The sequence below is a fragment of the Bacillus nakamurai genome, assembly GCF_001584325.1.
GTDB classification, from domain to species: Bacteria; Bacillota; Bacilli; order Bacillales; family Bacillaceae; genus Bacillus; species Bacillus nakamurai.
The window spans coordinates 172,059-287,401 of the sequence record NZ_LSAZ01000041.1; the positions used below are offsets into that span (position 1 = coordinate 172,059).

At 45.9% G+C, this 115,343-nt stretch carries 118 protein-coding genes (2 of these 118 cut by a window edge); 116 read left to right on the forward strand and 2 right to left on the reverse strand.

All coding sequences use genetic code 11. The features are described from left to right. The 6 genes from sat to amyS all read left to right on the forward strand — a co-directional run. A protein-coding gene (sat, locus tag AXI59_RS16020; protein WP_061528715.1) for a sulfate adenylyltransferase crosses the window boundary here: on the forward strand, nucleotides 1-1,080 show its 3' portion. 69 nt of this gene lie to the left of the window's left edge; only the last 1,080 of its 1,149 coding nucleotides appear in the window; the start codon falls outside the window, past its left edge; it ends in the stop codon at nucleotides 1,078-1,080. A gap of 13 nt (nucleotides 1,081-1,093) precedes the next feature. Continuing rightward, the gene (gene cysC / locus AXI59_RS16025) at nucleotides 1,094-1,687 is read left to right on the forward strand and encodes an adenylyl-sulfate kinase (RefSeq protein WP_061520464.1); all 594 of its coding nucleotides are present in this window, start codon (nucleotides 1,094-1,096) and stop codon (nucleotides 1,685-1,687) included. Between the two features lie 123 nt (nucleotides 1,688-1,810). After that, nucleotides 1,811-2,584, forward strand: coding sequence for a uroporphyrinogen-III C-methyltransferase (gene cobA / locus AXI59_RS16030; protein WP_061528716.1), 774 nt, complete (start codon nucleotides 1,811-1,813; stop codon nucleotides 2,582-2,584). Next, complete coding sequence (locus tag AXI59_RS16035; RefSeq protein ID WP_061528717.1) at nucleotides 2,585-3,370, forward strand: sirohydrochlorin chelatase; 786 nt, start codon at nucleotides 2,585-2,587, stop codon at nucleotides 3,368-3,370. Then, nucleotides 3,351-3,839 (forward strand): precorrin-2 dehydrogenase/sirohydrochlorin ferrochelatase family protein, encoded by a 489-nt coding sequence (locus AXI59_RS16040; protein WP_061528718.1) that lies wholly within the window; start codon nucleotides 3,351-3,353, stop codon nucleotides 3,837-3,839. Before AXI59_RS16035 ends, AXI59_RS16040 begins: the two co-directional genes overlap by 20 nt. A gap of 273 nt (nucleotides 3,840-4,112) precedes the next feature. Beyond that, nucleotides 4,113-5,663 (forward strand): alpha-amylase, encoded by a 1,551-nt coding sequence (gene amyS / locus AXI59_RS16045; protein ID WP_082791798.1) that lies wholly within the window; start codon nucleotides 4,113-4,115, stop codon nucleotides 5,661-5,663. An 87-nt stretch (nucleotides 5,664-5,750) separates the two neighbouring features. Here the strand turns inward: amyS and AXI59_RS16050 are convergent, their stop codons facing one another. Further along, the gene (locus tag AXI59_RS16050; protein WP_061528863.1) at nucleotides 5,751-7,457 is read right to left on the reverse strand and encodes an Rqc2 family fibronectin-binding protein; all 1,707 of its coding nucleotides are present in this window, start codon (nucleotides 7,455-7,457) and stop codon (nucleotides 5,751-5,753) included. 118 nt (nucleotides 7,458-7,575) lie between these two features. Between AXI59_RS16050 and AXI59_RS16055 the strand changes: the two genes are divergently transcribed. The 17 genes from AXI59_RS16055 (at nucleotide 7,576) to spoVM (ending at nucleotide 25,126) form a co-directional block, all read left to right on the forward strand. After that, the gene (locus tag AXI59_RS16055) at nucleotides 7,576-10,248 is read left to right on the forward strand and encodes a calcium-translocating P-type ATPase, SERCA-type (RefSeq protein WP_061528719.1); all 2,673 of its coding nucleotides are present in this window, start codon (nucleotides 7,576-7,578) and stop codon (nucleotides 10,246-10,248) included. An 81-nt stretch (nucleotides 10,249-10,329) separates the two neighbouring features. Then, nucleotides 10,330-11,205 carry a YicC/YloC family endoribonuclease gene (locus AXI59_RS16060; RefSeq protein ID WP_061520813.1) on the forward strand — a complete coding sequence of 292 codons (876 nt, stop codon included), beginning with the start codon at nucleotides 10,330-10,332 and terminating at the stop codon, nucleotides 11,203-11,205. Between the two features lie 76 nt (nucleotides 11,206-11,281). Continuing rightward, a complete protein-coding gene (remA, locus tag AXI59_RS16065) occupies nucleotides 11,282-11,551 on the forward strand; it encodes an extracellular matrix/biofilm regulator RemA (protein ID WP_003154355.1) in 270 nt (89 codons plus the stop codon). Nucleotides 11,552-11,558: 7 nt separating this feature from the next. Then, nucleotides 11,559-12,173, forward strand: coding sequence for a guanylate kinase (gene gmk / locus AXI59_RS16070; RefSeq protein WP_061520814.1), 615 nt, complete (start codon nucleotides 11,559-11,561; stop codon nucleotides 12,171-12,173). Between the two features lie 3 nt (nucleotides 12,174-12,176). Next, complete coding sequence (gene rpoZ, locus AXI59_RS16075; protein WP_061520469.1) at nucleotides 12,177-12,380, forward strand: DNA-directed RNA polymerase subunit omega; 204 nt, start codon at nucleotides 12,177-12,179, stop codon at nucleotides 12,378-12,380. 89 nt (nucleotides 12,381-12,469) lie between these two features. Beyond that, nucleotides 12,470-13,690, forward strand: coding sequence for a bifunctional phosphopantothenoylcysteine decarboxylase/phosphopantothenate--cysteine ligase CoaBC (gene coaBC / locus AXI59_RS16080; protein ID WP_061528720.1), 1,221 nt, complete (start codon nucleotides 12,470-12,472; stop codon nucleotides 13,688-13,690). Continuing rightward, nucleotides 13,687-16,098, forward strand: a complete 2,412-nt coding sequence (gene priA, locus AXI59_RS16085) for a primosomal protein N' (RefSeq protein ID WP_061528721.1) — start codon at nucleotides 13,687-13,689, stop codon at nucleotides 16,096-16,098. Before coaBC ends, priA begins: the two co-directional genes overlap by 4 nt. A gap of 23 nt (nucleotides 16,099-16,121) precedes the next feature. Next, on the forward strand, nucleotides 16,122-16,604 hold the full coding sequence (gene def / locus AXI59_RS16090; RefSeq protein WP_061528722.1) for a peptide deformylase: 483 nt from the start codon (nucleotides 16,122-16,124) through the stop codon (nucleotides 16,602-16,604). 4 nt (nucleotides 16,605-16,608) lie between these two features. Next, nucleotides 16,609-17,562, forward strand: a complete 954-nt coding sequence (fmt, locus tag AXI59_RS16095; RefSeq protein ID WP_061528723.1) for a methionyl-tRNA formyltransferase — start codon at nucleotides 16,609-16,611, stop codon at nucleotides 17,560-17,562. After that, nucleotides 17,549-18,892: a 16S rRNA (cytosine(967)-C(5))-methyltransferase RsmB gene (gene rsmB, locus AXI59_RS16100; protein ID WP_061520474.1), complete on the forward strand. Its 1,344-nt coding sequence runs from the start codon at nucleotides 17,549-17,551 to the stop codon at nucleotides 18,890-18,892. Before fmt ends, rsmB begins: the two co-directional genes overlap by 14 nt. Before the next feature lie 2 nt (nucleotides 18,893-18,894). Further along, on the forward strand, nucleotides 18,895-19,986 hold the full coding sequence (gene rlmN / locus AXI59_RS16105; RefSeq protein WP_061520475.1) for a dual-specificity RNA methyltransferase RlmN: 1,092 nt from the start codon (nucleotides 18,895-18,897) through the stop codon (nucleotides 19,984-19,986). 5 nt (nucleotides 19,987-19,991) lie between these two features. Then, nucleotides 19,992-20,753: a Stp1/IreP family PP2C-type Ser/Thr phosphatase gene (locus AXI59_RS16110; RefSeq protein ID WP_061520476.1), complete on the forward strand. Its 762-nt coding sequence runs from the start codon at nucleotides 19,992-19,994 to the stop codon at nucleotides 20,751-20,753. Continuing rightward, nucleotides 20,747-22,687, forward strand: a complete 1,941-nt coding sequence (gene pknB, locus AXI59_RS16115) for a Stk1 family PASTA domain-containing Ser/Thr kinase (RefSeq protein ID WP_061520477.1) — start codon at nucleotides 20,747-20,749, stop codon at nucleotides 22,685-22,687. Before AXI59_RS16110 ends, pknB begins: the two co-directional genes overlap by 7 nt. Nucleotides 22,688-22,701: 14 nt before the next feature. Continuing rightward, nucleotides 22,702-23,592 (forward strand): ribosome small subunit-dependent GTPase A, encoded by an 891-nt coding sequence (gene rsgA / locus AXI59_RS16120; protein WP_061520478.1) that lies wholly within the window; start codon nucleotides 22,702-22,704, stop codon nucleotides 23,590-23,592. 1 nt (nucleotide 23,593) lies between these two features. After that, a complete protein-coding gene (rpe, locus tag AXI59_RS16125) occupies nucleotides 23,594-24,247 on the forward strand; it encodes a ribulose-phosphate 3-epimerase (protein ID WP_061520479.1) in 654 nt (217 codons plus the stop codon). 68 nt (nucleotides 24,248-24,315) lie between these two features. Then, entirely contained in the window at nucleotides 24,316-24,960 is a 645-nt protein-coding gene (locus AXI59_RS16130; RefSeq protein WP_061520480.1) for a thiamine diphosphokinase, read from the forward strand. Between the two features lie 85 nt (nucleotides 24,961-25,045). After that, nucleotides 25,046-25,126 carry a stage V sporulation protein SpoVM gene (gene spoVM, locus AXI59_RS16135; protein ID WP_061520481.1) on the forward strand — a complete coding sequence of 27 codons (81 nt, stop codon included), beginning with the start codon at nucleotides 25,046-25,048 and terminating at the stop codon, nucleotides 25,124-25,126. A gap of 77 nt (nucleotides 25,127-25,203) precedes the next feature. Here spoVM and rpmB read toward each other — a convergent pair whose 3' ends face one another. Then, a complete protein-coding gene (gene rpmB / locus AXI59_RS16140; RefSeq protein WP_003154328.1) occupies nucleotides 25,204-25,392 on the reverse strand; it encodes a 50S ribosomal protein L28 in 189 nt (62 codons plus the stop codon). 260 nt (nucleotides 25,393-25,652) lie between these two features. Between rpmB and AXI59_RS16145 the strand changes: the two genes are divergently transcribed. The 93 genes from AXI59_RS16145 to asd form a co-directional block, all read left to right on the forward strand. Beyond that, nucleotides 25,653-26,015: an Asp23/Gls24 family envelope stress response protein gene (locus AXI59_RS16145; protein WP_061520482.1), complete on the forward strand. Its 363-nt coding sequence runs from the start codon at nucleotides 25,653-25,655 to the stop codon at nucleotides 26,013-26,015. A gap of 15 nt (nucleotides 26,016-26,030) precedes the next feature. Next, nucleotides 26,031-27,680 carry a DAK2 domain-containing protein gene (locus tag AXI59_RS16150; RefSeq protein ID WP_061520483.1) on the forward strand — a complete coding sequence of 550 codons (1,650 nt, stop codon included), beginning with the start codon at nucleotides 26,031-26,033 and terminating at the stop codon, nucleotides 27,678-27,680. A gap of 132 nt (nucleotides 27,681-27,812) precedes the next feature. Continuing rightward, nucleotides 27,813-28,475, forward strand: a complete 663-nt coding sequence (gene sdaAB, locus AXI59_RS16155) for an L-serine ammonia-lyase, iron-sulfur-dependent subunit beta (RefSeq protein WP_061520484.1) — start codon at nucleotides 27,813-27,815, stop codon at nucleotides 28,473-28,475. 20 nt (nucleotides 28,476-28,495) lie between these two features. Next, on the forward strand, nucleotides 28,496-29,398 hold the full coding sequence (gene sdaAA, locus AXI59_RS16160; protein ID WP_061528724.1) for an L-serine ammonia-lyase, iron-sulfur-dependent, subunit alpha: 903 nt from the start codon (nucleotides 28,496-28,498) through the stop codon (nucleotides 29,396-29,398). Continuing rightward, nucleotides 29,376-31,424 (forward strand): ATP-dependent DNA helicase RecG, encoded by a 2,049-nt coding sequence (gene recG, locus AXI59_RS16165; protein WP_061528725.1) that lies wholly within the window; start codon nucleotides 29,376-29,378, stop codon nucleotides 31,422-31,424. Before sdaAA ends, recG begins: the two co-directional genes overlap by 23 nt. 105 nt (nucleotides 31,425-31,529) lie before the next feature. Beyond that, on the forward strand, nucleotides 31,530-32,096 hold the full coding sequence (fapR, locus tag AXI59_RS16170; RefSeq protein WP_061520487.1) for a transcription factor FapR: 567 nt from the start codon (nucleotides 31,530-31,532) through the stop codon (nucleotides 32,094-32,096). A 13-nt stretch (nucleotides 32,097-32,109) separates the two neighbouring features. Continuing rightward, the gene (gene plsX / locus AXI59_RS16175; RefSeq protein ID WP_061520488.1) at nucleotides 32,110-33,108 is read left to right on the forward strand and encodes a phosphate acyltransferase PlsX; all 999 of its coding nucleotides are present in this window, start codon (nucleotides 32,110-32,112) and stop codon (nucleotides 33,106-33,108) included. Between the two features lie 18 nt (nucleotides 33,109-33,126). Continuing rightward, nucleotides 33,127-34,080 carry an ACP S-malonyltransferase gene (fabD, locus tag AXI59_RS16180; RefSeq protein ID WP_061528726.1) on the forward strand — a complete coding sequence of 318 codons (954 nt, stop codon included), beginning with the start codon at nucleotides 33,127-33,129 and terminating at the stop codon, nucleotides 34,078-34,080. After that, on the forward strand, nucleotides 34,073-34,813 hold the full coding sequence (gene fabG / locus AXI59_RS16185; protein WP_061520490.1) for a 3-oxoacyl-[acyl-carrier-protein] reductase: 741 nt from the start codon (nucleotides 34,073-34,075) through the stop codon (nucleotides 34,811-34,813). Before fabD ends, fabG begins: the two co-directional genes overlap by 8 nt. A gap of 85 nt (nucleotides 34,814-34,898) precedes the next feature. Beyond that, nucleotides 34,899-35,132, forward strand: coding sequence for an acyl carrier protein (gene acpP, locus AXI59_RS16190; RefSeq protein ID WP_003154310.1), 234 nt, complete (start codon nucleotides 34,899-34,901; stop codon nucleotides 35,130-35,132). Between the two features lie 138 nt (nucleotides 35,133-35,270). Further along, nucleotides 35,271-36,020, forward strand: coding sequence for a ribonuclease III (rncS, locus tag AXI59_RS16195; RefSeq protein WP_061520491.1), 750 nt, complete (start codon nucleotides 35,271-35,273; stop codon nucleotides 36,018-36,020). Between the two features lie 103 nt (nucleotides 36,021-36,123). Next, the gene (smc, locus tag AXI59_RS16200) at nucleotides 36,124-39,684 is read left to right on the forward strand and encodes a chromosome segregation protein SMC (protein ID WP_061528727.1); all 3,561 of its coding nucleotides are present in this window, start codon (nucleotides 36,124-36,126) and stop codon (nucleotides 39,682-39,684) included. 19 nt (nucleotides 39,685-39,703) lie between these two features. Then, nucleotides 39,704-40,693: a signal recognition particle-docking protein FtsY gene (gene ftsY / locus AXI59_RS16205; RefSeq protein ID WP_061520493.1), complete on the forward strand. Its 990-nt coding sequence runs from the start codon at nucleotides 39,704-39,706 to the stop codon at nucleotides 40,691-40,693. A 206-nt stretch (nucleotides 40,694-40,899) separates the two neighbouring features. After that, nucleotides 40,900-41,232, forward strand: a complete 333-nt coding sequence (locus tag AXI59_RS16210; RefSeq protein WP_061520494.1) for a putative DNA-binding protein — start codon at nucleotides 40,900-40,902, stop codon at nucleotides 41,230-41,232. Nucleotides 41,233-41,245: 13 nt separating this feature from the next. After that, complete coding sequence (ffh, locus tag AXI59_RS16215; RefSeq protein ID WP_061520495.1) at nucleotides 41,246-42,586, forward strand: signal recognition particle protein; 1,341 nt, start codon at nucleotides 41,246-41,248, stop codon at nucleotides 42,584-42,586. Between the two features lie 105 nt (nucleotides 42,587-42,691). Continuing rightward, nucleotides 42,692-42,964 (forward strand): 30S ribosomal protein S16, encoded by a 273-nt coding sequence (gene rpsP / locus AXI59_RS16220; protein WP_061520496.1) that lies wholly within the window; start codon nucleotides 42,692-42,694, stop codon nucleotides 42,962-42,964. Further along, nucleotides 42,964-43,209 (forward strand): KH domain-containing protein, encoded by a 246-nt coding sequence (locus AXI59_RS16225; RefSeq protein ID WP_061520497.1) that lies wholly within the window; start codon nucleotides 42,964-42,966, stop codon nucleotides 43,207-43,209. Before rpsP ends, AXI59_RS16225 begins: the two co-directional genes overlap by 1 nt. An 88-nt stretch (nucleotides 43,210-43,297) precedes the next feature. Continuing rightward, the gene (locus tag AXI59_RS16230) at nucleotides 43,298-43,684 is read left to right on the forward strand and encodes a YlqD family protein (RefSeq protein WP_061520498.1); all 387 of its coding nucleotides are present in this window, start codon (nucleotides 43,298-43,300) and stop codon (nucleotides 43,682-43,684) included. A 4-nt stretch (nucleotides 43,685-43,688) separates the two neighbouring features. Continuing rightward, a complete protein-coding gene (gene rimM / locus AXI59_RS16235; protein ID WP_061520499.1) occupies nucleotides 43,689-44,213 on the forward strand; it encodes a ribosome maturation factor RimM in 525 nt (174 codons plus the stop codon). Further along, complete coding sequence (trmD, locus tag AXI59_RS16240; protein ID WP_061520500.1) at nucleotides 44,210-44,941, forward strand: tRNA (guanosine(37)-N1)-methyltransferase TrmD; 732 nt, start codon at nucleotides 44,210-44,212, stop codon at nucleotides 44,939-44,941. The genes rimM and trmD overlap by 4 nt, the downstream gene beginning before the upstream one ends. Before the next feature lie 140 nt (nucleotides 44,942-45,081). Next, nucleotides 45,082-45,429 (forward strand): 50S ribosomal protein L19, encoded by a 348-nt coding sequence (rplS, locus tag AXI59_RS16245; RefSeq protein WP_003154288.1) that lies wholly within the window; start codon nucleotides 45,082-45,084, stop codon nucleotides 45,427-45,429. Between the two features lie 142 nt (nucleotides 45,430-45,571). After that, nucleotides 45,572-46,420 (forward strand): ribosome biogenesis GTPase YlqF, encoded by an 849-nt coding sequence (ylqF, locus tag AXI59_RS16250; RefSeq protein ID WP_061528728.1) that lies wholly within the window; start codon nucleotides 45,572-45,574, stop codon nucleotides 46,418-46,420. Between the two features lie 72 nt (nucleotides 46,421-46,492). After that, nucleotides 46,493-47,260: a ribonuclease HII gene (locus tag AXI59_RS16255; protein WP_061528729.1), complete on the forward strand. Its 768-nt coding sequence runs from the start codon at nucleotides 46,493-46,495 to the stop codon at nucleotides 47,258-47,260. 16 nt (nucleotides 47,261-47,276) lie between these two features. Next, nucleotides 47,277-48,995: a hypothetical protein gene (locus AXI59_RS16260; protein WP_061528730.1), complete on the forward strand. Its 1,719-nt coding sequence runs from the start codon at nucleotides 47,277-47,279 to the stop codon at nucleotides 48,993-48,995. Continuing rightward, nucleotides 48,992-49,273: a FlhB-like flagellar biosynthesis protein gene (locus AXI59_RS16265; RefSeq protein ID WP_061520504.1), complete on the forward strand. Its 282-nt coding sequence runs from the start codon at nucleotides 48,992-48,994 to the stop codon at nucleotides 49,271-49,273. The genes AXI59_RS16260 and AXI59_RS16265 overlap by 4 nt, the downstream gene beginning before the upstream one ends. Before the next feature lie 174 nt (nucleotides 49,274-49,447). Further along, nucleotides 49,448-50,605, forward strand: coding sequence for an ADP-forming succinate--CoA ligase subunit beta (gene sucC, locus AXI59_RS16270; protein WP_061528731.1), 1,158 nt, complete (start codon nucleotides 49,448-49,450; stop codon nucleotides 50,603-50,605). Between the two features lie 28 nt (nucleotides 50,606-50,633). Beyond that, nucleotides 50,634-51,536, forward strand: a complete 903-nt coding sequence (gene sucD, locus AXI59_RS16275) for a succinate--CoA ligase subunit alpha (RefSeq protein ID WP_061520506.1) — start codon at nucleotides 50,634-50,636, stop codon at nucleotides 51,534-51,536. A 67-nt stretch (nucleotides 51,537-51,603) separates the two neighbouring features. After that, nucleotides 51,604-52,503: a DNA-processing protein DprA gene (gene dprA, locus AXI59_RS16280; RefSeq protein WP_061520507.1), complete on the forward strand. Its 900-nt coding sequence runs from the start codon at nucleotides 51,604-51,606 to the stop codon at nucleotides 52,501-52,503. 182 nt (nucleotides 52,504-52,685) lie between these two features. Continuing rightward, complete coding sequence (gene topA / locus AXI59_RS16285) at nucleotides 52,686-54,761, forward strand: type I DNA topoisomerase (RefSeq protein ID WP_061520508.1); 2,076 nt, start codon at nucleotides 52,686-52,688, stop codon at nucleotides 54,759-54,761. Between the two features lie 65 nt (nucleotides 54,762-54,826). Next, nucleotides 54,827-56,134 carry an FADH(2)-oxidizing methylenetetrahydrofolate--tRNA-(uracil(54)-C(5))-methyltransferase TrmFO gene (trmFO, locus tag AXI59_RS16290; protein WP_061528732.1) on the forward strand — a complete coding sequence of 436 codons (1,308 nt, stop codon included), beginning with the start codon at nucleotides 54,827-54,829 and terminating at the stop codon, nucleotides 56,132-56,134. Between the two features lie 69 nt (nucleotides 56,135-56,203). Continuing rightward, on the forward strand, nucleotides 56,204-57,121 hold the full coding sequence (xerC, locus tag AXI59_RS16295; protein WP_061528733.1) for a tyrosine recombinase XerC: 918 nt from the start codon (nucleotides 56,204-56,206) through the stop codon (nucleotides 57,119-57,121). A 15-nt stretch (nucleotides 57,122-57,136) separates the two neighbouring features. Next, nucleotides 57,137-57,682, forward strand: coding sequence for an ATP-dependent protease subunit HslV (hslV, locus tag AXI59_RS16300; RefSeq protein WP_061528734.1), 546 nt, complete (start codon nucleotides 57,137-57,139; stop codon nucleotides 57,680-57,682). A 7-nt stretch (nucleotides 57,683-57,689) separates the two neighbouring features. Then, entirely contained in the window at nucleotides 57,690-59,105 is a 1,416-nt protein-coding gene (gene hslU, locus AXI59_RS16305; RefSeq protein WP_269448653.1) for an HslU--HslV peptidase ATPase subunit, read from the forward strand. A gap of 37 nt (nucleotides 59,106-59,142) precedes the next feature. After that, nucleotides 59,143-59,922: a GTP-sensing pleiotropic transcriptional regulator CodY gene (codY, locus tag AXI59_RS16310; protein WP_061520513.1), complete on the forward strand. Its 780-nt coding sequence runs from the start codon at nucleotides 59,143-59,145 to the stop codon at nucleotides 59,920-59,922. 352 nt (nucleotides 59,923-60,274) lie between these two features. Then, nucleotides 60,275-60,664: a flagellar basal body rod protein FlgB gene (flgB, locus tag AXI59_RS16315; RefSeq protein ID WP_061520514.1), complete on the forward strand. Its 390-nt coding sequence runs from the start codon at nucleotides 60,275-60,277 to the stop codon at nucleotides 60,662-60,664. Further along, complete coding sequence (gene flgC / locus AXI59_RS16320) at nucleotides 60,664-61,116, forward strand: flagellar basal body rod protein FlgC (RefSeq protein ID WP_061520515.1); 453 nt, start codon at nucleotides 60,664-60,666, stop codon at nucleotides 61,114-61,116. The genes flgB and flgC overlap by 1 nt, the downstream gene beginning before the upstream one ends. 10 nt (nucleotides 61,117-61,126) lie before the next feature. Beyond that, nucleotides 61,127-61,447: a flagellar hook-basal body complex protein FliE gene (gene fliE, locus AXI59_RS16325; protein ID WP_061520516.1), complete on the forward strand. Its 321-nt coding sequence runs from the start codon at nucleotides 61,127-61,129 to the stop codon at nucleotides 61,445-61,447. 43 nt (nucleotides 61,448-61,490) lie between these two features. Next, on the forward strand, nucleotides 61,491-63,101 hold the full coding sequence (gene fliF, locus AXI59_RS16330; protein WP_061528735.1) for a flagellar basal-body MS-ring/collar protein FliF: 1,611 nt from the start codon (nucleotides 61,491-61,493) through the stop codon (nucleotides 63,099-63,101). A gap of 12 nt (nucleotides 63,102-63,113) precedes the next feature. Continuing rightward, nucleotides 63,114-64,130 (forward strand): flagellar motor switch protein FliG, encoded by a 1,017-nt coding sequence (fliG, locus tag AXI59_RS16335; protein WP_061520518.1) that lies wholly within the window; start codon nucleotides 63,114-63,116, stop codon nucleotides 64,128-64,130. Then, a complete protein-coding gene (fliH, locus tag AXI59_RS16340) occupies nucleotides 64,123-64,878 on the forward strand; it encodes a flagellar assembly protein FliH (protein ID WP_061528736.1) in 756 nt (251 codons plus the stop codon). The genes fliG and fliH overlap by 8 nt, the downstream gene beginning before the upstream one ends. After that, nucleotides 64,875-66,191: a flagellar protein export ATPase FliI gene (gene fliI, locus AXI59_RS16345; protein WP_061520520.1), complete on the forward strand. Its 1,317-nt coding sequence runs from the start codon at nucleotides 64,875-64,877 to the stop codon at nucleotides 66,189-66,191. Before fliH ends, fliI begins: the two co-directional genes overlap by 4 nt. Nucleotides 66,192-66,194: 3 nt before the next feature. Continuing rightward, nucleotides 66,195-66,638, forward strand: a complete 444-nt coding sequence (fliJ, locus tag AXI59_RS16350; RefSeq protein ID WP_061520521.1) for a flagellar export protein FliJ — start codon at nucleotides 66,195-66,197, stop codon at nucleotides 66,636-66,638. A gap of 11 nt (nucleotides 66,639-66,649) precedes the next feature. Then, complete coding sequence (locus AXI59_RS16355) at nucleotides 66,650-67,258, forward strand: MotE family protein (RefSeq protein WP_061520522.1); 609 nt, start codon at nucleotides 66,650-66,652, stop codon at nucleotides 67,256-67,258. Nucleotides 67,259-67,270: 12 nt separating this feature from the next. Then, on the forward strand, nucleotides 67,271-68,641 hold the full coding sequence (locus AXI59_RS16360) for a flagellar hook-length control protein FliK (RefSeq protein ID WP_061528737.1): 1,371 nt from the start codon (nucleotides 67,271-67,273) through the stop codon (nucleotides 68,639-68,641). Beyond that, entirely contained in the window at nucleotides 68,638-69,063 is a 426-nt protein-coding gene (gene flgD, locus AXI59_RS16365; RefSeq protein ID WP_061528738.1) for a flagellar hook assembly protein FlgD, read from the forward strand. The genes AXI59_RS16360 and flgD overlap by 4 nt, the downstream gene beginning before the upstream one ends. Nucleotides 69,064-69,088: 25 nt before the next feature. Then, entirely contained in the window at nucleotides 69,089-69,865 is a 777-nt protein-coding gene (gene flgG, locus AXI59_RS16370; RefSeq protein WP_061520525.1) for a flagellar basal body rod protein FlgG, read from the forward strand. 39 nt (nucleotides 69,866-69,904) lie between these two features. Next, nucleotides 69,905-70,120: a swarming motility protein SwrD gene (gene swrD / locus AXI59_RS16375; protein ID WP_061528739.1), complete on the forward strand. Its 216-nt coding sequence runs from the start codon at nucleotides 69,905-69,907 to the stop codon at nucleotides 70,118-70,120. Further along, the gene (gene fliL / locus AXI59_RS16380) at nucleotides 70,117-70,536 is read left to right on the forward strand and encodes a flagellar basal body-associated protein FliL (protein ID WP_061520527.1); all 420 of its coding nucleotides are present in this window, start codon (nucleotides 70,117-70,119) and stop codon (nucleotides 70,534-70,536) included. The genes swrD and fliL overlap by 4 nt, the downstream gene beginning before the upstream one ends. A 33-nt stretch (nucleotides 70,537-70,569) precedes the next feature. After that, nucleotides 70,570-71,568, forward strand: a complete 999-nt coding sequence (gene fliM / locus AXI59_RS16385) for a flagellar motor switch protein FliM (protein ID WP_061520528.1) — start codon at nucleotides 70,570-70,572, stop codon at nucleotides 71,566-71,568. Then, complete coding sequence (fliY, locus tag AXI59_RS16390) at nucleotides 71,558-72,685, forward strand: flagellar motor switch phosphatase FliY (RefSeq protein ID WP_061528740.1); 1,128 nt, start codon at nucleotides 71,558-71,560, stop codon at nucleotides 72,683-72,685. Before fliM ends, fliY begins: the two co-directional genes overlap by 11 nt. A gap of 27 nt (nucleotides 72,686-72,712) precedes the next feature. Then, on the forward strand, nucleotides 72,713-73,075 hold the full coding sequence (gene cheY, locus AXI59_RS16395) for a chemotaxis protein CheY (RefSeq protein ID WP_003154238.1): 363 nt from the start codon (nucleotides 72,713-72,715) through the stop codon (nucleotides 73,073-73,075). Between the two features lie 14 nt (nucleotides 73,076-73,089). After that, nucleotides 73,090-73,743: a flagella biosynthesis regulatory protein FliZ gene (gene fliZ, locus AXI59_RS16400; RefSeq protein WP_061528741.1), complete on the forward strand. Its 654-nt coding sequence runs from the start codon at nucleotides 73,090-73,092 to the stop codon at nucleotides 73,741-73,743. Beyond that, a complete protein-coding gene (gene fliP, locus AXI59_RS16405; RefSeq protein ID WP_061520531.1) occupies nucleotides 73,736-74,401 on the forward strand; it encodes a flagellar type III secretion system pore protein FliP in 666 nt (221 codons plus the stop codon). The genes fliZ and fliP overlap by 8 nt, the downstream gene beginning before the upstream one ends. A gap of 14 nt (nucleotides 74,402-74,415) precedes the next feature. Continuing rightward, on the forward strand, nucleotides 74,416-74,685 hold the full coding sequence (gene fliQ, locus AXI59_RS16410) for a flagellar biosynthesis protein FliQ (protein WP_061520532.1): 270 nt from the start codon (nucleotides 74,416-74,418) through the stop codon (nucleotides 74,683-74,685). Nucleotides 74,686-74,691: 6 nt separating this feature from the next. Beyond that, on the forward strand, nucleotides 74,692-75,471 hold the full coding sequence (gene fliR / locus AXI59_RS16415) for a flagellar biosynthetic protein FliR (protein WP_061528742.1): 780 nt from the start codon (nucleotides 74,692-74,694) through the stop codon (nucleotides 75,469-75,471). After that, the gene (gene flhB, locus AXI59_RS16420) at nucleotides 75,471-76,550 is read left to right on the forward strand and encodes a flagellar biosynthesis protein FlhB (RefSeq protein WP_061528743.1); all 1,080 of its coding nucleotides are present in this window, start codon (nucleotides 75,471-75,473) and stop codon (nucleotides 76,548-76,550) included. The genes fliR and flhB overlap by 1 nt, the downstream gene beginning before the upstream one ends. Before the next feature lie 33 nt (nucleotides 76,551-76,583). After that, nucleotides 76,584-78,617 carry a flagellar biosynthesis protein FlhA gene (gene flhA / locus AXI59_RS16425; protein ID WP_061520535.1) on the forward strand — a complete coding sequence of 678 codons (2,034 nt, stop codon included), beginning with the start codon at nucleotides 76,584-76,586 and terminating at the stop codon, nucleotides 78,615-78,617. Next, nucleotides 78,617-79,699, forward strand: a complete 1,083-nt coding sequence (flhF, locus tag AXI59_RS16430; protein WP_061528744.1) for a flagellar biosynthesis GTPase FlhF — start codon at nucleotides 78,617-78,619, stop codon at nucleotides 79,697-79,699. The genes flhA and flhF overlap by 1 nt, the downstream gene beginning before the upstream one ends. Then, nucleotides 79,696-80,589, forward strand: a complete 894-nt coding sequence (locus AXI59_RS16435; protein WP_061528745.1) for a MinD/ParA family protein — start codon at nucleotides 79,696-79,698, stop codon at nucleotides 80,587-80,589. The genes flhF and AXI59_RS16435 overlap by 4 nt, the downstream gene beginning before the upstream one ends. Further along, a complete protein-coding gene (locus tag AXI59_RS16440; RefSeq protein WP_061520538.1) occupies nucleotides 80,586-81,653 on the forward strand; it encodes a protein-glutamate methylesterase/protein-glutamine glutaminase in 1,068 nt (355 codons plus the stop codon). The genes AXI59_RS16435 and AXI59_RS16440 overlap by 4 nt, the downstream gene beginning before the upstream one ends. A 5-nt stretch (nucleotides 81,654-81,658) precedes the next feature. Next, a complete protein-coding gene (gene cheA / locus AXI59_RS16445; RefSeq protein WP_061528746.1) occupies nucleotides 81,659-83,683 on the forward strand; it encodes a chemotaxis protein CheA in 2,025 nt (674 codons plus the stop codon). A 20-nt stretch (nucleotides 83,684-83,703) separates the two neighbouring features. After that, the gene (cheW, locus tag AXI59_RS16450) at nucleotides 83,704-84,177 is read left to right on the forward strand and encodes a chemotaxis protein CheW (RefSeq protein WP_061520540.1); all 474 of its coding nucleotides are present in this window, start codon (nucleotides 83,704-83,706) and stop codon (nucleotides 84,175-84,177) included. Between the two features lie 15 nt (nucleotides 84,178-84,192). After that, the gene (gene cheC, locus AXI59_RS16455; RefSeq protein WP_061520541.1) at nucleotides 84,193-84,822 is read left to right on the forward strand and encodes a CheY-P phosphatase CheC; all 630 of its coding nucleotides are present in this window, start codon (nucleotides 84,193-84,195) and stop codon (nucleotides 84,820-84,822) included. Next, the gene (gene cheD / locus AXI59_RS16460) at nucleotides 84,819-85,319 is read left to right on the forward strand and encodes a chemoreceptor glutamine deamidase CheD (RefSeq protein WP_061528747.1); all 501 of its coding nucleotides are present in this window, start codon (nucleotides 84,819-84,821) and stop codon (nucleotides 85,317-85,319) included. The genes cheC and cheD overlap by 4 nt, the downstream gene beginning before the upstream one ends. 25 nt (nucleotides 85,320-85,344) lie before the next feature. After that, on the forward strand, nucleotides 85,345-86,109 hold the full coding sequence (gene sigD / locus AXI59_RS16465) for an RNA polymerase sigma-28 factor SigD (RefSeq protein ID WP_061520543.1): 765 nt from the start codon (nucleotides 85,345-85,347) through the stop codon (nucleotides 86,107-86,109). Nucleotides 86,110-86,136: 27 nt separating this feature from the next. Beyond that, nucleotides 86,137-86,613 carry a DUF6115 domain-containing protein gene (locus AXI59_RS16470; RefSeq protein ID WP_061520544.1) on the forward strand — a complete coding sequence of 159 codons (477 nt, stop codon included), beginning with the start codon at nucleotides 86,137-86,139 and terminating at the stop codon, nucleotides 86,611-86,613. A 143-nt stretch (nucleotides 86,614-86,756) separates the two neighbouring features. Then, complete coding sequence (gene rpsB / locus AXI59_RS16475) at nucleotides 86,757-87,494, forward strand: 30S ribosomal protein S2 (protein WP_061528748.1); 738 nt, start codon at nucleotides 86,757-86,759, stop codon at nucleotides 87,492-87,494. 99 nt (nucleotides 87,495-87,593) lie between these two features. Then, nucleotides 87,594-88,475, forward strand: coding sequence for a translation elongation factor Ts (gene tsf / locus AXI59_RS16480; protein WP_061520546.1), 882 nt, complete (start codon nucleotides 87,594-87,596; stop codon nucleotides 88,473-88,475). Between the two features lie 145 nt (nucleotides 88,476-88,620). After that, nucleotides 88,621-89,343: a UMP kinase gene (gene pyrH / locus AXI59_RS16485; RefSeq protein WP_003154213.1), complete on the forward strand. Its 723-nt coding sequence runs from the start codon at nucleotides 88,621-88,623 to the stop codon at nucleotides 89,341-89,343. A 1-nt stretch (nucleotide 89,344) separates the two neighbouring features. Then, nucleotides 89,345-89,902: a ribosome recycling factor gene (frr, locus tag AXI59_RS16490; RefSeq protein ID WP_061520548.1), complete on the forward strand. Its 558-nt coding sequence runs from the start codon at nucleotides 89,345-89,347 to the stop codon at nucleotides 89,900-89,902. Between the two features lie 126 nt (nucleotides 89,903-90,028). Next, nucleotides 90,029-90,811, forward strand: coding sequence for an isoprenyl transferase (locus AXI59_RS16495; protein ID WP_061520549.1), 783 nt, complete (start codon nucleotides 90,029-90,031; stop codon nucleotides 90,809-90,811). 3 nt (nucleotides 90,812-90,814) lie between these two features. After that, a complete protein-coding gene (locus tag AXI59_RS16500; protein ID WP_156476308.1) occupies nucleotides 90,815-91,612 on the forward strand; it encodes a phosphatidate cytidylyltransferase in 798 nt (265 codons plus the stop codon). 55 nt (nucleotides 91,613-91,667) lie between these two features. Then, nucleotides 91,668-92,819, forward strand: coding sequence for a 1-deoxy-D-xylulose-5-phosphate reductoisomerase (gene dxr / locus AXI59_RS16505; protein ID WP_061520551.1), 1,152 nt, complete (start codon nucleotides 91,668-91,670; stop codon nucleotides 92,817-92,819). 6 nt (nucleotides 92,820-92,825) lie between these two features. Continuing rightward, nucleotides 92,826-94,094, forward strand: a complete 1,269-nt coding sequence (rseP, locus tag AXI59_RS16510; RefSeq protein WP_156476309.1) for an RIP metalloprotease RseP — start codon at nucleotides 92,826-92,828, stop codon at nucleotides 94,092-94,094. 33 nt (nucleotides 94,095-94,127) lie between these two features. Further along, nucleotides 94,128-95,822 (forward strand): proline--tRNA ligase, encoded by a 1,695-nt coding sequence (gene proS / locus AXI59_RS16515; protein WP_061528750.1) that lies wholly within the window; start codon nucleotides 94,128-94,130, stop codon nucleotides 95,820-95,822. A 111-nt stretch (nucleotides 95,823-95,933) separates the two neighbouring features. After that, nucleotides 95,934-100,247 (forward strand): PolC-type DNA polymerase III, encoded by a 4,314-nt coding sequence (locus AXI59_RS16520; protein WP_061528751.1) that lies wholly within the window; start codon nucleotides 95,934-95,936, stop codon nucleotides 100,245-100,247. 243 nt (nucleotides 100,248-100,490) lie between these two features. Next, the gene (rimP, locus tag AXI59_RS16525) at nucleotides 100,491-100,964 is read left to right on the forward strand and encodes a ribosome maturation factor RimP (protein WP_061520555.1); all 474 of its coding nucleotides are present in this window, start codon (nucleotides 100,491-100,493) and stop codon (nucleotides 100,962-100,964) included. A 35-nt stretch (nucleotides 100,965-100,999) separates the two neighbouring features. Further along, the gene (nusA, locus tag AXI59_RS16530; protein WP_061528752.1) at nucleotides 101,000-102,121 is read left to right on the forward strand and encodes a transcription termination factor NusA; all 1,122 of its coding nucleotides are present in this window, start codon (nucleotides 101,000-101,002) and stop codon (nucleotides 102,119-102,121) included. A 13-nt stretch (nucleotides 102,122-102,134) separates the two neighbouring features. Then, on the forward strand, nucleotides 102,135-102,410 hold the full coding sequence (gene rnpM, locus AXI59_RS16535) for an RNase P modulator RnpM (RefSeq protein ID WP_061520557.1): 276 nt from the start codon (nucleotides 102,135-102,137) through the stop codon (nucleotides 102,408-102,410). A gap of 1 nt (nucleotide 102,411) precedes the next feature. After that, nucleotides 102,412-102,714 (forward strand): YlxQ family RNA-binding protein, encoded by a 303-nt coding sequence (locus AXI59_RS16540; RefSeq protein ID WP_003154192.1) that lies wholly within the window; start codon nucleotides 102,412-102,414, stop codon nucleotides 102,712-102,714. Between the two features lie 19 nt (nucleotides 102,715-102,733). Beyond that, a complete protein-coding gene (gene infB, locus AXI59_RS16545; protein WP_061528753.1) occupies nucleotides 102,734-104,881 on the forward strand; it encodes a translation initiation factor IF-2 in 2,148 nt (715 codons plus the stop codon). Beyond that, the gene (locus AXI59_RS16550; RefSeq protein WP_061520559.1) at nucleotides 104,878-105,156 is read left to right on the forward strand and encodes a DUF503 domain-containing protein; all 279 of its coding nucleotides are present in this window, start codon (nucleotides 104,878-104,880) and stop codon (nucleotides 105,154-105,156) included. Before infB ends, AXI59_RS16550 begins: the two co-directional genes overlap by 4 nt. A 16-nt stretch (nucleotides 105,157-105,172) precedes the next feature. Continuing rightward, nucleotides 105,173-105,526, forward strand: a complete 354-nt coding sequence (gene rbfA / locus AXI59_RS16555; protein WP_003154185.1) for a 30S ribosome-binding factor RbfA — start codon at nucleotides 105,173-105,175, stop codon at nucleotides 105,524-105,526. 91 nt (nucleotides 105,527-105,617) lie between these two features. Next, nucleotides 105,618-106,547, forward strand: coding sequence for a tRNA pseudouridine(55) synthase TruB (truB, locus tag AXI59_RS16560; RefSeq protein WP_061528754.1), 930 nt, complete (start codon nucleotides 105,618-105,620; stop codon nucleotides 106,545-106,547). A 19-nt stretch (nucleotides 106,548-106,566) separates the two neighbouring features. Then, nucleotides 106,567-107,508 (forward strand): bifunctional riboflavin kinase/FAD synthetase, encoded by a 942-nt coding sequence (ribF, locus tag AXI59_RS16565; protein ID WP_061528755.1) that lies wholly within the window; start codon nucleotides 106,567-106,569, stop codon nucleotides 107,506-107,508. A 166-nt stretch (nucleotides 107,509-107,674) separates the two neighbouring features. Continuing rightward, entirely contained in the window at nucleotides 107,675-107,944 is a 270-nt protein-coding gene (gene rpsO / locus AXI59_RS16570) for a 30S ribosomal protein S15 (protein ID WP_003154182.1), read from the forward strand. Nucleotides 107,945-108,115: 171 nt separating this feature from the next. Then, complete coding sequence (pnp, locus tag AXI59_RS16575; RefSeq protein WP_061520562.1) at nucleotides 108,116-110,233, forward strand: polyribonucleotide nucleotidyltransferase; 2,118 nt, start codon at nucleotides 108,116-108,118, stop codon at nucleotides 110,231-110,233. Between the two features lie 112 nt (nucleotides 110,234-110,345). Next, nucleotides 110,346-111,305 carry a polysaccharide deacetylase family protein gene (locus AXI59_RS16580; RefSeq protein WP_061528756.1) on the forward strand — a complete coding sequence of 320 codons (960 nt, stop codon included), beginning with the start codon at nucleotides 110,346-110,348 and terminating at the stop codon, nucleotides 111,303-111,305. A 40-nt stretch (nucleotides 111,306-111,345) separates the two neighbouring features. Beyond that, a complete protein-coding gene (locus AXI59_RS16585; RefSeq protein ID WP_061520564.1) occupies nucleotides 111,346-112,581 on the forward strand; it encodes a M16 family metallopeptidase in 1,236 nt (411 codons plus the stop codon). A 78-nt stretch (nucleotides 112,582-112,659) separates the two neighbouring features. Next, nucleotides 112,660-112,917 (forward strand): YlmC/YmxH family sporulation protein, encoded by a 258-nt coding sequence (locus AXI59_RS16590; RefSeq protein ID WP_061520565.1) that lies wholly within the window; start codon nucleotides 112,660-112,662, stop codon nucleotides 112,915-112,917. A gap of 153 nt (nucleotides 112,918-113,070) precedes the next feature. Next, the gene (gene dpaA / locus AXI59_RS16595) at nucleotides 113,071-113,973 is read left to right on the forward strand and encodes a dipicolinic acid synthetase subunit A (protein WP_061520566.1); all 903 of its coding nucleotides are present in this window, start codon (nucleotides 113,071-113,073) and stop codon (nucleotides 113,971-113,973) included. After that, nucleotides 113,964-114,554 (forward strand): dipicolinate synthase subunit B, encoded by a 591-nt coding sequence (dpaB, locus tag AXI59_RS16600; RefSeq protein ID WP_061528757.1) that lies wholly within the window; start codon nucleotides 113,964-113,966, stop codon nucleotides 114,552-114,554. Before dpaA ends, dpaB begins: the two co-directional genes overlap by 10 nt. A 135-nt stretch (nucleotides 114,555-114,689) precedes the next feature. Next, on the forward strand, nucleotides 114,690-115,343 hold the 5' portion of the coding sequence (asd, locus tag AXI59_RS16605) for an aspartate-semialdehyde dehydrogenase (RefSeq protein ID WP_061520568.1). 387 nt of this gene lie beyond the right edge of the window; only the first 654 of its 1,041 coding nucleotides appear in the window; it begins with the start codon at nucleotides 114,690-114,692; its stop codon lies off the right edge, out of view.

Here is a 115,343-nt window from a genome sequence, read left to right on the forward strand (position 1 = left end):
CAAAAGGAAATCGAGTTGGACCTCATTTCGTTTGCTGATTTAGAGCTGATCGGGATTGGGGGATACAGCCCGATTGAAGGATTTTTTACGGAAAAAGATTACGTGTCAGTCGTTGATAACATGCGTTTGGCATCCGGAACTGTCTGGTCTCTTCCGATCACGCTTCCGGTAGATTCAGAAAAAGCAGCCGAGCTTGCAATCGGCGACACCGTCAAATTAACATACGGCGGAGAAACATACGGCGTAGTAGAGATCGAAGATATGTATGCGCCAGACAAACAAAAAGAGGCCATTCATGTGTATAGAACCGACGATGCCGAGCATCCGGGCGTGAAAAAGCTGTACAGCCGCGGTGATACGTACGTCGGCGGACCGATCACATTAATCAAAAAAGCTTCAAAGCAGTTTCCGGAGTTTACCTTCGAACCTGCTGTAACAAGACGCAGCTTTGAAGAAAAAGGCTGGAAAAACATTGTCGGCTTCCAAACGAGAAATCCCGTTCACCGCGCTCACGAATATATTCAAAAAACAGCGCTTGAGACGGTTGACGGCCTGTTTTTGAACCCGCTTGTCGGTGAAACAAAATCAGACGATATTCCGGCTGACGTCAGAATGGAAAGCTATCAGGTGCTGCTCGATCATTATTATCCGAAAGACCGCGTTTTCCTTGGCGTATTTTTGGCGGCCATGCGGTACGCTGGCCCGAGAGAAGCCATTTTCCACGCGCTTGTCCGAAAAAACTACGGCTGCACCCATTTTATCGTCGGCCGCGACCATGCCGGGGTGGGTGATTATTACGGCACGTACGAAGCGCAGGAGCTGTTCGACCAGTTTACGGCAGATGAACTCGGGATTACGCCGATGAAATTCGAGCACAGCTTTTTCTGCCAAAAATGCGGCAATATGGCGACGGCCAAAACGTGTCCGCACGAAAGAGAGCACCACGTCATTCTTTCAGGTACGAAAGTCAGAGAAATGCTGCGAAGCGGCGTGATGCCGCCGGCGGAATTCAGCCGTCCTGAAGTTGTCGAGGTATTAATAAAAGGGCTGAAAACGAAAGAAGAAGCAGGCGTTTCTTAAGGAGGAAAAAAGAGTGACGAATCGTGATATTGTGTGGCATGAAGCCTCAATAACGAAAGAAGAATATCAGCAGAAAAACAATCATAAAAGCTCCATTCTATGGCTCACAGGTTTAAGCGGCTCCGGAAAATCCACCATTGCGAACGCCGCGGCGCGTGAGCTGTTTGAACAAGGCTATCAAGTGATCGTGCTGGACGGAGATAACATCCGCCATGGATTAAATAAGGATTTAGGTTTTTCTGATGATGACCGCAAGGAAAATATTCGCAGAATCGGCGAAGTGGCAAAGCTTTTCGTTCAGCAGGGCACCATCGTCATCACCGCCTTTATTTCTCCATTCCGTGAAGACAGAGAGCAGGTTCGCCAGCTGGTGAGTGAAGGTGAATTCAATGAAGTTTACATCAAATGCGATCTCGGCATTTGTGAACAGAGGGACCCGAAAGGCCTGTATAAAAAAGCCAGAAACGGCGAAATTCCGTTCTTTACGGGAATTGACTCTCCGTATGAGGAGCCGAAAGCGCCTGAGCTCGTACTTGATTCCGGCAAATATGAACGCGAAGAATGCACAAGCCAGCTGATTGAATTTGTAAAAAACAACTTAGCATAATAAGTCCAAAAAGGCCGCGCATTCAGCCGGGTGTCCGTCAGAAGAACGGGATATGATAAAATAGCTGATGTGCGGCCTTGCGGCTGTTCTGGAAGATTTCAAAACGGATCGGGGAGACATACCATGGGGAAAGTATTTATCGTTGGAGCCGGTCCGGGAGATCCGGACTTATTAACGGTAAAGGCAATGAAGGCCATTCAGCAAGCTGACGTTATTTTATATGACAGATTAGTAAACAAAGAGATTTTACAATATGCCAAAGAAGAAGCGGACTTGATTTACTGCGGTAAGCTCCCTGATTTCCACATCATGAAACAGGATACCATTAACCGTTTCCTTGTGAAATACGCGAAAAAGGGAAAAACCGTCGTAAGACTCAAAGGGGGCGACCCGTTCGTGTTCGGCCGCGGGGGAGAAGAAGCGGAAACTCTCGCGCAAAACGCCATTCCGTTTGAGATCGTCCCGGGCATTACATCGGGCATCGCGGCGGCCGCTTACGCCGGCATTCCTGTCACGCACAGGGATGCAAGCTCAAATGTCGCGTTCGTTACCGGCCATTATAAACAAGAATACGAATTTGAAGAAAAATGGAAAGCGCTGGCGACGGGCATTGATACGCTTGTCATCTACATGGGCATCAAAAATATCCGCCATATTGAAAGAATGCTGCTGGAAAACGGCAGAGACGGCGAAACGCCTGCTGCCTTTATTCACTGGGGCACGACTGAGAAGCAAAAGTCAGTTTTCTGCACAGTGGCTACACTTTCGGAAACGGTGATAAAAGAAGAGATCAAAAATCCGAGCTTAATTGTCATCGGTGATGTCGTCAATTATCACTGTAAGCTGGGCTGGTTTGAATCGGAACTGAAAAAACAAGATTTGAGCGAGGCGTTGTAAATGAAGCAGGCGATATTATACGTCGGACACGGGAGCCGGCTGAAAAAAGCCCAGACTGAATCGGCAGCGTTTTTAGAAGGATGCAAGATACATGCAAAAGCTCCTATTCAAGAAATCTGTTTTTTAGAGCTCCAGGAACCGTCTATTGAAACGGGATTTGAAGGTTGTGTCCATCAAGGCGCCACTCACATTGCTGTGGTGCCTCTCTTGCTGTTGACTGCCGCTCACGCAAAACACGACATTCCGATGGAGATCGCTCACGCAGCAGCCCGCCATCCCGACGTGCAGGTGACGTACGGCGCTCCGATCGGGGTGGATGATGAGGTCGTAAAAGCGGTATACCAACGTCTCTTAGAAACAGGTGGAGCGATTGAACAGGCGAAGATTGTGCTGATCGGAAGAGGAAGTAAAGATCCCGCTGTCAAAAAGGACATCAGTGAAATTGCCGGAAGGCTCAGCCGGATCGCGCCCGTTAAAGAAGTCATTCCTTGTTTTTTAACCGCCTGTGAGCCGTACTACAAAGAAGTGTTTGCCAAGCTTGCGGAGGATGACGGCACTCCTGTTTTTATTGTGCCTTATCTGCTGTTTACCGGGCTTTTAATGACAGAGATCGAGCGGGAGGTTCAAAAGCTTCAAACGGTGAATCAGAACGTTTATCTCGCTTCATATCTGGGCTTTCACCCGCATATTAAGCAGGCATTCTTAAACCGTGTGGCAGAAGCCGCTGAAAATCCTGGCGGTCAGTTTGATTTCAAGGGGGAATTATATGCTGCCCCTTCACATTAACCTCAGCGGAAAAAAAGTGGTCATTGCAGGCGGGGGCAATGTTGCTTTAAGACGGCTGAAAACAGTGCTTCCGGAACGAGCGGAGATTACTGTGATCAGCCCCGAAGCCCTGCCTGAAATTAAACAATTGGCGGAGAAGGGCCGCATTCGCTGGATTGCCCGCAAAATTGAAATGGAGGATCTTTTGCCTGCCTTTTTCATCATCGCGGCGACAAATGACCGGGACGTGAATTTGCAGATTGCCGCAAACGCTTCTGAAACCCAGCTGGTCAACTGTGTAAGCAAGGCTGAAAACGGCAGCGTCTATATGCCGAAGATCATCCGCAAAGGCCATATTCAAGTGTCAATATCGACAAGCGGCGCAAGCCCGAAACACACCAAACGGCTTGCAGAAAAAATAGACCCGCTGATCGACGCAGAATTGGTTGAAGAAGTGGACCGATTGTTTGAGAAAAGAAGAGGAACATAAATACTGCCTGAATGGTGCCGTTGACTGAGTCCCATAGAAAAACACCTTTAGCTGAATTTCCGTCCTGCAAACCTAAATTCAGCTAAGGTGTTTTTATTTTGTAGGGTTATTCCCGAGCAGCAGACGGAGATACATATCTAAATGCCCTTTTCAATTTACAGCTCATCATAAATGCTTTTTCTGCCTGAGAAAATATAGGAAAATGGATATTTGTAACAATTTTCCGTTGCTGTAAAATGATTTGTGATTATAAAGCTGAAAGGGGAGAGGAAATTGTTTAAGAAACAAAAACGGGCAGTATCGTGTAGTTTCGCGCTTTTGTTAGCGATGATATTTGTCATCCTGCCAGACTCTAAAATATCGGCCGCAAACATAAATGGCACGCTGATGCAGTATTTTGAATGGTATCTGCCTAATGACGGACAACACTGGAAGCGTTTGCAAGGTGATGCGGAACATTTATCTGATATTGGAATAACTGCCGTATGGATTCCGCCTGCGTATAAAGGAACGAGCCAATCTGATAATGGGTACGGTCCATATGATTTGTACGATTTAGGAGAATTCCAGCAAAAAGGAACGGTACGGACGAAATACGGCACGAAATCGGAGCTTCAGACAGCGATCGGCTCTCTGCATTTCCAAAACATCCAAGTATATGGCGATGTTGTTCTTAATCATAAGGCAGGTGCAGATGTAACAGAAAATGCAGCCGCGGTCGAAGTGAATCCGAGCGATAGAAATCAGGAAACATCGGGAGAGTATCAAATAAAAGCATGGACAGGTTTCCATTTCCCAGGACGCGGCAGCACGTACAGTGATTTTAAGTGGCATTGGTATCATTTCGACGGAGTGGACTGGGATGAATCCCGAAAGCTGAACCGCATCTTTAAGTTTCGAGGTGATGGGAAGGCATGGGATTGGGAAGTATCAAGTGAAAACGGCAACTACGATTATTTGATGTATGCGGATGTTGACTACGATCATCCCGATGTTGTGGCAGAAACGAAAAGATGGGGAACGTGGTATGCAAACGAACTTCAATTAGACGGGTTTCGCCTGGATGCCGTAAAACACATTAAATTTTCATTTTTGAGTGATTGGGTAAAGGCGGTCAGGCAGTCAACCGGAAAGGAAATGTTTACCGTTGCGGAGTATTGGCAAAATAACCTGGACGAGATCGAAAACTATTTGAATAAAACAGGCTTTACTCAATCCGTTTTCGATGTCCCGCTTCACTATCATTTACAGGCAGCATCCTCACAAGGGGGCGGCTATGATATGAGACATTTACTGGATGGGACAGTCGTTTCTAAGCATCCGATGAAGGCGGTTACCTTTGTTGACAATCACGATACACAGCCGGGTCAATCATTAGAGTCAACTGTGCAGACATGGTTTAAGCCGCTTGCTTATGCCTTCATTTTAACAAGGGAGTCCGGTTACCCGCAGGTTTTCTATGGAGATATGTATGGAACAAAAGGCTCATCGTCAAAGGAAATCCCATCGCTCAAACATAAAATAGAGCCGATTTTGAAAGCGCGTAAACAATATGCATACGGGACCCAGCACGATTATTTTGACCATCAAGACATTATCGGATGGACGAGAGAAGGCGATCAATCAGTCCCTCAATCAGGGTTGGCTGCTTTAATCACAGACGGCCCCGGCGGATCAAAGCGGATGTATGCCGGCCGGCAAAATGCCGGTGAAACATGGTATGACATCACAGGGAACCGCTCAGATTCTGTAACGATTCAATCTGATGGCTGGGGAGAGTTTCATGTGAACGGCGGCTCGGTATCCATCTATGTTCAAAAGTAAGAGAGAGAGGCTGAATAGAATCAGATTTCTGAAAAAAACACCTTCAAGTTGAAAACCAACTGAAGGTGTTTTTATTTTGAAGTTCTTTTATTTTTTCAGCCGTATGACAAGGTCGGCATCCGGTGTGACAAATACGGTATGCTGGCTGTCATAGGTCACAAAGCCGGGTTTTGCCCCATTAGGTTTTTTAACGTGTCTGATTTTTGTATAGTCAACAGGCACTGATCCGGAATCCTTTGCTTTTGAAAAATAAGCGGCAATTGCTGCTGCTTCCAGAATGGATTGTTCATCCGGTTCGCTGCTTTTAATTACGACGTGCGAGCCCGGAATGTCTTTCGTATGAAACCACATATCATCCCTTGCCGCCGCCTTTGTCGTTAAATACTCATTTTGCTTATTATTTTTTCCGACCAAAATAGTCAGGCCGCTGGAAGATTCATATTGCTCCAAAACGGGCGCAGCCTGTTTGGGCTTTTTCTGCCCTTTTTGCTGCTTCGGACGCAAGTATTTGCCTTCGATAAGCTCCTCTCTTATTTCATGAATATCCTTTGTTGAAGCGGAAGAGAGCTGCTGGATCAGCTGATCGAAATAAGCGATTTCTTCCTCGGCCAATCGGATTTGCTCTTTGACGACAGCAACGGAATTTTTCGCTTTTTGATACTTTGTAAAATATATCTGCGCGTTTTCTGAAGGTGTTTTGTTCGGATTTAAAGGAATGGTGATCACCGGGTTTTCTTCATCGTAATAATTGATGACATCCGCTTCCTTATCTCCTTTTTTCAGCATGTACAAATTCGCCGTCAGCAGCTCGCCGTATAACTGGAATTCCTTCGCGTTCTCGGAATAGTCGAGCGTTTTTTCAAGCTTCTTGATTTTATTGGCGTTCTTTTTCCGTTCGTTCACGACAAATCGTTCGAGATCCTGAGCCTGCTGCTTGACGCGGTCGCGCTCTGCTTTTCCGAAATAAAACCGGTCTAACAGCCCGCTCAGTGACTGGAAGCCGCGCTCCTCCCCGTTTACATGTGTGAGCCTGAGTAAATAGAAATATTCCTTCCCGCCCGCAGATGTAATATTAGGCGTAAACTTGTATTCCTTCACCGCTTGAAACATCTCTAACAATGTCTTCGGGAGCGTGATTTTGTTCACCAGTCCCGCTCTGTGGACCGCTTCTTTTGCAAAAAGCGGGGAAACACCGGAGAAATGCTTGACGATCTGCTGGTCAAGCCGTCCTTCCTGAAAACTGAGATAACGTAAAATATCCTCTTCGTCCGCCGTCAGCGGCGATATTTTTTCTTGAGCGGGAGGAAGTTTGTAATCATAGCCGGGCAGCACGGTCCGGTAGCTGTTCATGGAAGGTGATAAATGCTTTAAGCCGTCGATGATTGTCCCTTCTTCGTCAGTCAAAATTAAGTTGCTGTGCCGCCCCATAATTTCGATGTGAAGCGTTCTTTCGGTTTCATCGCCGATCTCATTTCTGCTTTTAATGTGAAAAATCATAATCCGGTCTAATCCGGCCTGTTCGATTTTCTCAATAAATCCGCCTTCTATATGCTTTCGGAGCAGCATACAAAACATTGGCGGCTCGCTCGGATTTTCATAGGCCTGATCAGTCAAATGCACCCGTGAGTAGCTGGGATGGGCTGATAATAATAATTTATGGTTTTTTCCATTTGCACGAATATGGAATATCACATCATGCTTAAAAGGCTGATGGACTCTTGTGATCCGGCCTCCGGCAATCTGGCTGTTCAGTTCGTGTGTCATTCCGTATGTAAACATGCCATCAAAAGACATATAAAACACCCTTTCCTTCTTCCTGCATTCGATAATTATAGCATGAAAAGGGACGAGTCAGAATAAGCTTGTTTGTAGAGTGACATCTCTAAAGTGAGCAGGGGAGTGGACGAGGGAAATGAAGTTTCATGAAATGGGACAAACCGATTTGCTGCAAGCAACAAATACGTCCATTAAACAGGGATTGACCGAAAAAGAGGTAAAAAAACGCCTTGAAAAGCACGGACCGAATGAACTTCAAGAGGGGAAGCGACCTTCAGCGATAGTATTGTTTTTCGCTCAGTTTAAAGACTTCATGGTGCTTGTGCTGCTGGCGGCAACTTTAATTTCAGGATTTTTGGGCGAGTATGTAGATGCAATTGCCATTATGGCGATCGTATTTGTCAATGGTGTCCTCGGCTTTTTCCAAGAGCGGCGTGCGGAAAAGTCTTTGAAAGCATTAAAAGAGCTGTCAACGCCGTACGTATCAGCACTTCGGGACGGGAGCTGGACGAAAATTCAGTCCAAGGAGCTCGTCCCCGGAGATATTGTGAAATTTACAAGCGGCGACCGGATTGGCGCAGATGTGCGAATTGTGGAAGCGAAGAGCCTTGAAATCGAAGAATCGGCGCTCACCGGAGAATCACTTCCGGTTGTGAAGCAGGCTGATAAGCTGAGGGAGCCGGATGTCTCCTTAGGCGATATCACCAACATGGCGTTTATGGGTACGATCGTCACGCGCGGCAGCGGCGTCGGTGTCGTCGTCGGCACAGGAATGAATACGGCGATGGGGAAAATTGCCGATATGCTGGATTCAGCGGGCAATATCTCAACGCCGCTGCAAAGAAGGCTGGAAGAGCTGGGCAAAATTTTAATTGTTGTTGCGCTGCTTTTGACGGTATTGGTCGTAGCTGTCGGCGTCATACAGGGTCATGAGCTATACAGCATGTTTTTGGCCGGAGTGTCTTTGGCGGTAGCCGCGATTCCGGAGGGCCTCCCTGCCATCGTTACGGTTGCTTTATCACTCGGCGTACAGCGCATGATCAAGCAGAAATCAATTGTAAGGAAGCTCCCGGCGGTTGAAACGCTGGGCTGCGCCTCGATTATTTGTTCTGATAAAACCGGAACACTGACGCAAAACAAAATGACGGTCACCCACATGTGGTCGGGCGGAAAAACATTTAAAGTGTCAGGCATCGGCTATGAACCGGCCGGGGTTTTTACACGCGATGATCAAGAAATCAAACCGAAAGATGATAAGCCGCTTGAGCAAATGCTGATCTTCGGCGCATTGTGCAATACGTCCGAAATCGAACTGAAAGACGGTCACTATGTATTAGACGGTGATCCGACGGAAGGGGCGCTATTGACGGCGGCGCGGAAAGGCGGATTTTCAAATGACTGGCTCCAGTCGCAATACCGCGTGATTACTGAGTTTCCGTTTGACTCCGTCCGTAAAATGATGACCGTTATTGTAGAGGGAAAGGATAAAAAGCAGTTCGTCATTACAAAGGGTGCTCCTGACGTGTTAATCGAGCGTTCGTCCCATATGATGTATGACGGCAAATCAGCGCTTTATTCCGGAGAAAAGAAAGCCGAGACAGAAGAAGTGCTCAAACAATTGGCGTCACAAGCGCTCCGAACGATCGCCATTGCATATAAACCGCTTAAGTCCGGGGAGAAGCCGACAATGGAGCAGGCGGAAAAAAACCTCACGATGCTAGGGCTTTCCGGTATGATTGATCCGCCTCGTCCCGAGGTCAGAGAGGCCATTAAAGAATGCCGGGAAGCAGGCATTAAAACCGTTATGATTACGGGCGACCACGTGGAGACGGCAAAAGCCATTGCAAAAGAATTGCGCCTTCTTCCGAAAAAAGGCCGTGTGATGGACGGGAAAATGCTGAATGAGCTTTCGCCAAAAGAGCTTGCTGAGGCTGTGGATGATGTCTATGTATTTGCCCGCGTATCGCCGGAGCATAAATTAAAAATCGTCAGAGCGTATCAAGAGAACGGACACGTCGTCGCAATGACAGGAGACGGAGTCAATGACGCGCCGGCCATTAAGCAGGCCGATATCGGCGTCGCTATGGGTGTTACCGGTACGGATGTGGCGAAAGAAGCGTCCTCGCTTATTCTCGTAGATGATAATTTTGCAACCATTAAATCAGCCATTAAAGAAGGAAGAAACATCTATGAAAATATAAGAAAATTCGTCCGTTATTTACTCGCTTCAAACGTAGGTGAAATTCTCGTTATGCTGTTTGCGATGCTTCTTGCCTTGCCGCTGCCGCTTGTTCCGATTCAAATATTGTGGGTAAACTTGGTCACAGACGGCCTTCCTGCCATGGCGCTCGGCATGGATCAGGCCGAGAATGACGTGATGAGGCGGAAGCCGCGGCATCCGAAAGAAGGCGTGTTCGCCAGGAAGCTCGGCTGGAAAGTACTATCGAGGGGATTTTTAATCGGCGCCGCGACCATTTTAGCCTTCATCGTCGTCTATCACCGGAACCCTGAAAATCTGCCATACGCCCAAACAATCGCATTTGCAACCCTTGTACTGGCTCAGCTTATTCACGTGTTTGATTGCAGGAGCGAAACGTCTGTTTTCTCCCGGAATCCATTTGAGAATCTTTATTTAATCGGCGCCATCGTGTCGTCTATTTTCTTGATGACCGTTGTCATCTATTATCCGCCGCTGCAGCCGATTTTCAAAACCGTGCCGATTACGCCCGGTGATTGGATGCTTGTTATCGGCATGTCAGCCATCCCGACTTTTTTACTGGCGGGTCAACTTTTGACAAGAAAAAAATAAATCCATATGATATAATCTTAGGGGTAATAGCATGTCTATTGCCCTTTTATTTTGATAACGGGAAAGAATTGGGTGTTTCATATGATACGGAGTATGACAGGCTTCGGCAGCGCGAGCAGCACAAAAGGCGATCTCTCAGCAACCGTTGAATTGAAATCCGTGAACTACCGGTTCAAAGAATTCAATGCTCGTCTGCCAAGGCCTTTGCTATATGTAGAGGATAAGCTGAAACAAATTATTTTACAGCATATACAGCGCGGAAGAGTTGAATTATTTCTGACTGTAAACAGTGACGCGCTTATAAAAAGAAGCCTGACGATTGATTGGGGGCTTCTTGATGAATATGTGAGCGCAGCACGCGGCATGAAAAAGCGCTACAGCCTGGCCGCGGAGCCCGATGCAATGGATTTTTTCAAATTTGAGCATGTCGCGCAGATCCAAGAGGAACAGGTGCGCGATGATAAGCTTGAAGAGGTGATCAGAGAAGCGGCTGAGCTGGCGGTGAAGGAACTTTGTGACATGCGGGCGAAGGAAGGCCGGCTTTTGGCGGAGGACTGCCTTTTGCATATTGAACGTCTTGAGGCTCTGTCCGTACAGGTGAAAGACCGCGCTTCGGCCGTTGTAGATCATTACCGCGAGCGGCTGTACGCCCGAATGAAGGAATGGACGGAGGACGCGCTTGACGAAAGCAGGCTGATCACAGAATGCGCGATTTTTGCCGACCGATCTGACATTACAGAAGAGATTACCAGGCTGAAGAGCCATTTTGTTCAATTTCGTGATATATTGGAAGAAGGCGGAGCTGTAGGACGCAAACTCGATTTTCTCGTCCAAGAGCTCAATCGCGAAGCCAACACAATCGGCTCAAAAGCAAATGATCATCAAATCACAAAGCTTGTCGTCGAAATGAAAAGTTCTATTGAAAAATTAAAGGAACAAGTGCAAAATATAGAATAGCGACTGTGCGTATTGTTTACAGACGGTCTCTCTAGGTTACACTAGAGACGTCTATTTTACAGGGGGAACGTAGAAGATGACGATTAAACTGATTAATATCGGATTTGGCAATATCATCTCCGCCAATCGGATGATTTCGATTGTCAGCCCGGAGTCTGCGCCAATAAAGCGAATGATTCAGGATGCAAGAGACCGCGGAATGCTAATAGACGCTACATACGGACGAAGAACCCGTGCAGTTGTCGTCATGGATAGTGATCACATTATCTTATCTGCCGTCCAGCCTGAGACAGTTGCACACAGACTTTCTGTGAAAGAAGAAATTATGGATGAAGGGCAGGGATAATTGCCGCATGAAAGAAAGAGGGTTATTAATCGTTCTCTCAGGTCCCTCAGGAGTTGGTAAAGGAACGGTTCGGCAAGCAATATTTTCACAAGAGGATACGAAATTCGAATACTCGATCTCAGTCACGACGAGAAGCCCGAGAGCGGGCGAGACGGACGGTGTCGATTATTTCTTCAAAACAAGAGATGAATTCGAACGCATGATTGAAAACAACAAACTGCTCGAATGGGCAGAATATGTCGGCAATTACTACGGAACGCCCGTCGATTATGTTGAAAAGACGCTCCAAGAAGGAAAAGACGTCTTCTTAGAGATTGAAGTGCAGGGTGCACTCCAAGTGCGAAATGCATTTCCGGAAGGCCTGTTTATCTTCTTAGCGCCGCCGAGCCTTTCTGAGCTGAAGAACAGAATCGTGACGAGAGGCACCGAAACCGATGATTTAATTGAAAACAGAATGAAGGCGGCCAAAGCTGAAATTAAAATGATGGATGCGTATGATTACGTCGTAGAAAACGACAATATTCAAACGGCTTGCGACAAAATCAATGCGATCGTTCTCGCCGAGCATTTAAAGCGTGAACGCGTTGCACCGAGATATAAGAAAATGCTGGAGGTAGAATAACTTATGTTAGATCCGTCAATTGACTCTTTAATGAATAAATTAGATTCTAAATATACGCTGGTGACTGTTTCTGCAAGACGTGCGCGTGAAATGCAAATCAAAAAAGACCAGCAGATTGAACATACCATTTCACACAAATATGTAGGCAAAGCTTTAGAAGAAATTGATGCGGGCCTGCTTTCGTTTGAAAAGGAAGACAGCGAATAAAAAGCACACGTAGCAACCTATCCCTAAATAGGTTGTTATTTTTTTCCGCTTGGAATTTGTACAATGCTTTCATAAGGGGAGAAGACTTCATGATAAACCGAAACATTTTACTATGTGTAAGCGGAGGCATTGCCGTTTATAAAGCCTGCGCACTGACAAGCAAGCTGGTTCAGGCCGGTGCAAATGTAAAAGTGATTATGACTGAGTCCGCGCGTGAGTTTGTTTCTCCGCTGACATTTCAGGCATTAAGCCGGAATGAAGTGTATACAGATACATTTAAAGAACAGAATCCGAAGGTCATATCCCATATCGATGCGGCTGACTGGGCGGATTTGATCATCGTGGCACCCGCTACGGCAAATGTTATCGGCAAGCTTGCCAACGGGCTCGCTGATGATATGCTCACAACAACACTGTTAGCGGCGGAGGCTCCAGTCTGGGTGGCGCCTGCGATGAATGTCCATATGTATGATCATCCGGCGGTGAAACGGAACATCTCCGTTCTTTATCAGGACGGCGTCCGTTTTATCGAGCCGAGCGAAGGCTATTTGGCGTGCGGGTATGTCGGCAAAGGAAGGTTAGAAGAGCCGGAGCATATTGTCGAACGTGTCAAAGAGCATTTTTCAAAGGTGGAAGATGATGCGCCGCTGCGGGGAAAACATGTCGTCATCACGGCCGGGCCGACACGCGAAGCTGTTGATCCTGTACGCTTTTTCACAAATAAGTCAACAGGAAAAATGGGGTACGCCGCCGCGGAGGCTGCCGTCCGACTCGGTGCGCGCGTAACATTGATTTCCGGACCGGTGGCGCTAGAGCCGCCCGAGGGGCTGTATCAGTTTGTCCCCGTTCAGTCTGCCGCTGATATGAGAGAAGCAGTGCTTTCTGTGTTTGATTCATGTGACATGGTGATAAAAACGGCGGCTGTGGCTGATTTCACGCCGGCATCAGTTTCAGATCAAAAAATGAAAAAGAAGGCCGGCTCGCTCATGATTGAATTCAATCGTACGGCTGACATTCTGAAAGAGCTCGGCGAACGAAAAAACCACCAGCTTTTAGTTGGATTCGCGGCTGAAACGCAAGACGTCGAACGCTACGCACGCAACAAACTGGAAAAGAAAAACCTTGATATGATAGTCGCTAATGATGTGAAAGCAGAAGGAGCCGGGTTCGGTACAGACACTAACCTTGTCACCTTCTATTTCCGGGACGGCAGAAAGCGGGAGCTTGCGCTTATGTCGAAGCTTGACGTTTCCTTTGAGCTGCTGAAGGAAATGACCGCCTTGAAAGATGAGGGCCAAAAGCGAGTATGAATGTAGCAGAAGTCATTGTGGATGTCAGCTCCAAAAACATTGACAGGCCCTTTGATTACAAAATCCCGGATCATTTAAAAGGCATGATCGAAGTCGGCATGCGGGTGATCGTCCCGTTCGGCCCGCGCAAGCTTCAAGGGTTTGTGACCGGTCTGAAAGATTCGTCAGAGCTTAACGGCAAATCAGTGAAGGAAGTGGAGCAGCTTCTTGATTTGACGCCAGTGTTGACAGAAGAACTGATGCAGCTGTCTTCATGGCTCTCAGACAAAACACTGTCCTTTAAAATCACAGCGCTTCAAGCGATGCTGCCCGCTGCGCTGAAGGCAAAGTATGAAAAAGAACTGAAGGTCATTGACGAAGAAGCATTGACGCCGGAAATCAAGCGGCTGTTCCGAGATCAGAAAAGCCTTCTGTACTCCGATATTGCCGATCAGAACATTCTTTCGTCACTTCAAAAATTCGTGCGCCGAGGCAGCATCGATGTTACTTATAAAGTGGCGCAAAAAACGAATAAAAAAATGATCCGCATGATAGAGGCAGACGAAGACAAAGAAGAACTCTCCCGGCAGGCAGACGCGTTATCGAAACAGGCTTCCAAACAGCTGGCAGTGCTTCACTATTTTATCGCCGGGGGAGCAAAGATTGCTGCAGCTGATCTTTGCAAAAAAACAAATGCCAGCTCAGCGACATTAAAAACGCTGCTCCAAAAAGGGCTGCTGAAGGAAAGCTTTGAAGAGGTTTACCGCGACCCTTATCAGGACAGAATGTTCAAAAAAACAGAGCCGCTGCCGCTGACAGACGAGCAGCGCGCTGCTTTTGAGCCGATTCAACAAGCGGTAGCCGATAATGCCCATCATGTATTTTTGCTTCATGGGGTGACCGGGAGCGGAAAAACGGAAATCTATCTGCAGTCTATTGAAAAGGTGCTTGCCAAAGGAAAGGAAGCAATCGTGCTCGTTCCGGAAATCTCTTTAACGCCGCAAATGGTCAACCGCTTTAAAGGGCGTTTCGGCTCACAGGTTGCGGTCATGCACAGCGGTTTATCGACTGGTGAAAAATACGATGAATGGCGAAAAATTCAGCGCAAGGAAGTCAGGCTTGTCGTCGGAGCGAGATCGGCGATATTTGCCCCGTTTGAAAACCTTGGCATGATTATCATTGATGAAGAGCACGAGTCTTCCTATAAACAGGAGGAAATGCCCCGATATCATGCAAAAGACGTGGCGATTAAACGGGCAGAGCACCATAGCTGCCCGGTCGTTCTCGGCAGCGCTACGCCGACTTTAGAGTCTTTTGCGCGGGCGAAAAAAGGCGTTTATGAATTGCTGCCATTAAAACATCGTGTGAATCGCCAGGTTATGCCGGAGGTTTCTCTCGTCGATATGAGGGAAGAGCTGAGAAACGGCAACAGGTCGATGTTCTCAACACAACTAATGGAACAGCTGGAGGAGACGCTGGCGAAAAAAGAGCAGGCTGTGCTCTTTTTAAACAAACGGGGATATTCATCCTTTGTGATGTGCCGTGATTGCGGTTACGTGCCTCAATGCCCGCATTGCGATATTTCAATGACCTATCACCGCTACGGACAAAGGCTTAAATGCCACTACTGCGGACATGAGGAGCCCGTGCCTGGCACGTGCCCTGAATGCGGCAGCGAGCATATCCGTTTTTTCGGCACGGGAACGCAGCGTGTGGAAGAGGAACTCACCAAAGTGCTGCCGCAAGCGCGGGTGATCAGGATGGACGTAGACACCACCTCAAGAAAAGGCGCCCATGAGAAGCTGTTATCGGCTTTCGGCGAAGGAAAGGCCGATATCCTTCTCGGTACGCAAATGATCGCAAAAGGCCTTGATTTTCCTAACGTGACCCTTGTCGGGGTGCTAAGCGCGGATACGACGCTGCATATCCCTGACTTCAGGGCGGCGGAGAAAACATTCCAGCTGCTGACGCAAGTAAGCGGGCGGGCGGGCAGGCATGAGAAGCCGGGATCGGTGATCATCCAAACCTATACGCCGTCGCATTACAGCATCCAGCTGACAAAAACACATGACTATGAATCTTTTTTTCAGCAGGAAATGGCGCACAGACGAGCCCAGTCTTATCCACCTTATTATTATGTGGCGCTTGTCACCGTTTCTCATGAAGAGGCTGCAAAAGCCGCGATTACTGCAGAAAAGATTACAAACTTTTTAAAATCAGGATGCGGGCCGGGTACAAAAATTCTCGGGCCGTCCGCATCCCCGATCGCCAGGATCAAAGATAGATATCGCTACCAATGCGTGATAAAATACAGACAGGAAACCGAGTTGCAGGTTCAGCTTAAGAAAATACTGGACCATTATAAACGCGACATAGCGCAAAAGCATGTGATGATTTCCATTGATATGAATCCTTACATGCTGATGTAACATTTGTTTTGGAGGAAAAAATTTTGGCTGTGAAAAAAATCGTCACACATCCGGCGGAAGTTCTGGAAACACCCGCTGAAGATGTGACAGTGTTTGATAAAAAATTAAAAAAACTGCTTGATGATATGTACGATACAATGCTTGAAATGGACGGCGTCGGCCTTGCAGCACCGCAAATCGGCGTCCTCAAAAGGGCAGCCGTTGTGGACATCGGGGAAGAAAGCGGCAGGATCGACCTTGTAAACCCCATCATTCTTGAGAGAAGCGGTGAACAAACCGGCGTGGAGGGCTGTTTAAGCTTCCCCGGTGTATACGGAGATGTCACCCGCTCTGACTACGTGAAAGTTAAAGCTTTTGACCGCAAGGGAAAGCCGTTCATTTTTGAAGCAGAGGGCTTTTTGGCAAGAGCCGTGCAGCATGAAATGGATCATTTAGACGGCGTTTTGTTTACATCAAAGATATTGACCTATTATACAGAAGAAGAACTGGCAGAAATGGAAGGATGATTGGATGACAAGGATCGTTTTTATGGGAACGCCCGATTTTTCAGTTCCCGTGCTGCGGACGCTTATAGAAGACGGGTATGAGGTTGTGGGTGTTGTCACGCAGCCTGACCGCCCGAAAGGAAGAAAAAAAGTGATGACGCCTCCTCCTGTAAAGGTTGAAGCCGAACGCCACGGCATTCCGGTGCTTCAGCCTGAAAAAGTAAGGAACGAAGAAGAGATAGAAAAAGTGCTCAGCCTGCGCCCCGACTTAATTGTCACGGCCGCATTCGGGCAAATATTGCCTAAACAGCTGTTGGACGGCCCTGAATACGGCTGTATCAATGTGCATGCGTCACTTTTGCCTGAATTAAGAGGCGGAGCGCCTATTCATTATTCCATTCTGCAAGGAAAGAAAAAAACCGGCGTGACCATTATGTATATGGTTGAAAAGCTTGATGCAGGCGATATGATTTCAAAAATCGAAGTGGAAATCGATGAGAAAGATAATGTCGGCACGCTTCATGACAAATTAAGCATAGCCGGGGCAAAGCTTTTATCAGAAACCGTTCCGAACGTCATTTCCGGAAATATTAAGCCGATTAAGCAGGACGAATCTAAAGCGACTTACGCGCCGAACATTAAGCGTGAGCAGGAGCGGATTGATTGGACCAAAACGGGCGAAGAAATTTACAACCAAATAAGAGGCTTAAACCCTTGGCCGGTCGCCTATACAACGCTGAACGGACAAAATGTCAAAGTGTGGGCGTCCGAAAAAGTCGATGCCGATTCTGACGCAGCGCCCGGCACCGTCATTCGCACGGACCAAAACGGCTTTACCGTCGCCTCGGGCAACAGCACCGCTATTTTAATCACAGAACTTCAGCCGGCCGGAAAAAAACGAATGAAGGGCGAGGACTTTGCAAGAGGCAAAAAAGTGCAGCCCGGTGACGTGTTAGGAGCAGCAAATGAAGAAAAATAATGTCCGGGAGCTTGCCCTCGAGGCGCTTGAGAAGCTGGATCAAAACCAGGCATACAGCAACCTGCTCCTTACCTCAGTCATCAAAACAAATGAGCTCAGTGACCAGGACAGAGGACTGCTGACAGAGCTTGTTTACGGAACACTCCAAAATAAATTCGCTATAGACTATATGCTGAAGCCTTTCATCAACAAGCCAAACAAGGTGAAGCCATGGGTGATTCAGCTTCTGCGCCTGTCTGTGTATCAAATGGAATACTTGGAAAAAATACCGGATCGCGCGGCTATCCATGAAGCTGTAGAAATCGCCAAAAAACGCGGGCATAAAGGCATTGCATCATTTGTCAACGGCATTCTCCGCTCCCTTCAGCGTGAAGGCGCTCCGTCATTCGACGATATAGAAGACCCGATTCTCCGCCTTGCAACAGAGACAAGCCATCCTGAATGGCTCGTGAAGGAGTGGGTGGAGGCGTACGGCTTTGAAGCAGCTGAGAACATTTGCAGCATTCATCTCGTTCCGCCGAAGCAGACTCTCCGTGTCAATCAAATAAAAGCAGACAGGGAAACAGTGCTGAAAGAGATGATGAATGAAGGAATTGAGGCTGAAGCGGGAGACCTTTCTCCTGACGCGATAAAGCTTTTAAAAGGCAGTATTGCGAAAACGAAATTTTTCCAGCGGGGGGAAGTATCGATTCAAGATGAAAGCTCTATGCTTGTCGCAAGGGCGCTTGATCCGAAGCCGGGCGAAACCGTGCTTGATGCTTGCGCCGCACCCGGAGGAAAGTCGGCTCACATCGCGGAGCTGATGAAGAATGAAGGAAGCCTTACATCCCTGGATCTTCACCGCCACAAGGTTAAGCTGATAAAAGAAGGAGCAGAAAGGCTCGGTCTTGATATTATCGACGCGAAAACGATGGATGCAAGAAAAGCGGGAGACGCTTTTGAAACCGAACAATTTGACCGGGTTCTCGTTGATGCCCCGTGCTCAGGATTTGGGGTCATCAGAAGAAAACCGGATATGAAATATACAAAAACACCGGAGGACAGCACACGTCTGTCACACATTCAGCTCGGTATTTTAAGGGAAATCGCGCCATTAGTAAAAAAAGGTGGCACACTCGTATACAGTACGTGTACAATGGACCGGACAGAAAATGAAGAAGTTATGCATGCGTTTATACAAGAACACCCTGAATTTGAACCCGATTTGTCTCTTGAAAAGCGGCTGCCTGAAAAGGCGAGACCCTTTGTTCAGGATGGAAGCCTTCAAATCCTTCCGCACTATTTCGGAACAGACGGTTTCTTTATTAGCAGCATGAGAAAGAAGGGATAAAAATGACAGAACTCAAAAAGACAAAAGTACGAAAAGAGCTGCGGACTGAACAGCCGTCCATTTACTCTTTTGAATTAGATGAAATCAAACAATGGCTGACTGAGCAGGGCGAAAAGCCGTTCCGCGCGGCCCAGATTTTTGAATGGCTGTATGAAAAACGGGTGTCTTCCTTTGACGAGATGACAAACCTTTCAAAAAGCCTTCGCGACAAGCTGAAGAGCCATTTTGTGCTGACAACGCTGAAAACGGCGGTTAAGCAGACCTCTCAAGACGGCACGATGAAATTTTTATTCGAGCTTCATGACGGATATACGATCGAAACCGTATTAATGAGACACGAGTATGGCAATTCTGTATGTGTAACGACACAGGTCGGCTGCCGCATCGGCTGTACATTTTGCGCGTCAACGCTTGGCGGGCTGAAACGAAACCTTGAAGCAGGCGAAATCGTCGCCCAAGTCTTGAAAGTGCAAAAAGCGCTTGATGAGACGGATGAACGCGTCAGCTCAGTTGTCATTATGGGAATCGGCGAGCCTTTTGACAATTTCAATGAAATGCTTGCTTTCTTAAAAATCATTAACCATGACAAAGGCTTAAATATCGGCGCGCGTCATATCACGGTTTCTACGAGCGGAATCATTCCGAAGATTTACGAATTCGCCGATCAAAAGATGCAGATCAATTTCGCAATTTCTCTGCACGCGCCGAATACGGAAATCAGAAGTCGGCTCATGCCGATTAACAAAGCCTACAAACTTCCAGATCTTATGGAAGCCGTCAAATATTATATTGAGAAAACAGGGAGACGGATCAGCTTTGAATACGGTTTGTTTGGAGGCGTCAATGACCAGGTCGAACATGCTGAAGAGCTTGCAGAGCTGTTAAAAGGCGTAAAATGCCATGTAAACTTAATTCCGGTTAACTATGTGCCTGAACGGGATTACGTCCGCACACCGAGAGACCAGATTTTTGCATTCGAAAAAACGTTAAAATCCCGCGGTGTAAATGTCACGATCAGAAGAGAGCAAGGCCATGACATTGACGCGGCCTGCGGTCAGCTTCGCGCGAAGGAGCGTCAAGACGAGACGAGGTGAAGAGGTTGATTACAGCCTTAAAAACAGATACAGGTAAAATCCGCCAGCATAACGAAGATGATGCGGGTATTTTCAGAAAAGAAGATTTAGTATTGGCGGTTGTCGCCGACGGCATGGGCGGCCATCTTGCCGGAGATGTAGCGAGCAAGATAGCGGTGGCGGCCATGGAGGAGCAATGGAACCAGGCAGAAACGGTTCCTTCTCTGCCGTCTGAATGCGAGGTGTGGCTGAAAGAACGGATTCAGCAGGCGAATACCCGGATATATGATCATGCCAAAGCGCATGAAGAATGCCGGGGAATGGGAACGACCATCGTGTGTGCGTTATTTACGGGGAAGTTTGTCACTGTCGCCCACATTGGAGACAGCAGATGCTATCTGCTTCAAGAGGATGATTTCATTCAGCTTACTGAAGACCATTCACTTGTCAATGAACTTGTCCGCACGGGGGAAATTTCTAAACAAGACGCCGAACATCATCCGCGAAAAAATGTTCTGACACGGGCGCTGGGGACAGATGAAAACATCAGCCCTGATGCCCGTTCATTTGAGCTTTCTGCCGGAGACCAGCTGCTTTTATGCTCTGACGGACTGACGAATAAAATTGAAGATGATGAATTAAAACAAATGCTTCAAGCCGAATCTCTGCCTCAAGAAAAGGTTGACCTGCTCATCGACAAAGCGAATCAAAACGGCGGCGAGGATAATATTACCGCGGTTTTGATTGAGCTTGCTTTACATGCAAAAGAGGGTGAAGACAAGTGCTAACCGGCAAGCGGATCAGCGGGCGTTATCATATCCTCCGGCCGATTGGCGGCGGCGGAATGGCGAACGTTTATTTAGCTGAGGACATCATTCTCGAACGTGAAGTCGCAATCAAAGTTCTGCGGTTTGACTTTGTGAATGACAATGATTTTATCAGGCGTTTCAGAAGAGAAGCGCAGTCGGCATCAAGCCTTGACCATCCGAATATCGTCAGTATTTACGATATCGGAGAAGAAGGCGATATTTATTATATTGTCATGGAATACGTGGAAGGCATGACGCTGAAGGAATACATAACAACACACGGGCCGCTGCATCCGAAGGAAGCGCTGTCCATTATGGAGCAGATCGTCTCAGCCATCGCCCATGCCCATCATAATCATATCGTGCACCGGGATATTAAACCGCACAACATTTTAATCGATCATATGGGGCATATAAAGGTGACCGATTTTGGCATTGCCACCGCCCTCAGCTCGACCACAATCACCCATACAAATTCTGTCTTGGGATCGGTTCATTACCTGTCTCCAGAGCAGGCAAGAGGCGGATTGGCAACTAAGAAATCCGATATTTACGCGCTTGGCATCGTGCTTTTTGAGCTGCTGACGGGCAAAATCCCTTTTGACGGGGAATCGGCCGTCAGCATTGCGTTAAAGCATCTTCAAACAGAAACACCTTCGGCCAAAAAGTGGAATCCTTCCATTCCCCAAAGCGTCGAAAATATTATTTTAAAGGCGACTGCCAAAGATCCGTTTCACCGGTATGAAAGCGCGGAAGACATGGAAGAAGACATCAGAACAGCTTTCGATGCCGACAGGCTGAATGAAGAAAGATTTTCTGTGCAAGATGATGAGGAAATGACAAAAGCGATACCCATTATTACAGACGGTTCGGAAGTCACGCCGCCAGAACCGCAAAAGCAGGCTGAAGATGATGATGAGAAATCTGTGAAAAAGAAAAAGCGGAAATGGCCGTGGGTTCTTTTGGCCGTCTGCTTCGTTCTCATAACTGCCTCTGTCCTTGCCGTCACCGTGTTTCCGTCTCTGTTTATGCCAAAAGACGTCAGCGTTCCTGACGTAAAAGGTTTGGAGTACGAAAAGGCGGAAGCGCTTCTTGAAAAGAACGGGCTGCAGGCGGACCCGGATGTAACGGACATCGAAGATGAAAAAGTACAAGAGGGCTTAATGGTCAAAACAGACCCTAAAGCGGGTTCGACCGTAAAAGAAGGCTCTGCTGTAAAAATGTACAAAAGTATAGGGAAGGCGAAAACGCAGCTGATTGACGTCAAAGGCCGGTCAATTGACAAAGCGAAAGAAGCATTAAAGGAAAAAGGCTTCAAACATGTGAATGTAAAAGAAGTGAATGATGCCAGTGACGCGGGAACCGTTATTGATCAGGACCCCTCAGCGGGCACCGAGATGGTCGCGGGTGATGACGAAGTGAACTTGACGGTCAGCATCGGCCCGGCGGACATTACGCTCAGAGATTTAAAAACATACAGTAAAGAGGCAGCTTCAGGGTATCTTGAGGATAACGGTCTGAACCTGGTTGAAAAAGAAGCCCATTCAGATGACGTGCCAAAAGGGCAAGTGATCAAACAGGAGCCGTCAGCAGGGACGGCGGTGAAGCCGGGAAGCGATGTCGAAGTCACATTTTCGCTCGGACCCGAGGAAAAACCGGCCAAGACGGTAAAAGAAAACATCAGCATCCCTTACGAACCGGATCATGAAGGGGACGAGCTTGAGGTTCAAATCGCCATCGATGATAAAGACCACAGCATTTCAGATACGTATGAGACGTTTAAAATAAAAGAGCCGACGGAAAAAACGATCGAGCTGAAGATTGAACAGGGGCAAAAAGGGTATTATCAAGTGATGGTAAACCACAAAGTCGTCAGCTACAAAACGATTGAATACCCGAAAGATAAAGGCTGACAAGGAGGGACCGTATGCCTGAGGGCAAAATTATTAAAGCATTAAGCGGATTTTATTACGTATTGGATGAATCTGAAGACAACATCATTCAATGCAGAGGAAGAGGCATCTTCAGAAAAAATAAAATAACGCCTCTTGTCGGCGATTACGTGGTGTATCAGGCTGAAAACGACAAAGAAGGCTATCTGTTAGAAATCAAAAAAAGAACGAACGAGCTGATCAGGCCCCCGATTTCTAATGTCGATCAGGCTGTTCTCGTCTTCTCAGCCGTCCAGCCGGCGTTCAGCACGTCTTTATTGGACCGTTTTCTCGTTCTCGTTGAAGCCAACGGCATTAACCCGATCATCTGCATTACCAAAATGGATTTAGCCGAAGATCAGGAAACGAAAGAAGCCATTCTTTCTTATGTGAAAGACTATCAAAAGATCGGATATGACGTATATGTTACGTCTTCAAAAGAAAACAGCGGCTTAACCGACATTGCAAAACACTTCCCGAATAAGACGACGGTATTTGCCGGGCAGTCCGGTGTCGGAAAATCATCGCTGTTAAACGCGATCAGCCCGGAGCTTGAACTGAAAACAAACGAAATTTCCGCGCATTTGGGCCGCGGGAAGCATACGACACGCCACGTGGAGCTCATTCATACCTCCGGCGGTTTAGTGGCCGATACACCGGGGTTCAGTTCACTGGAATTTACAGACGTAGAGGAAGAAGAATTAGGAAGCACGTTTCCTGATATCAGAGAAAAAAGCGCCGAATGCAAATTCAGGGGCTGTCTGCATCTGAAGGAGCCGAAATGCGCCGTGAAGCAAGCGGTAGAAGAAGGAGAAATCCAGCCGTACCGCTATGAGCATTACAAAGAATTCATGCAGGAAATAAAAGACAGAAAGCCGAGGTATTAATATGATTAAGGTTGCGCCATCAATTCTTTCCGCCGATTTTGCTTCATTAGGCGAGGAAATTAAAGACGTGGAAAAAGGAGGGGCGGACTATATCCATATTGATGTCATGGATGGCCATTTTGTCCCTAACATTACGATCGGGCCGCTTATCGTTGAAGCGGTCCGTCCTGTGACAGATCTGCCCCTTGATGTCCATCTGATGATTGAAAATCCCGACCGCTACATCCCTTCATTTGCGAAAGCGGGAGCGGATATATTGTCCGTCCACGTTGAAGCGTGCCCGCATCTTCACAGGACTGTTCAATTGATTAAAGAGCAGGGGGTAAAGGCGGGGGTTGTCCTCAATCCGCACACGCCCGTCCAAATGATCGAGCATATCATCGACGAGCTTGATCTCGTGCTTTTAATGACGGTGAATCCCGGTTTTGGAGGGCAGACTTTCCTTCATTCCGTCCTTCCGAAAATCCGTGAAGTCAAACAGCTTGCCGATAAAAGAGGTTTGACTGAGCTTTTAATTGAGGTGGACGGAGGCGTCAATAAAGAAACAGCGCCTTTATGCGCTGAAGCGGGCGCCAATCTGCTTGTTGCCGGATCTGCCGTTTATAATCAAGCGGACCGAAAAAAAGCCATTTCTGATATCCGAAGCGGCAAATAATATGCTGAAAAAGAGCCCGGCGTCAGCCGCCAGGCTCTTTTCCTGTTTGAAAGAGAAAGGAAAGCCATATGAATACAATCAATATCGTTGCAGGCGGCCCTCCTGAGCTCATTCCCGATCTGACTAAGTATACGGACAGCGATACGACGTGGGTCGGAGTGGATAAGGGGACGGTCACTCTCTTACAAGCCGGGCTGATTCCGAAAGAAGCGTTCGGCGATTTTGACAGCATAACAGATAAGGAGCGCGGACAAATTGAAAAAGCGGCGCCGGGCCTGCATGTTTATCAGGCAGAAAAGGATCAGACCGATCTTGATCTGGCTCTTGACTGGGCTTTAAAGATGAATCCGCAAAGCATCCGCATGTTCGGCGTTACGGGCGGGAGAGCCGACCACTTTTTAGGGAACATTCAGCTTCTTTACAAAGGCTTAAAAACAAACCCCGACATCAGGCTGATAGACCGGCAGAATGAAATTCAAATGTTCGGCCCGGGACGCTATACGCTTGAAGCAAGAAGCGATAAACGTTATATTTCATTTATTCCGTTTACGGAAGCTGCAGACGGCCTGACCCTGGAAGGTTTCAAATATCCGCTGAATAATTGTCATATTACCCTCGGTTCCACACTATGTATTAGTAACGAACTCATTCATTCACGAGGTACTTTTTCGTTTGCAAAAGGCATATTAATAATGGTAAGGAGCGCGGATTAGAAAAGCGGCTTCTGCCATTTACGGAAAAACCATGAATCCTAAAGTGATGAACGCAGCGGATACGGGACTTATAGGAGGGGACAAAATGAAATTTTATACCATTAAATTGCCGAAGTTTTTAGGAGGAATTGTCCGGGCGATGCTGAGCTCATTTAGAAAAGAGTAAGCCTCAGAAGCTAAAATTGCCCTCTTTGAACACATAAAAACGCCTGCCGCATAAAAGGGGCAGGCGTTCATTTTTGCTTATACACGCTCAACTTTACCGGATTTCAAAGCCCGAGCAGATACATATACTTTTTTAGGTTTGCCGTCAACAAGGATGCGGACCTTTTGAAGGTTGGCGCCCCAAGTACGCTTAGAAGCGTTCATTGCGTGAGAACGGTTGTTGCCGGCTTTTGTTTTTTTACCTGTAATAAAACATTTACGTGCCATTTGTTTCCCTCCTAACTGCGCGAAACATCTTTTCCAAACATAGTGTCTTAGATGCTTTCGTTATACAATACTTTAAATAATTTACCACAGCTAAAAACCGTTTGCAACTATTGTTTCCCCTACTTTCAAGAAAAATCACTTGACATGTAAAACAAGAAACATTTCTCCCATGAAATACCGCCGGCTGTATCTTTTCTTTTCATAATGGAATACATATAGTAGAATAGCTATAACTCTATGCACCCGAAGGAGGAACTTGTGTGTCCATTGAAATGAAGACAAAATACGGACAGATTGATATATCTAACGAAGTCATCGCAATGGTTGCCGGAGGCGCTGCCATTGACTGTTACGGAATAGTGGGGATGGCCTCAAAAAACCAGATTAAAGATGGTTTGTCTGAAATCCTCCGGAAAGAGAACTTCGCAAGAGGCGTGCATGTCCGCCAGGAAGCAGAACAAATACATATCGACATGTACATTATTGTCAGCTACGGCACAAAAATATCAGAAGTAGCCTACAATGTTCAGACGAAAGTAAAATACACAGTAAATCAAACAATCGGACTTGCAGTGGATTCTGTAAATATTTATGTCCAAGGCGTACGAGTAACGAACCCGTAGTGAGGAGGATGAGTATTGTCTAGACGAAACTTAGATGGGAGAGCCTTTGCGGCAATGATTCTGGCAGGGGCTGAGACATTGTCTCAAAACGCATCCGCAGTTGATGCGCTGAACGTGTTTCCTGTTCCAGACGGCGATACCGGAACAAACATGAATTTATCCATGTCATCAGGAGCGAGGGAAGTTGAGCACATTGACTCACCTGAAATCGGCAAAGTCGGCACCGCCTTGTCAAAAGGCCTACTTATGGGAGCAAGAGGGAACTCAGGGGTGATCTTGTCCCAATTATTCAGAGGTTTCACAAAAAGCATTGAGAACAAAAAAGAAATAAACGCCAAAGAATTTGCCGCGGCTCTTCAAGCGGGAGTGGATATGGCATACAAAGCGGTAATGAAGCCGGTTGAAGGAACAATTTTAACGGTGGCGAAAGACGCAGCTAAAAAAGCGGTCGCCTCGGCCAAAGAAGAAACCGATATCATCGCGGTGATGGAGGCAGTCATTGAAGAAGCGGAAGCGTCACTGAACCGCACGCCGGAGCTGCTTCCTGTTTTAAAGGACGTCGGTGTCGTTGACAGCGGCGGAAAAGGCCTGCTTTGTGTATATGAAGGCTTTTTAGCTTCATTAAAAGGTGAAACCGTTTCAAAAAAAGCAGTTCTGCCGGCGCTCGACGATATGGTGAATGCCGAGCATCATAAAAGCGCGCAGAGTATGCTGAGTACAGAAGATATTGAATTCGGATTTTGTACAGAAGTTATGGTAAGGCTGGACCAAGATAAGCGAACGTTCAGTGAAGATACGTTCAGAAACGAGCTGAGCCGTTTCGGCGATTCATTGCTGGTCGTTGCCGATGATACGCTGGCAAAAGTCCATATTCATGCCGAGGAACCGGGAAACGTGCTCAATTTGGCACAGCGATACGGTGATTTAATCAAAATCAAAATTGAAAACATGAGGGAACAGCATACCTCCATTCTCAGCCAAGAGGCCGGGGAGCAGAAGCCGGCACGAACACCTTTTGGAATCGTGACTGTGGCGATGGGAGATGGCATTTCTAAACTGTTTACAAGCATCGGCGCGTCACATGTCATCGAAGGCGGGCAGACGATGAACCCGAGCACTGAAGATATAGTTGAGGCCGTAAAGTCTGTAAACGCGGAAACGGTATTCATTCTTCCGAACAATTCGAATATTGTGATGGCAGCCAATCAAGCGGCGAGTGTCGCTGAGGAAAAGGTATTTGTCATTCCGGCCAAAACGGTGCCTCAAGGTATGGCTGCGCTGCTTGCGTTTAATCCCGAGCAGTCTGCTGAGGCGAATGAAGCCAGCATGCTCGAAGCGATACAGCATGTGAAAAGCGGCCAAGTGACTTATTCTGTCAGGGATACCCACATAGACGGCAAGGATATTAAAAAAGGCGATTTTATCGGGATTTTAAACAGCTCGATTATCGGCAGCGCCGGCGATCGGTTTTCTGCCGCAAAATTGCTGCTTGATGAAATGATTGGGGAAGAAGATGAAATCGTAACCATTTTGTATGGAGAGGACGCATCAGAAGAAGAAGCTGAGAAACTCGGTGAATATCTCACAAGCGTCTACGAAGATATCGAGGTTGAAATCCATAACGGCAGACAGCCTTTGTACCCATATATATTTGCGGCGGAGTAGAAGGGCTTTTCAGGCCCTTCTATTCTTATGCCTTTATTTACCTGCGGCAGTCCGCCGGCTTGCCAATTTATAAATGATCAATTAGTCTAAAGAAAAGCGCTGAAGAAGTGATGATAAGGAGGAACAAACAGCATGAAGTATAGGAGCGTTTTTGATATTATCGGTCCGGTGATGATCGGCCCGTCCAGCTCACATACCGCAGGAGCCGCACGAATCGGCAGAGTGGCCAGAAGTTTATTCAGGCGGGAGCCCCGGCGTATCGTTGTATCCTTTTACGGATCATTTGCGGAAACGTACAAAGGGCATGGCACGGATGTCGCCATTATCGGCGGCCTGCTTGATTTTGATACATTTGACGAACGAATTAAAACAGCAATTCAAATCGCTGAAGACAAGGGCATACATGTCGAGTTTCGCACTGAAGATGCCGTGCCCGTTCACCCGAACACGGCGCGAATCGTGATTTCGGATGATGAGGGAGAGCTTGCCCTTACCGGTATTTCAATCGGCGGAGGGAAAATAGAAATAACGGAATTAAACGGTTTTGAACTGCGTCTCTCAGGAAACCACCCGGCCATTTTAGTGGTTCATAATGATAAGTTCGGCACCATTGCGGGGGTTGCCAACGTACTAGCGAAATTCTCCATCAATGTCGGCCATATGGAAGTTGCCCGCAAAGACGTCGGACAGCTTGCGCTGATGACGATTGAAGTCGATCAGAATATTGATGAAGAAGTGCTTGACGAACTTTCAACACTGCCGAATATTATTCAGGTTACTAAGATAGCTGACTAAAAAGTCAGGAGGAATATGACATGTTTCGTAATGTAAAAGAATTAATCGAAATCACAAAAGAAAAACAAATTCCGATCTCAGAAGTCATGATTACGCAAGAGATGGAAGTTACCCAGAAAACGAGAGAAGAGATCTTTCAAGGGATGGAGCGCAACCTCTCCGTCATGGAGGCCGCAGTCGAAAAAGGGCTCAATGGCGTCACAAGCCAAACCGGATTAACGGGCGGAGATGCGGTAAAGCTTCAGGCGTACATTCAATCAGGAAAGAGCCTGTCAGGCAATCTTATTTTAGATGCCGTTTCAAAAGCGGTAGCGACAAATGAAGTCAATGCTGCGATGGGAACGATCTGCGCGACTCCGACTGCCGGCTCGGCGGGTGTTGTGCCGGGAACTTTATTTGCCGTAAAGCATAAGCTGAACCCGACGACGGAACAAATGATCCGATTTCTTTTTACAGCCGGCGCTTTCGGCTTTGTCGTTGCGAATAATGCGAGTATTTCAGGAGCGGCCGGCGGCTGTCAGGCAGAAGTAGGATCGGCTTCCGGGATGGCTGCGGCTGCGATTGTAGAAATGGCCGGCGGCACGCCTGAACAATCCGCTGAAGCGATGGCGATTACGCTTAAAAATATGCTCGGACTCGTTTGTGACCCCGTTGCAGGCTTGGTTGAAGTGCCTTGCGTCAAACGGAACGCGATGGGTGCATCCAACGCAATGATTGCGGCAGATATGGCGCTTGCCGGCATCACAAGCCGTATCCCTTGCGATGAGGTCATTGACGCGATGTATAAAATCGGCCAAACGATGCCGACTGCACTTCGAGAAACGGGACAAGGCGGTTTAGCCGCGACACCGACGGGAAGAGAATTAGAGAAAAAAATATTCGGAGGAGCGCTAAAGACAAGTGAAACAACATCAGCAAACTAGTTTAGCGGATATTAAGGGCATTGGGCCGGAAACAGAAAAAACATTACACGAACTAGGTATATATGATATTTCTGATCTTCTGAATTATTTCCCTTACCGTTATGATGACTATGAGCTGAGGGATTTAGAAGAAGTGAAACATGAAGAAAGAGTCACCGTAGAAGGGAAGGTTCATTCAGAACCTTCTCTTACCTATTACGGCAAAAAACGAAACAGGCTCACATTCAGAGTGCTTGTCGGAAACTATTTAATTACGGCCGTTTGTTTTAACCGCCCGTACTTAAAAAAGAAGCTGTCACTCGGTTCGGTCGTCACGATATCAGGAAAATGGGACAAACACAGGCAGACCGTTTCGGTGCAGGAATTAAAAAACGGCCCGCACCAAGAAGACAAAAGCATTGAGCCCGTATATTCCGTAAAAGAAAACATCACCGTTAAAATGATGAGGCGGTTTATCAAGGAAGCGCTGCAGCATCATCTTGATGCGGCTGCTGACCCGCTTCCTGAGAAACTGAGAGTCCGCTACAAACTGCCTGATTACCGCCATGCCTTGCAGACGATGCACCAGCCGGAAACGAGAGAATCTTTACAGCAGGCCAGACGCCGGTTTGTCTATGAAGAATTTTTAATATTCCAGCTGAAGATGCAGGCGTTCCGAAAGGCGGAAAGAGAACAATCAGAAGGTATCAGCCATTCGTTTCCAGCCGAAAAGCTCACTGCCTTTGTCGACAGCCTGCCCTTTTCGCTCACAAATGCCCAGACCAGTGTGCTGCGTGAAATTACGGCGGATATGACATCGCCTTACAGAATGAACCGTCTCCTGCAAGGCGATGTCGGGTCAGGGAAAACGGCTGTCGCCGCTATCGCTTTATATGCCGCGATTCTCTCTGGATATCAAGGGGCTTTAATGGTGCCGACGGAAATCCTTGCTGAACAGCATGCCGACTCCCTCGTCTCTTTATTTGCGAAAGAAGATGTCAACATTGCCCTTTTGACCAGCTCCGTAAAAGGAAAGCGGCGCAGGGAGCTGCTGGAGCGTCTTGCCCTCGGAGAGATTGATATTCTTGTAGGCACTCACGCCTTAATTCAGGATGAAGTAGAATTTAAAGCTTTAAGCCTTGTCATTACGGACGAACAGCACAGGTTCGGAGTCGAGCAGCGCAAAAAGCTCAGAAATAAAGGCCAAGACCCGGATGTGCTGTTTATGACCGCCACGCCGATACCGAGGACTCTTGCCATTACCGTTTTCGGAGAAATGGACGTATCCGTTATTGATGAAATGCCTGCCGGGCGGAAACAAATTGAAACCTATTGGGTAAAGCATGACATGCTGGAGCGGATTTTGGCTTTTATAGAAAAAGAGCTGAAGCAGGGAAGACAGGCATATATCATTTGCCCGCTTATTGAAGAATCGGACAAGCTTGATGTGCAGAATGCAATTGATGTGTACAACATGCTCTCTGACGTTTACCGCGGAAAATGGAATGTCGGCCTGATGCACGGCAAGCTCCATTCTGATGAAAAAGACCGGGTCATGAGAGATTTCAGCGCCAACCATTGCCAAATTCTTGTTTCAACAACAGTGGTGGAAGTCGGGGTAAACGTTCCGAATGCGACCATCATGGTCATTTATGATGCCGATCGCTTCGGTTTATCACAGCTTCACCAGCTTCGCGGCCGGGTCGGCCGGGGAGAGCACCAGTCCTTTTGTATCTTGATGGCCGATCCGAAATCTGAAACCGGCAAAGAACGGATGAGAATCATGTCGGAGACAAACGACGGCTTTGAGCTGTCGGAAAAAGACTTAGAGCTGCGCGGGCCCGGCGACTTCTTCGGGAAGAAACAAAGCGGAATGCCTGAATTCAAAGTGGCTGATATGGTTCATGATTACAGAGCGCTGGAAACGGCCCGGCAGGATGCGGCGAACCTTGTATCCTCAGGGGCTTTCTGGAAAGATGACGAATACCGCGTGCTGCGGGATTACTTAATCTCAAGCGGGGTCCTTGAAGGTGAGAAATTAAGCTGATCCGGAAATTTTGGTTTTCTTCATAAACAATCATTGCATTCCAATCTATGAAATTATATACTACTATTAGTACCTAGTCTTAATTGTCCGGATGGTGTTTAATGAATGAGAAGAAATAAGAAAGAACGCCAAAAGTTATTACAGCAGACGATCAAATCGACACCCTTCATCACAGATGAAGAATTAGCGGGGAAATTCGGAGTAAGCATTCAGACGATCCGTTTGGACCGCTTAGAGCTCTCCATACCGGAGCTTAGAGAAAGAATTAAAAACGTGGCAGAACAAACACTTGAAGATGAAGTGAAGTCACTGCCGTTAGATGAAGTGATTGGAGAAATCATTGATCTGGAGCTTGACGGCCAGGCCATTTCTATATTTGAAGTAAGACGAGAGCATGTCTTCAGCCGCAATCAAATTGCGCGGGGGCATCATTTGTTTGCACAGGCGAACTCACTCGCCGTAGCCGTTATTGATGATGAACTGGCGCTGACCGCAAGCGCGCATATCCGTTTTACAAGACAGGTAAAAGAAGGAGAACGCGTCGTTGCAAAAGCAAAGGTGACGGCTGTCGAAAAAGAAAAAGGCAGAACGGTAGTCGAAGTCAACAGCTATGTAGGAGAAGAAGTCGTTTTCTCGGGGGATTTTGACATGTACCGTTCAAAACAATCATAAAGGTGGAGCATGCATGAGAATAGCTGTAGATGCAATGGGAGGCGACAACGCACCCAAAGCTGTTATTGACGGAGTAATGAAGAGTATAGAGGCTTTTGACGATCTTCATATTACGCTTGTCGGTGACAAGACAACAATAGAATCACATTTGCCAACAACATCAGACCGCATCACCGTATTGCACGCCGATGAAGTGATTGAACCGACGGACGAACCGGTTCGCGCCGTACGCAGAAAGAAAAATTCTTCCATGGTGCTGATGGCGCAGGAAGTGGCAGAAAACAGAGCGGACGCCTGCATTTCAGCGGGGAATACGGGAGCGCTGATGACAGCGGGGCTGTTTATCGTCGGGAGAATTAAAGGAATTGACCGTCCGGCGCTCGCGCCGACGCTTCCGACCGTATCAGGGGACGGTTTCCTTCTTCTTGACGTGGGAGCCAATGTAGATGCCAAACCCGAACATCTTGTCCAGTATGCGATTATGGGTTCTGTCTATGCCCGGCAGGTTCTCGGTGTATCCTCACCGCGTATCGGCTTATTAAATGTCGGCACGGAAGAGAAGAAAGGAAACGAGCTGACGAAAAAGACTTTTGAATTATTAAAAGAAACAAACGTCAATTTCGTCGGAAATGTTGAAGCGAGAGACCTGTTAGAAGGCGCTGCCGATGTCATTGTCACAGACGGCTTTACGGGGAATGTCACGCTGAAAACATTGGAAGGTTCGGCTTTATCCATTTTCAAAATGCTGAAAGACACGCTTACATCAAGTTTCGCATCAAAGCTTGCAGCCGGGGTGCTGAAACCGAAACTGATGGAAATGAAGCTTAAAATGGATTATTCTGAATACGGCGGAGCGAGCCTTTTCGGATTAAAAGCGCCTGTCATTAAAGCGCACGGATCTTCTGACGCCCGCGCCGTTTACCATGCGGTACGCCAGGCGAGAGAAATGGTCAGCCAAAATGTAGCTGCATTTATTGAAGAAGAAGTAAAAGAAGAAAAAACAGATGAGTAGTCTGGAGGTTACCGCATCATGAGTAAGATTGCATTTTTATTTCCCGGACAGGGATCACAATTTATCGGTATGGGAAAAGACTTGTATGAACGGGAAGAAGCATCAAAGCGTATTTTTGATGAAGCGGACGAGACGCTTGAAACAAAGCTCAGCTCGCTGATTTTTGAAGGAGACGCCAGTGAATTAACTCTTACATATAACGCGCAGCCCGCGCTGTTAACAACAAGCATTGCCGTATTAGAAAAATTTAAAGAATCCGGCATCACGCCTGATTTTACAGCCGGTCACAGCCTCGGCGAATATTCAGCGCTTGTTGCTGCTGGAGCGATGTCATTTAAAGATGCCGTCTACACTGTCAGGAAACGCGGAGAATTTATGAACGAAGCGGTACCGGCAGGAGAAGGGGCGATGGCGGCGATTCTCGGAATGGACTCAGAAGTCTTGAAGAAGGTCACGGATCAAGTGACTGAAAAAGGCCATCTCGTGCAGCTTGCCAACCTGAACTGCCCTGGCCAGATCGTGATTTCCGGAACGGCAAAAGGCGTGGAGCTTGCTTCAGAAGAGGCGAAAAACAACGGGGCCAAACGCGCCATTCCGCTGGAGGTTAGCGGTCCTTTCCACTCTGAATTAATGAAACCCGCTGCACAAAAGCTTGAAGAGGTGCTTGACGCCTGCGACTTAAAAGACGCCGCTGTCCCGGTCATTTCAAATGTTTCCGCAGATGTCATGACCGAAAAAGACGATATCAAGAAAAAACTGATCGAACAGCTTTATTCACCTGTACGCTTTGAAGAAACCGTCAACAAGCTGATTGACGAAGGCGTGACGACTTTTATTGAAATCGGGCCCGGAAAAGTGCTTTCAGGGCTTGTGAAAAAAGTAAACCGCCGCTTAAAAACAATTGCGGTTTCCGATCATGAGACGATTGAATTGGCGATTCAAACGCTGAAGGAGGAGAATCAGGATGCTTAATGAAAAAACGGCAGTCGTGACAGGAGCGTCACGCGGCATCGGACGGGCCATCGCGCTTGACCTTGCGAAAAACGGCGCAAATGTTGTGGTCAATTATTCAGGCAATGAAGCGAAAGCAAATGAAGTGGTGGATGAGATTAAATCATTGGGCCGAAACGCGATCGCGGTAAAAGCAGATGTATCAAATCCCGAAGAAGTACAAAACATGATGAAAGAAGCTATCGCAGAATTTTCTTCTATTGACATTCTCGTGAACAATGCGGGCATTACGAAAGATAATTTATTGATGAGAATGAAAGAAAATGAATGGGATGACGTCATTAACATTAACCTAAAGGGTGTATTCAACTGCACAAAAGCTGTGACAAGACAGATGATGAAGCAGCGCTCCGGCCGGATTATCAATGTATCATCCATCGTCGGCGTCAGCGGAAACCCCGGTCAGGCCAACTATGTGGCGGCAAAAGCTGGTGTGATCGGCTTGACCAAATCATCAGCCAAAGAGCTTGCAAGCCGCAATATCACTGTAAATGCCATTGCGCCGGGCTTTATTTCCACAGATATGACGGACAAGCTTTCTAAAGAAGTCCAAGATGAAATGCTTAAGCAGATTCCGCTCGCGCGTTTCGGTGATCCGGGTGATGTCAGCAGCGTTGTGACGTTCCTGGCTTCTGAAGGAGCGCGTTATATGACGGGCCAGACCCTTCATATTGACGGCGGAATGGTGATGTAAAGATTTGTTTTTAAAATTTCATCCTAGTTTCTCTAGTTTTTTAAAAACGAATCCACTATAATACTTTGAGGGGAGGTGAATTGCTATGGCAGATACATTAGAGCGTGTAACGAAAATCATCGTAGACCGCCTTGGCGTTGATGAAGCTGACGTCAAACTTGAAGCTTCTTTCAAGGAAGACTTAGGTGCTGATTCCCTAGATGTAGTTGAGCTTGTTATGGAACTTGAAGACGAGTTTGATATGGAGATTTCTGACGAAGATGCTGAAAAAATTGCAACAGTCGGCGACGCTGTGAACTACATACAAAACCAGCAATAAGCTGATGCTGAAAGTCCCGCCTAACCGCGGGGCTTTAGCCCTTTAATCGTGCGGTTATCAGCGTATGACGCTGTACGCGCTGCCGATTCCGTTTATGGTGAGGAGCGCGGTGAACCTGATGTGCCTATGGAGGTTACTATGTCAAAACACTCACATTTTAAAGATAAAAAAAAGTTCTATAAAAAAATAGAGCAATTTAAAGAGTTCCAAGAACGGATTTCGGTTCATTTTCAAAACGAGAAACTTTTGTATCAAGCATTTACACATTCATCTTATGTGAATGAGCATCGGAAAAAGCCGTATGAAGATAATGAAAGGCTTGAATTTTTAGGTGACGCTGTTTTGGAACTGACGATCTCCCAATTCTTATTTGCCAAATATCCGGCCATGAGTGAAGGAGATTTGACGAAGCTGAGAGCCGCTATCGTATGCGAGCCGTCACTCGTTTCCCTTGCCCACGAATTGTCCTTCGGCGATCTCGTGCTGCTTGGAAAAGGAGAAGAAATGACGGGCGGCAGAAAGCGTCCGGCGCTTTTAGCGGATGTGTTTGAAGCGTTTATCGGTGCGTTGTATCTGGATCAGGGCCTTGAGCCGGTTCAGCAATTCCTAAAAGTTTATGTATTCCCTAAAATAAACGATGGTGCTTTTTCTCATGTGATGGATTTTAAAAGCCAGCTTCAAGAATTTGTACAGCGAGACGGCAAAGGGTCGCTTGAGTACAAAATACTCAATGAAAAAGGGCCTGCCCATAACCGGGAATTCGAAGCCATCGTCTCTCTTAAAGGCGAATCGCTCGGTGTCGGTAACGGCCGCTCCAAAAAAGAAGCCGAGCAGCACGCAGCGCAGGAAGCTCTTGCAAAACTGCAAAAACACCATACGAAACAATAAAATCCCCCTGTATCTCCTAGGGGGATTTCAGTATGTTTGCCGACTGATATAAGCGTGTGATTATGATAATATTGAGATACTTATACGATAAGGAGGATCTAGGATGTTCCTCAAACGTTTAGACGTTATAGGATTTAAATCATTTGCAGAACGGATCTCCGTTGACTTTGTGAAAGGCGTCACGGCCGTTGTCGGACCGAACGGAAGCGGAAAAAGCAACATTACGGAAGCGATCCGCTGGGTGCTTGGCGAACAATCGGCCCGCTCGCTTCGCGGAGGGAAAATGGAGGATATTATTTTTGCCGGAAGTGACTCGCGCAAACGGCTGAACCTTGCTGAAGTCACTTTGACGCTTGATAATGAAGATCATTTTCTGCCGATTGATTTTCACGAAGTCAGTGTGACAAGACGGGTGTACCGATCAGGAGAAAGTGAATTTCTCATTAACAACCAGCAGTGCCGCCTGAAGGATATCATCGATTTATTTATGGATTCCGGGCTCGGAAAAGAAGCGTTTTCCATTATCAGCCAAGGGAAAGTCGAAGAAATCCTCAGCAGCAAGGCAGAAGACCGCCGCAGTATTTTTGAAGAAGCGGCTGGAGTGCTGAAATATAAAACAAGAAAGAAAAAAGCAGAAAACAAGCTGTTTGAGACGCAGGATAACTTAAACAGGGTGGAAGATATTCTTCACGAACTTGAAGGCCAGGTCGAACCGCTCAAAATCCAGGCATCTATCGCCAAAGATTACTTAGAGAAAAAGAAAGAGCTTGAGCACGTTGAAATTGCCCTCACCGCCTTTGATATCGAAGAGCTGCATGGAAAATGGTCGGGCTTAAAAGAAAAGGTGCACGCGGCAAAAGAAGAAGAGCTTGCAGAATCATCGGCAATATCGGCCAAAGAAGCGATGATTGAAGAGACGCGAGATAAAATTCACGCTCTTGACGAATCAGTAAACGAACTGCAGCAGGTTCTGCTCGTGACAAGTGAAGAGCTGGAAAAGCTCGAAGGCCGGAAAGAAGTCCTGAAAGAACGCAAAAAAAACGCCGCACAAAACCAAGAACAGCTTGAGGAAGCGGTTACGCACTATGAAAAAAAAGAAACCGAACTGAAAGCAAACATTTCGAAGCAGTCGGCTGTTTATGACAAGCTGCGGGCAGAAGTAAAACTATTAAAAGCCCAGGTAAAAGAAAAGCAGCAGGCCCTCAGTCTGCATAACGAAAACGTAGAAGAGAAAATTGAACAATTAAAAAGCGATTACTTTGAGCTGTTAAATGGTCAGGCGGCGATTCGGAATGAGCTTCAGCTTTTGGATGACCAAATGTCCCAATCAGCCGTTCAGCAGGCAAGACTGACGGCAAATAACGAAAAATACATCCAAGAACGAAAAGACATTTCTGTCCGAAAAGCGGCGTGTGAGGATGAACTGGCCCGCATTGAAGAGGATATTCACAATCAGGTCGGCAGATACCGCGACGTGCAGACGGCATATGAACAGAAAAAACGCCAATATGAAAAGAAAGAATCCGCGCTTTATCAGGCATATCAATTTGTCCAGCAGGCCAGATCAAAAAAGGATATGCTTGAAACAATGCAAGGTGACTTTTCAGGATTTTATCAAGGCGTAAAAGAAGTGCTGAAAGCAAAGGAGCAGCTCGGCGGAATCCGGGGTGCTGTTCTTGAACTGATCACAACCGAACAAAAATATGAAACGGCAATTGAAATCGCGCTCGGCGCAGCGGCGCAGCACGTCGTCACAGAAGATGAGCAGTCCGCGAGAAAAGCGATTCAGTATTTAAAACAGAATTCCTTTGGCCGCGCGACGTTTCTGCCGCTTACGGTCATCAAAAACCGCCAGCTGCAGTCTCGGGACGAGCAGGCGGCACAGGGGCATCCTTCTTTTCTAGGCGTGGCAAGCGAACTCGTCACATATGACCAGGCCTACCGAAACGTCATACAAAACCTGCTCGGCACGGTGCTGATTACCGAGAATTTAAAAGGCGCAAATGAACTGGCCAAGCTTCTCGGCCACCGCTACCGCATCGTCACGCTTGAGGGTGATGTCGTGAATCCCGGCGGGTCTATGACGGGCGGCGCGGTGAAAAAGAAAAACAATTCTTTGCTCGGCCGGAGCCGTGAGCTTGAAACGGTGACGGCGCGGCTTGCCGAAATGGAAGAAAAAACGGCTGCGCTTGAAAAAGAAGTCAAAACGCTGAAACAAGCCATTCAGGAACTTGAGAATACGCTTACCGGCTTGCGTGAAGACGGGGAAGCCTTCAGAAGCAAACAGCAGGATGTAAAAGGCCGGCTGTATGAACTCGAAGTCGCCGAAAAAAACATCAATACCCACCTGGAGCTTTATGATCAGGAGAAAGCGTCACTCACTGAAAACAGCCTGGAAAAACAGACGCGTAAATCGGAATTGGAAAAGCAGCTCGAAGAGGCATCAACCCAGCTGAAAGAGCTTGAAGAGGAAATGGACAGGCTGACAAAGCAAAAGCAAACCCAGTCCTCTACAAAAGAAACGCTCTCTCATGAACTGACAGAATGCAAAGTAGCAGCAGCCAAAAAAGAACAGGCATGCACGAGCGAAGAGGAAAATCTCACAAGGCTGAAAAAAGAGCTCGAAGAAACACAGCTTGCTCTACAAGAAACGAAAGAAGATTTAAGTTTCTTAACCTCTGAGATGACCTCAAGCACCAGCGGAGAAGAGCAGCTTGAAGAAGCGGCAAAGCATAAGCTGCACGATAAAACGAGAACGATTGAACTGATTGCGCTGCGGCGCGACCAGCGTGTCAAACTGCAGCGGGCCCTTGATACGAACGAGCTTGAGCTGAAAGAGATGAAGCGCCTGTACAAGCAAAAAACTGCCCTCCTGAAAGATGAAGAAGTAAAGCTTGGCCGGATGGAGGTGGAGCTCGATAATTTACTGCAATATTTACGGGAAGAATACAGCTTATCCTTTGAAGGGGCAAAAGAAAAGTTTCAGCTCGAAACAGAACCTGAAGAGGCCAGAAAACGGGTCAAGCTGATCAAGCTTTCAATAGAAGAGCTTGGAACGGTCAACCTCGGAAGCATCGATGAATTCGAAAGAGTCAATGAGCGGTATGAGTTTTTAACAGAGCAAAAAAATGATCTGACAGAAGCGAAAAATACGTTGTTCCAAGTCATTGAAGAGATGGATTCCGAAATGACGAAGCGTTTTCATGAGACGTTTGTCCAAATCCGTTCCCACTTTAATGACGTGTTCCGTTCCTTATTCGGGGGAGGACGCGCCGAACTGAAGCTTACCGATCCGAATGACCTTCTCAACTCAGGTGTGGACATCATCGCGCAGCCCCCGGGGAAAAAACTGCAAAACTTAAATCTTTTGTCGGGAGGAGAACGCGCGCTTACGGCCATTGCCCTCTTGTTCTCCATTTTGAAGGTAAGGCCTGTGCCGTTTTGCGTTCTTGATGAAGTCGAAGCTGCGCTTGATGAAGCCAATGTATTCAGGTTTGCTCAATACTTAAAGAAATACAGCGGCGACAGCCAGTTTATCGTCATCACCCACAGAAAAGGCACGATGGAAGAAGCGGATGTCCTTTACGGCGTCACCATGCAGGAATCCGGCGTCTCCAAGATGGTTTCAGTAAAACTGGAAGAAACAAAAGAATTCGTTCAGTAACGAGGAAAGAGGTTGAAAGATGAGCTTTTTTAAAAAATTAAAAGAGAAAATCACGAAACAGACAGACTCTGTATCTGAAAAATTTAAAGAGGGGCTTGAAAAAACAAGAAACTCTTTCTCAAATAAAGTGAACGATCTCGTCTCCCGCTATCGGAAAGTCGACGAAGACTTTTTTGAAGAGCTTGAGGAATTGCTGATCAGCGCGGACGTAGGCTTTACAACAGTAATGGAGCTGATTGACGAGCTGAAAAAAGAAGTGAAGCTGAAGAATATCCAAGATCCTCAGGAAGTTCAATCCGTTATTTCTGAAAAGCTTGTCGAGATTTATAACAGCGGCGACGAACAAATTTCTGAATTGAACATTCAGGACGGCCGCTTAAACGTCATCCTGCTTGTCGGCGTGAACGGCGTCGGAAAAACGACAACGATCGGTAAACTTGCCCATAAGCTGAAAAACGAGGGCAAGTCAGTCGTGCTGGCTGCCGGAGACACATTCAGAGCGGGAGCGATCGAACAGCTTGAAGTTTGGGGAGAACGGTCCGGTGTGCCTGTGATTAAGCAGGCTGCGGGAAGCGATCCTGCGGCGGTTATTTACGATGCCGTACATGCCGCAAAAGCAAGAGGAGCGGATGTGTTAATTTGTGATACGGCCGGCCGCCTCCAAAATAAAGTAAACTTAATGAAAGAGCTTGAAAAAGTGAAACGCGTCATTGAAAGAGAAGTGCCTGACGCGCCCCACGAGGTTCTGCTCGCTCTCGATGCGACGACAGGCCAAAATGCGATGGCGCAGGCTAAAGAATTCTCCAAAGCGACAAATGTGACGGGAATCGCGTTAACGAAGCTCGACGGAACCGCAAAAGGCGGCATTGTTTTGGCGATCCGCAATGAGCTCCACATTCCGGTTAAACTGGTCGGGCTCGGCGAAAAAGTCGATGATCTTCAGCCGTTTGATGCAGAATCGTACGTATACGGACTCTTTTCAGACTTAGTGGAAAATGCGGAAGAATAGACAGCCGTTTTCAGCCGGAGCATAACGCTCCGGCTTTTCGCTTACAGAAAGCCGCGGAATAAAATAAAAACGGCATAATATTCTAGAGAGAATGAAGGGATTTCGGCCGAATTTCTATTGACAAGATAAAAACTTGACAGTTGCTTTGAAACCATGTAAACTAAGTTTTTGTAAAGGGATTTGACTTAACAAAGGGGAGAGCTCAAATGTCGCTCGAAAAAACGACGAGAATGAACTATTTGTTTGACTTTTATCAGTCGTTGTTGACGTCAAAACAAAAGAGCTATATGTCGCTTTATTATTTGGACGATTTCTCCCTTGGTGAAATAGCCGAAGAGTATGACGTTTCAAGACAAGCCGTTTACGATAACATTAAACGGACAGAAGCGATGCTTGAACAATATGAAGAAAAACTGCTCCTTTTAAAGAAGTTTCAGGAGCGTAAAGAGATGTTTACAAAGCTGAAAGAGCTTTCTTCCGGCTTGCAGGAAGAAAAAGAAATGACGGCTCTGATTGAAGCGCTTGAGAAATTAGATTAGGAGGCGGCAAACAATGGCATTTGAAGGATTAGCCGACCGACTGCAAAAGACGATTTCAAAAATCCGCGGAAAAGGAAAAGTCAGCGAACAAGACGTTAAAGAGATGATGCGTGAAGTTCGTCTTGCGCTTCTTGAGGCTGACGTTAACTTTAAAGTCGTAAAGGATTTTGTGAAAAAAGTAAGTGAACGGGCCGTCGGGCAAGACGTCATGAAGAGTCTGACACCCGGACAGCAGGTTATTAAAGTCGTAAAAGAAGAGCTTACCGAGCTGATGGGCGGCGAAGAGAGCAAAATCGCCGTTGCCAAACGCCCGCCGACCGTTATTATGATGGTCGGCCTCCAAGGTGCCGGTAAAACGACAACCACGGGGAAGCTCGCCAATCTGCTGCGCAAAAAGCATAATCGCAAACCGCTGCTCGTGGCTGCGGATATTTACCGACCTGCTGCGATCAAGCAGCTGGAAACACTGGGGAAACAGCTTGATATGCCCGTTTTTTCACTCGGCGATCAGGTCAGCCCTGTGGAAATCGCCAGACAGGCGATTGAAAAAGCGAAGGAAGAACACTACGATTATGTGATCTTAGACACCGCCGGACGCCTGCACATTGATCATGAACTGATGGATGAGCTCGCCGGCGTGAAGGAAGTCGCAAATCCTGAGGAAATTTTCCTTGTCGTCGACTCAATGACCGGTCAGGACGCGGTAAACGTCGCCAAAAGCTTCAATGATCAGCTCGGATTAACCGGTGTTGTATTGACGAAGCTTGACGGGGATACCCGCGGCGGCGCGGCGCTTTCAATCCGCGCAGTGACAAACACGCCGATTAAGTTTGCAGGATTGGGAGAAAAACTCGACGCGCTTGAAGCGTTCCATCCTGAACGGATGGCTTCCCGGATTCTCGGAATGGGCGACGTGTTAACCTTGATCGAAAAAGCTCAGGCGACAGTCGATGAAGACAAAGCCAAAGAGCTTGAACAAAAAATGAGAACGATGAGCTTCACATTGGACGACTTTTTGGAACAGCTCGGTCAGGTCAGAAACATGGGCCCTCTTGACGAACTGCTGCAAATGATGCCCGGCGCAGGCAAAATGAAAGGCTTAAAAAACATCCAAGTGGATGAAAAACAGCTGAATCATGTAGAAGCGATCATTAAATCAATGACTGTTCTTGAAAAAGAACAGCCGGATATCATCAATGCCAGCCGGCGCAAGCGGATTGCGAAAGGAAGCGGAACATCCGTTCAGGAAGTCAACCGTCTTTTAAAGCAGTTTGAGGAAATGAAAAAAATGATGAAGCAAATGACAAACATGTCAAAAGGGAAGAAAAAAGGCTTTAAATTACCTTTTATGTAATCGGTTATACATGATAAAACCGTTGTTAAGAAAAAACACTTTACAAACACTTTTATCATTGTTAATATACTATCTTGTTGAAATATTTTCGGAGGTGCTAGTAAAATGGCAGTAAAAATTCGTTTAAAACGTATGGGAGCAAAAAAATCTCCTTTCTATCGTATTGTTGTAGCAGATTCTCGTTCACCGCGTGACGGCCGTTTCATCGAAACAGTCGGCACATACAACCCGGTTTCAAAACCGGCTGAAGTTAAAATTAACGAAGAGCTTGCTCTTAAATGGCTTCAAACAGGAGCTAAACCTTCTGACACAGTTCGCAACTTGTTCTCAAGCCAAGGAATTATGGAAAAATTCCACAACGCTAAACAAGGCAAGTAATGACTGATCAGCACTTGGAAGATTTGATTGTCAGTGTTGTGGCTCCGCTTGTCGACCATCCGGAAGACATCCGGGTCACAAAAGAAGAGACCGATCAAAAGATTGCGCTTCGCTTATCTGTCAATGAGTCAGATACCGGTAAAATTATCGGAAAGCAAGGCCGGACTGCAAAAGCGATTCGAACGGTTGTTTTTGCAGCTGGCGCACAGTCTTCTAAGAAAGTTCAATTTGAGATATTTGACTAAAAGGGAGAGGGCCGGCACCTCCCCTTTTTTTACACGTAAAAAAAGCAAATGAACAGAAATATGTTGGAAAAGTGGGGAGTCTGGTCCTATGCAGATTATTCACAGGGTAACCGTTATGCAGGTTCTGACCGAGCAAAGTAAAGAAAAGCTTTTGGCCTCTTTTGCAGAAAAAAAGCAAATGCTTGAACGAGAATGCAGCCAGCTCTATTTTCAGCTTAGAAAACATGAAAAAGATCAGCAGAATCCGGATGTGGCGGAATCTTTTAAAAAAGCCATTGAAAAAAGACAAGACAAAATCAAAATGATCGATTTCCAGATGAGCCAGACACACACGCTGCCGCTTGGAAGTGAAGTGAAGGAAAAGGAGATCGATGCGCTGCTTTCGATTGAAGTCGGTGATAACTGGCATGAAAAAACAGCGGCAAATACCATCGTCATAAAAGACGGGGTAGTAATTGAAATTCGCCCGAGGTGATGATATGACAAACAGATGGTTTAACGTAGGCAAAATTGTAAATACCCACGGCATTAAAGGTGAAGTGCGGGTTATTTCTAAAACGGACTTTGCCGAGGAGCGGTACAAGCCCGGCAATACGCTGTATTTGTTTATGGAAGGGGTGGCGGAGCCTGTAAAAGTAACAGTAAATACACACAGGCTTCATAAGCAGTTTCACCTGCTGCAATTCAAAGAAAGACCGAGCTTAAATGAGGTAGAGAATTTAAAAAACGCGATCATCAAAGTTCCGGAAGAAGATTTGGGAGAGCTTGAGGAAGACGAATTTTATTTTCATGAAATCATCGGCTGCGAGGTTGTTTCAGAAGACGGAGAGCTGATCGGCACAGTCAGGGAAATTTTGACACCGGGGGCTAATGACGTATGGGTTGTTGCAAGAAAAGGAAAAAAAGATGCGCTTATTCCGTATATCGCTTCCGTGGTAAAGGATATTAATATAAATGAGAAAAAAATTAAGATTCATGTAATGGAAGGGTTAATAGACGAATGAAAATCGACTTTTTAACACTGTTTCCCGAGATGTTTCAAGGTGTGCTCGGCTCATCCATCCTGCTGAAAGCGCAGGAAAAAGAAGCGGTGCGCTTTGATGTCATCAATTTCCGGGCCTTTTCTGATAATAAGCACCAAACGGTTGATGATTACCCGTACGGCGGGGGCGCAGGGATGGTGTTAAAGCCCCAGCCCGTCTTTGATGCGGTTGAAAAGCTGACGGCCGATACAGACGCTAAGCCGCGCATTATCCTCGTCTGCCCGCAAGGTGAGCGCTTTACGCAGAAGAAAGCGGAGGAGCTGGCGCGTGAGGAGCACTTGATGTTTATCTGCGGCCACTATGAAGGGTATGATGAACGAATCCGGGAGCATCTCGCAACAGATGAAATCTCGATCGGAGACTTTGTGCTGACGGGAGGGGAGCTTCCTGCGATGATGATTGCCGACAGTGTTGTCAGGCTTTTGCCGGGCGTTCTCGGGAAAGAAGCGTCCCACGTGGAGGATTCCTTCAGCACGGGACTTTTAGAGCATCCGCATTATACAAGGCCTGCAGACTATAAAGGTTTAAAAGTGCCAGATACCCTTCTTTCCGGCAATCACGCAAAAATAACAGAGTGGCGGAATAAAGAATCAATCAGGAGAACCTTTTTAAGGCGCCCGGATCTTCTTGAAAACTATCCACTTAGTGACGAACAAAGAAAATGGATTTCTGAGTGGGAAAACGAATAGATCCTATTGCACAGGCAATGAAGTTATGATATGATACTACTTGTGGCTTAAGAGGGCTTATCCTTCAAAAGCTTGAAAACGATGTTCCGCTGTGCCGGGCAATTGTGGCTAAGAGCATCTGTTGGAAGGAGTTGAAAACGATGCAAAAACTAATTCAAGATATCACAAAAGAACAGCTACGCACTGATCTTCCTGCGTTCCGTCCTGGTGACACTTTACGTGTACACGTAAAAGTTGTTGAGGGTAACCGTGAGCGTATCCAGATCTTTGAAGGTGTTGTGATTAAGCGTCGTGGTGGTGGAATCAGCGAAACGTTCACAGTTCGTAAGATTTCTTACGGTGTTGGCGTTGAACGTACTTTCCCTGTACACACACCAAAAATCGCGAAAATCGAAGTTGTACGTTACGGTAAAGTACGCCGTGCTAAGCTTTACTACCTGCGTGAACTTCGCGGAAAAGCGGCTCGTATTAAAGAAATCAGACGATAATGATAACGAACGAAAAGAGCTTGTTACCCGTAACAGGCTCTTTTTTTATATTAAATTTGTAAAAGCGGCATAAGCAACGTAAAATACATAAGAGATCACCGGAACTTACGGTTTCGGGAAATAAGGCAGGTGTCAGAGTCACATGACCATTCAATGGTTCCCGGGCCATATGGCCAAAGCAAGACGGGAAGTAACAGAAAAACTAAAATTGATTGATATCGTATACGAACTGGTTGACGCGAGAATCCCCATGTCATCGAGAAATCCGATGATTGAAGAGATTTTAAAAAATAAGCCGCGCATTATGCTGTTAAATAAAGCGGATAAAGCAGACGCAGCAGTGACGGCGCAGTGGAAAAACCATTTTGAACGGCAGGGTATTCCCTCTCTTTCCATCAACTCTGTCAACGGACAAGGCTTACATCAAATTGTGCCGTCCTCGAAGGAGCTGTTAAAGGATAAGTTCGATAAAATGAAGGCAAAAGGCATTAAACCGAGAGCCATCCGCGCTTTAATTATCGGGATTCCGAACGTCGGAAAATCAACGCTCATCAATCGCCTTGCCAAGAAAAACATTGCAAAGACGGGGGACAGGCCCGGTATCACTACATCTCAGCAGTGGGTGAAAGTCGGCAAGGAATTAGAGCTTTTAGATACGCCGGGAATTTTATGGCCTAAATTTGAAGACGAGCTTGTCGGTTTACGGCTGGCAATCACCGGGGCAATTAAAGATTCCATCATCAATTTACAGGACGTAGCCGTTTTCGGGCTGCGCTTTCTGGAAGAGCATTATCCCGATCGTCTAAAAGAACGCTACAGCCTTCAAGACATTCCTGAAGACATCGCCGCCCTTTTTGACGCAATCGGTGAAAAACGCGGCTGTTTCATGAGCGGCGGGCATATTGACTACGATAAAACGACAGAGGTCATCATCCGGGACATCCGGACGGAAAAGTTCGGCAGGCTGTCATTTGAAAAACCATCAGAATAAAGACGCGCAGCGATGCGGGTCTTTATTTTTTCCGCGCCGGGCCGATATACATAAAGTAAGGGAGAAGAGAAAGTGAATACATTAACCGTAAAAAGCGTAAAAGAGCGCCTGCAAGAGGTGAAGGACGAACGTGACCCATTCCTTGCCCAATGCGGAGAAGACCCGAGAAAAAGCGTACAGGCGCTTGCAGAGCAATGGCTGAAAAAGCATGCGAAGGAAAAAGCGCTCAAAGAACAATGGCTGAACATGACGGCTTACGAAAGGCTGTCATACAAAAAGGGCTTCCGCCTCATTGCGGGCATTGACGAAGCGGGAAGAGGACCGCTGGCCGGACCGGTTGTCGCAGGCGCCGTCATATTGCCGGCGGAATGTGAAATCCTCGGTCTGACAGACTCCAAAAAGCTTTCTGAGAAGAAGTTAGAGGAGTATTACAGCCGGATTACGGAAGAAGCGGTCTCCATCGGAATCGGCATTGTTGACGCTTCTGTCATTGACCAAATAAATATATACGAGGCGGCCAGACTGGCGATGGTCAAGGCCGTCAATGAGCTGGCAAAAGCGCCGGATTATCTGCTTGCAGACGCAATGACGCTTCCGATCGATATCCCGCAAACGTCTATAGTAAAAGGTGATGCGAAAAGCGTATCGATCGCTGCCGGAGCATGTATAGCCAAAGTGACGAGGGACCGCCTGATGGCCGAGTATGCGAAAACATACCCGATGTACGGCTTTGAGAAAAACAAAGGCTACGGAACGAAAGAACACCTTGAAGCTCTTGCGGCATACGGACCGACCGCTATTCACAGAAAAACGTTCGCTCCCGTTCAATCTTATTGTTAGAAGAGGAGCTTAAGACATGAACATAAGCGGCGATATACAAACGGCGTTCAAACAGCTGCTGGCGGGAACTGCCGCCGCGCAGCAAGACGGTGATAAGCAAAGCGGGGCCCAAAGGCTGCTTTTAGGGAAGGTCCTCCGTTTATTGGGGGATCAAAGCGCGCTTATCCAGATCGGAAGCCAAACGATACAGGGAAAGCTTGAAACCGAAATCCGTCCGCAGGCGTACTACTGGTTTTCCTATGAAAAACAGCCGGCAGAAAAGATGGGCCGCCTTCAAGTCGTTGATCAATTTGAAGACAGTCCTAAAACCGTTCAAGATGCCGCCGGCAGGCTTTTAAACGCCCTTTCCATCAAACCGGCTCCAGCATCCCTTCATATCGCCGGAGCGTTTATGAAAAACAAGCTGCCGATGACTGAAAACAACCTCAAAGCAGCCATCCGCTGGGCGGAATCACTGCCGCCCGCCGAATTGAAGAAAGCGGCAGACACAGTCGTATTCGCGTTAAAACGGGAGCTTCCCGTTCATCCGGAGGTATTGTCAGGAATTCATGCTGTCAAATACCCGGTTCCGACCCGCCGCCTTCTGACTCGGCTGCTTCAGGCGATCAATCAGGCTCCCCAATCGGGAAAAGAGCTTTTAAGGCTCAAGGAGGCCGTGACTGACGTATTAAACGCAGAAACGGACCTCCATGCCGAACGCCTTTTGAAGAAGCTTGCATCGGCGGCGGATATGTCTCTTCCTGAGGCAGGCCAGCCAGAAGAAGGCGAATTGACAGCGGAGAAAAAACCATTCCCGGTCCGTGAAACGTCAGGAAATGTGAAAACCCCCGCAGACAGCCAATCAGACAAACCCGCTGCACCAAATGTCCGAACAGAAATTGAAATTCCCAAGAGAGAGGCAAAGCAGCTTCTGGAGAAATTACTGGTGTCCGCTGAAAAAAACGAAAACCAGCCGGTGAAAGAGACGGCGAATATGATCAAAACCCTATTTTTACAAGAAAAAACAGGTAAAGCACCGTCTGTTCTTCACACCGCACAGCTGACCGATGAAGAGGGAGCTGTTTTCGAAAAAGCCGTACAGCTGACAGAACTGAAATTTGCTGAAAAGCATGACGTGCTAAGCCTTTTACAGAGGCTGAAAAAAGGATTGGGCGCCCGGGATGAATTATCATTCATTAAATCGTTTGAACAGGGCGTTTCTCCGCAAACGGCTGATAAACAATCGTTAAAGACGGCCCTCCATGCTGCCCGGTCGCTTCAAAATGTGCCGCAATCGGTTAAACAAGAGGCAGAGCCGCTTATGCACAAATTAAACGGTCAGCTATTTATCGAACAAACCCATCCTTCTTTCACGCAGATCATGCTGTCATTTCCGCTCGGCCAGTCTGCATATCAACATGACATGACCGTTTTTTTTAAAGGACAGAAAAAGCCTGACGGAAAGCTTGACCCGTCACATTGCAGGCTGCTTTTTTTGCTGAAGCTGGAGACGTTAAAAGAAACCGTCGTTGATTGTATGATTCAGCAAAGTGTGATGACCATTTCTATCGAAACCGACTTTGAGCTGCAATCGGCAATTGATCCATTCGTCCCGGCCCTGAAAGAGGCTTTAAAAGAAACGGGCTGCACTCTGTCCGGCGTTACGGCTAAAAAAAGGCGGCCTAAAGAACAAAATGCTGTGATTGAGGAGTTTATGGCAAAAAGCGGCGGGCAGGAAGTGGATGTGAAAATATGAAAGAACAAACCCCGTTAAGAAAAGCTGTCGCCCTGCATTATGACCGGCAGAAAGATAACGCCCCCAGAGTCATCGCGACAGGGAGGGGGCACGTGGCGGAAAATATCATTAAAGAAGCTGAAAAGGCGAAAATCCCCATTCAGGAAGACAGGACTCTTGTCGAATTAATGCGCCATTTAACAGTTGATGATCAAATTCCGGAAGCGCTTTATGAAACTGTTGCCGAGATTTTTGCATTTGTATACAAGCTCGATGACAGTCTGAAAAACGAAAAATAAGATTCATTCATTTCCTGGACTCCGTTTAAATTTATATTTTTAATAAAATAAAAGTTAGAATGTTTGGAAGGATAGAAAGATTTTGTTTCGAACCCTAGACAATTCTTCCAGTATTATATAGAATGAAAGCGCAGTCTATTTTTAGTTTTGCTACATAAGTTAGGAGGATGGGAAATGAATATCCATGAGTACCAGGGAAAAGAAGTCCTCAGAAAATATGGGGTATCTGTTCCTGAAGGTAAAGTGGCTTTTACAGCAGAGGAAGCAGTTGAAAAAGCAGAGAGTCTGTCAAGCTCGGTTTATGTCGTAAAGGCGCAAATCCATGCTGGCGGCCGCGGCAAAGCTGGTGGGGTAAAGATTGCAAAAACAAAAGATGAAGTGAAGCAATATGCCGAGGAATTGTTAGGCAAAACGCTCGTCACACATCAAACGGGTCCTGAAGGACGAGTAATAAAACGCTTACTTATTGAAGAAGGCTGCGATATTAAAAAAGAATACTACGTCGGGCTTGTACTTGACCGCGCCACTTCAAGAATCGTGTTAATGGCCTCTGAAGAAGGCGGCACGGAGATTGAAGAAGTAGCGGAAAAAACACCGGAAAAAATCAAAAAAGCGGTCATTGATCCGGCTGTCGGCCTTCAAGGCTATCAAGCCAGGGAAATTGCATTCGCAATTAATATCCCGAAAGAGCTTGTCGGTAAAGCCGCTAAATTTATGCTTGGCCTATATAAAGCATTTGTTGAGAAGGACTGCTCTATCGCCGAAATCAACCCTCTCGTTGTAACGGGAGACGGAAACGTCATGGCGCTGGATGCTAAGCTGAACTTCGACAGCAATGCGTTATACAGACAAAAAGACATTTTGGAATATAGAGATTTAGATGAAGAAGATCCGAAAGAAATCGAAGCGTCTAAGTACGATTTAAGCTATATCTCCCTTGATGGAAATATCGGCTGTATGGTAAACGGCGCGGGTCTTGCGATGTCTACGATGGATATCATTAAACACTACGGCGGAGAACCTGCAAACTTCCTGGATGTCGGGGGCGGCGCAACCGCTGAAAAAGTAACGGAAGCATTTAAAATCATTCTTTCCGATCAAAACGTAAAAGGGATTTTCGTCAATATTTTCGGAGGCATCATGAAGTGTGATGTCATCGCAGAGGGTGTTGTTGAAGCGACAAGACAAGTCGGGTTGACATTGCCGCTGGTCGTGCGCCTTGAAGGAACAAACGTAGATTTAGGAAAGAAAATCCTGAATGAATCAGGCTTAAATATCACATCTGCGGAATCAATGGCAGACGGCGCGCAGAAAATCGTATCCTTAGTTTAGGAAAGAATGAAAGGCAGGGGACCAGATAATGAGTGTTTTTATCAATAAAGATACAAGAGTTATTGTACAGGGGATTACAGGTTCTACCGCTTTATTTCATACGAAGCAAATGCTTGAATACGGCACGAACATCGTTGGCGGGGTAACACCTGGAAAAGGCGGAACAGAAGCGGAAGGAGTGCCTGTATTTAATACGGTCGCAGAAGCTGTTCATACGACAGGCGCTCACGCGTCAGTCATTTATGTTCCGGCTCCATTTGCGGCGGATGCAATCATGGAAGCGGTAGACGCTGAACTTGATCTAGTCATTTGCATCACTGAGCACATTCCGGTTTTGGATATGGTGAAAGTGAAGCGTTTTATGGAAGGCAAGAAAACGAGATTAATAGGACCGAACTGTCCCGGCGTTATTACGCCTGAAGAATGCAAAATCGGCATTATGCCGGGATACATTCATAAAAAGGGCCATGTAGGTGTTGTGTCACGTTCCGGAACATTAACATATGAAGCCGTGCATCAGCTTTCAGAAGCGGGTGTAGGCCAGTCTACGGCTGTGGGGATCGGCGGAGACCCGGTTAACGGCACGAACTTTATTGACGTGTTAAAAGCGTTCAATGAAGATCCTGAGACACATGCCGTGATTATGATCGGCGAAATTGGCGGTACTGCTGAAGAGGAAGCGGCAGAGTGGGTAAAAGCCAACATGACAAAACCTGTCGTCGGCTTTATCGGCGGTAAAACCGCACCTCCAGGAAAACGCATGGGACATGCCGGCGCTATCATTTCCGGAGGAAAAGGCACGGCTGATGAAAAAGTCAAAACGATGAACGCCTGCGGTATTGAAGTAGCGGAAACACCTTCTGTCATGGGTGAAACGCTCATTAAGGTGTTAAAAGAAAAAGGCTTATTTGAAACGTGCAAAACTCACTAATGATAAAAGGGGGCAGCCGTAACGGCTGTTCCTATTTTTGCTGTTAAAAAAGAGGAGGTCACTAGAGTTGGATCAAGCGTCACGGAGTCTGATCATCTGCAGAATCAAACAATTCATATCCCCGTCTCTTCTATTAAAATGGTGGAAAGCTGATTCCGCCCTGTCTTTTGCACGAGATCCCCATCCTTTAACCGCGTTATCAGGAGGGAAAATAGACCCCGAAGCCATTAAACTGCAAATTGAGCGTGAGAGCCCGAAGCTTGAAGGCATCCTGTCAGAATTCAGGCGCCAAGGAATTTCAGTCATTCCGATTTCTTCAAGCCGATATCCTTCATGGCTCAAAACGATTTATGATCCGCCGGCTGTGTTATTTACAAAAGGGGATGCAGCACTTCTCGAAAAAGGAAGAAAAATCGGGATTGTGGGAACGAGGAAACCGACGGAAGACGGCATAAAAGCGGTTCAACATCTCACGGCTGAACTTTCAAAAAAAGGCTGGATGATCGTAAGCGGGCTTGCGGCCGGTATAGACGGATTGTCTCATAAGGCGAGCATCAGGGCAAAAGGTCATACGATCGGCGTGATAGCCGGCGGATTTCACCATATCTATCCCCGAGAAAATCTCCAGTTAGCAGAATACATGGCTGAACATCAGCTCCTTCTGTCAGAACATCCTCCTGAAACAAAACCTAAAAAGTGGCATTTTCCGATGAGAAACCGCATCATCAGCGGATTAAGTGAAGGAATTGTAGTTGTACAGGGAAAAGAAAAAAGCGGTTCATTAATCACGGCCTACCAAGCCCTTGACCAAGGAAGAGAAGTATTTGCCGTTCCCGGTTCCATATTTAATCCATATTCCGGAGGACCTATAAAACTGATCCAAGAAGGGGCGAAAGCTGTGTTATCCGCGGAGGACATTGACGGAGAGCTGACCGGGCAAAACGTTCAGTATACGGAACCCTTTTGAAATATCGTTTGACAAACGGCATTGTAATATTTAATAATAGTGAGGATTTAAAGTTGCACATTGATTTTCATGTATAAAATGACGTTCATCATAAAGAATGAAATGTTGAAAGCCATAAAAAGGCAGCTCTAAAATGAATTGATACTTGAGAAGAGAGAGAACACCTCTTGAGGGGGATGAAAATGTCTGATTATCTAGTCATCGTGGAATCGCCGGCAAAGGCGAAAACGATTGAACGTTATTTAGGTAAAAAATATAAAGTCAAAGCTTCAATGGGACATGTCCGGGATCTCCCAAAAAGTCAAATGGGAGTTGACATCGAACAGAACTTTGAACCGAAATATATTACGATCCGAGGAAAAGGCCCTGTTTTAAAAGAATTAAAGACAGCGGCAAAGAAAGCCAAAAAAGTCTATCTCGCGGCTGACCCCGACAGAGAAGGGGAAGCGATTGCATGGCACCTTGCGCACAGCCTTGATCTTGACCTCAGCTCTGACTGCCGGGTGGTCTTTAATGAAATAACAAAAGATGCCATTAAAGAATCATTTAAACATCCGCGCATGATCAATATGGATCTTGTCGATGCGCAGCAGGCGCGGCGCATATTAGACAGACTTGTCGGATACAAGATCAGCCCGATCCTTTGGAAAAAAGTGAAAAAAGGGCTCAGCGCGGGCCGCGTGCAGTCCGTTGCGCTCCGGCTGATTATTGACCGCGAGAAAGAGATCAACGACTTTAAGCCTGAAGAATACTGGACGATTACCGGCTCGTTTTTAAAAGGCAAAGAAACGTTTGAAGCAGGCTTTTTCGGAAAAAACGGCAAAAAGCTTCCTTTAAAAAGCGAAGAAGACGTGAAAGCCGTTCTCGCTGAACTGAAAGGGAACAAATATACCGTAGACAAGGTAACGAAAAAAGAACGGAAACGTAATCCCGCTCTGCCGTTTACGACGTCCACCCTTCAGCAGGAGGCGGCCCGGAAACTCAATTTCAGAGCGAAGAAAACGATGATGATCGCCCAGCAATTATATGAAGGAATCGATCTCGGCAAAGAAGGAACAGTCGGGTTAATCACGTATATGAGAACGGACTCAACCCGGATTTCAAATACGGCCGTTGATGAAGCCGCAGCCTTTATTGATCAGGCATACGGAAAAGAGTTTTTAGCCGGAAAACGAAAAGCGGCGAAGAAGAATGAAAATACACAAGACGCCCACGAGGCGATCCGCCCGACTTCCGTGCTTAGAAAACCTGCCGATTTAAAAGCGGTGCTTGGAAGAGACCAGCTCAGACTATACAAGCTGATTTGGGAGCGCTTTGTCGCAAGCCAAATGGCATCTGCCGTATTGGATACGATGAGTGTCGACCTCAGCAACAGCGGATTGACATTCCGGGCAAACGGAAGTAAAGTCAAGTTCTCCGGCTTTATGAAAGTTTATGTAGAGGGAAAAGACGATCAGCTGGAAGAAAAAGACCGCATGCTCCCTGATCTTAAAGAAGGGGACACGGTCTTATCGAAGGATATCGAGCCTGAGCAGCACTTTACTCAGCCGCCTCCGCGCTACACAGAGGCGCGCCTGGTCAAAACCCTTGAAGAGCTTGGGATAGGCCGTCCGTCAACATATGCTCCGACCCTTGACACCATCCAGCGCCGCGGTTACGTCGCACTGGACAATAAACGGTTTGTACCGACGGAATTAGGCCAGATCGTGCTTGATCTCATTATGGAATTTTTCCCGGAAATCATTAACGTCGAATTTACGGCCAAGATGGAAAAGGATCTTGACCATGTGGAAGACGGCCAGACGGAATGGGTGCAAATCATTGACAGCTTCTATACCGATTTCGAAAAGCGGGTGAAAAAGGCGGAAGCCGAGATGAAAGAAGTCGAGATTGAGCCTGAATACGCCGATGAAGATTGTGAGCTATGCGGCTCCCGAATGGTGTATAAAATGGGGCGCTACGGCAAATTTATGGCGTGCTCTAATTTCCCTGACTGCCGGAATACAAAACCGATTGTCAAACAAATCGGTGTAAAGTGCCCTAAGTGTCATGAAGGAAACATTGTTGAACGAAAATCGAAAAAGAAACGGGTGTTTTACGGCTGTGACCGTTACCCTGAATGCGACTTCGTATCCTGGGACAAACCGATTGAACGAAAATGCCCGAAATGTGAAAATATGCTCGTAGAGAAAAAACTCAAAAAAGGCATACAAGTCCAATGCGTGGAATGCGATTATAAGGAAGAACCACAGAAGTAGCGGTGAGCAGAGCCTTGCTCACCTTCTTTGTGTGTGGAAAGACAACCCATAGGAGATGAGAAATAATGAACCAGCCAACAGTAAATGTAATAGGAGCGGGCCTTGCCGGAAGTGAAGCGGCATGGCAGCTTGCAAAACGCGGAATTCAAGTGAAACTATATGAGATGCGTCCCGTAAAGCAAACGGCGGCTCACCATACCGATAAATTTGCGGAGCTTGTCTGCAGCAATTCATTGCGTTCAAATACGCTTGCAAATGCAGTCGGCGTTTTAAAGGAGGAAATGCGCGCGCTTGATTCAGCGATCATTAAAGCGGCCGATGAGTGTGCTGTACCGGCGGGAGGGGCGCTTGCCGTTGACCGCCATGAATTTGCACAAAGCGTGACGAATCTCGTAAAAAACCACCCGAACGTAACGGTTCTTCATGAAGAAGTAACAGAAATTCCGGAAGGCCCGACAATCATCGCAACGGGACCGCTCACTTCTGAATCGCTTTCACAGCAGCTGAAAGAGCTGACCGGCGAAGACTATCTTTATTTTTATGACGCTGCGGCGCCGATTGTCGAAAAAGACAGCCTTGATATGGATAAAGTGTACTTAAAATCCCGTTATGACAAAGGTGAAGCGGCATATTTAAACTGCCCGATGACAGAGGAAGAGTTTGACCGTTTCCACGAAGCGCTGACAACTGCAGAGACGGTTCCGTTAAAAGAGTTTGAGAAAGAGATTTTCTTTGAAGGCTGCATGCCGATTGAAGTCATGGCGAAAAGAGGCAAAAAAACAATGCTTTTCGGCCCGATGAAACCGGTCGGCCTTGAAGATCCGAGAACAGGCAAGCGTCCATATGCCGTCGTTCAGCTCAGACAGGACGACGCGGCGGGAACTCTTTATAATATTGTAGGATTTCAGACACATTTGAAATGGGGAGATCAGAAAGAAGTACTGAAATTAATCCCCGGCCTTGAAAATGTTGACATCGTCAGATACGGTGTCATGCACAGAAATACATTCATTAACTCGCCGAGTTTACTGAAGCCGACATACCAATTCAAAAACCGGAACGACCTGTTTTTCGCAGGCCAGATGACCGGAGTGGAAGGCTATGTTGAATCTGCGGCCTCAGGTCTTGTGGCAGGCATTAATGCTGCGAAACTCGTACTTGCGCAAGAGCTCGTCACCTTCCCGCAGGAGACGGCGATAGGCAGCATGGCTCACTATATTACGACAACCAATCAGAAGAACTTCCAGCCGATGAATGCAAACTTTGGGCTTTTAAAAGAATTGCCTGTTAAAATTAAAAATAAGAAAGAACGCAATGAAGAATACGCTAAACGGGCAATTGAGACTATTCAAACTATTTCGAAAACGGTATAGCTTTTCATTGCAACTTGAATGCATAATATGATACCATTTAAAAGCCCTTCGGAGAGGGAGGTCTTCATAATGGCGGAGAATGTTAACTTTTTTTTAAAGTTATTCGTTGAATATTTACAAATTGAAAAAAATTATTCACAATATACTATTGTGAATTATGTTAATTCGATTGAAGAATTTGAGATGTTTCTGCATGCTCAAAATATAAATGGAATGAAAGAAGCTGCATATCATGATGTAAGAATATTTTTGACAGAAGCTTATGAAAAAGGTCTGTCAAGAAAAACAATCAGCAAAAAAATTTCAGCTTTGAGAAGCTTCTATAAATTTTTAATGAGGGAAAAGCTTGTAGAAGAGAATCCGTTTCAGCTTGTTCATCTGCCGAAACAAGAGAAACGGATTCCGAAATTTCTTTATCAAAAAGAACTTGAGGAGCTATTCGCTGTTTCTGACAAAAGCCAGCCGTCCGGGATGCGGGATCAAGCATTGCTGGAGCTTCTTTATGCGACCGGAATGAGGGTGAGTGAATGCTGTTTGCTGACTGTAAGTGACCTTGATTTGTTCATGGACACTGTGCTCGTTCACGGAAAAGGCAAAAAGCAGCGCTATATTCCGTTCGGATCATACGCCCGGGAAGCGCTGGAGCTGTACATAAACAGCGGAAGGCAGTGCCTGCTGGAAAAAGCAAAAGAGCCTCATGATGTATTATTTGTCAATCAAAGAGGCGGTCCGCTTACAGCCAGAGGAATCCGGTATATTTTAAGCGGGCTTGTAAAAAAAGCATCCGGCACTTTACATATACACCCGCATATGCTTCGCCATACATTTGCGACCCATCTGTTAAATGAAGGGGCGGATTTAAGAAGCGTCCAGGAACTTCTGGGCCATTCCAATCTGTCTTCTACGCAGATTTATACGCACGTATCGAAGGAAATGCTGAGAAACACATATATGTCCCACCATCCAAGAGCTTTTAAAGAAAATTAAAAGGAGGCCCTTCTCATGTCATCTTTTCATGCGACAACGATTTTTGCCGTACAGCATAAAGGAAAAAGCGCCATGTCAGGAGACGGCCAGGTCACATTCGGTCAGGCCGTTGTCATGAAACATACCGCAAGAAAAGTGAGAAAGCTGTTTAACGGAAAGGTTCTAGCCGGCTTTGCGGGATCTGTTGCAGACGCTTTCACTCTTTTTGAAATGTTTGAGGCGAAACTCGAAGAATACAACGGCAACTTAAAACGCGCGTCAGTTGAGCTTGCGAAAGAATGGCGCAGCGACAAAGTGCTGCGCAAGCTGGAAGCCATGCTGATTGTCATGAACCAGGATACTTTGCTTCTCGTATCGGGAACTGGTGAAGTCATTGAGCCGGATGACGGCATATTAGCGATCGGCTCCGGCGGCAACTATGCCCTGTCCGCTGGCCGGGCGCTTAAAACATACGCCGGCGAAAACCTGTCTGCCAGAGATATTGCCAAAGCCGCTTTGGAAATCGCGGGCGAGATTTGTGTGTACACGAACGATCAAATCATTTTGGAAGAACTTGAATAGAAAGGACTTGAGGCGCATGGAAAACAAACCGTTAACACCGAGACAAATTGTAGATCGGTTAGACCAATACATTGTAGGGCAGCAAGATGCAAAAAAAGCTGTCGCCGTGGCATTAAGAAACCGCTATCGCAGAAGTCTTCTAGATGAAAAGCTGAGAGATGAGATCGTCCCTAAAAACATCCTGATGATGGGTCCTACCGGAGTGGGGAAAACAGAGATCGCCAGACGGATCGCCAAGCTTACCGGTGCGCCATTTATAAAAATTGAAGCAACAAAATTTACAGAAGTCGGATATGTAGGCAGAGATGTCGAATCAATGGTCAGAGACCTTGTAGAGACGTCCGTACGGCTCATTAAGGAAGAAAAAATCAGCGAAGTTAAAGAACAGGCTGAAGAAAATGCAAACAAACGCATTGTGCGGCTGCTTGTTCCGGGAAAGAAAAAACAAGCGGGCGTGAAAAATCCGTTTGAAATGCTGTTCGGAGGCAGTCAGCCGGCAAATGATGACGAATCTGAGCATCAGGAAGAAGCAAGCCTTGAAGAAAAAAGAAAACGCATGGCGCATCAGCTCGCATTAGGAGAGCTGGAAGACCATTACGTGACCGTAGAGGTGGAAGAGCAGCAGCCGTCGATGTTTGACATGCTGCAAGGCTCCGGCATGGAGCAAATGGGCATGAATATGCAGGATGCGCTGAGCAACCTGATGCCCAAAAAGAAAAAACGCCGTAAAATGACGGTCAGAGAGGCAAGAAAGGTTCTGACCAATGAAGAGGCAAGCAAACTGATTGATATGGATGAAGTCGGCCAGGAAGCCGTTTTGAGAGCGGAAGAGGGCGGCATTATCTTTATTGATGAAATAGATAAAATTGCAAAAAACGGAGGAGCTTCTTCATCCTCTGCTGACGTATCGAGAGAAGGCGTTCAAAGGGATATCCTTCCGATTGTCGAAGGCTCTACAGTCGTCACAAAATACGGCTCTGTCAAAACCGATCATGTGCTGTTTATAGCTGCTGGAGCGTTTCATATGGCGAAACCGTCTGATCTGATTCCGGAACTGCAGGGGCGTTTTCCGATTCGTGTAGAATTGAGCAAACTGACAGTGGATGATTTTGTGAAGATTTTGGTTGAACCCGATAATGCGCTTCTGAAACAATATCAGGCATTATTGCAGACAGAAGGTATATCTCTTGAATTTTCTGACGAAGCTATTCGTAAGATCGCAGAAGTGGCTTATCATGTGAATCAGGATACAGATAACATCGGTGCGAGAAGGCTTCATACGATACTGGAACGGCTTTTAGAGGACCTTTCTTTTGAAGCGCCGGACGTGACGATGGAAAAAGTGTCCATCACGCCGCAATACGTTGAAGAAAAGCTCGGAACGATTGCAAACAACAAAGACTTAAGTCAATTTATATTGTGAAAATTTAATAAGAGGAATTCTAGGAGGATTATTTATTATGGCTTTACTACAAAAAACACGCATTATTAACAGCATGCTGCAAGCTGCTGCAGGCAAACCCGTAAACTTTAAAGAAATGGCTGAGACGCTTCGTGACGTTATTGACGCCAATATTTTCGTTGTCAGCCGCAGAGGAAAGCTTTTGGGCTATTCTATTAATCAGCAAATTGAAAATGACCGTATGAAAAAAATGCTTGAAGACCGCCAATTCCCGGAGGAATACACAAGAAATCTGTTTAACGTTCCGGAGACATCTTCAAACCTTGATATCAACAGCGAATATACGGCATTCCCGGTTGAGAACAGAGACCTGTTCCAAGCCGGCCTAACTACCATTGTGCCGATTATCGGCGGAGGCGAGCGTCTGGGCACGCTCATCCTGTCCCGTCTGCAGGATCAATTTGAGGACGATGATCTCATTCTTGCCGAATACGGAGCAACCGTTGTAGGAATGGAGATTTTAAGAGAGAAAGCGGAAGAAATTGAAGAGGAAGCGCGAAGCAAAGCGGTCGTTCAAATGGCGATCAGCTCTCTGTCATACAGTGAGCTTGAAGCCATTGAGCACATCTTTGAAGAGCTTGACGGTAACGAAGGGCTTCTGGTCGCAAGTAAAATTGCGGACCGTGTAGGCATTACGCGTTCTGTGATCGTCAACGCGCTGAGAAAATTAGAAAGCGCCGGTGTCATTGAGTCAAGATCACTCGGAATGAAGGGGACTTATATTAAAGTTCTGAACAACAAATTCCTAGTTGAATTAGAAAACCTGAAATCTCATTAATCCAAAAGCAGGATCCCTTGTGAAAGGGGTCCTGCTTTTTTTATGAACAATGGGTGAAAAGATGCAGTTTAAAGTTGATTAATGACAGGCGTTCTGAGATAATCCATTTTGCTGTGTGGAAGAGAGAGAAGTTACAGAAATTCCGCTATTTTCAGGCTTATATCAAACAAATCCTTGTAGGACAAATACTCTAGGACTTAATACCTACTTACAAAATAGATATAATTGAGCACTTTTTTTTACCCTAACTTCATAGACTTTAAGCCTGTTATTTCTTACAATAAGCATATGGTTTTACAAATCTCGACAAGGATTTTTAGGAGAAAAACAACTGAAATGGAGGTAAGTGGATTTGGACTTATTTTCTGGGACCATACAAAATCTTGAGAATGCCTTGGGGAGAGCGAACATTAAGCAAAAAGTCATAACTAATAATATCGCCAATATAGATACACCGAACTATAAGGCAAAAAATGTCTCTTTCCAAAATTTATTAGATCAGGAAACATCAAACCTCGAGGCTGTAAAAACCGACTATCGGCACGTTGACTTTACGGATTCGGGGACTGATTATTCAATCGTGTCCAGCGGTGACACATCGTATCAGCAAAACGGAAATAATGTGGACATCGATAAAGAGATGACTAATTTAGCTGAGAACCAAATCAACTATCAGGCTTTGGTTGAAAGAATGAGCGGCAAATTCAATTCTCTGAAAACCGTTCTGACAGGAGGAAAATAATGAGTGCCTTTCAAAGCTTAAATATTTCAGGTTCTGCTTTAACCGCACAGCGTGTCCGAATGGACGTCGTATCGTCTAACCTTGCCAACATGGATACGACGAGAGCGAAGCAGGTTAACGGAGAGTGGGTGCCTTACAGAAGAAAACTGGTATCCCTGCAATCCGGCGGAGAATCGTTTTCTTCACTCTTAAACTCCGAGCTGAGCGGAAGCGGGAGTGTCGGGAGCGGTGTTAAGGTATCCGGTATCACGGAGGATCCGTCGGATTTCAATCTCGTTTATGATCCGCAAAACCCGGATGCGAATAAAGACGGATATGTACAGAAGCCTAATGTTGATCCGTTAAAAGAAATGGTTGACCTTGTCAGCAGCACGAGATCATATGAAGCAAACGTAACAGCAATGAATGCTTCCAAGGGCATGCTCTTGAAGGCATTAGAAATCGGAAAGTAAGGTGATGTAAGTGGTTAACGCTATTACTCCTTTTCAGCTTCAAAATACCCAAAACACTCAAAACGTAACGAATCAATTGAACCAAAGTCAAAAAACTGACTCTTCAAACCAAACAAGCTTTTCGGAGCTTTTAAAAAACTCTATTGATTCGTTAAATGAGTCCCAAGTGCAATCTGACCATATAACGAACGATTTGGCTGCAGGAAAGGATGTCAACCTTGACGAGGTCATGATCACTGCCCAAAAAGCGAATATTTCTCTGACGGCAGCAACTGAATTCCGCAATAAAGCGGTGGAAGCCTATCAGGAAATCATGAGAATGCAGATGTAAAGGGTCAGATTGAAGAGAATGACTGGAATGACCGGGGGTTAACATGAATCGTACTCTAATGCAAATGAAAACCAAAACGGCAGCGTTTTGGAATAACAGATCAAAAACACAGAAGATACTCATGATAGGCGGTTTAGCCGCATCGATTATTTTACTTATCGTCGTTATTATTTTTACTTCTTCTGAAAAGATGGTGCCTCTTTACAAAGATTTATCGGCGGAAGAAGCCGGGCAAATCAAAGAAGAGCTTGATACGAAAAAAGTATCTTCTGAGCTTGCTGACGGCGGCACAGTCATTATGGTTCCGGAAAGCCAAGTGGATACGCTTAAAGTGCAGCTTGCAGCAGAAGGCCTGCCGAAAACGGGATCAATTGATTATTCGTTTTTCGGACAGAATGCGGGTTTCGGCCTGACAGATAATGAATTTGACGTCTTAAAGGTTGAAGCGACCCAAACTGAATTATCGAACCTCATCAATGAAATGGACGGTATTAAAAGCTCGAAGGTTATGATTAATATGCCGAAAGAAGCTGTTTTTGTCGGCGAAGATCAGCCGGCAGCATCCGCATCCATCGTTTTGCAGATTAAGCCGGGCTACTCGCTCGATCAAAGCCAGATCAACGGGCTGTACCATCTCGTTTCTAAAAGCGTTCCGAACCTAAAAGAAGATAATATCGTCATAATGGACCAAAATTCTACATACTATGACAAAAGTGACAGCGGTGCAGGGTCCGTTTCTGACAGTTATGCTTCTCAGCAGGGTATTAAGTCGCAGGTCGAAAAAGACATACAAAAACATGTACAGTCTTTGCTCGGCACAATGATGGGACAGGATAAAGTCGTTGTTTCCGTTACTGCGGACATAGACTTCACGAAGGAAAAACGCACTGAAGACATTGTCGAGCCTGTCGATAAAGATAACATGGAAGGGATAGCGATAAGTGCTGAAAAGGTTTCAGAAACGTATAAAGGTGACGGGGCGGCCAACGGCGGAACAGCCGGAACAGGCAGCAATGACACAGCAAACTATGCCAAGACAAACGGAAGTTCAGGCAGCGGTGACTACGAAAAAAACAGCAATAAAATCAACTATGAAGTGAACCGCATTCATAAAGAAATTGCGGAAAGCCCGTATAAGGTGCGGGATTTAGGCATCCAGGTGATGGTAGAACCGCCGAACCCGAAAAATGCCGCGTCTTTAACAGCTCAAAGACAGGCTGATATTCAAAAGATTTTAGGAACCGTCGTCAGAACGTCTCTTGATAAAAATGAGGCGCAAAATCAAAACCTGACAAACAATGATATCAACAACAAAATCGTCGTTTCCGTTCAGCCGTTTGACGGAAAAGTCAGCATGAATACTGCGTCGGCAAACTCATCAGGCCTGCCGATCTGGGTATACATTACAGGCGGCGTGCTTCTTGCAGCCATTATTCTGCTGATCATTCTTCTCATCAGAAAGAAACGTTCACAGGATGATGAATACGAAGAATACGAGTATGAAACAGCGCAGGAGCCGATTCGATTGCCTGATATCAACGAAGAGGAAAATGAAACGGAAGAAACAGTCAGACGCAAACAGCTCGAAAAAATGGCAAAAGAAAAACCGGAAGACTTTGCGAAATTACTTCGAAGCTGGCTGGCCGAGGATTAGGGGGAATAGAAAATGGCGAGACGTGATCAAAACAAGCTTACAGGAAAACAAAAAGCAGCCATCCTCATGATTTCCTTAGGCCTTGATGTATCTGCCTCCGTATACAAGCATTTGTCTGAAGAAGAAATAGAAAGGCTGACACTCGAGATTTCGGGAGTCAGAAGCGTCGATCAACAGAAAAAAGATGAAATCATTGAAGAGTTCCATAATATTGCGATTGCTCAGGACTATATTTCTCAAGGCGGATTAAATTACGCCCGCCAAGTTCTTGAAAAAGCGCTCGGAGAAGACAAGGCCGTGAGCATTTTAAACAGGCTTACCTCCTCTCTGCAGGTAAAACCGTTCGACTTTGCAAGAAAAGCGGAACCTGAGCAGATCTTGAACTTTATCCAGCAGGAGCACCCGCAAACAATGGCGCTGATTTTATCTTACCTTGACCCGGTGCAGGCAGGACAGATTTTGTCCGAGCTGAACCCGGAAGTTCAGGCTGAGGTTGCGAGAAGGATTGCCGTCATGGACAGAACGTCTCCTGAAATCATAAATGAAGTGGAGCGGGTTCTTGAACAAAAGCTGTCATCTTCCTTTACGCAGGATTATACACAGACGGGCGGCATTGAAGCCGTTGTTGAAGTGTTAAACGGCGTAGACAGAGGGACGGAAAAAACGATTCTCGATTCATTGGAAATACAGGACCCTGATTTGGCAGACGAAATCAAGAAACGGATGTTTGTCTTTGAAGATATTGTCACACTTGATAACCGCGCGATTCAGCGGGTGATCAGAGACGTTGAAAACGATGATCTTCTGCTTTCGTTAAAAGTTGCGAGCGAAGAGGTCAAAGAGATCGTCTTCAGCAATATGTCACAGCGTATGGTTGAAACCTTTAAAGAAGAAATGGAAATCATGGGGCCTGTGCGTCTGCGTGATGTGGAAGAGGCTCAATCAAGAATCGTGGGCGTCGTCCGAAAACTTGAAGAAGCCGGTGAAATTGTAATCGCACGAGGCGGAGGAGACGATATTATTGTCTAATGTGATTAAACAGCAATCATCATTTTCTCCTGAACAAAAAAGGCGAAAGCTATCCTTGCAGGAAGTCCGCCAAAGTCATTCTCAGTTTGATCAGGAGAGTGCCGAAAACCCAGAGGCTCTCATGGCGTTTGCCAAAGCGGAAGCTGAACGGGTTTCTGAAGAGGCGAAAAATCAGATGGAACACACCCGCCAGCAGATCGAACAAGAGAAAAACAGCTGGGCCGAAGAAAGACAGAGGCTGATTGAAGAAGCAAAAGCAGAAGGCTATCAAGAAGGCATGGCATTGGGAAAAGCTGAAGCTATAGATCAATATGCAAACCTCATCAGCCAAGCCAACGCGATTACCGAAATGGCCAGACAATCGGTTGAGGATAAGCTGGAAAGCGCAGAGGAAGAAATCATTGAGCTTTCCGTAGCGCTCGCTAAAAAAGTATGGCAGCAAAAAAGTGATGATCAAGAGGCTTTCGTTCTGTTAGTAAAACAGGTAATAGCCGAAGTGAAAGACTATGATGACATTTCAATTTATGTGGACCCTGAGTATTATGAAGCGGTTTATCAGCATAAGGACGAAATTCAGCAGCTGCTATACAAAGAATGCAGGTTAAGCCTATATGCCGATGAGAAAGCCGGAAAAGGCACCTGTTATATAGAAACGCCGTTTGGGCGGGTTGATGCCGGCATAGATACCCAGCTGATGCAATTGAAGCAAAAACTTTTAACGGCGCTTGAGGCGGGAGCGGATCAATGAAAACGCAGCATTTAATAGACGCGATTGAAATGGCGGATTCGTACAAGCGCTACGGCAAGGTGAAACGCGTTATCGGGCTGATGATTGAATCGAAAGGGCCCGAAAGCTCGATCGGAGACGTTTGTCTGATCTATCCGAAAGGCCGGGCCGGAAAAGCGATTAAAGCTGAGGTTGTAGGCTTTCAGGATGAAAGTATTCTATTAATGCCCTATCTGGAAGCAGCCAGTATTGCACCGGGAAGCATTGTGGAGGCTACAGGCGAGTCACTTCGCATTAAAGTGGGAGCAGGACTGATCGGGCAAGTAATCGACGCATTCGGCGAACCGCTTGACGGAAAGGCGCTTCCGAAAGGCTTATCCCCGGTATCAACGGAACAGCCGCCGCCAAATCCGATGAAACGGCCGCCGATCCGGGAAAAGATGGGTGTCGGTGTGAGGTCGATTGACAGCCTGTTGACTGTAGGAAAAGGACAAAGAATCGGTATTTTTGCCGGAAGCGGAGTCGGAAAAAGCACTCTGATGGGAATGATTGCGAAGCAGACGGAAGCCGACTTAAACATTATCGCTCTTGTCGGTGAACGGGGCCGCGAGGTGCGGGAATTCATTGAGAAAGATTTAGGCGCAGAAGGCCTGAAACGATCTATCGTCGTTGTCGCTACATCTGACCAGCCCGCCTTGATGCGGCTGAAAGCGGCATATACGGCCACCGCCATTGCAGAATATTTCCGCGACAAAGGGCAGAATGTGATGTTTATGATGGATTCTGTCACGAGGGTGGCGATGGCTCAGCGGGAAATTGGACTGGCTGCCGGCGAACCTCCGACGACAAAAGGGTACACGCCTTCAGTGTTCGCTATATTACCTCGTTTATTAGAACGAACAGGCGCCAATGAACAGGGTACGATAACAGCCTTTTATACCGTTCTCGTTGACGGGGATGACATGAACGAACCCATTGCAGATACGGTCCGGGGGATTTTAGACGGGCATATCGTTCTCGATCGGGCGCTTGCCAACAAAGGTCAGTTTCCGGCTGTGAATATACTGAAAAGCATCAGCAGGGTCATGTCAAACATTTCGGAAAAACAGCATTTAGATGCGGCAAACAAATTCCGCGACCTTCTGTCAACTTATCAAAACTCTGAAGATCTCATTAATATCGGAGCATACAAAAGAGGGTCATCAAGAGAAATTGATGAAGCGATTCAGTTTTACCCGCAGCTTATTCAATTTTTAAAGCAAGGCACAGAAGAACCGGCTCAATTGGAAGAAAGTATCGCGGCATTGAGGAGTTTGACAGGAAAAGAGGAATAAAACGTGGCGTATCAATTCAGATTTCAAAAGCTGTTGGAATTAAAGGAAAATGAAAAAGACCAATCATTATCAGAATATCGGCAATCGGTATCTGAATTTGAAACGGTAGCTGAGAAACTATATAAAAATATGAGCAAAAAAGAATTGCTGGAAAAAGATAAAGAATCAAAGCTGAGAACCGGAATGAGTGTTCAAGAAATGAGACACTACCAGCAATTCGTTTCAAATCTTGAAAACACCATTTATCATTACCAAAAGCTTGTCATCATGAAAAGAAATGAAATGAATGAGAAGCAGGATCAGCTGACAGAAAAAAACATTGAAGTGAAGAAATTTGAAAAAATGCGTGAAAAACAGTTTAATATGTTCGCTCTTGAAGATAAAGCTGCAGAAATGAGAGAAATGGACGATATTTCAATTAAGCAGTTTATGATTCAGGGGCATTAGGAGCGAATGAGATGTCCGGTAAAGAAAAGGAATCTGGAAAGTTTGGTTCAATCCTGCTTTTTATCATTATTCCGCTGATTTTCCTGATCATCGTAGCAAGCATTGTGCTTTGGGCTGCCGGCGTCGATGTGATGAAGCCGATTCAGGAAACAGCCGCTAAAACGCCTGTTTTGAAACAACTGGTTCCTGAAACGAAAGAAAGCAAAAATGCGGCGGAGAAGCAGCAGGAAGACAGAACGGCTTCGCTTGAAAAAACCATCAAGGAACAGAAAAGCGAAATTAACATTTTAAATAAAGATTTAGACACGAGCAAATCAGAAATAGACAGCCTGAATCAGAAAATCCGTTCACTGAAGCAGGAAGCTGAAGAACAGAAGAAAAAAACGGACGAAACGGCAAAGACCGCTTCAGATTCAGCTGCCAAAAAAGATAAAATAATCAATATTTATAAAAGCATGGACAGCGGTAAGGCAGCGAGTATCATTACACAGCTAAAGGAGAAGGAAGCGCTCGATATTTTAAACGGGTTAAGTAAAAAGCAGCTTGCTGAAATCTTGACGAAAATGACTCCTGAACAAGCGGCTAAATATACAGAAAAAATATCCGCTGATGAAAAATAGGGGTGATGTAAATTGAAGCTGCTTGAATTAACGGGAAACCGCATGCAGACGGCGCAAAACAGCAATGTAAAGGCAAATCAAAACAGCTTAGGTTTTTTTCAGAATTGGCTCCTGTCTGAAATCACTTCTCCTCAGCAGCCGGGAGAAGAGACGAAGACAGACGATAAAGCGCTGAAGGATGCCCTTTCGAAAATCGGCGATTGGCTGAAGGCCGGTCCGGAAGAAAAAGAACAGCAATTGGAACAGCTGCTGCAGTCGGTAAAAACGCTTGAAGGAAAGCAGACAAATGAAACCGTCCTGCCTTTATTAAACAAGCTTGCTCAAACTGTTGAAGCGATGTTAGCCAAACAGCAGAATGAGGAGAAGCCTGTCATCCAAAATCCACAGCCTTCAACGGAGGAACAGGAATCCGGGCGTGATGCGATTGAGTCTGGACTTCTTTTCATCCAAGGCGCTCTGTGCCAGCTTCTGCAGCATGAACAAGAGCTGCCCGACAGCACTCAGGCACAGGCAGTTTATCAAGAAGGCAGCCGTTTATTGGATGCTTTGAAAAACCAAGGTGTTCCGGATCGCCTGATTCAAGATCTGCAGCAGACATTATTTCCGAAAAATGAATCGGTATCTAAGCTCTATACAATGTCGGCAGCTGAACTGAAAAGCTTTCAAAGCGTCATCGAGCAGCTCACCGGCCTTTCTAAAAAAGGAACGAAGGAATGGAATATGGCTGAGACGGAGCTGAAAGCGCTCGTGTTATCTCAATCATCTGATTCGTCTCAAGAGTTCGGCAGGCAAATGCCGGAATCAGCGGGAAGAACGGAAAAGGCGAACAGCGGCGCGGCCGCTCCGATAAAGGCGGCAGACAGCAAATACGCTCCGCATATGCTGTTTACCGGAAACCGAAGCCTTGCTGGTATACAGCAATCAGCCATCGGGACAAGCGAACAGCAAAGTCCCGACAATAAACCTTTGGCTGATCAAGTCATCAGCGGCTGGAAGCAGATGAAATATACGCCTTTCGGGAAATCAACCGGCAGCTTTACGATTCGTCTGAATCCGGAAAATCTCGGATTTGTCACAATTAAGGTAACGAATGAAAACGGAATGTTTCAAAGCAAAATTATTGCATCAAGCCAATCTGCAAAAGAGCTGCTGGAACAGCATCTTCCTCAGCTGAAACAATCTCTCCCGAATATGTCGGTGCAAATCGACCGTTTCACCGTCCCGCTTCAAAGTGCTGATCAGCAGCCGGTCTACGGACAGCTGGCCGATCAGCAAAAACAGCAGCACCAGGGGCAGAGAGAGCAGAGGCAAAAGCAGCAGTCAAGTGATTTCGGAGATATGCTGGAAGAGCTTTCTCTTCATGAAATGGAGGAAGAAAATTGACATCAGTGAACTCAGCTGCGGCAAGCAGCCCAACGTCTAAAAGCGCCACCGCCGCAAACAGCAGCACGAATTTAGGAAAAGACGAATTTCTGAAGATTTTAATGACGCAAGTCCGGAACCAGGACCCGCTCAATCCGGTTGATGATAAAGAATTTATCAGCCAGATGGCGACATTTTCTTCATTAGAACAAATGATGAATCTGAATAAGACGATGACAAGCTATGTGGAAAACCAAGACCCGTTTACGATGTATGTAAACTGGATCGGCAAAAATGTGACATGGAGCGACAGCGACGGGACGGAGCAAACAAGCCCGGTCAATTCAGTAAAACATTCAAACGGCAATTATGTGCTCGTTCTCGAAAACGGTAAAGAGGTCAGTCCGTGGAATGTCACAGCCGTAAGCCAAACTTCTAAATAAAAAGGAACCTAGGGGGAATTTTGACATGTTACGTTCATTATATTCTGGTATCAGCGGGATGAAAAACTTTCAAACAAAACTTGATGTAATCGGCAATAATATCGCCAACGTCAATACAGTGGGCTTTAAGAAGAGCCGTGTCACCTTTAAAGATATGATCAGCCAAACGGTAGCCGGCGGTTCGGCAGTTACCAATTCAAAGCAGATCGGTTTAGGTGCTGCCACTTCTTCTATTGATGTCGTCCATGCTACAGGGGCGCCTCAATCAACCCAGATTAAAAGTGACCTGGCCATTAACGGAGACGGCTACTTTCAAATTAATACCGGGTCAGGAATCGCTTATACACGGGCCGGGAATTTCGGGAAGGACAATGACGGAAATATTGTCACAACCGATGGTTACTACCTTGAAAAAATCGGCGGCGGCAAAATTAATATTCCTACTGATGCGAAAGATTACAGCATCGGCCCGGACGGCAACGTTACATACACTGATTCAGGGGATCAAGTCCACAATGCGGGACAAATCGGGCTTGTCACTTTTCCAAACAGTGACGGCCTTGAAAAAATCGGGGGCAACCTCTACGGACAATCTTTAAGTTCGGGAGCACCGAGCGCAGTCAGCATTCCGGGGGAGAATGGCACCGGTAAGCTTCTGCCGGGCTATCTTGAAATGTCCAATGTTGATTTAACAGATGAATTTACCGAAATGATCGTTGCTCAGCGCGGTTTCCAATCAAACTCAAAAATCATTACGACATCAGATGAAATCCTTCAGGAGCTGGTTAATCTGAAACGGTAAGGAGGGAGGAGAGGCGGTTAGACCGCTTCTCCGGATTTTATGATTAAAGTCACCCGTTTAAACGGCCAGCCTTTTACGCTTAACGCGCTGTTCATCGAGCAGATTGAGTGCTTCCCGGATACTACGATTACGCTGTCCAACGGCAAAAAGTTCGTAGTTAAGGAAACGGAAGATGCAGTGCTGGAAAAGGTCATTTCGTTTTATCACAACATACAAATATTTTCACTGGATCAGGGAATAGAGGAAGAAGAATGAAGAAAAAATTAGTCATCATTATGCTGATTATTTTAGTTGTCATTGCCGGCCTCGGAGCGGCAGCGTATTTTGTCGTAAGCGGAAATTCCGAGAAAGACAAAAAGCCGACAATTGATGAAGTCGTTGCAGCTACTGTGTCTGTAGATGATATAACGACAAACTTAAAGTCAAACACTATCATCCGCATTGGAATCAAGCTTGAAACAGACTCATCAAAAGCGAAGGAAGAACTTGAAAAACGCGATTTTCAGGTAAAGGACAACATTATTTCCATTTTAGCTGATACAAGCGCCGACGAGATTGAGGGAGATAAAGGAAGAGAAGCGTTTAAAAATACATTAAAAGAGAAAATAAACAGCTATCTCCAAGCAGGAAAAGTTCAGAAAGTGTACATAACCTCCTTTAATCTGCAATAAAAACGAATTTGACAGAATACGGAGGTGAAGAAAATGTCAGGAGAAGTTCTCTCCCAAAATGAAATCGACGCATTGCTTTCTGCTATATCAACGGGTGAGGCGGATGCGGAAGAACTGAAAAAAGAAGAAAAAGAGAAAAAAGTAAAGGTATATGATTTTAAACGGGCTCTCAGGTTCTCTAAAGATCAGATACGGAGTTTAACCCGGATACATGATAACTTTGCGAGACTTCTCACAACACACTTTTCTGCAAAGCTCAGAACTTATATTCACATATCTGTCAGCTCAGTTGACCAGGTGCCGTATGAGGAGTTCATCCGATCAATACCGAACATGACGATCTTAAATTTATTTGACGTCCATCCGATGGAAGGCAGAATAATGATGGAAGTCAATCCTACCATCGCATACGCCATGCTTGACCGCGTCATGGGCGGCATCGGAATCACCCATAATAAGGCGGAAAATCTCACGGAAATTGAAACGAATATTATTTCTAATTTATTTGAAAATGCACTGGGCAATTACAAAGAAGCTTGGCAATCTATTGCCGATATTGATCCTGAAATGACAGAATTTGAAGTGAATCCTCAATTTGTGCAAATGGTTTCACCTAATGAAACTGTCGTTGTGATTTCACTCAATACGCAAATCGGTGAAATCAGCGGTGTCATCAATCTTTGTATTCCGCACGTTGTGCTTGAGCCGATTATACCTAAGCTTTCCGTTCATTATTGGATGCAATCTGAACGGAATGAAGCAAAGCCGGAAGAAACGAAGTCTCTTGAAAAGCGCATCATGACGGCTCAAATTCCTGTTGTGGCTCTATTAGGCGCTTCTGAACTGACAATAGAAGAGTTTTTAAGTTTAGAAGTCGGGGACTGTATTACTCTAGACAAATCAGTGACTGCTCCTCTTACTGTATTGGTCGGAAACAAACCGAAATTTTTAGGGCAGGCCGGCCGGGTGAATCGTAGACAGGCAGTGCAAATTTTAGATCACGACATAAGAGGTGAACAAGATGAACAATAGATTATCTCAAGATGAAATCGATGCTCTTCTTAATGGCGGCAGTCAATCGGAGGAGTCTGAACAGCCCGGCATGAACTTGTCTGAGCTGGAGCGTGATGCGATCGGGGAAATCGGGAACATTTCATTCGGCAGCTCGGCCACGGCGCTTTCCACTCTTTTAAATCAAAAAGTGGACATTACAACGCCGAGTGTGACCGTCATTTCAAAAAGCAAAATCAGCGATGAATTTCCTCATCCGTATGTTGCGATTGAAGTGAATTATACAGAAGGTTTTGACGGCAGCAATTTGCTTGTCGTCGAGCAAAACGACGCGGCGATCATTGCTGATCTGATGATCGGAGGGGACGGCAAAGGCGCTGACCCTTCTCTCGGTGAAATCCACCTGAGCGCCGTACAGGAAGCGATGAACCAAATGATGGGATCGGCGGCAACGTCTATGTCGACCGTATTCAGTAAAAAGATAGATATTTCTCCGCCGCGGGTTGAACTGCTTGATGTAACAGAAGAAAAAGGCACAGACAGAATACCTGAGGATGATTTGCTCGTAAAAGTTTCATTCCGCTTAAAGGTCGGTGAATTAATAGATTCGAGTATTATGCAGCTTTATCCGATCACGTTTGCGAAAGATCTGATCGCAGAGCTGATGAATAGGGATGAAGCTCAAGAAAGTAATCAGGTTTCAGAACCGCAGGAAACGTACGAGGCGCAGCCGGAACCGGCTGTTCAGCATGAACCGCAGCCAAAACCGGAACAGCAGGCGCAGAAGAGACAGGGAACCGCCAAAAAAGATGCACCTGTTCAAGTAGCGCCGGTCGAATTCCAAGCGTTTGATCAAAACGACGCGGCCCACGCTACCAGAAATAACCTTGATATGCTGATGGATATTCCGCTTTCCATTACGGTGGAGCTTGGCAGAACGAAAAGAAGCGTCAAGGAGATACTTGAACTTTCTGCGGGAAGTATTATCGAGCTTGATAAGCTTGCGGGTGAACCCGTTGATATTTTAGTCAATCAGCGGATCGTAGCCAAAGGCGAGGTAGTTGTAATAGAAGAAAACTTCGGCGTAAGAGTCACTGATATTTTAAGTCAGGCAGACCGCCTTAACAATTTAAAATAACCGAACAATAGAGGAGAGAAATAGATTATGGCACACAGAATTTTAATTGTAGACGATGCAGCATTTATGAGAATGATGATTAAGGATATTCTAGTGAAAAACGGTTTTGACGTCGTGGCAGAAGCATCAGACGGAGCGCAGGCCGTTGAAAAATTCAAAGAGCATTCACCTGACCTGGTGACAATGGACATTACAATGCCGGAAATGGACGGAATTACGGCTTTAAAAGAAATCAAACAAATCGATCCGCAGGCGAAAATCATTATGTGTTCTGCCATGGGCCAGCAGTCAATGGTTATTGACGCGATTCAAGCAGGCGCAAAAGACTTTATCGTGAAACCGTTCCAGGCAGACCGCGTGCTTGAAGCAATTAATAAAACATTAAGCTAAAGGGTGTACGACTGTTGAAAAAGAGTCATGGTTTACTAGCTTTGATTTGTTGTTTCGTTTTACTCAATGTACATCCGTTCGCTGCTTTTGCAGCGGAGTCTGACAATTCCACTGTCAACGAATGGTTTGACAAACAATCAACAAACAAAACAGAGAAAAAAAGCGATAAAACGAAACAAACGGCTGATGATGAGATAGGGGATGCTTCTGCATCTTCTGTCTCAGCTTTTGATTTTGTGAAAATGATTGCAGCGCTGTTATTTGTCATTCTGCTGATCTATGGATTTGTCAAACTGATGAATAAAAGAAACCGCCTGCTAAAGCCGTTTCAATATGTGGAAAATATCGGCGGAACCTCAGTCGGCCAAAACCGTTCGGTGCAGCTGATTAAAGTCGGAAACAGCGTATTGGTAGTCGGCGTCGGCGATACAATCCAGCTCTTAAAAGAAATTGAAGATGAAAAAGAGCGAGAGGCGATATTGCGCCAATATGAAGAGGCGATGTCCTCTAAGATGGAATGGCCTAAAATTGTGAGTCCGCGTAAGGATTCAGAGAAAAAGCCTCAAACCATGCTCCCGTCGTTTTCAAAAGCGTTAAAAGAGCAGCTGAACGAACTGAAACAAAACCGTTCTGAAGGAAAGAAGAAAGGCCCGTATCATCATGAATGAGTTCATTAATCTTTTTAATTCAAGCAATCCGACCGAAGTCAGCTCAACTGTTAAATTACTGTTGCTCTTGACTGTATTTTCAGTAGCGCCGGGCATTCTGATTTTAATGACCTGCTTTACGAGAATCGTCATCGTCCTGTCTTTTGTCAGAACGTCACTGGCGACGCAGAACATGCCTCCGAATCAGGTTTTAATCGGGCTAGCGCTGTTTTTAACGTTTTTTATTATGGCTCCGACATTTTCAGAGATTAATAAGGATGCCTTAACGCCTTTGATGGATAACAAAATCAGTCTCGATGAAGCTTATACAAAAGCCGAGAAGCCGATTAAAGAGTTTATGAGCAAACATACAAGGCAGAAGGATCTGGCGCTGTTTATGAACTACGCCAAAATGAAAAAACCTGAATCGCTGCAGGATATTCCTTTGACGACGATGGTGCCTGCCTATGCGATCTCAGAACTCAAAACTGCTTTTCAAATGGGCTTTATGATCTTTATTCCGTTTTTGATTATCGATATGGTTGTGGCCAGCGTTTTAATGTCAATGGGAATGATGATGCTTCCGCCGGTTATGATCTCTCTGCCCTTTAAAATATTGCTTTTTGTTTTGGTCGACGGATGGTATTTAATCGTGAAATCTTTGCTTGACAGCTTTTAGGGTAGGTGCTAAATGTGAGTTCAGAATTTGTAATTTCCATGGCGGAAAAAGCCGTATATGTAACACTTATGATCAGCGGGCCGCTCTTGGCAATCGCTTTAATAGTCGGTTTGCTCGTCAGTATCTTTCAAGCGACAACTCAAATCCAGGAACAGACTCTCGCTTTCATTCCGAAGATTGTGGCGGTTATGCTAGGACTGATCTTTTTCGGTCCGTGGATGCTGTCAACGATTCTTTCGTTTACGACTGAGCTGTTCTCTCATCTGAACCGATTTGCAGGGTAGAATCAAATGAATTCAATCATTGATTTATTTCCCGCTTTTTTATTGGTTTTTATTAGAATTTCTGCTTTCTTTGTGACGGTTCCGCTGTTCGGCCACCGGAATGTGCCGGCCGCTCACCGAATCGGCTTTGCCTTTTTTCTTTCGGTGATTTGCTTCAGCACACTGCAGCATGCACCGTCAATTGAAATAGGGGAACAGTATATGCTGCTTGCCGTAAAAGAGGCGGTCGTGGGTTTGAGTCTCGGGCTGATCGCTTACATGATAATGGCAGCTATTCAAACAGCCGGCTCCTTTATCGATTTTCAGATGGGATTTGCCATTGCCAATGTGATTGATCCGCAGTCAGGGTCGCAAAGTCCTTTGATCGGCCAATTCGTGTATACGATGGCGCTGTTATTTATGCTCAGCGTAAATGCCCATCACCTTTTGCTGGACGGTATTTTTTACAGCTTTCAGTATATTCCGCTTGATCAGGCATTTCCGGCGTTTGGAAATGAACAGTTTGGACTTTTTATCGCAAAAAGCTTCAATGCCATGTTTATTATCGCTTTTCAAATGTCGGCGCCGGTGGTGGCCAGCCTGTTTTTAGTTGATTTAGCTCTCGGCATTGTGGCCAGAACTGTACCGCAGCTGAACGTTTTTGTTGTCGGGCTTCCTTTAAAAATAGCTGTCAGCTTTATTATGCTGATCGTTTGTATGTCCGTGATGTTTGTCGTGGTCCGTAATATATTCAGCCTCACCGTTGAAACGATGCGAAATCTATTGGCATTGGTCGGTGTGACATGATGAGACTCAGACTGGATCTGCAATTCTTTGCAGGAGAAAAGACGGAGAAAGCCACACCGAAAAAACGGAGGGATACGAGGAAGAAAGGGCAGGTTGCGAAAAGCACGGATGTCAATACAGCGGTTTCTTTATTGCTGATTTTTCTTTCACTTCTAGCAATCGGGCCTTTTATGAGGGACAGGCTGCTGTCTTTTATTAAAAGGTTTTATACCAAATCACTCTCGATGCAGCTGTCAATGTCTAACGTGCATGAGCTATTTGTTGATGTGGTAAAAGATATAGCCATTATTCTAGCGCCTATTTTACTTGTTGCGCTTCTGGCAGGCGTCATAAGCAATTACATGCAGGTGGGATTCTTATTTTCAGCAGAAGTCCTGAAGCCTGATCTCAATAAGCTCAGCCCGTTAAAAGGTTTTAAGCGAATCTACAGTGTCAGGGCAATCGTTGAACTGATTAAATCTATTTTGAAAATTTCCGTGGTCGGTTTTGCCGCTTTTCTTGTGCTTTGGCTGCATTATGGCGACATTCTGCGCCTCCCGCTTTTAACGCCTGCTGAAGTCCTTACTTTCGTCTCCAAGCTGTCCCTTTGGATGGGCCTTGCAGGATCGGGGGCTTTAATGGTATTGGCGGGCCTTGATTATTTATATCAGAGATTTGACTATGAAAAAAATATCAGGATGTCAAAGCAGGATATAAAAGATGAATATAAAAAATCGGAGGGTGATCCGATTATCAAGTCCAAAATTAAGCAGAAGCAGCGGGAAATGGCCATGAGGCGGATGATGCAGGAAGTGCCGAAGGCAGATGTCATCATTACCAACCCGACCCATTATGCGATTGCTTTAAAATATGATGAAAAGAAAATGGATGCCCCTTACATTGTTGCCAAAGGGGTCGATCACCTCGCATTAAAAATCAGACAGATTGCCAAAGAGCATGATGTCATGACGATTGAAAACAGACCGCTTGCGCGTGCGTTATATGACCAGGTTGAGATTGACCAGGCCGTGCCGGAGGATTTTTTCAAAGTCATCGCAGAAATTTTAGCTTATGTATATAAAACGAAACAAAAAGTATAGTGAATTTCAGATTCAAAAGGAGAGAAAAACAGCATGTCAACAAGAGATTTATCGGTTTTAATAAGTGTTGTCCTCATTGTGGCAATGCTGGTGATTCCATTTCCTCCATGGTTGTTAAGTATTTTGATCATCATTAATATCTCTCTTGCGTTGATCGTGCTTCTCACCACAATGAATATGCAAGAACCGCTGCAGTTCTCAATTTTCCCGTCACTGCTGTTATTGCTGACGTTGTTTCGGCTCGCGCTTAATGTTTCGACGACCCGTTCCATTCTTTCTCACGGAGAAGGGGGAAAAGTTGTTGAGACATTCGGGAATTTCGTTGTCGGCGGAAATGTGCTGGTAGGGCTTGTTGTCTTTATTATTCTGATTATTATTCAATTTATCGTTATTACCAAAGGCGCCGAGCGTGTGTCGGAAGTCGCTGCGAGATTTACGCTTGATGCGATGCCGGGAAAACAAATGAGTATTGACGCTGATTTAAATGCCGGCATGATCACGGAGCAGGACGCGAAACACAGACGTGAAAAAGTCGCAAGAGAAGCTGACTTTTACGGCGCGATGGACGGAGCGAGTAAATTCGTTAAAGGGGACGCCATCGCCGGAATTATTATCGTGATGATTAATATTATCTTCGGAATTGTTATCGGCATGCTTCAGCAGGGGATGAGTATTCAAGAGGCTGCTTCCCACTTTACAATGCTGACGGTCGGTGACGGAATCGTCTCCCAAATGCCCGCCTTGCTCATTTCCACGGCTACGGGGATTGTCGTAACGAGAGCGGCGTCAGACGGAAACCTCGGTCATGATATTACAGGCCAGCTGTTTGCATATCCTAAGCTTTTGTATGTAGCGGCAGCAACCGTACTTTTGCTCGGTCTCTTTACGCCAATCGGCATTCTGCTTACTGGCCCTATTGCAGGCTTGCTTGCGTTTGGCGCTTACATGCTGTCCAAAACCGACAAACCGAACGAAGAAGAGGAAGAAATTCTTGAAGAAGAGGCTCAAGTGGATGAACTGAAAAGTCCGGAAAGCGTTGTGCAGCTTCTTCATATTGATCCGATCGAATTCGAATTCGGCTACGGTCTCATACCGCTTGCGGATGCGGGGCAGGGCGGTGATCTTCTGGATCGGATCGTCATGATCAGACGCCAGCTTGCGCTTGAATTGGGGCTTGTGATTCCGGTTGTCCGCATTCGGGATAATATCGCGCTTCAGCCGAACGAATACCGATTGAAAATTAAAGGCAACGAAGTCGCAAAAGGGGAACTTTTGCTTGATCATTATTTAGCAATGTCACCGACGCCTGAAGATGACATCATTGAAGGAATTGAAACGGTTGAACCGTCGTTCGGGCTTCCCGCGAAATGGATCGGAGAAGCGGCTAAGGACGAAGCGGACATGCTCGGATATACGGTTGTTGATCCCGCGTCTGTCGTATCTACGCATATTACAGAAAAAATTAAACAGCATGCCCATGAACTGGTCGGCAGACAGGAAACAAAACAGCTTATCGATCATCTGAAGGAGAATTATCCTGTGCTTGTGGATGAAGTCACACCTAATCCGTTATCAGTCGGCGACATTCAAAAGGTGCTTGCGAAACTACTAAAGGAAAAAGTATCGATTCGGAACTTGGTTACCATTTTTGAAACACTCGCCGATTACGGAAGGCTAACGACGGATTCGGATCTTTTGACAGAATATGCGAGGCAGTCACTTGCCAAACAAATTACCGCCCAGTACGCGAGAGATGATGAAACGCTGAAAGTCATGACATGCTCAGGGCGGGTGGAAAAAGCGATTGCCGATGGCGTGCAGCAGACTGAGCAAGGCAATTATTTGTCGCTTGAGCCTGACGTATCAGACAGCATTATCCGTTCAGTCGCCAAAGAGGCTGAGCAGCTTTCAATCCGGCAGGAAACAGCGATTCTTCTTTGCTCTCCTCCGGTCAGAATGTATGTAAAACAGCTGTTAGAACGCTATTTCCCTGATCTTCCGGTTCTTTCCTATAATGAGCTTGAAGCAAATGTTGAAGTGCAAAGCATTGGAGTGGTGGATATTTAATGAAGATTAAAAAATTTACGGCCGCTTCAATGCAGGAAGCCGCAAAACAAATCAAAAAAGAACTCGGCAATGACGCCGTGATTTTAAATTCGAAACAAGTGAAAAAACGAAAATGGCTTGGCTTGAGGGCGGAACAGGCTGTTGAAGTAATTGCGGTTTTAGATCGGGAGTCAAGGGGAGCGAAAAAAATTCCGCCGCATGCCGGCGAAGGGAAGAAAAAGGCGGAAATGACAGACACCGTGCAAACCTTTCAGCCGCAGCAGCAAGCGCGAAAATTTGATCTTTCACATTACAAAGAAGTGCTGCCTGAACCTTTAAAGAAAGCGGAACGTCTTTTGGATAGAGCGGGGCTTACAGACCAAATGCAGAAAACAGTTTTGAGTGAGCTGCTTCACTCTTCGATTGCAGCAGGCGATTTGACCGAAGAGAATGTCACGTTCAAATTGCAGGAACTGTTAGCTGAAAAGCTTCCTTCAAAAGACAGGTGGCAGGAAGGCATTCAATCAAAATACGTGGTGCTTTTCGGTTCAACAGGAGCCGGGAAAACGACGACTCTCGCAAAACTGGCCGCTTCAACGATGCTTGAGGAGCATAAGAAAATTGCGTTTATAACGACGGATACTTACCGGATCGCCGCGGTCGAACAGCTGAAAACATATGCGGAGCTGTTACAGGCGCCCCTTGAAGTTTGTTATTCGAAAGAAGAATGTCTTGAGGCCCAAACTAAATTTGCGGAATATGATCATGTCTTTATCGATACCGCCGGAAGAAACTTTAAAGAAGAGCAATATATTACGGAATTACAAGAAATGATTCCGTTTGAATCGGGCTTACAATCGTTTCTTGTATTATCGGCATCTGCAAAATATGAAGATATGAAACAGGTGCTGTCACGGTTTTCCGATATTCCGGTGAATCAATTCATCTTTACAAAAACAGACGAGACCGCCTCACTCGGTTCGGTTTATCAAGTGCTGACAGAATCAATGATCGGCGCTGCTTTTTTGACAAACGGGCAAAATGTGCCTGAAGACATACTGTCTGTTTCTCCGAAAGACTTCGTAAGGATGCTTATGGAATGAAACCCGATCAGGCCGAGTCATTAAGAAGAAAAATGAAACAGCGGCAGCTGATCAAACCGCAGCTGTATGAAAAGAAAGCAAAGACATTGGCAGTCATCAGCGGCAAGGGCGGCGTCGGAAAATCCAATATCACGTTAAATATGGCACTTGCCTTACAGGAAAAAGGAAAAAATGTGCTCATTATTGATCTTGATATCGGAATGGGAAACATTGATGTGCTGATCGGCGCTTCTTCTTGCCGCACCATCATTGATGTGATGGAAAACCGGCATGTGCTGGCTCAATCACTGTCTGCCGGTCCGAAAGGCATCCGCTACATATCCGGAGGAACGGGGCTTGATGTGATATACCAGGCGGACAGGGAGAAGTGGGCGTATTTTATGAATGATCTTTCCGCTGTTTTAAGAGACTTTGATTATGTTCTGTTTGACATGGGAGCGGGCTTATCAAAAGAGCAGCTGCCGTTTATTTTATCAGCGGAAGACATTCTCGCCGTGACAACGCCTGAGCCGACGGCCATTATGGATGCCTACAGCGCGATCAAGCATCTCGTGATTGCGGATGAACGGCTGTCGATAAGCATTGCCGTCAATCGCGCCCGCAGCAAAAAAAATGCAATGGATACCTTTGCCCGCCTTTCTCACGCGATTCACACGTTTTTGGGTGCGGACGTACAATTCGCCGGCTCTATACCGGATGATCCGCTTGTGAGTCAAGCTGTGATTGACCAAGTGCCTTTTTTAATAAATAGTCCTCAAGCGAAAGCCAGCAGGTCTATCCGTCTTTTAACGGATGTCTTGTTTCAAACAGAAGAAAACAAACCCAGAGAAGAGAAAACGGCATTTATTGAGAAATTATCTTCTTTTTTAATGAGGAGGACTTTACATTGATTCGTGTGCTTGTCGTTGATGACTCAGCTTTTATGAGAAAGATGATTACCGATTTTTTGGCCGCGGAAATACAGATAGAAGTCATCGGGACAGCAAGAAACGGAGAAGAGGCGTTAAAAAAAATAGAGCTTCTTCAGCCGGATGTTGTCACGCTTGATATTGAAATGCCGGTCATGAATGGAACGGATACATTACGGAAAATAATCGACATTTATAAACTTCCGGTGATTATGGTATCGAGCCAGACACAGCAAGGAAAAGACCGCACGATTAACTGCTTGGAAATGGGCGCATTTGACTTTATTACAAAGCCTTCCGGAGCGATTTCCCTTGATCTTTATAAAATTAAAGAGCAGCTGATTGAAAGAGTCATTGCTGCCGGACTGTCCCAAGCCAAAAAGCCAGAAGCGGCTTCGGCCGAACCTCTCACGCCTAAACGCCCGGCTTCAGCCGGCTTTGAAAAACCGAAAACAAAATCGGCCAGGCAGGCTGTATTCATAGCGACGTCTACGGGCGGACCGCGGGCGCTGCAAAAGGTCATTCCGAACCTGCCGAAGGATTTAAACGCGCCGGTGTTTGTCGTTCAGCACATGCCTGAAGGCTTTACCGCTTCACTTGCAGACAGGCTGAACCATTTGTCAGATATACAGGTGAAAGAAGCGGAAAACGGTGAAGAAGCAAAAGCGGGCTGTGTGTATATCGCCCCCGGCGGAAAAAACATGACGGTTATACAAGACGGCGGAAGACTCCGCATCGTTCTTGATGTTCATGACACGGCAAGCAGGCATAAACCGTCAGCTGATTATATGTTTCGTTCGGCGAGCAGATTGTCCGATTATGAAAAGGTGGCCGTCATTATGACCGGCATGGGCAGTGACGGAACCGAAGGCGTAAAAGAGATGCTTAAGGCCGGCAGTGTCAAAACGATTGCGGAATCGGACGAATCGTGTGTTGTGTTCGGAATGCCGAAGTCAGCCATAAAAGCAGGCCTCATTCATGACATTAAACATGTGGAAGATATCGCAGCATCCATCACTAGCTGTGTGAAAAAAGAGAGGGTGTAAATCAATTGGATATGAATCAATATTTAGATGTCTTTATTGATGAAAGTAAAGAGCACTTGCAAACATGTAACGAAAAGCTTCTGCTTTTAGAAAAAGATCCGGCAGACCTTCAGCTTGTCCATGACATCTTCAGAGCTGCCCATACGCTGAAAGGCATGAGCGCAACGATGGGGTACACAGACTTGGCGCATTTAACCCACCTCATGGAAAATGTGCTGGACGCCATCCGAAACGGAGAAATGGCCGTTACATCAGAGTGGCTTGATGTGCTGTTTGAAGCGCTTGACCATCTTGAAGCAATGGTGCAGTCCATTATTGACGGCGGAGATGGCAAAAGAGATATTTCTGAAGTGAGCGCGAAACTCGACGTAAACGCGGTGCATGAGACCGCAGCTTCGGTTGAAACCGCTGAACCGCCATCTCCGGAAAATAAGGAAGCGGCGGCATGGGATTATGATGAATTTGAACGGACCGTCATTGAAGAGGCAGAAGAACAAGGATTCAGCCGCTACGAAATAACGGTGTCCCTGAATGAAAACTGCATGCTGAAAGCAGTGCGCGTTTACATGATATTCGAGAAGCTGAATGAAGCTGGGGAAGTCGCGAAAACGATTCCGAGTGCGGAAGTGCTTGAAACGGAGGATTTCGGTACAGATTTTCAAGTGTGCTTCTTAACAAAGCAGCCCGCTGATGAGATTAAACAAATCATAAGCGGCATTTCAGAAGTGGGACACGTGGAGGTTTCTGTCGGCGCACCGTTAAAAACGGCCGAAAAACCGAAAGAGCCGCAAGCTGCTGAACCAGTGAAGACCGTGCCTGCAAAAAAAGCCGAAAAACAGCCGAAGCCTGCAAAAGCGGAAGAGCATACGAAGCATAACGGCGGCTCCAAAACGATCCGTGTCAATATTGAAAGACTTGATTCTTCGATGAACCTTTTCGAAGAGCTGGTCATTGACAGGGGACGGCTTGAGCAAATCGCCAAAGAACTGAATCATAATGAATTGACTGAAACGGTAGAACGGCTCACAAGAATATCTGGAGACCTCCAGTCTATTATTCTCAATATGCGAATGGTTCCAGTAGAAACCGTCTTTAACCGTTTTCCGAGAATGATCCGCCAGCTTCAAAAGGAATTAAACAAAAAAATAGAACTGTCCATCATCGGCGCTGAAACAGAACTTGACCGCACAGTGATTGATGAAATCGGCGATCCGCTTGTCCATTTAATCAGAAACAGCATTGATCACGGTATAGAATCGCCTGAAGTGCGCGTAAGTAAAGGGAAATCAGAATCCGGCCAGGTCGTTCTTAAGGCTTATCACAGCGGAAACCACGTCTTTATTGAGGTTGAAGATGACGGCGCGGGACTGAACAGAAAGAAGATTCTCGAAAAAGCGCTCGAACGCAATGTAATCACCGAGCGGGAAGCTGAAACGCTTGAAGATAATGAAATCTACGAACTTATTTTTGCGCCCGGCTTCTCGACTGCTGATCAAATTTCCGATATTTCAGGCCGGGGCGTCGGGTTGGATGTCGTTAAAAACAAACTCGAATCTCTCGGCGGATCAGTCAGTGTAAAATCAGCAGAAGGCCAAGGATCACTCTTTAGTATTCAGCTTCCGCTGACACTGTCCATAATATCTGTCTTGCTGATAAAACTTGAAGAAGAGACATTTGCGATACCGATTTCTTCTATTATAGAGACGGCAGTTATTGATAAAAAGGATATCCTGCAGACGCATGACAGGGAAGTCATTGATTTCAGAGGACAGATCGTGCCGATCGTCTACTTGAAAAAAGAGTTTAACATCACGGATACAAAAGAAGACGCGGAGCAATTCCATATGATCGTCGTGAAAAAAGGCGATAAATCAACTGCATTTGTCGTCGACTCTTTTATCGGCCAGCAGGAAGTCGTGCTTAAATCACTCGGCGACTATTTAACAAACGTCTTTGCGATTTCCGGCGCCACGATTCTTGGGAATGGCGAAGTGGCGCTGATTATTGATTGTAATGCGCTGATCTACTAACGACACGAGGAGGTGCCCACATGACTGCGGAAATCAAAACTGGTGAAAAAATGATTGTGTTTATGATAAATGGGAAAGAATACGCGATTTCGGTTTCACAAGTGAAATCGATTGAAAAGTGGCAAAAACCGACGAGAGTTCCCGGTGTTGAACCATATATTCGCGGCGTCATTAATTTACGCGGCGTGATCACGCCGGTTCTGGATTTAAGAAAGCGTCTTAACCTGCCTGAGCAAGAAATCACTGAAGAATCACGGATTATTATCATCTCTTACCGTGATGCGGAGGTCGGATGGATCGTGGACGAAGCCAATGATGTCATTACCGTGCATGAAAATGAAATTGAGTCTGCGCCTGAAAGCCAAACAAAAGAAGCGGATGTGTGGATTAAACAGATCGTAAAGCAAGAAAACAGGCTGTTGAATATTATTGATGCGCAAGCGGTGCTGGACAAAGATTCTGCGCTGTCTGTGCCCGATCAACCTTATGCTTAAAGGGGTTAAGACAACATGAGTATGTTTAAAGGAATCAAAGAAGAGCAAATGGACATTTTGCGGGAAGTCGGGAATATCGGTGCAGGCCACTCGGCTTCTGCGATGGCTCAGCTCCTCAATAGAAAAATAGATATGGAAGTGCCGTTTGCTACATTGCTGACATTTGATGAGCTCGCTGATTTTTTTGGCGGCGCTGAAACCCCGGTGGCAAGTATCTTTTTAAGAATGGAAGGCGACATGACAGGTTCTATCTTTCTCATTATGCCTTTTCACCAAGCGGAACAGTTTATCAGAGAGCTGATCGGCAATCCGGATTTTGATATTGATCAGTTAAGCGAGGACCATTTAAGCTCTTCTGCTTTACATGAGCTGGGCAATATTTTAGCAGGTTCCTATTTAACGGCGTTGGCTGATTTGACGAAACTGGAAATTTATCCGAGCGTGCCGGAAGTTTCCCTTGATATGTTCGGAGCGGTCATCAGCGAAGGATTAATGGAGCTCAGTCAAGTCGGAGAGCATGCCATTGTCGTGGACACTTCTATTTTTGACCAGAGCAGCCGGCAGGAGCTGAAAGCCCATATGTTTATGCTCCCGGACTATGATTCATTTGAAAAACTCTTTGTCTCATTGGGTGCATCCGTATGAGCCATGCAGAAGCTGTCGTCGTAAAAGTGGGAATTGCTGACGTTCAGGTCGCCCGTTTTCCGGAGAAAATCCGGACTTCGGGTCTTGGTTCATGTGTGGGATTGGTTTTATATGATAAAGACAAGCAGACAGCCGGACTTGTTCATGTCATGCTGCCGGATTCCGCTTTATCAAAAACAGCAGAGCTTAACCGGGCAAAATATGCCGACACTGCCGTAAAGGCGACGATTGATATGCTGCTGGAAGCCGGATGCCGCAAGTTTGCTCTAAAGGCCAAACTCGCGGGGGGAGCGGAAATGTTTAAATTTAAAATGACGAACGACTTGATGAAAATCGGCCCCCGAAATGTAGCGGCCATTAAAGAACAGCTTACATTGTATAACATTCCGGTCATCAGTGAAGATACGGGCGGCTCAAGCGGCCGGACGATTGAATTTGAACCAAAGTCCTGCATGCTGCATATCCGAACTGTTAAACAAGGTGAAACAATGATTTAATTAAGGTATGAGGTAGGGGATAACGATGCAATCCTTGAATTATGAAGATCAGGTGCTTTGGTCGCGCTGGAAAGAGTGGAAAGATCCAAAAGCCGGTGATGATTTAATGCGCCGCTACATGCCGCTAGTTACATATCATGTCGGCAGAATTTCTGTCGGACTGCCAAAATCGGTGCATAAAGACGATCTAATGAGCCTTGGTATGCTTGGTTTATATGATGCCCTTGAAAAATTTGACCCCAGCCGGGATTTAAAATTTGATACCTACGCCTCGTTTAGAATTCGCGGTGCAATCATTGACGGACTGCGCAAAGAGGATTGGCTGCCCAGAACTTCACGGGAGAAGACAAAAAAGGTCGAAGCTGCGATCGAGAAACTGGAACAGCGCTACCTTCGCAATGTGACGCCCTCAGAGATCGCAGAAGAGCTGGGGATGACGGAGCAGGACGTGGTGTCAACGATGAACGAAGGGTTTTTTGCCAATCTCTTGTCAATCGATGAAAAGCTGCACGATCAGGATGACGGTGAAAATATTCAAGTCATGATCAGAGATGACAAAAACGTGCCGCCGGAAGAAAAAATCATGAAGGACGAGCTGATCGCTCAGCTTGCCGGAAAAATTCATGAGCTTTCTGAAAAAGAACAGCTTGTCGTCAGTTTATTTTATAAAGAAGAGCTGACATTGACCGAAATCGGACAAGTGCTGAACCTTTCGACTTCGCGGATCTCTCAGATTCATTCAAAGGCGCTTTTTAAATTAAAGCATTTGCTAGAAAAAGTAATTCAATAATGAACTCATGGTTAGCGAGTGAAAAACATGTCAACACTATTATGGCTTTTAAGCTTTGTGCTTCACGGCGTACTGCTTTATGCCGTCATTATTCTGTATACGAGGTTTTCAGCTCTTAAGGAGACAGAGCGTCAGCAGCAGAATATACTGGAAGAGACGGAAAACACCCTTGCTGCGTTTCTGCTCGAATTAAAAGAAGAAAACGAGAGACTCAAAGATACCCGGAGCCCGAATGCCGGGGCGGCAGACGCCCGGGATGACACGCCTCAACCCGCTGAAACTTTGCCGCACCCGGACATTCCGGATCATATTGAAGCGCTGATCAGTGAAGTGGAACGGGCTGAAAATGACGAAAACAAGGGCGGGCGTTCGTTTGAAGAGCAAGTTTCAGATTTATACGAACAAGGGTTCACTCCGGGCGAAATCGCCAAACGGATGAAGAGCGGAAAGACAGAAATCGAGCTGTTTTTAAAATTTCGCGGCAAAGCTGTAAAGGATTCTTGATTGTCGCCTAAAGCTGTGTTATATTATGTCTTGGTGTTAAATACACACGCTTAACGATTTATGCAGAGGGTGCTGCAGGCGGCAGTTCTGCACAAAAATGACCTAAGCGGAGGAAAAAAACCATTTTATTAGGAGGAAATCACATGTCAGTTATTTCTATGAAACAATTGCTTGAAGCTGGTGTTCACTTCGGTCACCAAACACGCCGTTGGAACCCAAAAATGAAGCGTTACATTTTCACGGAGCGTAACGGAATCTACATCATTGACCTTCAAAAAACAGTGAAAAAAGTAGAGGAAGCTTACAACTTCACGAAAAACCTTGCTGCTGAAGGCGGAAAAATCCTTTTCGTCGGCACAAAAAAACAAGCTCAGGATTCTGTTAAAGAAGAAGCTGTACGCTCTGGCATGTACTATGTCAACCAACGCTGGTTGGGCGGTACACTGACAAACTTCGAAACAATCCAAAAACGTATTAAACGTCTGAAAGACATCGAAAAAATGCAAGAAAACGGTACGTTTGAAGTACTTCCGAAAAAAGAAGTTGTTCAATTGAAAAAAGAATTAGAGCGTCTTGAAAAATTCCTAGGCGGAATTAAAGATATGAAGGATCTTCCTGATGCATTATTCATCATCGATCCTCGCAAAGAGCGCATCGCTGTTGCGGAAGCTCGCAAATTGAACATTCCTATCATCGGAATCGTAGATACAAACTGTGATCCTGATGAAATTGATGTCGTAATCCCTGCAAACGATGACGCAATCCGCGCTGTCAAACTTCTTACTTCTAAAATGGCAGATGCTATTCTTGAAGCGAAGCAAGGCGAAGAAGAAGCGGTAGCTGAAGAAAGTGCACCTGAAACAGAAACGACAACTGCGTAACCTAATCAAAAGGTGATAAGAGGGACTGCCTTTTATCACCTTTTTTCAAGAAAAATGTATCTATACATATCTTGTTTACACATATAAGGAGGAATAAACATGGCTATTACTGCACAGCAGGTAAAAGAACTGCGTCAAAAAACAGGCGCGGGCATGATGGATTGTAAAAAAGCGTTAACTGAAACTGACGGAGATATGGACAAAGCAATCGACCTTCTAAGAGAAAAAGGGATTGCTAAAGCGGCTAAAAAAGCTGACCGTATCGCTGCTGAAGGTTCTACTCTTATTAAAACTGACGGCAACAAAGGCGTTATCTTAGAAGTAAACTCTGAAACTGATTTCGTTGCGAAAAACGAAGGTTTCAAAGAACTTCTGAACACACTTGCTGACCACCTTCTTGCAAACGCTCCGGCTGATCTTGAAGAAGCGATGGGTCAAAAAATGGAAAACGGTTCTACTGTTGAAGAATACATCACTAGCAACGTTGCTAAAATCGGAGAGAAAATCACCCTTCGCCGTTTTGCCGTTCTTACAAAAGAAGACAGCGACGCTTTCGGCGCTTACCTTCACATGGGAGGCCGCATCGGCGTATTATCTGTTCTTAGCGGAACAACTGATGAGGATCTTGCGAAAGACATCGCTATGCACGTTGCTGCGGTAAACCCTCGCTACATTTCTCGCGACCAAGTCTCTGAAGAAGAAGCAAACCATGAGCGTCAGATCTTGACTCAGCAAGCTCTTCAAGAAGGTAAACCTGAAAACATCGTAGCTAAAATGGTTGAAGGCCGTCTGAACAAATTCTTTGAAGAAATTTGCCTGTTAGACCAAGCTTTCGTTAAAAACCCAGACGAAAAAGTGAAACAAGTTGTGGCTGCGAAAAACGCAACAGTTCAAACTTACGTCCGCTACGAAGTTGGAGAAGGTATTGAAAAACGCCAAGAAAACTTTGCTGAAGAAGTTATGAACCAAGTGAAAAAATAATGGTGAAAAGCCTTGGCGAATCTTTCGCGGCTTTTCAGGCAGTATAGGGGACACAACTTGTGTTCCCTATTTTTAAAACTATATTTACAAACCTTTTTTTCTCTTGCATAATAGGAAACGGCAATGTTTACACTTGGAGGTTATTATGGAAAAACCAAAATACAATCGTATCGTTTTAAAGCTTAGCGGAGAAGCATTGGCAGGGGAACAGGGAAACGGAATTAATCCGACTGTCATTCAATCCATAGCAAAACAGGTAAAAGAAATCGCTGAGCTTGACGTCGAAGTAGCCGTAGTCGTAGGCGGCGGCAACTTATGGCGCGGAAAAACAGGCAGTGACTTAGGAATGGACCGTGCGACGGCCGATTATATGGGTATGCTTGCGACTGTCATGAACTCACTTGCTTTGCAGGACAGCCTTGAAACACTCGGAATCCAGTCCAGAGTGCAAACATCAATTGAAATGCGGCAGGTCGCTGAGCCGTACATCAGAAGAAAAGCCATCCGCCACTTGGAGAAAAAACGTGTCGTTATTTTTGCCGCGGGTACAGGAAATCCTTATTTCTCTACGGACACAACTGCAGCACTGCGGGCCGCTGAAATTGAAGCGGATGTGATCTTAATGGCTAAAAATAATGTTGACGGTGTTTATAATGCCGATCCGAGAAAAGATGAATCCGCAGTAAAATACGAAAAATTATCTTATCTCGATGTTTTAAAAGACGGGCTGGAAGTCATGGATTCTACAGCTTCTTCATTATGTATGGATAATGATATTCCGCTGATCGTCTTTTCTATTATGGAAGAAGGAAACATTAAGCGCGCCGTAATAGGCGAATCAATCGGAACGATCGTAAGGGGGAAATAACGTGTCAAACGAAGTATTAACACAAACGAAAGAACGTATGGAAAAAGCGGTTGCCGCTTATTCTCGTGAATTGGCGTCAGTCCGTGCTGGACGTGCCAATCCGTCTCTATTAGATAAAGTGACAGTTGAATACTACGGTGCCCAAACACCTTTAAACCAGCTGTCTTCCATCAATGTGCCTGAAGCTCGTATGCTAGTTGTCACACCGTATGACAAAACAGCGATCGGCGATATTGAAAAAGCGATTTTAAAAGCGGATCTTGGCGTAACGCCGACAAGTGACGGCACAATCATCCGCATTGCTATCCCTGCTTTGACGGAAGAAAGACGGAAAGAGCTTGTCAAAGTTGTGAAAAAATACGCGGAAGAAGCGAAAGTGGCAGTCCGTAATGTCCGCCGTGACAGCAATGATGAACTCAAAAAACTTGAAAAAAACGGTGACATTACTGAAGATGAGCTTCGTGCTTCTAATGAAGACGTTCAAAAGCTGACAGATGAATATGTGTCAAAAATTGACAGTGTTACAAAGGACAAAGAAAAAGAAATCATGGAAGTTTAATGAAAAACTCTGTACAATAGATAATGTGAAAAGACCCTCTCATGTTTACAGGGGGTTTTTTTGTTAATACTGTTGATTAACACTGATCATCAGCAACGCAACCTTTTTGGGTGACGGAGGAATCTCATGCTCAACATACTCAAAAATTGGAAGAATCAGCAGAATGCGGCTTCCAACTTAGAACGGTATACAAAAGAAGACATACTGAAGGGTGAAATTCCCGCACACATTGCCATCATTATGGACGGGAACGGACGCTGGGCGAAAAAGCGTTCACTTCCGAGAATTGCCGGACATCATGAAGGAATGAAAGTGGTAAAACGAGTCACAAAGCTTGCAAACCAGCTGGGCGTCAAAGTTCTGACTCTATATGCCTTTTCCACGGAAAACTGGAAACGCCCGAAAATGGAAGTGGACTTTTTGATGAAGCTTCCGGAAGAGTTTTTGAATACGTACCTTCCCGAATTAGTCGAGGAAAATGTGCGGGTGAAAATCATCGGGGATGAATCCGCACTTCCTTCCCATACGTACAAGGCGATAGAGAAGGCTGTAAAAGATACTGAACAAAATGACGGGCTGATTCTTAATTTTGCCTTGAACTACGGCGGACGGACAGAGATCGTAAATGCTGCAAAAGCACTCGCCGAGCGGGTGAAAGACGGCTCGTTGAATATCGAAGACATTGATGAAGCGCTTTTTTCCGATCATTTAATGACTGAATCGATACAGGATCCGGAGCTTCTTATCAGAACGAGCGGAGAAATCAGGCTGAGCAACTTTATGCTTTGGCAGGTGGCTTACAGCGAATTCGTATTTACAGATGTCCTGTGGCCTGACTTTAAAGAAGATCACTTTTTACAGGCATTGGGAGAATATCAACAGCGGGGCCGGAGGTTTGGCGGAATTTAGAGGATGGTGGAAATGAAACAAAGATTGTTAACAGGTGTTCTGGCGGCGGCACTATTTTTATTTTTGGTTATTTTCGGAGGATTGCCGTTCACCGTATTCGTTTACGCAATGGGCAGTATAGCGCTTTTTGAGCTTTTGCGGATGAAAAAGCTCAGGTTTTTTTCATTTCCGGGACTGATCAGCCTGCTGTTATTGTGGCTGTTTATTATGCCGGGCAAATATCATTTCTTTGATGCGAAAATTGAAGTGACGATTTTCGCTGTATTGATATTGCTCAGTTACACCGTGCTGGTGAAAAACACCTTCACCTTTGACGAGGTCGGTTTTATCATCCTCGCGACGATTTATATCGGGTTATGTTTTCATTATTTTATCGAAATCAGAAACATTGAAACAAGCGGGCTTTTATATATTTTTTATGCCTGTGTTGTCATATGGTCGACAGATTCCGGTGCATATTTCGTCGGAAAATCACTCGGGAAACGAAAGCTGTGGCCTGAAATCAGTCCTAACAAAACGGTGGAAGGATTTCTCGGCGGCATTATTATCGCCCTCATATGTACAGCGGTATTTCAGCTGTTTGCAGGCCTTCCGATTTCATATCCGCTTCTGCTTTTGATTACGCTGGTTTTGTCTGTTTTCGGACAGATCGGGGATTTAGTGGAATCAGCGCTCAAACGGCATTATGAAGTGAAGGATTCTGGAAAAATCCTGCCGGGGCACGGCGGTATTTTAGATCGATTTGACAGCTTTTTGTTTGTCATGCCGTTCTTGTACTTTCTGCTTGCGCTTTTTTCATAAGAAAGGCTAATATGAAAATAAGACCGATCTGGACGCATAGAATGGGAGTGGCATTTTGAAGAATATTTGTCTTTTAGGAGCAACAGGATCAATAGGGGAGCAGACGCTTGACGTATTGCGTATGCATCAAGACCAATTTCGTCTCGTCTCAATGACATTCGGCAAAAATGCCGAGAAGGCGATTCCTTTGATCAAAACCTTTCAGCCGAAATATATAGCAGTCGGCGACATGGATACATATCAAAAAGTGAAACAAGCATCTTTTTCTCATGAATGCCAAATCGGCATCGGAGAAGAAGGACTGATTGAAGCTGCAGTTATGGAAGAAGTGGATATCGTTGTCAACGCGCTGCTTGGAAGCGTCGGTTTAATCCCGACATTAAAAGCCATTGAACAGAAAAAAACAATCGCGCTTGCAAATAAGGAAACTCTTGTCACTGCCGGGCATATAGTGAAAGGACACGCAAAACAATACGGTGTGCCTCTCTTGCCGGTTGACAGCGAGCATTCCGCTATTTTTCAGGCGCTTCAAGGCGAGCAAAACAAAAACATTGAGCGCTTGATTATCACCGCATCCGGCGGAAGCTTTAGAGATAAGACCCGGCAGGAGCTTGAATCAGTGACGATTGAGGATGCGCTGAATCATCCAAACTGGTCGATGGGCGCAAAAATCACGATTGATTCGGCTACAATGATGAATAAAGGACTTGAAGTCATTGAGGCGCATTGGCTGTTTGATATTCCGTATGAACAAATTGACGTTGTTTTACATAAGGAGAGCATCATTCACTCGATGGTTGAATTTCACGACAGAAGTGTCATTGCCCAGCTCGGCAATCCTGATATGAGAGTGCCGATCCAATACGCGCTGACATATCCGGACCGGCTGCCTCTTCCTGAAACAAAAAGGCTTGAATTATGGGAGATCGGGAGCCTCCATTTCGCGAAAGCTGATTTTGAAAGGTTCCGCTGCTTACAATTTGCCTTTGAATCGGGTAAAATAGGTGGAACGATGCCGACGGTCTTAAATGCGGCGAATGAAGAAGCCGTTGCTGCTTTTCTGGCCGGACACATTTCGTTTTTAGCTATTGAGGACCTGATTGAAAAAGCATTGCATCGTCACAGCGTGATTCAGCATCCGAGTCTTGCGGATATTCAAGAAGTGGACAAAGACACCCGGGGATACGTCAATTCAATACTCACATAAGGTGGTATGTTCGTGAATACAGTTATAGCGTTTATTATTATTTTCGGAACGCTCGTTTTCTTCCATGAACTGGGACATTTATTGCTTGCCCAAAGAGCGGGGATCCTTTGCCGTGAATTTGCGATCGGCTTTGGCCCTAAAATTTTCTCGTTTAAAAAAAATGAAACCGTATATACGATCAGGCTCCTTCCGATCGGCGGTTTCGTCCGCATGGCCGGAGAAGATCCGGAGATGATTGAAGTTAAACCCGGTTATACCGTCGGTCTTCTTTTTAATAAAGACGACCAGGTTGAGAAAGTCATTATTAATCAAAAAGAAAAATATCCTGACGCTTTAATGATTGAAGTAGAGACGGCTGATCTTGAGCATGAGATGAAACTCACCGGGTACGAGCAGGGGAAAGAAGACGAACTGTCAAGCTTTACAGTCAGTCAAACCTCTTTTTTCATCGTAGACGGAGAAGAAGTGCAAATCGCGCCGTACAACCGCCAATTCGGCTCAAAGCCCGTCTGGAAACGGATTAAGGCAATCGCTGCCGGCCCGATTATGAACTTCATTTTAGCGTATGTCATTCTTGTGATGCTCGGATTCATACAAGGCGTGCCTTCCAACCAGCCTGAGCTCGGGAAGCTGACAGATAACGGACGCGCAGCGGCTGCCGGTTTACAGGAAGGCGACCGCATTCAAAGCATTAATGGAGAAAAAATGCGGTCCTGGACCGATATCGTTACCGCGGTAAAAGAAAACCCGGGGAAAAAAATAGATGTTGCCGTCAAGCGGGATGGCAAATCGCTTCATATTTCGGTTACACCTGAAGCGGTAAAAGATGAAAACAAAAAAACAATCGGCCGGTTCGGCTCTTATGCGCCGACTGAAAAAGGCGCGTTTGCAGCTATCGCTTACGGAGCCACGTCAACGGTTGATGTGACAAAAGCGATCCTGACTAATCTCGGCAAGTTAGTTACCGGGCAGTTTAAGCTTGATATGCTCGCAGGCCCCGTCGGTATTTACGATATGACGGACCAAGTTGCGAAAACGGGCATCATCAACTTATTGCGGTTTGCGGCGTTTTTAAGCATCAACCTTGGAATCGTCAACCTGCTGCCGATCCCGGCGCTTGACGGCGGAAGACTGCTGTTTTTATTCATTGAAGCAATCCGCGGCAAGCCGATTAACCGTGACAAGGAAGCATTTGTCGTATTTATCGGCGTAGCTTTCTTAATGCTTCTTATGCTGGTTGTCACATGGAACGATATCCAGCGTTTATTCTTATAATTGACTAGTAAAAAAAATCAGAGGTGCGAAGACATGAGACAAAGTTTGACGCTTATTCCGACCCTGAGAGAAGTGCCGGCTGATGCTGAAGCAAAAAGCCATAAGCTTCTGCTGAGAGCGGGATTTATCAGACAAAATACGAGCGGGGTTTACAGCTACATGCCCCTGGCTTACAGGGTCATTCAAAACATTCAGAAGATCGTGCGTGAAGAAATGGAAAAAATCAATGCGGTGGAAATGCTGATGCCGGCCCTTCAGCAGGCTGAAACATGGCAGGAATCAGGCAGATGGTATACGTACGGGCCTGAATTGATGCGTCTGAAAGACCGCCACGGCCGCGAATTTGCGTTAGGCGCGACACATGAAGAAGTCATTACTTCTCTCGTGCGCGATGAGGTGAAATCTTATAAGCGTCTGCCGCTCACTCTTTACCAGATTCAGTCTAAATTCAGAGATGAAAAACGTCCTCGCTTCGGATTATTGCGGGGCCGTGAATTTATTATGAAAGATGCATATTCTTTCCATTCTTCTGAAGAGAGCCTGGAGGAAACGTACCAAAACATGTACAGCGCGTACACTAACATTTTCGCCCGCTGCGAATTAAACGTCCGCCCGGTTATTGCCGATTCGGGCGCGATGGGGGGAAAAGACACGCATGAGTTTATGGCTCTTTCTGAAATAGGGGAAGATACCATTGCTTATTCCGATGAATCCTCTTATGCGGCAAACACGGAAATGGCGGAAGTTGTTATGAACAATGAGCCTTCAAATGAAAAACCTGAGGCGCTCGAGAAAATCGATACGCCGAATGTCAAAAGTATTGAAGAACTTTCTGCTTTCTTACAAATTGAGCCAAGCGCTTGTATCAAGTCTATTCTGTTTAAAGCAGATGACCGGTTTGTTCTCGTTTTAGTCAGAGGGGATCATGAGGTCAATGACGTAAAAGTGAAAAACCTTCTCAATGCGGAAGTGGTTGAGCTTGCGTCACATGAAGAAGCAGCAGAAAAGCTCGGAACGGAGCCAGGATTTGTCGGCCCTGTCGGTGTGGGTTCAGATATTGAGATTTATGCCGACCAAGCTGTGAAAGTCATGGTGAATGCCGTCAGCGGTGCGAATGAAAAAGACCGCCATTACCGGAACGTTAATATCGAGCGCGACGCTTCCGTTAAAGAATATGCCGATCTCCGAATCATTCAGGAAGGCGATCCGTCTCCTGACGGAAAAGGAACGATCCGTTTCGCAGAAGGTATCGAAGTCGGACAAGTCTTTAAACTCGGTACGCGTTATTCTGAGGCAATGAATGCGACATATCTTGATGAAAACGGACGTGCGCAGCCAATGCTGATGGGATGCTACGGAATCGGCATATCCAGAACACTTTCGGCAATCGCTGAACAGCACCATGACGAGAAAGGCCTGATCTGGCCGAAAAGCGTTGCTCCGTACGACCTGCATATTTTGGCTTTAAACATGAAAAATGAAGCGCAACGGGAACTCGCTGAACAGCTTTACGGCAAATTCCGAGCGGAAGGCTATGACGTGTTATACGATGACCGTGCGGAACGCGCCGGCGTAAAATTCGCTGACTCTGATCTGATCGGGCTTCCGATCCGCATCACTGTCGGAAAGCGTGCGGACGAAGGCATCGTTGAAGTGAAAATCCGCAAAACCGGAGAATCAGCCGAAGTTTCAGTGAACGAGCTGTCTGAATTTATCAAGAACAAGTAATCAGCATAACGAATTGGTGAAAACCATGTTAAAATAGAGAAAAAAGAAGGTACCTCATCACCATCGGAGGTACCTTCACTTATGATGTTTTTAGGGAGGGATACTGTCTGAATGGAACAGTTATCAGTAAACAGAAGACAGTTTCAGATTCTTCTGCAGCAGCTTAATATGACAGATGATACCTTCATGACGCACTTTGAAGACGGAGAGATTGATAAACTGACAATCCATAAAGCACAGAAGGCCTGGCATTTTCAATTTCGCTTTAAGGCCCTTTTGCCGTATCAAATATATGACGCGTTTATGATGAGATTGACACAATCCTTTGCTCACATTGCCCGCGTCACTTCGTCGATTAAAGTCATTGACCCGGCAGTCAGCGAAGAGCTTGTGCAAGATTATTGGACACGCTGCATTGAAGAGCTTGAAGGAACCTCGCCGCCAATGGTGGCTCTGTTACATCAGCAGAAGCCGAAGCTCATGGGGAACAAACTGATCGTTAAAACAAAAACCGATACAGAAGCATCGGCGCTTAAAAATAAATACAGCTCACTCATCCAGCAAAGCTATCGCCAGTTTGGCTTTCCTGATCTGCAGCTCGACACCGAAATTTTTGTATCTGACCAAGAAGTCCAGAAATTCCGCGAGCAAAAACTCGCCGAAGACCAGGAGCGCGCGATGCAGGCTCTGATCGAAATGGAGAAGAAGGAAAAAGAGGGCGATGAGGATCAGGCGCCGTCAGGTCCGCTTGTCATCGGCTACCAAATTAAAGACAATGAAGAGATTCGGACGCTTGACAGCATCATGGATGAAGAAAGAAGAATTACGGTGCAAGGCTATGTTTTTGATGCCGAAACACGTGAGCTGAAAAGCGGACGCACGCTCTGTATTTTCAAAATTACAGACTACACAAACAGCATTTTAATTAAAATGTTTGCTAGAGAAAAAGAAGACGCCGCCTTAATGAAAACGCTGAAAAAAGGCATGTGGGTGAAGGCAAGAGGAAGCATCCAAAATGATACGTTTGTCAGAGACCTCGTCATGATTGCAAACGATGTGAATGAAGTAAAAGCAAAAACCCGTGAAGACACTGCCCCTGAAGGCGAAAAACGGGTGGAGCTCCATCTGCATTCTCCGATGAGCCAAATGGATGCCGTAACGGGAATCGGAAAGCTTGTGGAACAGGCGAAAAAATGGGGGCATGAAGCGATTGCATTAACAGATCATGCTGTCGTACAGTCATTCCCGGATGCCTATGCCGCCGCGAAAAAGCACGGAATTAAAATGATTTACGGAATGGAAGCCAATATCGTTGATGACGGTGTTCCGATCGCGTACAACCCTGCACATCGTCTGCTTGAAGAAGATACTTATGTCGTATTTGACGTTGAAACGACAGGTCTGTCGGCTGTGTACGATACAATAATTGAGCTTGCGGCAGTTAAAATAAGAGGCGGAGAAATCATTGATAAATTTGAAGCATTCGCCAATCCGCATCACCCGCTGTCAGCAACGACGATTGAACTTACCGGTATTACAGATGATATGGTGCGTGACGCTCCCGATGTCGCAGACGTAGTGCGGGATTTTAAAGAATGGATCGGCGATGACGTGCTTGTGGCACATAACGCAAGCTTTGATATGGGATTTTTAAATGTAGCGTACAAACGCCTTCTGAAAACGGAAAAGGCGAAAAATCCGGTTATTGATACGCTCGAACTTGCGCGTTTCCTTTACCCTGAATTTAAAAATCACCGTTTAAACACGTTATGTAAAAAGTTCGATATCGAATTAACCCAGCATCACCGGGCGGTTTTTGACGCTGAGGCGACAGGCTACCTGCTGTTAAAAATGCTGAAAGATGCCGCCGAAAGAGATATTTATTATCACGACCAGCTGAATGAGAACATGGGGCAATCCAATGCTTACCAGAGATCCAGACCGTATCACGCGACATTGCTTGCCATGAATGAAACCGGCCTGAAAAACCTGTTTAAGCTTGTATCTATTTCTCATATTCACTACTTCTACAGGGTGCCGCGGATTCCGAGGTCACAGCTTGATAAGTACAGGGAAGGCCTTTTAATCGGTTCTGCTTGTGACAGGGGAGAGGTCTTTGAAGGCATGATGCAGAAATCGCCTGAAGAGGTTGAAGATATCGCTTCCTTCTATGATTATCTTGAGGTGCAGCCGCCGGAAGTATACAGGCATCTGTTGCAGCTTGAGCTCGTCCGTGATGAAAAAGCGCTGAAAGAAATCATCGCCAATATTACAAAGCTCGGGGAGAAATTGAATAAGCCCGTTGTCGCAACGGGGAATGTCCACTATTTAAACGATGAGGACAAAATTTACCGGAAGATCTTAATTTCCTCCCAAGGGGGCGCCAATCCGTTAAACCGGCATGAACTGCCTAAAGTGCACTTCAGAACGACAGATGAAATGCTGGATGCTTTCTCCTTTCTGGGTGCGGAAAAAGCGAAAGAAATCGTGGTTGATAATACGCAGAAAGTCGCTTCCATGATCGAAGAGATCAAACCGATTAAAGACGACCTGTACACGCCGAAAATTGATGGAGCCGATGAAGAAATCCGTGAAATGAGCTATCAGCGCGCCAGAAGCATTTACGGTGAAGAGCTTCCTGAAATTGTTGAAGCGAGAATAGAAAAAGAGTTAAAAAGTATCATTGGCCATGGATTCGCCGTTATTTATCTTATTTCTCATAAGCTTGTCAAACGGTCTCTGGATGACGGCTATCTCGTCGGTTCACGGGGATCGGTCGGTTCGTCGCTTGTGGCGACCTTAACGGAAATCACTGAAGTGAACCCGCTCGCCCCGCACTATGTGTGCCCGAGCTGCAGGTATTCCGAATTCTTTAATGACGGATCAGTCGGTTCCGGTTTTGACCTTCCGGATAAAAGCTGCCCGTCTTGCGGCACCCCTTTGAAAAAGGACGGACATGATATCCCGTTTGAAACGTTCTTAGGCTTTAAAGGTGACAAAGTACCCGATATTGACTTGAACTTCTCGGGTGAGTATCAGCCGCATGCCCATAACTATACGAAGGTTTTATTCGGAGAAGACAACGTGTACCGTGCGGGAACGATCGGCACCGTTGCTGAAAAAACCGCGTACGGGTATGTGAAAGGCTATGCGGGCGACCACAACCTTCATATGCGCGGCGCGGAAATCGACCGCCTCGTGCAGGGCTGTACAGGCGTCAAAAGAACGACGGGACAGCACCCGGGGGGAATTATCGTAGTGCCTGATTACATGGATATTTACGATTTTTCACCGATTCAATTCCCGGCGGATGCGACGGGCTCTGAATGGAAAACGACTCACTTTGACTTCCATTCCATTCATGACAACCTGCTGAAGCTCGATATATTAGGACACGATGATCCGACCGTCATCCGTATGCTTCAGGATTTAAGCGGCATCGACCCGAAAACGATACCGACCGATGATCCCGAAGTGATGAAAATTTTCCAAGGGACTGAATCTCTCGGCGTAACCGAAGAACAAATCGGCTGCAAAACGGGAACACTCGGTATTCCTGAATTCGGGACGCGATTTGTGCGGCAGATGCTCGAAGATACTAAGCCGACGACATTCTCTGAGCTTGTCCAGATTTCCGGGCTTTCCCACGGAACCGACGTATGGCTCGGCAATGCCCAGGAATTGATCCACAACAATACATGTGAACTCAGCGAAGTGATCGGCTGCCGTGATGACATCATGGTTTACTTGATCTATCAGGGCCTTGAGCCTTCACTGGCCTTTAAAATCATGGAATTTGTCCGTAAAGGCAAAGGCCTGACGCCGGAATGGGAAGAAGAAATGAAAAAGAACAATGTGCCGAACTGGTATATTGATTCATGCAAAAAAATCAAATACATGTTCCCGAAAGCCCACGCCGCCGCGTATGTGTTAATGGCGGTGCGGATTGCATACTTTAAAGTGCATCACGCGCTTTTATATTACGCCGCTTATTTTACCGTGCGTGCCGATGACTTTGACATTGACACAATGATTAAAGGCTCGACTGCAATCAGAGCGGTTATGGATGAGATCAGCTCCAAAGGGCTCGATGCTTCGCCGAAGGAAAAAAACCTCCTCACTGTTTTAGAGCTTGCGCTTGAAATGTGTGAACGCGGCTATTCCTTCCAAAAGGTTGATCTTTACCGCTCCAGCGCCGCGGAATTTATCATCGACGGCGACAGCCTGATTCCGCCGTTTAACTCGATTCCGGGGCTTGGGACAAACGCCGCTCTCAATATTGTGAAAGCGCGTGAAGAAGGGGAATTCCTGTCTAAAGAGGACCTTCAAAAAAGAGGTAAAGTGTCAAAAACGATTTTAGAGTATTTAGACCGGCACGGCTGTCTTGAGTCGCTGCCTGACCAAAACCAGTTATCACTGTTTTAAAGCCTGTGTAAGTAAGGCTTGCGATGGAGATTGATTTGCATAAAATATATGGTTATGGTATAGTTTTATTGGAAATGCTAACGATTACCGAGGCAAAGAGTGGGGAAACCCGCTCTTTTGTATTGAACAGGCAATTTTGCCTCGACATGTCCATCGTTTTCTTAAAGCCCCTGCTCTTTTGAAGCAGGGTTTTTATGCAGAGAAGACGGCCGATATGATATCGCCAGCACAAGGAGGAAAAACATGAGCAAAAAAGTGACTGATACCGTTCAAGAAATGGCTCAGCCCATACTAGATGACCTTCAGCTTGAACTCGTAGACATTGAATTTGTCAAAGAGGGTCAAAACTGGTTCCTTCGCGTGTTTATTGATTCCGATGACGGTGTTGATATTGAGGAATGCGCCAAAGTCAGCGAAGCGTTAAGCGAAAAGCTGGATGACGCCGATCCGATTACTCAAAACTACTTTCTTGAAGTATCTTCTCCTGGAGCCGAGCGCCCATTAAAGAAAAAAGCCGACTTCGAAAAATCACTTGGTAAAAATGTTTATATGAAAACGTACGAACCGATTGACGGTTTAAAAGTGTTTGAAGGCAAATTGGCTGAATTTGATGGACAAACTGCTACAATAGAGATGACGATCAAAACAAGAAAGAAACGGGTCAATATTCCGTACGAAAAAATAGCTAATGCAAGATTAGCTGTATCATTTCATTAATTGAGTATAAGTGTTTAAGGGGGGAGACCGCTAACATGAGCAGTGAACTATTAGATGCCCTCACTATTCTTGAAAAAGAAAAAGGCATCAGTAAAGACATTATCATCGAAGCAATTGAAGCTGCCTTAATTTCTGCTTATAAGCGAAATTTTAACCAGGCGCAAAACGTACGGGTTGATTTGAACCGTGAGACGGGCACCATTCGTGTGTTCGCCAGAAAAGACGTTGTAGACGAGGTGTATGATTCAAGACTTGAAATCTCGCTCGACGACGCCCAAAGCATCCATCCGAACTACCTTGTCGGAGATGTTGTTGAAATAGAAGTGACACCTAAAGACTTCGGCCGCATTGCCGCGCAAACGGCGAAACAAGTCGTGACACAGCGTGTCCGCGAAGCTGAGCGCGGTGTGATTTATTCGGAATTTATCGATCGTGAAGAAGACATCATGACGGGAATTGTACAGCGCTTAGACAGCAAATTTATTTACGTGTCTCTCGGCAAGATTGAAGCGCTGCTGCCCGTTAATGAACAAATGCCGAATGAAAGCTACAAACCGCACGACCGGATTAAGGTATTTATCACCAAGGTCGAAAAAACGACAAAGGGACCGCAAATTTATGTGTCAAGAACACATCCCGGTCTTTTAAAGCGTCTTTTTGAAATAGAAGTGCCGGAAATTTATGACGGAACCGTTGAGCTTAAATCTGTTGCCAGAGAAGCGGGCGACCGTTCTAAAATCTCCGTCCGCACTGACGATCCTGATGTGGATCCGGTCGGCTCATGCGTCGGGCCGAAAGGTCAGCGTGTGCAGGCGATCGTTAACGAGCTGAAGGGCGAAAAAATCGATATCGTCAACTGGTCTGACGATCCGGTTGAATTTGTTGCCAATGCGCTCAGCCCGTCCAAAGTGCTGGATGTCATCGTCAACGAAGAAGAAAAAGCAACCACTGTCATCGTCCCTGATTACCAGCTTTCCCTGGCAATCGGAAAAAGAGGGCAAAACGCCCGCTTAGCTGCGAAACTGACAGGCTGGAAGATTGATATCAAAAGCGAAACGGATGCAAGAGACCTTGGCATCTATCCGAGAGAGCATGAAGAAGATGACGATTTAGAGCCGCTCTTTATGGAGCTTGAAACAGCCGAATCGGATGAATAAGAGGTGATTTTAGGTGAATAATCGAAAAAAAATTCCTCTGCGCAAATGCGTGGTAACGGGGGAAATGAAGCCTAAAAAGGAACTGATCCGAATTGTCCGTTCTAAAGAAGGGGAGATCTCAGTCGATCCGACCGGAAAAAAGAACGGCCGGGGTGCCTACATCACCCTTGAAAAAGAATGCATCTTAGCTGCGAAAAAGAAAAACACATTGCAAAATCAATTTCAATCACAAATCGATGACCAGATTTTCGAAGAATTGCTGGAACTGGCGGAAAAGGTGAAAAAATAACATGTCTGGAATGGAATGGTTTCCCTTGCTGGGTCTGGCCAATCGAGCTCGTAAGGTCGTGTCAGGCGAGGACTTGGTTATAAAAGAAATTAGAAATGCGCGTGCAAAGCTTGTTCTGCTGACAGAAGATGCATCAGCGAATACTGCAAAGAAAGTATCCGACAAATGCAATTATTATAAAGTGCCTTATAAAAAAGTCGAAAGCCGCGCGGATCTCGGCCGCTCTATCGGCAAGGAATCACGTGTCGTTGTCGCCGTCACTGACCAAGGTTTTGCGAATAAGCTGATCAGCTTGCTCGATTAATATTTTTGGGGGTGAACGAATGGCTAAAATGAGAGTATACGAATATGCAAAAGCCATCAATGTTTCAAGTAAGGAAATTTTGACGGCGCTGAAAAACATGGATATAGTAGTAAATAACCATATGGCAACGCTTGAAGAAAAGACCATTAAGCAGCTTGATGCGAAATTTAAAAAAGGCGGCGCCGGCGTTAAATCTCAAAAGCCTGCGGAAACGAACAAAAACAAGCAGCCGCAAGGGGTTAATCAGCAGTCTGCTGGAAATCAACCAAACAAAATTCGAGACGGAAAGAAGAATGACGTGCAGAATAATCAATTTAACAAAAACAAGAAGAATAACAACAACAAAAAAAACAAACGCAATCACAACAACAAAAACCAGCATCAGCAAAAACCGCTGAAGCCGAAAAAAGAGCTTCCTGAAAAAATTACGTTTTCAGGCACTTTAACAGTCGGAGCCTTAGCCGAGGAACTTGGCAAAGAACCGTCTGAAATCATTAAAAAACTCATGCTGCTCGGCGTAATGGCCACCATTAACCAGGAGCTTGACAAAGACACAATCGAACTCATCGCATCCGAATACGGTGTGGAAACAGAAGAAGTGATTGTGCTTGAAGAAACTGAGCTCGAAAAATACGAAGAGGCTGACAAAGAAGAAGACCTTCAAATCCGTCCGCCTGTCGTAACGATTATGGGCCACGTTGACCACGGGAAAACGACGCTTCTCGACAGCATCCGAAAAACAAAGGTTGTTGAAGGGGAAGCCGGCGGAATTACGCAGCATATCGGTGCATACCAAATCGAAGAAAACGGCAAAAAAATCACGTTCCTTGATACACCGGGACACGCGGCTTTCACAACGATGCGTGCGCGCGGTGCGGAAGTAACCGATATTACGATTTTAGTCGTAGCGGCCGATGACGGCGTTATGCCGCAAACAGTCGAAGCCATCAACCATGCAAAAGCGGCTGAGGTTCCGATTATCGTTGCCGTGAATAAAATTGATAAAGAAAGCGCAAATCCTGACCGTGTCATGCAGGAGCTTACGGAATACGGACTCGTTCCTGAAGCATGGGGAGGAGAAACGATTTTCGTTCCGCTATCCGCTCTTTCCGGCAAAGGAATCGACGAACTTGTCGAAATGATTTTGCTTGTCAGTGAGGTAGAGGAGCTCAAAGCCAATCCGAACCGCCAGGCAAAAGGAACGGTTATTGAAGCCGAGCTTGATAAAGGCAGAGGATCGGTTGCGACATTGCTCGTTCAAACGGGAACATTGCATGTCGGTGATCCGATCGTTGTCGGAAACACATTCGGCCGCGTGCGGGCAATGGTCAATGATCTCGGCCGCCGCGTGAAAACAGCCGGACCGTCAACACCTGTAGAAATTACGGGTCTTAACGACGTGCCGTTAGCAGGTGACCAATTCCTCGTCTTTAAAGACGAAAAAACAGCCCGTTCTGTCGGTGAGGCGCGCGCTTCTAAACAATTGGAAGAACAGCGCAGCGACAAAGCGAAGCTCAGCCTTGATGATCTGTTTGAACAAATCAAACAAGGCGATGTGAAAGACATTAACTTAATCGTGAAAGCTGACGTTCAAGGTTCAGCTGAAGCGTTAACGGCCGCTCTTCAAAAAATTGAAGTAGAAGGCGTCAAAGTGAAAATCATTCACACAGGCGTCGGTGCGATTACCGAATCAGACATTATTCTGGCTTCTGCATCGAATGCGATCGTTATCGGGTTTAATGTACGCCCTGACGGAAATGCTAAAAGTACGGCTGAAGCTGAAAATGTAGACATCCGTCTTCACCGTATCATTTACAAAGTCATTGACGAAATTGAAGCGGCGATGAAAGGTATGCTTGATCCTGAATACGAAGAGAAAATCATCGGTCAGGTTGAGGTCCGCCAAACGTTCAAAGTGTCTAAAATCGGCACTATTGCCGGAGGCTATGTAACCGAAGGCACAATTACACGGGACAGCCGCCTGCGTCTGATCCGTGACGGCGTCGTAATCTTTGAAGGTGAAGTAGACGTTCTGAAACGCTTTAAAGATGATGTGAAAGAAGTTTCACAAGGATATGAATGTGGTATTACAATTAAGAAATACAATGACATTCGCGAAGGTGATATCCTTGAAGCGTATGTCATGCAGGAAATCGAAAGAAAGTGATCGGATTTGCGGAATGTGAATGCATCATTTATGATGCGGGATCATTAAAGGAGAAGCGCGCTGTTTTGAAGCGGATCATCACAAGGGTTCGAAATAAGTTCAACGTGTCTGCTGCAGAAATCGGCTATCAGGACACTTGGCAGAGAACCAGCTTCGGAATCGCCGTGGTATCCTCCTCTCACGTTCAGGCGGAAAGGGAGCTTCAGCGCGTTCTCGCGTTTATTGACTCCTTTCCCGAAATTGAGCGGACGATCACTAGAACAGAGTGGTTTTAACTTAGAGGTGATTGAAATGAGTATGAGAGCAAACCGTGTCGGCGAGCAGATGAAAAAAGAGCTTGGGGATATTATCAGCCGAAAGCTGAAAGACCCGAGAATCGGTTTTCTGACTGTAACAGACGTACGTGTTTCAGGTGATTTGCAAATTGCAAAGGTGTATATCTCCGTTCTCGGCGGAGAGAAGAAGAAAGAGGAGGCGCTGAAAGGGCTGGAGAAAGCGAAGGGATTTATCCGTTCAGAAATCGGCAGCCGAATCAGACTCCGCAAAACGCCTGAGCTTGAATTTGAATTCGATGAATCCATTGAATACGGCAACCGTATTGAAACATTGATTCATGAACTGCATTCAGATAAACCATCTGAATAATCCGGAAAAAGAGGATGGGCGTATGTCGTCTGTCCTCTTTTCTGCGTTTGAAGACACAAATTGAAAACAATTCAGAAGGAGCGAAGGGCAGATGGTTAACGGAGTTCTCCTTTTACATAAACCTGTCGGCATGACCTCGCACGATTGTGTGATGAAAATAAGAAAGCTGTTAAAAACAAAAAAAGTCGGGCATACAGGAACGCTTGACCCCGAAGTGTCAGGCGTGCTGCCGATCTGTGTCGGACGAGCCACAAAAATCGTCGAGTACGTCACAGAAAAATCAAAAACGTATGATGCAGAAATTACCCTCGGTATTTCTACATCGACTGAAGACCAGACGGGGGAAACAATCAGCGTAAAACCTGTTGAGGAGCCGATAGCTGAAGAAGACATCAAAAACGTATTGGAAAGTCTTAAAGGGCCGCAAGAGCAAGTGCCGCCGATGTATTCCGCCGTTAAAGTCAACGGCAAAAAGCTGTATGAATATGCAAGAGCGGGAATCGAGGTAGAACGGCCGAAGCGAAAGATCACGATTGAAGACATCGTCCTCACTTCACATGTCACGTATGCGGATGAAACTGCGTCGTTTCGTTTCAACGTAACGTGCACGAAAGGAACGTACGTCCGGACATTGGCTGTTACAATCGGTGAAAAGCTTGGCTATCCCGCTCATATGTCTCATCTCATCCGCACTGCTTCAGGAGATTTCAGCCTTGATGAATGTTTTACGTTTGAGGAGCTTGAACAGCAGGCAGCCAATGGCACTGTCGGGGATCACGCAGTACCGATTGAAAGAGCGCTTAATCATTTGCCGAAATGGGTCATAAGTGATACATTAGCTAAGAAAGCAGAAAACGGGTCAGTATTTGAAACCCCGGCGCAATTTTCTGCAATGACAATCGACGACCGTATAGCGGTTTGTACCGAAGCCGGAGAATGTGTGGCCATTTATATGCCGCATCCTTCAAAAAAAGGACTGTTAAAACCGGCCAAAGTACTGATGCAAAAAAGCGAACAATAAGAAAAAAGGTGACCGTTCTGTGAAGACGATACATATTTCTCATCCGCATCATTTACAAAAGGAAGAGCAGGCAGCGTCAGTAATGGCTCTCGGCTACTTTGACGGAGTCCATTTAGGGCATCAAAAAGTAATCGGCACCGCCAGACAAATTGCCGAAGAAAAAGGCCTTTCGCTGGCCGTAATGACATTCCATCCCCATCCGTCCCATGTTCTTGGCAGAGATAAAGAGCCTAAGGATCTGATTACGCCGCTTAAGGACAAGATCAGCCAGATTGAGCGTTTAGGCGCAGATGTGCTGTATGTCGTGAAGTTTGATGAAGCGTTTGCAGCCCTTTCTCCCAAACAGTTTGCTAAGGATTATATTTTAGGGTTAAATGCACGGCATGCAGTGGGGGGATTTGATTTTACGTACGGAAAGTACGGAAAAGGCACGATGGACACACTGCCGCTTGATCTGGAAGGAAAGGCTGATTGCACGACTGTCGAGAAGCTGACCGAGCAGGACAGGAAAATCAGCTCCACTTACATTCGGTCGGCGCTGCAAAACGGTGATGTCGAGCTGGCGCACACCCTTCTCGGGCAGCCTTATTTCATACGAGGCACCGTGATCCACGGCGATAAAAGGGGACGGACCATCGGGTTTCCGACCGCAAATGTAGGTTTACATAACAGCTATATTGTACCTCCGACAGGCGTCTATGCCGTCAAGGCTGAAATCAATGGAAACGTTTATGAAGGGGTCTGCAATATCGGCTATAAACCGACATTTTATGAAAAACGCCCGGATCAGCCGTCTATTGAAGTCCATTTGTTTGATTTTGACCAAAACGTATACGGGGAAACCGTGAAAATTGAGTGGTATAAACGCATCCGGAGTGAACGGAAGTTTAACGGAATTGATGAATTAACCGCTCAAATCGAGAAAGATAAGCAGGAAGCGATCCGTTTTTTCAGCAAATAACGGAAAGAAAGTGAAAAAGTGTACAAATTTTATTCTAAAATATTTGCATACGGGCGCGTTTTTTAGTATCATATATTTCGTAGTCTTAAAACCATTGCTTGGCAATCCGAAGTCACCGACGGTTGCTAGGTAACTGGGGCTAATTATGATATGGAGGTGAAACAGGATGGCAATTACTCAAGAACGTAAAAACCAACTCATCAGCGAGTTTAAAACACACGAATCTGATACTGGATCTCCAGAAGTTCAGATCGCTATCCTAACAGACTCAATTAACAACTTGAACGAGCATTTGCGTACTCACAAGAAAGATCACCACTCACGTCGCGGTCTTCTTAAAATGGTAGGTAAACGTCGTAATCTTCTTACGTATCTGCGTAATAAAGACGTAACTCGTTACCGTGAGTTAATTAACAAACTAGGCTTACGTCGATAATCGTAAAAAGCGGGAGGATTCCCGCTTTTTTATCGTATTAAAGCGAAAAAATGCTGATCAATACATTGAAATCCTTTTACATACTACTTTGACATTGATATGTTCAATTCATTTCGTTCATAATAGGAGTAATTGATTATTTCACACATAAAGAGAGGAGCTCGTAATCGAATGGGACAAGAGAAACATGTCTTTACCATAGATTGGGCCGGCAGACAGCTTACAGTAGAAACCGGCCAACTTGCCAAACAGGCAAACGGCGCTGTCATGGTCCGCTACGGCGATACCGCAGTGCTCAGCACAGCAACTGCATCAAAAGAACCGAAACCGCTTGATTTTTTCCCGCTTACCGTTAACTATGAAGAAAGATTATATGCAGTAGGTAAAATTCCGGGCGGCTTTATTAAAAGAGAAGGCCGGCCGAGTGAAAAGGCCATTTTAGCCAGCCGTCTGATTGACCGTCCGATCCGCCCGCTTTTCGCTGACGGATTCCGTAATGAAGTACAGGTCATCAGCATTGTGATGAGTGTCGATCAGGACTGCTCTTCTGAAATGGCTGCTATGTTCGGATCATCACTGGCACTTTGCGTATCGGATATTCCGTTTGAAGGACCGATTGCGGGTGTGACGGTGGGCCGCATTGACGGCCAGTTCCTCATCAATCCGACGGTTGACCAGCTTGAAAAAAGCGATATCAACCTCGTCGTCGCAGGTACTAAAGACGCAATCAACATGGTGGAAGCCGGAGCAGATGAAGTTCCTGAAGAAATCATGCTTGAAGCGATTATGTTCGGCCATGAAGAAATTAAACGCCTGATTGCATTCCAAGAAGAAATCATCGCTGCAGTCGGCAAAGAAAAGACTGAGATTGCACTGTATGAAATTGATGCAGAACTCAGTGAAAAAGTGAAAAGTCTTGCAGAGCCGGATCTTCTTAAGGCGATTCAGGTTCATGAGAAGCATGCGCGTGAAGATGCCATTAATGAAGTGAAAGATGCAGTCGTTGCTAAGTTTGAAGAAGAAGAGCACGATGAAGATACTATTAAAAAAGTGAAACAAACGCTGTCTAAGCTAGTGAAAAACGAAGTCCGCCGTTTGATCACAGAAGAAAAAGTCCGTCCTGACGGCCGCGGCGTTGATCAAATCCGCCCGCTTTCTTCAGAAGTCGGCCTTCTTCCTAGAACACACGGCTCCGGATTGTTTACAAGAGGACAAACACAAGCGCTCAGCGTATGTACGTTAGGCGCTCTCGGAGACGTTCAGATTCTTGACGGCTTAGGCGTTGAAGAATCAAAACGGTTTATGCATCACTATAACTTCCCGCAATTCAGCGTTGGCGAAACTGGACCGATGCGCGGCCCGGGACGACGTGAAATCGGACACGGGGCTCTTGGAGAGCGTGCGCTTGAGCCTGTCATTCCGAATGAAAAAGACTTCCCGTATACAGTTCGTCTTGTATCTGAAGTGCTTGAATCAAACGGTTCAACATCACAGGCAAGTATTTGCGCCAGCACACTTGCGATGATGGATGCAGGGGTTCCGATTAAAGCTCCTGTTGCCGGTATCGCGATGGGACTTGTGAAATCAGGCGAGTACTATACTGTATTAACGGATATTCAAGGCATGGAAGACGCCCTCGGTGACATGGACTTTAAAGTAGCCGGCACGGCAAAAGGCGTTACCGCGCTGCAAATGGACATTAAAATCGAAGGCCTTTCAAGAGAAATTCTTGAAGAAGCGCTTCAGCAGGCGAAAAAAGGAAGAATGGAAATCCTTAACAGTATGCTGAGCACGCTTGGTGAATCAAGAAAAGAGCTTTCTCAATATGCGCCGAAAATTTTAACGATGACAATCAATCCGGATAAAATCCGCGACGTTATCGGCCCGAGCGGCAAGCAAATCAATAAGATCATTGAAGATACCGGTGTTAAAATCGATATCGAACAAGACGGCACCATCTTTATTTCTTCTACTGACGAGAGCAGCAACCAAAAAGCGAAAAAAATTATCGAAGATCTTGTCAGAGAAGTAGAAGTCGGCCAGCTTTACCTCGGTAAAGTCAAACGTATTGAGAAATTCGGAGCTTTCGTTGAAATCTTCAGCGGAAAAGACGGTCTCATTCATATATCCGAACTTGCGCTCGAACGGGTCGGCAAGGTTGAGGATGTTGTAAAACTCGGTGATGAAATCCTTGTGAAGGTAACCGAAATTGACAAGCAGGGACGAGTAAATCTGTCACGCAAAGCAGTGCTGCGTGAGGAAAAAGAAAAAGAAGAACAACAATCTTAAATGAAAACCTAACAAGGAGCCTGGGAGACCCGGCTTCTTTATTTTGAGAATGACTACAGGCGGGTTCTACCTTGTCCTCCTCTTACATAATGTGTGGTGAGGGGGGAAGGACATGTTGAAAAAATTCGTGCCGTTTGCCGTTTTTTTATTTCTCTTTTTTGTTTCATTTGAAATGTTAAAAAATCCGTACACAGTTGATTACATAGACGCAATGAAAAAAGACGCAGTGACTGTTTCAGCTTCAAAGGATCCGCTCTACGAAGAATTGCTGCGAAAAGCGCCGGAGTATGAAGTAAAAGCCCAAGACGCGAGAATTGATAAAATATGGAAAAGTATACCTGGTTACAACGGTTTAAAAGTCAATGTGGAAAAATCCTATAAGCAAATGAAAAAGGACGGAGAATTTCATGAAGATGACCTTGTGTATGAGCAGGTAAAGCCGAAGATTCATCTTGATTCTCTCGCACCTGAGCCCATTTATAAAGGAAATCCGGATAAACCGATGGTTGCCTTTTTAATAAATGTAGCGTGGGGAAATGAATATGTGGAGCAAATGCTGCCTATTCTGAAAAAACAGCAAGTGAAGGCGACCTTTTTTCTGGAAGGAAAATGGCTGAAAAACAATCAGGAACTGGCCAAACAAATAGCAGCGGACGGACATGAAATCGGAAATCACTCATACAATCACCCTGATATGAGCAAACTGACTTCAGGAAGCATTTCCGAACAGCTTGACAAGACCAATGCACAAATCAGCGAGACGCTCGGTGTAAAGCCGAAATGGTTTGCGCCGCCAAGCGGCAGCTTCAGAAAAGCGGTGGTTGATATTGCGGCGGAAAAAGGAATGGGGACCATCATGTGGACTGTTGACACCATTGACTGGCAAAAACCGTCTCCTGCTGTTTTACAAACAAGGGTGTTGAGCAAAATACATAACGGGGCCATGATTTTAATGCATCCGACTGATCCGACGGCGAAAAGCCTGGACGTGTTAATTACGAAAATTAAAGAAAAAGGCTATGCACTCGGTTCAGTGTCTGACTTAATGGATGAAAACAGGCTGATGAAGTAGCAGGCGGCAGTTTGCCTGCCTTTGAATAGGAGGAACAAACTTGATAAAACGCTATACATGCCAAAATGGTGTAAGAGTTGTGCTTGAAAATAACCCGACAGTGCGGTCTGTGGCAATCGGCGTCTGGATCGGAACGGGATCACGCCATGAAACGCCGGAAACCAACGGCATCTCACATTTTTTAGAGCATATGTTTTTTAAAGGGACGAATACGAGATCCGCACGTGAAATCGCAGAATCCTTCGACCGTATAGGCGGCCAAGTGAATGCCTTCACTTCAAAGGAATATACGTGTTATTACGCTAAAGTGCTTGACGAACATGCAAACTATGCACTTGATGTGTTGGCGGATATGTTCTTTCATTCTGCTTTTGATGAAAACGAGCTCAAAAAAGAAAAAAATGTCGTATACGAAGAGATTAAAATGTATGAAGATGCACCGGATGACATTGTCCATGATCTGCTGAGCAAAGCAACGTACGGCAATCATTCGCTCGGTTACCCGATTCTCGGAACGGAGGAAACACTTGCTTCTTTTAACGGTGATTCTCTCAGACAGCATATGGATGATTTCTACACGCCGGACCGTGTCGTCATTTCTGTCGCCGGCAATGTGACGGAGCAATTTATCAAAGACGTTGAGAAATGGTTCGGTACATACGAAGCGAAAGGCAAAGCGAGCGGTATCAGCGAGCCTGAGTTTCATTATGAAAAACTGACAAGAAAAAAAGATACCGAGCAGGCACACCTCTGCCTCGGTTTTAAAGGCCTGAAAGTCGGAGACCCGGACATCTACGATTTAATCGTGCTGAACAACGTGCTTGGCGGAAGCATGAGCAGCCGGCTTTTTCAAGATGTGCGGGAAGATAAAGGACTGGCTTATTCTGTATACAGCTATCACAGCTCTTATGAAGACAGCGGAATGCTGACGATTTACGGCGGAACCGGCGCCAATCAGCTCGGGCTTCTGTCAGAAACGATTCAAGAGACGTTATCGGTTTTAAAACGTGACGGCATTTCTCCGAAAGAGCTGGAAAACAGCAAAGAACAAATGAAGGGAAGTCTGATGCTCAGCTTAGAAAGCACAAACAGCAAAATGAGCCGCAACGGTAAAAATGAACTGCTGCTCGGCAAGCATAAAACAATGGATGAAATCATCGCTGAATTAAATGCGGTCAGCTTAGAAAGCGTCAACGGCCTCAGCCGCCGCTTATTCACGGATGATTACGCATTATCACTGATCAGCCCGACAGGCAGCATGCCTGCCTCGTCATAAGCAAGAAAGCGGTCTGCCTCGATATGAGGCAGGCATTTTTTTATGATGATGGTCATATAGTACAAGGGGGTGGCTATCATGAGGCTTAGTGAACTATCAGGTAAAGAAATCGTAGACATAAAACGGGCTGAGCGGCTCGGAGTGCTCGGCCAAACCGATTTGGAAATTAATGAGCAGGACGGTCAAATTACCGCACTTCTCATACCGACGGTAAAATGGTTCGGTTTAAGAAAACAAGGCCATGACATTCGTGTCCCTTGGAATCATATACAGAAAATCGGGTCAGATATGATTATTTTAGACGTGCCCGAGGACATCACTCCTCCTGAGGGGTAAGATTCTTAATTTGCAGCATCGGCTTATAGCGCCGGTGCTTTTTTGTTTGAAAAAAAATACTGTACATTCACCGCCCTTTCTATTCGAACATACGATGAAGAGGAGAATGACACTTAAAAGATCCAGTAACTGTAAAGAAGGTGAACGTTTCATATGTTAACCGGATTGACAATTGCGATCATTGGCGGTGACGCAAGGCAGCTTGAGATTATAAGAAAGCTGACAGAACAGCATGCCGATATTTATCTCGTGGGATTTGACCAGTTAGATGACGGTTTTACAGGAACCGTAAAATGCAAAATCGATGACATTCCATTTCAGAAAATAGACAGTATGATCCTGCCCGTATCGGCAACAACCGAAGAAGGTGTTGTATCGACGGTTTTTTCAAATGAAGAAGTGGTGTTAAAGCAGGAGCACCTTAATCAGACACCGGCGCATTGCGTCATCTACTCAGGCATCTCAAACGCCTATCTGGAAGGAATCGCCCAAGAAGCCGGCCGCAAGCTCGTTAAATTGTTTGAGCGGGACGACATCGCGATATTTAACTCTATTCCGACAGTTGAAGGAACGATCATGATGGCGATTCAGCATACTGATTACACCATCCACGGATCTAGTGTGGCCGTTCTCGGATTGGGGCGCACCGGCATGACAATCGCCCGGACGTTTGCGGCTTTAGGAGCAAAGGTAAAAGTGGGGGCGCGAAGCTCGGCGCATTTAGCCCGCATTTCCGAAATGGGGCTTTCTCCTTTTCAAATAGAAGAGCTTACAGACCATGTGAAAGATATTGATATTTGTATTAATACTGTGCCGAGCTTGATTTTAGATCAAAGCGTTCTGTCTAGGATGACACCGAAGACCCTGATTTTAGATTTAGCCTCGCGTCCGGGCGGAACGGACTTCAACTATGCTGAAAAGCAAGGCATTAAAGCGCTGCTTGCCCCGGGGCTTCCGGGAATTGTCGCGCCTAAAACAGCCGGCCAGATTATTGCAAACGTCCTGAGCAAGCTTTTGGCAGATGTAAAGAAAGAGGGGGAATACCCATGTCTCTGAATGGGAAAAGAATCGGATTCGGATTAACCGGCTCACACTGCACATATGATGCCGTCTTTCCGCAAATAGAAGCGCTTGTAAATGAAGGAGCTGAAGTCCGTCCTGTCGTGACGTCCACTGTCCAATCAACCGATACCCGATTTGGAGAGGGGGCGGAATGGGTCAGAAAAATTGAAGAGCTGACTGGGTTTGAAGCGATAGATTCCATTGTAAAAGCAGAGCCTCTCGGGCCGAAGCTTCCGCTTGATTGCATGGTCATCGCCCCGCTGACGGGAAATTCAATGAGCAAGCTGGCAAACGCAATGACCGATTCTCCGGTTCTTATGGCAGCAAAAGCCACGATCAGAAACGGCCGTCCTGTCGTGCTTGGAATTTCGACAAACGATGCGCTCGGATTAAACGGCACGAATTTAATGAGATTGATGTCAACCAAAAACATTTTCTTCATCCCGTTCGGCCAGGATGACCCCGTTAAAAAGCCGACGTCGCTCGTCGCTAGAATGGATCTGCTTCCGATATCGGTTGAAAAGGCCCTTCTGCATGAACAGGTTCAGCCGGTGCTTGTACAGCATGATGAATAAAATGATTAAATATACAGAAAATCTTTGCGGAATAAAAAAATTCGGTCAACCCGTGACTATTCTATGGTAAAATAAAACGTAAAATGCATAGTCAATTCAACAAATGATGCTTAATTGGCGGAAGGAGTTTTACAGATGGGAAGAGGATTACACGTAGCAGTTGTCGGAGCGACGGGAGCTGTAGGACAGCAAATGCTGAAAACACTGGAAGACAGAAACTTTGAAATAGAAACACTCACACTACTATCCTCAAAACGCTCTGCTGGTACGAAAGTAACGTTTAAAGGCGAAGAATATACGGTGCAGGAAGCTGTTCCTGAGAGCTTTGAAGGCGTTCAGATCGCTTTATTCAGCGCCGGCGGAAGCGTGTCACAAAGCTTGGCGCCTGAAGCTGTAAAACGCGGAGCCATCGTCATTGACAATACAAGTGCGTTTCGCATGGATGAAAATACACCGCTCGTTGTGCCTGAAGTGAACGAGTCGGATCTGCATGAACATAACGGTATTATCGCCAATCCTAACTGCTCAACCATTCAAATGGTGGCGGCTCTTGAACCGATCCGCAAAGCATACGGGCTGAAAAAAGTTATTGTTTCTACTTACCAAGCAGTGTCCGGTGCGGGAAATGAAGCGGCCAAAGAACTTTACAGCCAGACAAAGGCGATTTTAAATAACGAACCGGCAGAAGCATCCATTATGCCTGTTAAAGGGGACAAAAAGCACTATCAAATCGCTTTTAACGCGATTCCGCAAATTGATAAATTCCAAGATAACGGCTATACGTTTGAG

Excerpts from the sequence above, each read along its gene's own strand:
- cheY (WP_003154238.1), top strand. The coding sequence starts at position 72,713 with ATGGCACACAGAATTTTAATTGTAGACGATGCAGCATTTATGAGAATG.
- infB (WP_061528753.1), top strand. The coding sequence starts at position 102,734 with ATGGCTAAAATGAGAGTATACGAATATGCAAAAGCCATCAATGTTTCA.
- topA (WP_061520508.1), top strand. The coding sequence starts at position 52,686 with ATGTCTGATTATCTAGTCATCGTGGAATCGCCGGCAAAGGCGAAAACG.
- AXI59_RS16580 (WP_061528756.1), top strand. The coding sequence starts at position 110,346 with ATGTTGAAAAAATTCGTGCCGTTTGCCGTTTTTTTATTTCTCTTTTTT.
- AXI59_RS16060 (WP_061520813.1), top strand. The coding sequence starts at position 10,330 with ATGATACGGAGTATGACAGGCTTCGGCAGCGCGAGCAGCACAAAAGGC.
- nusA (WP_061528752.1), top strand. The coding sequence starts at position 101,000 with ATGAGCAGTGAACTATTAGATGCCCTCACTATTCTTGAAAAAGAAAAA.
- priA (WP_061528721.1), top strand. The coding sequence starts at position 13,687 with ATGAATGTAGCAGAAGTCATTGTGGATGTCAGCTCCAAAAACATTGAC.
- cheC (WP_061520541.1), top strand. The coding sequence starts at position 84,193 with ATGAGTATGTTTAAAGGAATCAAAGAAGAGCAAATGGACATTTTGCGG.
- fliF (WP_061528735.1), top strand. The coding sequence starts at position 61,491 with ATGAATCGTACTCTAATGCAAATGAAAACCAAAACGGCAGCGTTTTGG.
- AXI59_RS16590 (WP_061520565.1), top strand. The coding sequence starts at position 112,660 with ATGAGGCTTAGTGAACTATCAGGTAAAGAAATCGTAGACATAAAACGG.
- AXI59_RS16520 (WP_061528751.1), top strand. The coding sequence starts at position 95,934 with ATGGAACAGTTATCAGTAAACAGAAGACAGTTTCAGATTCTTCTGCAG.
- fapR (WP_061520487.1), top strand. The coding sequence starts at position 31,530 with ATGAGAAGAAATAAGAAAGAACGCCAAAAGTTATTACAGCAGACGATC.
- AXI59_RS16230 (WP_061520498.1), top strand. The coding sequence starts at position 43,298 with ATGCAGATTATTCACAGGGTAACCGTTATGCAGGTTCTGACCGAGCAA.
- fliL (WP_061520527.1), top strand. The coding sequence starts at position 70,117 with ATGAAGAAAAAATTAGTCATCATTATGCTGATTATTTTAGTTGTCATT.
- sdaAB (WP_061520484.1), top strand. The coding sequence starts at position 27,813 with ATGAAGTATAGGAGCGTTTTTGATATTATCGGTCCGGTGATGATCGGC.
- flhA (WP_061520535.1), top strand. The coding sequence starts at position 76,584 with ATGTCAACAAGAGATTTATCGGTTTTAATAAGTGTTGTCCTCATTGTG.
- flhB (WP_061528743.1), top strand. The coding sequence starts at position 75,471 with ATGAGACTCAGACTGGATCTGCAATTCTTTGCAGGAGAAAAGACGGAG.
- AXI59_RS16040 (WP_061528718.1), top strand. The coding sequence starts at position 3,351 with ATGCTGCCCCTTCACATTAACCTCAGCGGAAAAAAAGTGGTCATTGCA.
- AXI59_RS16495 (WP_061520549.1), top strand. The coding sequence starts at position 90,029 with ATGCTCAACATACTCAAAAATTGGAAGAATCAGCAGAATGCGGCTTCC.
- AXI59_RS16355 (WP_061520522.1), top strand. The coding sequence starts at position 66,650 with ATGTCCGGTAAAGAAAAGGAATCTGGAAAGTTTGGTTCAATCCTGCTT.
- fliY (WP_061528740.1), top strand. The coding sequence starts at position 71,558 with ATGAACAATAGATTATCTCAAGATGAAATCGATGCTCTTCTTAATGGC.
- pnp (WP_061520562.1), top strand. The coding sequence starts at position 108,116 with ATGGGACAAGAGAAACATGTCTTTACCATAGATTGGGCCGGCAGACAG.
- ffh (WP_061520495.1), top strand. The coding sequence starts at position 41,246 with ATGGCATTTGAAGGATTAGCCGACCGACTGCAAAAGACGATTTCAAAA.
- fabG (WP_061520490.1), top strand. The coding sequence starts at position 34,073 with ATGCTTAATGAAAAAACGGCAGTCGTGACAGGAGCGTCACGCGGCATC.
- smc (WP_061528727.1), top strand. The coding sequence starts at position 36,124 with ATGTTCCTCAAACGTTTAGACGTTATAGGATTTAAATCATTTGCAGAA.
- AXI59_RS16225 (WP_061520497.1), top strand. The coding sequence starts at position 42,964 with ATGACTGATCAGCACTTGGAAGATTTGATTGTCAGTGTTGTGGCTCCG.
- AXI59_RS16500 (WP_156476308.1), top strand. The coding sequence starts at position 90,815 with ATGGTGGAAATGAAACAAAGATTGTTAACAGGTGTTCTGGCGGCGGCA.
- fliR (WP_061528742.1), top strand. The coding sequence starts at position 74,692 with ATGAATTCAATCATTGATTTATTTCCCGCTTTTTTATTGGTTTTTATT.
- rpsB (WP_061528748.1), top strand. The coding sequence starts at position 86,757 with ATGTCAGTTATTTCTATGAAACAATTGCTTGAAGCTGGTGTTCACTTC.
- sucC (WP_061528731.1), top strand. The coding sequence starts at position 49,448 with ATGAATATCCATGAGTACCAGGGAAAAGAAGTCCTCAGAAAATATGGG.
- fmt (WP_061528723.1), top strand. The coding sequence starts at position 16,609 with ATGACAAGGATCGTTTTTATGGGAACGCCCGATTTTTCAGTTCCCGTG.
- AXI59_RS16540 (WP_003154192.1), top strand. The coding sequence starts at position 102,412 with ATGTCTGGAATGGAATGGTTTCCCTTGCTGGGTCTGGCCAATCGAGCT.
- rimM (WP_061520499.1), top strand. The coding sequence starts at position 43,689 with ATGACAAACAGATGGTTTAACGTAGGCAAAATTGTAAATACCCACGGC.
- dpaB (WP_061528757.1), top strand. The coding sequence starts at position 113,964 with ATGTCTCTGAATGGGAAAAGAATCGGATTCGGATTAACCGGCTCACAC.
- rpe (WP_061520479.1), top strand. The coding sequence starts at position 23,594 with ATGATTAAGGTTGCGCCATCAATTCTTTCCGCCGATTTTGCTTCATTA.
- pyrH (WP_003154213.1), top strand. The coding sequence starts at position 88,621 with ATGGAAAAACCAAAATACAATCGTATCGTTTTAAAGCTTAGCGGAGAA.
- AXI59_RS16050 (WP_061528863.1), bottom strand. The coding sequence starts at position 7,457 with ATGTCTTTTGATGGCATGTTTACATACGGAATGACACACGAACTGAAC.
- rncS (WP_061520491.1), top strand. The coding sequence starts at position 35,271 with ATGTCAAAACACTCACATTTTAAAGATAAAAAAAAGTTCTATAAAAAA.
- fliP (WP_061520531.1), top strand. The coding sequence starts at position 73,736 with ATGAATGAGTTCATTAATCTTTTTAATTCAAGCAATCCGACCGAAGTC.
- AXI59_RS16265 (WP_061520504.1), top strand. The coding sequence starts at position 48,992 with ATGAAAGAACAAACCCCGTTAAGAAAAGCTGTCGCCCTGCATTATGAC.
- fliG (WP_061520518.1), top strand. The coding sequence starts at position 63,114 with ATGGCGAGACGTGATCAAAACAAGCTTACAGGAAAACAAAAAGCAGCC.
- fliM (WP_061520528.1), top strand. The coding sequence starts at position 70,570 with ATGTCAGGAGAAGTTCTCTCCCAAAATGAAATCGACGCATTGCTTTCT.
- AXI59_RS16035 (WP_061528717.1), top strand. The coding sequence starts at position 2,585 with ATGAAGCAGGCGATATTATACGTCGGACACGGGAGCCGGCTGAAAAAA.
- sdaAA (WP_061528724.1), top strand. The coding sequence starts at position 28,496 with ATGTTTCGTAATGTAAAAGAATTAATCGAAATCACAAAAGAAAAACAA.
- rsgA (WP_061520478.1), top strand. The coding sequence starts at position 22,702 with ATGCCTGAGGGCAAAATTATTAAAGCATTAAGCGGATTTTATTACGTA.
- swrD (WP_061528739.1), top strand. The coding sequence starts at position 69,905 with ATGATTAAAGTCACCCGTTTAAACGGCCAGCCTTTTACGCTTAACGCG.
- rpoZ (WP_061520469.1), top strand. The coding sequence starts at position 12,177 with ATGTTAGATCCGTCAATTGACTCTTTAATGAATAAATTAGATTCTAAA.
- tsf (WP_061520546.1), top strand. The coding sequence starts at position 87,594 with ATGGCTATTACTGCACAGCAGGTAAAAGAACTGCGTCAAAAAACAGGC.
- plsX (WP_061520488.1), top strand. The coding sequence starts at position 32,110 with ATGAGAATAGCTGTAGATGCAATGGGAGGCGACAACGCACCCAAAGCT.
- fabD (WP_061528726.1), top strand. The coding sequence starts at position 33,127 with ATGAGTAAGATTGCATTTTTATTTCCCGGACAGGGATCACAATTTATC.
- AXI59_RS16260 (WP_061528730.1), top strand. The coding sequence starts at position 47,277 with ATGAACATAAGCGGCGATATACAAACGGCGTTCAAACAGCTGCTGGCG.
- rsmB (WP_061520474.1), top strand. The coding sequence starts at position 17,549 with ATGAAGAAAAATAATGTCCGGGAGCTTGCCCTCGAGGCGCTTGAGAAG.
- rplS (WP_003154288.1), top strand. The coding sequence starts at position 45,082 with ATGCAAAAACTAATTCAAGATATCACAAAAGAACAGCTACGCACTGAT.
- AXI59_RS16470 (WP_061520544.1), top strand. The coding sequence starts at position 86,137 with ATGTCAACACTATTATGGCTTTTAAGCTTTGTGCTTCACGGCGTACTG.
- ftsY (WP_061520493.1), top strand. The coding sequence starts at position 39,704 with ATGAGCTTTTTTAAAAAATTAAAAGAGAAAATCACGAAACAGACAGAC.
- rlmN (WP_061520475.1), top strand. The coding sequence starts at position 18,895 with ATGACAGAACTCAAAAAGACAAAAGTACGAAAAGAGCTGCGGACTGAA.
- rseP (WP_156476309.1), top strand. The coding sequence starts at position 92,826 with ATGTTCGTGAATACAGTTATAGCGTTTATTATTATTTTCGGAACGCTC.
- proS (WP_061528750.1), top strand. The coding sequence starts at position 94,128 with ATGAGACAAAGTTTGACGCTTATTCCGACCCTGAGAGAAGTGCCGGCT.
- trmD (WP_061520500.1), top strand. The coding sequence starts at position 44,210 with ATGAAAATCGACTTTTTAACACTGTTTCCCGAGATGTTTCAAGGTGTG.
- trmFO (WP_061528732.1), top strand. The coding sequence starts at position 54,827 with ATGAACCAGCCAACAGTAAATGTAATAGGAGCGGGCCTTGCCGGAAGT.
- cobA (WP_061528716.1), top strand. The coding sequence starts at position 1,811 with ATGGGGAAAGTATTTATCGTTGGAGCCGGTCCGGGAGATCCGGACTTA.
- flgG (WP_061520525.1), top strand. The coding sequence starts at position 69,089 with ATGTTACGTTCATTATATTCTGGTATCAGCGGGATGAAAAACTTTCAA.
- AXI59_RS16435 (WP_061528745.1), top strand. The coding sequence starts at position 79,696 with ATGAAACCCGATCAGGCCGAGTCATTAAGAAGAAAAATGAAACAGCGG.
- AXI59_RS16055 (WP_061528719.1), top strand. The coding sequence starts at position 7,576 with ATGAAGTTTCATGAAATGGGACAAACCGATTTGCTGCAAGCAACAAAT.
- xerC (WP_061528733.1), top strand. The coding sequence starts at position 56,204 with ATGGCGGAGAATGTTAACTTTTTTTTAAAGTTATTCGTTGAATATTTA.
- rpmB (WP_003154328.1), bottom strand. The coding sequence starts at position 25,392 with ATGGCACGTAAATGTTTTATTACAGGTAAAAAAACAAAAGCCGGCAAC.
- rpsP (WP_061520496.1), top strand. The coding sequence starts at position 42,692 with ATGGCAGTAAAAATTCGTTTAAAACGTATGGGAGCAAAAAAATCTCCT.
- codY (WP_061520513.1), top strand. The coding sequence starts at position 59,143 with ATGGCTTTACTACAAAAAACACGCATTATTAACAGCATGCTGCAAGCT.
- AXI59_RS16210 (WP_061520494.1), top strand. The coding sequence starts at position 40,900 with ATGTCGCTCGAAAAAACGACGAGAATGAACTATTTGTTTGACTTTTAT.
- rbfA (WP_003154185.1), top strand. The coding sequence starts at position 105,173 with ATGAGTATGAGAGCAAACCGTGTCGGCGAGCAGATGAAAAAAGAGCTT.
- acpP (WP_003154310.1), top strand. The coding sequence starts at position 34,899 with ATGGCAGATACATTAGAGCGTGTAACGAAAATCATCGTAGACCGCCTT.
- truB (WP_061528754.1), top strand. The coding sequence starts at position 105,618 with ATGGTTAACGGAGTTCTCCTTTTACATAAACCTGTCGGCATGACCTCG.
- dpaA (WP_061520566.1), top strand. The coding sequence starts at position 113,071 with ATGTTAACCGGATTGACAATTGCGATCATTGGCGGTGACGCAAGGCAG.
- fliI (WP_061520520.1), top strand. The coding sequence starts at position 64,875 with ATGAAAACGCAGCATTTAATAGACGCGATTGAAATGGCGGATTCGTAC.
- flgC (WP_061520515.1), top strand. The coding sequence starts at position 60,664 with ATGAGTGCCTTTCAAAGCTTAAATATTTCAGGTTCTGCTTTAACCGCA.
- AXI59_RS16130 (WP_061520480.1), top strand. The coding sequence starts at position 24,316 with ATGAATACAATCAATATCGTTGCAGGCGGCCCTCCTGAGCTCATTCCC.
- cheW (WP_061520540.1), top strand. The coding sequence starts at position 83,704 with ATGACTGCGGAAATCAAAACTGGTGAAAAAATGATTGTGTTTATGATA.
- sigD (WP_061520543.1), top strand. The coding sequence starts at position 85,345 with ATGCAATCCTTGAATTATGAAGATCAGGTGCTTTGGTCGCGCTGGAAA.
- hslV (WP_061528734.1), top strand. The coding sequence starts at position 57,137 with ATGTCATCTTTTCATGCGACAACGATTTTTGCCGTACAGCATAAAGGA.
- ylqF (WP_061528728.1), top strand. The coding sequence starts at position 45,572 with ATGACCATTCAATGGTTCCCGGGCCATATGGCCAAAGCAAGACGGGAA.
- coaBC (WP_061528720.1), top strand. The coding sequence starts at position 12,470 with ATGATAAACCGAAACATTTTACTATGTGTAAGCGGAGGCATTGCCGTT.
- cheD (WP_061528747.1), top strand. The coding sequence starts at position 84,819 with ATGAGCCATGCAGAAGCTGTCGTCGTAAAAGTGGGAATTGCTGACGTT.
- rpsO (WP_003154182.1), top strand. The coding sequence starts at position 107,675 with ATGGCAATTACTCAAGAACGTAAAAACCAACTCATCAGCGAGTTTAAA.
- rimP (WP_061520555.1), top strand. The coding sequence starts at position 100,491 with ATGAGCAAAAAAGTGACTGATACCGTTCAAGAAATGGCTCAGCCCATA.
- spoVM (WP_061520481.1), top strand. The coding sequence starts at position 25,046 with ATGAAATTTTATACCATTAAATTGCCGAAGTTTTTAGGAGGAATTGTC.
- flhF (WP_061528744.1), top strand. The coding sequence starts at position 78,617 with ATGAAGATTAAAAAATTTACGGCCGCTTCAATGCAGGAAGCCGCAAAA.
- sucD (WP_061520506.1), top strand. The coding sequence starts at position 50,634 with ATGAGTGTTTTTATCAATAAAGATACAAGAGTTATTGTACAGGGGATT.
- remA (WP_003154355.1), top strand. The coding sequence starts at position 11,282 with ATGACGATTAAACTGATTAATATCGGATTTGGCAATATCATCTCCGCC.
- gmk (WP_061520814.1), top strand. The coding sequence starts at position 11,559 with ATGAAAGAAAGAGGGTTATTAATCGTTCTCTCAGGTCCCTCAGGAGTT.